The organism is Halocatena pleomorpha (assembly GCF_003862495.1).
Lineage (GTDB): Archaea > Halobacteriota > Halobacteria > Halobacteriales > Haloarculaceae > Halocatena > Halocatena pleomorpha.
In genome coordinates, this window is the sequence record NZ_RRCH01000021.1 from 1 (window position 1) to 115343 (window position 115343).

The 115343-nt window shown below is 57.6% G+C and carries 106 protein-coding genes and 2 tRNA genes (1 of these 108 running past the window's edge); 48 read left to right on the forward strand and 60 right to left on the reverse strand.

All coding sequences use genetic code 11. The features are described 5' to 3' along the window. Positions 1–97: 97 nt before the first annotated feature. The 3 genes from larE to EIK79_RS09230 all read left to right on the forward strand — a co-directional run bounded on the left by larE (position 98) and on the right by EIK79_RS09230 (position 2487). Complete coding sequence (larE, locus tag EIK79_RS09220) at positions 98–970, forward strand: ATP-dependent sacrificial sulfur transferase LarE (protein ID WP_124954831.1); 873 nt, start codon at positions 98–100, stop codon at positions 968–970. Positions 971–1018: 48 nt separating this feature from the next. Further along, positions 1019–1348 carry a tRNA-binding protein gene (locus EIK79_RS09225; RefSeq protein ID WP_124954832.1) on the forward strand — a complete coding sequence of 110 codons (330 nt, stop codon included), beginning with the start codon at positions 1019–1021 and terminating at the stop codon, positions 1346–1348. A gap of 71 nt (positions 1349–1419) precedes the next feature. Continuing rightward, complete coding sequence (locus EIK79_RS09230; RefSeq protein WP_124954833.1) at positions 1420–2487, forward strand: S66 family peptidase; 1068 nt, start codon at positions 1420–1422, stop codon at positions 2485–2487. Here EIK79_RS09230 and EIK79_RS09235 read toward each other — a convergent pair whose 3' ends face one another. From EIK79_RS09235 to EIK79_RS19255, 3 genes are all read right to left on the reverse strand, one after another. Further along, positions 2488–3123 (reverse strand): histidine phosphatase family protein, encoded by a 636-nt coding sequence (locus EIK79_RS09235; RefSeq protein ID WP_124954834.1) that lies wholly within the window; start codon positions 3121–3123, stop codon positions 2488–2490. Between the two features lie 72 nt (positions 3124–3195). Then, the gene (locus EIK79_RS09240; RefSeq protein ID WP_124954835.1) at positions 3196–4203 is read right to left on the reverse strand and encodes a phosphate signaling complex PhoU family protein; all 1008 of its coding nucleotides are present in this window, start codon (positions 4201–4203) and stop codon (positions 3196–3198) included. A 243-nt stretch (positions 4204–4446) separates the two neighbouring features. Beyond that, positions 4447–6315 carry a twin-arginine translocase subunit TatC gene (locus EIK79_RS19255; RefSeq protein WP_368276742.1) on the reverse strand — a complete coding sequence of 623 codons (1869 nt, stop codon included), beginning with the start codon at positions 6313–6315 and terminating at the stop codon, positions 4447–4449. A gap of 262 nt (positions 6316–6577) precedes the next feature. On the opposite strand from EIK79_RS19255, the gene EIK79_RS09250 reads away from it, so the two are divergent. Beyond that, on the forward strand, positions 6578–7336 hold the full coding sequence (locus tag EIK79_RS09250; RefSeq protein WP_124954836.1) for an SDR family NAD(P)-dependent oxidoreductase: 759 nt from the start codon (positions 6578–6580) through the stop codon (positions 7334–7336). A gap of 8 nt (positions 7337–7344) precedes the next feature. Here the strand turns inward: EIK79_RS09250 and mutL are convergent, their stop codons facing one another. Then, positions 7345–9381 carry a DNA mismatch repair endonuclease MutL gene (gene mutL, locus EIK79_RS09255; protein WP_124954837.1) on the reverse strand — a complete coding sequence of 679 codons (2037 nt, stop codon included), beginning with the start codon at positions 9379–9381 and terminating at the stop codon, positions 7345–7347. A gap of 213 nt (positions 9382–9594) precedes the next feature. Here mutL and EIK79_RS09260 point away from each other — a divergent pair, with 213 nt between their 5' ends. Then, positions 9595–10782 carry an ABC transporter substrate-binding protein gene (locus EIK79_RS09260; protein WP_185715577.1) on the forward strand — a complete coding sequence of 396 codons (1188 nt, stop codon included), beginning with the start codon at positions 9595–9597 and terminating at the stop codon, positions 10780–10782. Positions 10783–10791: 9 nt separating this feature from the next. Here the strand turns inward: EIK79_RS09260 and mutS are convergent, their stop codons facing one another. Then, the gene (gene mutS, locus EIK79_RS09265; RefSeq protein WP_124954838.1) at positions 10792–13413 is read right to left on the reverse strand and encodes a DNA mismatch repair protein MutS; all 2622 of its coding nucleotides are present in this window, start codon (positions 13411–13413) and stop codon (positions 10792–10794) included. Positions 13414–13517: 104 nt separating this feature from the next. Here mutS and EIK79_RS09270 point away from each other — a divergent pair, with 104 nt between their 5' ends. Next, the gene (locus tag EIK79_RS09270; RefSeq protein WP_124954839.1) at positions 13518–14228 is read left to right on the forward strand and encodes a ParA family protein; all 711 of its coding nucleotides are present in this window, start codon (positions 13518–13520) and stop codon (positions 14226–14228) included. 4 nt (positions 14229–14232) lie between these two features. On the opposite strand, the gene EIK79_RS09275 is transcribed toward EIK79_RS09270, so the two are convergent. Beyond that, positions 14233–14751, reverse strand: a complete 519-nt coding sequence (locus EIK79_RS09275) for a DUF7858 family protein (protein WP_124954840.1) — start codon at positions 14749–14751, stop codon at positions 14233–14235. A gap of 171 nt (positions 14752–14922) precedes the next feature. Here EIK79_RS09275 and EIK79_RS09280 point away from each other — a divergent pair, with 171 nt between their 5' ends. After that, on the forward strand, positions 14923–15789 hold the full coding sequence (locus EIK79_RS09280; protein ID WP_124954948.1) for a transcription initiation factor IIB: 867 nt from the start codon (positions 14923–14925) through the stop codon (positions 15787–15789). On the opposite strand, the gene EIK79_RS09285 is transcribed toward EIK79_RS09280, so the two are convergent. The 8 genes from EIK79_RS09285 to EIK79_RS09320 all read right to left on the reverse strand — a co-directional run bounded on the left by EIK79_RS09285 (position 15768) and on the right by EIK79_RS09320 (position 22762). Then, positions 15768–16391: a ParA family protein gene (locus tag EIK79_RS09285; RefSeq protein WP_124954841.1), complete on the reverse strand. Its 624-nt coding sequence runs from the start codon at positions 16389–16391 to the stop codon at positions 15768–15770. The genes EIK79_RS09280 and EIK79_RS09285 overlap by 22 nt on opposite strands. 30 nt (positions 16392–16421) lie before the next feature. Continuing rightward, positions 16422–17228: a DUF7856 family protein gene (locus EIK79_RS09290; protein WP_124954842.1), complete on the reverse strand. Its 807-nt coding sequence runs from the start codon at positions 17226–17228 to the stop codon at positions 16422–16424. Continuing rightward, positions 17225–17563: a DUF7855 family protein gene (locus EIK79_RS09295; RefSeq protein WP_124954843.1), complete on the reverse strand. Its 339-nt coding sequence runs from the start codon at positions 17561–17563 to the stop codon at positions 17225–17227. Before EIK79_RS09295 ends, EIK79_RS09290 begins: the two co-directional genes overlap by 4 nt. Positions 17564–17657: 94 nt before the next feature. Beyond that, positions 17658–17936, reverse strand: a complete 279-nt coding sequence (locus EIK79_RS09300) for a DUF7854 family protein (protein WP_124954844.1) — start codon at positions 17934–17936, stop codon at positions 17658–17660. Next, positions 17936–20578: an AAA family ATPase gene (locus tag EIK79_RS09305; RefSeq protein ID WP_124954845.1), complete on the reverse strand. Its 2643-nt coding sequence runs from the start codon at positions 20576–20578 to the stop codon at positions 17936–17938. The genes EIK79_RS09300 and EIK79_RS09305 overlap by 1 nt, the downstream gene beginning before the upstream one ends. A gap of 88 nt (positions 20579–20666) precedes the next feature. Further along, positions 20667–21560: an A24 family peptidase gene (locus EIK79_RS09310; RefSeq protein WP_124954846.1), complete on the reverse strand. Its 894-nt coding sequence runs from the start codon at positions 21558–21560 to the stop codon at positions 20667–20669. Between the two features lie 33 nt (positions 21561–21593). Further along, entirely contained in the window at positions 21594–21995 is a 402-nt protein-coding gene (locus tag EIK79_RS09315) for a DUF6276 family protein (RefSeq protein ID WP_124954847.1), read from the reverse strand. Between the two features lie 68 nt (positions 21996–22063). Then, positions 22064–22762 (reverse strand): V-type ATP synthase subunit D, encoded by a 699-nt coding sequence (locus tag EIK79_RS09320; protein ID WP_124954848.1) that lies wholly within the window; start codon positions 22760–22762, stop codon positions 22064–22066. A gap of 160 nt (positions 22763–22922) precedes the next feature. On the opposite strand from EIK79_RS09320, the gene EIK79_RS09325 reads away from it, so the two are divergent. Further along, positions 22923–23204, forward strand: coding sequence for a hypothetical protein (locus EIK79_RS09325; RefSeq protein WP_124954849.1), 282 nt, complete (start codon positions 22923–22925; stop codon positions 23202–23204). 99 nt (positions 23205–23303) lie between these two features. Then, positions 23304–23702: a hypothetical protein gene (locus tag EIK79_RS09330; protein ID WP_124954850.1), complete on the forward strand. Its 399-nt coding sequence runs from the start codon at positions 23304–23306 to the stop codon at positions 23700–23702. Between the two features lie 21 nt (positions 23703–23723). On the opposite strand, the gene EIK79_RS09335 is transcribed toward EIK79_RS09330, so the two are convergent. The 3 genes from EIK79_RS09335 to EIK79_RS09345 all read right to left on the reverse strand — a co-directional run bounded on the left by EIK79_RS09335 (position 23724) and on the right by EIK79_RS09345 (position 26653). Beyond that, the gene (locus EIK79_RS09335) at positions 23724–24536 is read right to left on the reverse strand and encodes an enoyl-CoA hydratase/isomerase family protein (RefSeq protein ID WP_185715578.1); all 813 of its coding nucleotides are present in this window, start codon (positions 24534–24536) and stop codon (positions 23724–23726) included. A 166-nt stretch (positions 24537–24702) separates the two neighbouring features. Continuing rightward, positions 24703–26148 carry a sulfite oxidase gene (locus EIK79_RS09340; RefSeq protein ID WP_124954852.1) on the reverse strand — a complete coding sequence of 482 codons (1446 nt, stop codon included), beginning with the start codon at positions 26146–26148 and terminating at the stop codon, positions 24703–24705. Positions 26149–26203: 55 nt separating this feature from the next. Next, on the reverse strand, positions 26204–26653 hold the full coding sequence (locus EIK79_RS09345; RefSeq protein WP_233738071.1) for a plastocyanin/azurin family copper-binding protein: 450 nt from the start codon (positions 26651–26653) through the stop codon (positions 26204–26206). 230 nt (positions 26654–26883) lie between these two features. Between EIK79_RS09345 and EIK79_RS09350 the strand changes: the two genes are divergently transcribed. Further along, positions 26884–27237, forward strand: a complete 354-nt coding sequence (locus EIK79_RS09350; RefSeq protein WP_124954853.1) for a hypothetical protein — start codon at positions 26884–26886, stop codon at positions 27235–27237. 20 nt (positions 27238–27257) lie between these two features. Here EIK79_RS09350 and EIK79_RS09355 read toward each other — a convergent pair whose 3' ends face one another. The 4 genes from EIK79_RS09355 to EIK79_RS09370 form a co-directional block, all read right to left on the reverse strand. Next, the gene (locus EIK79_RS09355) at positions 27258–27896 is read right to left on the reverse strand and encodes a VOC family protein (protein ID WP_124954854.1); all 639 of its coding nucleotides are present in this window, start codon (positions 27894–27896) and stop codon (positions 27258–27260) included. Positions 27897–27997: 101 nt separating this feature from the next. Next, positions 27998–29623: an alkaline phosphatase family protein gene (locus tag EIK79_RS09360; RefSeq protein WP_124954855.1), complete on the reverse strand. Its 1626-nt coding sequence runs from the start codon at positions 29621–29623 to the stop codon at positions 27998–28000. Between the two features lie 194 nt (positions 29624–29817). Then, the gene (locus EIK79_RS09365; protein ID WP_124954856.1) at positions 29818–31818 is read right to left on the reverse strand and encodes a hypothetical protein; all 2001 of its coding nucleotides are present in this window, start codon (positions 31816–31818) and stop codon (positions 29818–29820) included. A 9-nt stretch (positions 31819–31827) separates the two neighbouring features. Continuing rightward, entirely contained in the window at positions 31828–32886 is a 1059-nt protein-coding gene (locus tag EIK79_RS09370) for a glycosyltransferase family 2 protein (RefSeq protein WP_124954857.1), read from the reverse strand. Between the two features lie 320 nt (positions 32887–33206). Here EIK79_RS09370 and EIK79_RS09375 point away from each other — a divergent pair, with 320 nt between their 5' ends. From EIK79_RS09375 to EIK79_RS09395, 5 genes are all read left to right on the forward strand, one after another. Further along, the gene (locus tag EIK79_RS09375) at positions 33207–34460 is read left to right on the forward strand and encodes a glycosyltransferase (RefSeq protein WP_124954858.1); all 1254 of its coding nucleotides are present in this window, start codon (positions 33207–33209) and stop codon (positions 34458–34460) included. 410 nt (positions 34461–34870) lie between these two features. Continuing rightward, the gene (locus EIK79_RS09380; RefSeq protein WP_124954859.1) at positions 34871–36175 is read left to right on the forward strand and encodes a polysaccharide deacetylase family protein; all 1305 of its coding nucleotides are present in this window, start codon (positions 34871–34873) and stop codon (positions 36173–36175) included. A 73-nt stretch (positions 36176–36248) separates the two neighbouring features. Next, positions 36249–36992: an FAD-dependent thymidylate synthase gene (gene thyX / locus EIK79_RS09385; RefSeq protein WP_124954860.1), complete on the forward strand. Its 744-nt coding sequence runs from the start codon at positions 36249–36251 to the stop codon at positions 36990–36992. Positions 36993–37165: 173 nt separating this feature from the next. After that, entirely contained in the window at positions 37166–38260 is a 1095-nt protein-coding gene (locus EIK79_RS09390; RefSeq protein ID WP_124954861.1) for a helix-turn-helix transcriptional regulator, read from the forward strand. A gap of 295 nt (positions 38261–38555) precedes the next feature. Continuing rightward, on the forward strand, positions 38556–39017 hold the full coding sequence (locus EIK79_RS09395) for a hypothetical protein (RefSeq protein ID WP_124954862.1): 462 nt from the start codon (positions 38556–38558) through the stop codon (positions 39015–39017). Positions 39018–39063: 46 nt separating this feature from the next. On the opposite strand, the gene sucD is transcribed toward EIK79_RS09395, so the two are convergent. Together sucD and sucC are read right to left on the reverse strand one after the other, a co-directional pair. Further along, on the reverse strand, positions 39064–39933 hold the full coding sequence (sucD, locus tag EIK79_RS09400) for a succinate--CoA ligase subunit alpha (protein WP_124954863.1): 870 nt from the start codon (positions 39931–39933) through the stop codon (positions 39064–39066). After that, on the reverse strand, positions 39930–41072 hold the full coding sequence (gene sucC / locus EIK79_RS09405; protein ID WP_124954864.1) for an ADP-forming succinate--CoA ligase subunit beta: 1143 nt from the start codon (positions 41070–41072) through the stop codon (positions 39930–39932). The genes sucD and sucC overlap by 4 nt, the downstream gene beginning before the upstream one ends. Positions 41073–41322: 250 nt before the next feature. On the opposite strand from sucC, the gene EIK79_RS09410 reads away from it, so the two are divergent. Next, entirely contained in the window at positions 41323–42042 is a 720-nt protein-coding gene (locus EIK79_RS09410) for an SDR family NAD(P)-dependent oxidoreductase (RefSeq protein WP_124954865.1), read from the forward strand. 219 nt (positions 42043–42261) lie between these two features. After that, the gene (locus tag EIK79_RS09415) at positions 42262–43623 is read left to right on the forward strand and encodes a sodium-dependent transporter (RefSeq protein ID WP_124954866.1); all 1362 of its coding nucleotides are present in this window, start codon (positions 42262–42264) and stop codon (positions 43621–43623) included. A 49-nt stretch (positions 43624–43672) separates the two neighbouring features. On the opposite strand, the gene EIK79_RS09420 is transcribed toward EIK79_RS09415, so the two are convergent. Beyond that, positions 43673–44296 (reverse strand): uracil-DNA glycosylase family protein, encoded by a 624-nt coding sequence (locus EIK79_RS09420; protein WP_124954867.1) that lies wholly within the window; start codon positions 44294–44296, stop codon positions 43673–43675. Between the two features lie 242 nt (positions 44297–44538). Between EIK79_RS09420 and EIK79_RS09425 the strand changes: the two genes are divergently transcribed. Beyond that, positions 44539–46089, forward strand: coding sequence for an acyl-CoA carboxylase subunit beta (locus EIK79_RS09425; protein WP_124954868.1), 1551 nt, complete (start codon positions 44539–44541; stop codon positions 46087–46089). Between the two features lie 367 nt (positions 46090–46456). Here EIK79_RS09425 and EIK79_RS09430 read toward each other — a convergent pair whose 3' ends face one another. Further along, positions 46457–47278 (reverse strand): hypothetical protein, encoded by an 822-nt coding sequence (locus EIK79_RS09430; RefSeq protein WP_124954869.1) that lies wholly within the window; start codon positions 47276–47278, stop codon positions 46457–46459. Positions 47279–47460: 182 nt separating this feature from the next. Continuing rightward, complete coding sequence (gene thiC / locus EIK79_RS09435) at positions 47461–48885, reverse strand: phosphomethylpyrimidine synthase ThiC (RefSeq protein ID WP_124954870.1); 1425 nt, start codon at positions 48883–48885, stop codon at positions 47461–47463. Positions 48886–49036: 151 nt separating this feature from the next. Between thiC and EIK79_RS18995 the strand changes: the two genes are divergently transcribed. Further along, the gene (locus tag EIK79_RS18995) at positions 49037–49165 is read left to right on the forward strand and encodes a hypothetical protein (protein ID WP_267900533.1); all 129 of its coding nucleotides are present in this window, start codon (positions 49037–49039) and stop codon (positions 49163–49165) included. A 163-nt stretch (positions 49166–49328) separates the two neighbouring features. Continuing rightward, positions 49329–49529 (forward strand): hypothetical protein, encoded by a 201-nt coding sequence (locus EIK79_RS09440; protein WP_124954871.1) that lies wholly within the window; start codon positions 49329–49331, stop codon positions 49527–49529. A gap of 17 nt (positions 49530–49546) precedes the next feature. Here EIK79_RS09440 and pyrI read toward each other — a convergent pair whose 3' ends face one another. Further along, entirely contained in the window at positions 49547–50026 is a 480-nt protein-coding gene (gene pyrI, locus EIK79_RS09445) for an aspartate carbamoyltransferase regulatory subunit (RefSeq protein ID WP_124954872.1), read from the reverse strand. After that, positions 50023–50937: an aspartate carbamoyltransferase gene (pyrB, locus tag EIK79_RS09450; RefSeq protein ID WP_124954873.1), complete on the reverse strand. Its 915-nt coding sequence runs from the start codon at positions 50935–50937 to the stop codon at positions 50023–50025. The genes pyrI and pyrB overlap by 4 nt, the downstream gene beginning before the upstream one ends. 143 nt (positions 50938–51080) lie before the next feature. On the opposite strand from pyrB, the gene EIK79_RS09455 reads away from it, so the two are divergent. The 3 genes from EIK79_RS09455 to EIK79_RS09465 all read left to right on the forward strand — a co-directional run bounded on the left by EIK79_RS09455 (position 51081) and on the right by EIK79_RS09465 (position 55716). Further along, positions 51081–52433 carry an NAD(P)/FAD-dependent oxidoreductase gene (locus EIK79_RS09455; protein WP_124954874.1) on the forward strand — a complete coding sequence of 451 codons (1353 nt, stop codon included), beginning with the start codon at positions 51081–51083 and terminating at the stop codon, positions 52431–52433. Between the two features lie 173 nt (positions 52434–52606). Continuing rightward, positions 52607–54187 (forward strand): Hsp70 family protein, encoded by a 1581-nt coding sequence (locus EIK79_RS09460; RefSeq protein ID WP_124954875.1) that lies wholly within the window; start codon positions 52607–52609, stop codon positions 54185–54187. A gap of 68 nt (positions 54188–54255) precedes the next feature. Continuing rightward, complete coding sequence (locus tag EIK79_RS09465; protein WP_124954876.1) at positions 54256–55716, forward strand: J domain-containing protein; 1461 nt, start codon at positions 54256–54258, stop codon at positions 55714–55716. 215 nt (positions 55717–55931) lie between these two features. On the opposite strand, the gene EIK79_RS09470 is transcribed toward EIK79_RS09465, so the two are convergent. After that, the gene (locus EIK79_RS09470; protein WP_124954877.1) at positions 55932–56720 is read right to left on the reverse strand and encodes a hypothetical protein; all 789 of its coding nucleotides are present in this window, start codon (positions 56718–56720) and stop codon (positions 55932–55934) included. A gap of 173 nt (positions 56721–56893) precedes the next feature. Between EIK79_RS09470 and EIK79_RS09475 the strand changes: the two genes are divergently transcribed. Next, positions 56894–57601, forward strand: coding sequence for a fumarylacetoacetate hydrolase family protein (locus tag EIK79_RS09475; protein ID WP_124954878.1), 708 nt, complete (start codon positions 56894–56896; stop codon positions 57599–57601). 135 nt (positions 57602–57736) lie between these two features. On the opposite strand, the gene EIK79_RS09480 is transcribed toward EIK79_RS09475, so the two are convergent. Both EIK79_RS09480 and EIK79_RS09485 read right to left on the reverse strand, forming a co-directional pair. Next, complete coding sequence (locus tag EIK79_RS09480) at positions 57737–57949, reverse strand: DUF7331 family protein (RefSeq protein ID WP_124954879.1); 213 nt, start codon at positions 57947–57949, stop codon at positions 57737–57739. A 411-nt stretch (positions 57950–58360) separates the two neighbouring features. Beyond that, positions 58361–59575, reverse strand: coding sequence for an orc1/cdc6 family replication initiation protein (locus EIK79_RS09485; RefSeq protein WP_124954880.1), 1215 nt, complete (start codon positions 59573–59575; stop codon positions 58361–58363). A 600-nt stretch (positions 59576–60175) separates the two neighbouring features. Between EIK79_RS09485 and EIK79_RS09490 the strand changes: the two genes are divergently transcribed. After that, a complete protein-coding gene (locus tag EIK79_RS09490) occupies positions 60176–60499 on the forward strand; it encodes a cupin domain-containing protein (RefSeq protein ID WP_124954881.1) in 324 nt (107 codons plus the stop codon). 17 nt (positions 60500–60516) lie between these two features. On the opposite strand, the gene EIK79_RS09495 is transcribed toward EIK79_RS09490, so the two are convergent. Further along, entirely contained in the window at positions 60517–61068 is a 552-nt protein-coding gene (locus EIK79_RS09495; RefSeq protein ID WP_368276751.1) for a molybdenum cofactor synthesis domain-containing protein, read from the reverse strand. A gap of 111 nt (positions 61069–61179) precedes the next feature. On the opposite strand from EIK79_RS09495, the gene EIK79_RS09500 reads away from it, so the two are divergent. The 4 genes from EIK79_RS09500 to EIK79_RS09515 all read left to right on the forward strand — a co-directional run bounded on the left by EIK79_RS09500 (position 61180) and on the right by EIK79_RS09515 (position 64758). Then, positions 61180–62271 carry a zinc-binding dehydrogenase gene (locus tag EIK79_RS09500; protein WP_124954883.1) on the forward strand — a complete coding sequence of 364 codons (1092 nt, stop codon included), beginning with the start codon at positions 61180–61182 and terminating at the stop codon, positions 62269–62271. Next, entirely contained in the window at positions 62261–62593 is a 333-nt protein-coding gene (locus tag EIK79_RS09505) for a hypothetical protein (protein WP_124954884.1), read from the forward strand. Before EIK79_RS09500 ends, EIK79_RS09505 begins: the two co-directional genes overlap by 11 nt. A gap of 588 nt (positions 62594–63181) precedes the next feature. Beyond that, positions 63182–63616, forward strand: coding sequence for a DoxX family protein (locus EIK79_RS09510; protein ID WP_124954885.1), 435 nt, complete (start codon positions 63182–63184; stop codon positions 63614–63616). Positions 63617–63693: 77 nt separating this feature from the next. After that, positions 63694–64758, forward strand: a complete 1065-nt coding sequence (locus EIK79_RS09515) for a hypothetical protein (protein WP_124954886.1) — start codon at positions 63694–63696, stop codon at positions 64756–64758. A gap of 169 nt (positions 64759–64927) precedes the next feature. Here EIK79_RS09515 and EIK79_RS09520 read toward each other — a convergent pair whose 3' ends face one another. Beyond that, on the reverse strand, positions 64928–65149 hold the full coding sequence (locus EIK79_RS09520) for a hypothetical protein (RefSeq protein ID WP_124954887.1): 222 nt from the start codon (positions 65147–65149) through the stop codon (positions 64928–64930). 442 nt (positions 65150–65591) lie between these two features. Here EIK79_RS09520 and EIK79_RS09525 point away from each other — a divergent pair, with 442 nt between their 5' ends. From EIK79_RS09525 to EIK79_RS09555, 7 genes are all read left to right on the forward strand, one after another. After that, the gene (locus tag EIK79_RS09525; protein WP_124954888.1) at positions 65592–66083 is read left to right on the forward strand and encodes an Lrp/AsnC family transcriptional regulator; all 492 of its coding nucleotides are present in this window, start codon (positions 65592–65594) and stop codon (positions 66081–66083) included. 132 nt (positions 66084–66215) lie between these two features. Continuing rightward, the gene (locus EIK79_RS09530; RefSeq protein WP_124954889.1) at positions 66216–67184 is read left to right on the forward strand and encodes a DMT family transporter; all 969 of its coding nucleotides are present in this window, start codon (positions 66216–66218) and stop codon (positions 67182–67184) included. Between the two features lie 64 nt (positions 67185–67248). Next, a complete protein-coding gene (locus EIK79_RS09535; protein ID WP_124954890.1) occupies positions 67249–69141 on the forward strand; it encodes an acetate--CoA ligase in 1893 nt (630 codons plus the stop codon). Positions 69142–69251: 110 nt separating this feature from the next. Beyond that, the gene (locus EIK79_RS09540) at positions 69252–70889 is read left to right on the forward strand and encodes a bacterio-opsin activator domain-containing protein (protein WP_124954891.1); all 1638 of its coding nucleotides are present in this window, start codon (positions 69252–69254) and stop codon (positions 70887–70889) included. A gap of 195 nt (positions 70890–71084) precedes the next feature. Next, the gene (acs, locus tag EIK79_RS09545; RefSeq protein ID WP_124954892.1) at positions 71085–73064 is read left to right on the forward strand and encodes an acetate--CoA ligase; all 1980 of its coding nucleotides are present in this window, start codon (positions 71085–71087) and stop codon (positions 73062–73064) included. Positions 73065–73120: 56 nt separating this feature from the next. Continuing rightward, positions 73121–73552, forward strand: a complete 432-nt coding sequence (locus EIK79_RS09550) for a DUF4212 domain-containing protein (RefSeq protein ID WP_124954893.1) — start codon at positions 73121–73123, stop codon at positions 73550–73552. Beyond that, positions 73549–75207: a VC_2705 family sodium/solute symporter gene (locus EIK79_RS09555; protein ID WP_124954894.1), complete on the forward strand. Its 1659-nt coding sequence runs from the start codon at positions 73549–73551 to the stop codon at positions 75205–75207. The genes EIK79_RS09550 and EIK79_RS09555 overlap by 4 nt, the downstream gene beginning before the upstream one ends. Before the next feature lie 24 nt (positions 75208–75231). On the opposite strand, the gene ileS is transcribed toward EIK79_RS09555, so the two are convergent. The 3 genes from ileS to EIK79_RS09570 form a co-directional block, all read right to left on the reverse strand. Next, the gene (gene ileS / locus EIK79_RS09560; RefSeq protein ID WP_124954895.1) at positions 75232–78444 is read right to left on the reverse strand and encodes an isoleucine--tRNA ligase; all 3213 of its coding nucleotides are present in this window, start codon (positions 78442–78444) and stop codon (positions 75232–75234) included. A gap of 163 nt (positions 78445–78607) precedes the next feature. Continuing rightward, positions 78608–79549 (reverse strand): hypothetical protein, encoded by a 942-nt coding sequence (locus EIK79_RS09565; protein WP_124954896.1) that lies wholly within the window; start codon positions 79547–79549, stop codon positions 78608–78610. A 112-nt stretch (positions 79550–79661) separates the two neighbouring features. Then, complete coding sequence (locus EIK79_RS09570) at positions 79662–81479, reverse strand: acetyl-CoA carboxylase biotin carboxylase subunit (protein WP_124954897.1); 1818 nt, start codon at positions 81477–81479, stop codon at positions 79662–79664. Between the two features lie 582 nt (positions 81480–82061). Here EIK79_RS09570 and EIK79_RS09575 point away from each other — a divergent pair. Then, a complete protein-coding gene (locus EIK79_RS09575; RefSeq protein WP_124954898.1) occupies positions 82062–82853 on the forward strand; it encodes a hypothetical protein in 792 nt (263 codons plus the stop codon). Between the two features lie 242 nt (positions 82854–83095). Here EIK79_RS09575 and EIK79_RS09580 read toward each other — a convergent pair whose 3' ends face one another. After that, positions 83096–83647, reverse strand: a complete 552-nt coding sequence (locus EIK79_RS09580; RefSeq protein WP_124954950.1) for a peroxidase-related enzyme — start codon at positions 83645–83647, stop codon at positions 83096–83098. Between the two features lie 156 nt (positions 83648–83803). Between EIK79_RS09580 and EIK79_RS09585 the strand changes: the two genes are divergently transcribed. After that, complete coding sequence (locus EIK79_RS09585; RefSeq protein WP_124954899.1) at positions 83804–84175, forward strand: hypothetical protein; 372 nt, start codon at positions 83804–83806, stop codon at positions 84173–84175. Between the two features lie 44 nt (positions 84176–84219). On the opposite strand, the gene EIK79_RS09590 is transcribed toward EIK79_RS09585, so the two are convergent. From EIK79_RS09590 to btuC, 3 genes are all read right to left on the reverse strand, one after another. Beyond that, positions 84220–84292, reverse strand: a tRNA-Thr gene (locus EIK79_RS09590). 113 nt (positions 84293–84405) lie between these two features. Then, positions 84406–85194 carry a heme ABC transporter ATP-binding protein gene (locus EIK79_RS09595; protein ID WP_124954900.1) on the reverse strand — a complete coding sequence of 263 codons (789 nt, stop codon included), beginning with the start codon at positions 85192–85194 and terminating at the stop codon, positions 84406–84408. Beyond that, the gene (gene btuC / locus EIK79_RS09600) at positions 85191–86288 is read right to left on the reverse strand and encodes a vitamin B12 ABC transporter permease BtuC (protein ID WP_124954901.1); all 1098 of its coding nucleotides are present in this window, start codon (positions 86286–86288) and stop codon (positions 85191–85193) included. The genes EIK79_RS09595 and btuC overlap by 4 nt, the downstream gene beginning before the upstream one ends. Before the next feature lie 60 nt (positions 86289–86348). Here btuC and EIK79_RS09605 point away from each other — a divergent pair, with 60 nt between their 5' ends. The 4 genes from EIK79_RS09605 (at position 86349) to EIK79_RS09620 (ending at position 89065) form a co-directional block, all read left to right on the forward strand. Then, positions 86349–87416: a PGF-CTERM-anchored ABC transporter substrate-binding protein gene (locus EIK79_RS09605; RefSeq protein ID WP_233738073.1), complete on the forward strand. Its 1068-nt coding sequence runs from the start codon at positions 86349–86351 to the stop codon at positions 87414–87416. 45 nt (positions 87417–87461) lie between these two features. Further along, complete coding sequence (srp19, locus tag EIK79_RS09610; protein ID WP_124954902.1) at positions 87462–87740, forward strand: signal recognition particle subunit SRP19; 279 nt, start codon at positions 87462–87464, stop codon at positions 87738–87740. A gap of 19 nt (positions 87741–87759) precedes the next feature. Further along, entirely contained in the window at positions 87760–87996 is a 237-nt protein-coding gene (locus tag EIK79_RS09615; protein ID WP_124954952.1) for an H/ACA ribonucleoprotein complex subunit GAR1, read from the forward strand. A gap of 73 nt (positions 87997–88069) precedes the next feature. Beyond that, entirely contained in the window at positions 88070–89065 is a 996-nt protein-coding gene (locus tag EIK79_RS09620; RefSeq protein WP_124954903.1) for a presenilin family intramembrane aspartyl protease PSH, read from the forward strand. An 8-nt stretch (positions 89066–89073) separates the two neighbouring features. On the opposite strand, the gene EIK79_RS09625 is transcribed toward EIK79_RS09620, so the two are convergent. The 9 genes from EIK79_RS09625 to EIK79_RS09665 all read right to left on the reverse strand — a co-directional run bounded on the left by EIK79_RS09625 (position 89074) and on the right by EIK79_RS09665 (position 97987). Then, positions 89074–90063 (reverse strand): ornithine cyclodeaminase family protein, encoded by a 990-nt coding sequence (locus tag EIK79_RS09625; RefSeq protein WP_124954904.1) that lies wholly within the window; start codon positions 90061–90063, stop codon positions 89074–89076. 54 nt (positions 90064–90117) lie between these two features. Then, a complete protein-coding gene (locus EIK79_RS09630; RefSeq protein WP_221621721.1) occupies positions 90118–90366 on the reverse strand; it encodes a hypothetical protein in 249 nt (82 codons plus the stop codon). 328 nt (positions 90367–90694) lie between these two features. After that, a complete protein-coding gene (locus tag EIK79_RS09635; protein ID WP_124954905.1) occupies positions 90695–91648 on the reverse strand; it encodes an NAD-dependent epimerase/dehydratase family protein in 954 nt (317 codons plus the stop codon). Between the two features lie 73 nt (positions 91649–91721). Continuing rightward, entirely contained in the window at positions 91722–93407 is a 1686-nt protein-coding gene (locus tag EIK79_RS09640) for a thiamine pyrophosphate-binding protein (RefSeq protein WP_124954906.1), read from the reverse strand. A gap of 158 nt (positions 93408–93565) precedes the next feature. After that, complete coding sequence (locus EIK79_RS09645) at positions 93566–93841, reverse strand: ubiquitin-like small modifier protein 1 (protein ID WP_124954954.1); 276 nt, start codon at positions 93839–93841, stop codon at positions 93566–93568. Between the two features lie 65 nt (positions 93842–93906). Continuing rightward, positions 93907–95406 (reverse strand): HPP family protein, encoded by a 1500-nt coding sequence (locus EIK79_RS09650; RefSeq protein ID WP_124954907.1) that lies wholly within the window; start codon positions 95404–95406, stop codon positions 93907–93909. 43 nt (positions 95407–95449) lie between these two features. Further along, positions 95450–96181 (reverse strand): nucleoside phosphorylase, encoded by a 732-nt coding sequence (locus EIK79_RS09655; protein ID WP_124954908.1) that lies wholly within the window; start codon positions 96179–96181, stop codon positions 95450–95452. A gap of 79 nt (positions 96182–96260) precedes the next feature. Next, the gene (locus EIK79_RS09660) at positions 96261–97133 is read right to left on the reverse strand and encodes a PfkB family carbohydrate kinase (protein WP_368276757.1); all 873 of its coding nucleotides are present in this window, start codon (positions 97131–97133) and stop codon (positions 96261–96263) included. A 53-nt stretch (positions 97134–97186) separates the two neighbouring features. Next, positions 97187–97987, reverse strand: a complete 801-nt coding sequence (locus EIK79_RS09665) for a DUF63 family protein (RefSeq protein ID WP_185715579.1) — start codon at positions 97985–97987, stop codon at positions 97187–97189. An 89-nt stretch (positions 97988–98076) separates the two neighbouring features. Between EIK79_RS09665 and deoC the strand changes: the two genes are divergently transcribed. The 3 genes from deoC to EIK79_RS09680 all read left to right on the forward strand — a co-directional run bounded on the left by deoC (position 98077) and on the right by EIK79_RS09680 (position 100751). Next, positions 98077–98712, forward strand: a complete 636-nt coding sequence (gene deoC / locus EIK79_RS09670; RefSeq protein WP_124954910.1) for a deoxyribose-phosphate aldolase — start codon at positions 98077–98079, stop codon at positions 98710–98712. A 33-nt stretch (positions 98713–98745) separates the two neighbouring features. Further along, positions 98746–99279, forward strand: a complete 534-nt coding sequence (locus EIK79_RS09675) for a cob(I)yrinic acid a,c-diamide adenosyltransferase (protein WP_124954911.1) — start codon at positions 98746–98748, stop codon at positions 99277–99279. Between the two features lie 215 nt (positions 99280–99494). Next, complete coding sequence (locus EIK79_RS09680; RefSeq protein WP_124954912.1) at positions 99495–100751, forward strand: hypothetical protein; 1257 nt, start codon at positions 99495–99497, stop codon at positions 100749–100751. A gap of 126 nt (positions 100752–100877) precedes the next feature. On the opposite strand, the gene EIK79_RS09685 is transcribed toward EIK79_RS09680, so the two are convergent. The 4 genes from EIK79_RS09685 to EIK79_RS09700 all read right to left on the reverse strand — a co-directional run bounded on the left by EIK79_RS09685 (position 100878) and on the right by EIK79_RS09700 (position 102272). Then, positions 100878–100952, reverse strand: a tRNA-Val gene (locus tag EIK79_RS09685). A gap of 68 nt (positions 100953–101020) precedes the next feature. Continuing rightward, positions 101021–101254 carry a hypothetical protein gene (locus EIK79_RS09690; protein ID WP_124954913.1) on the reverse strand — a complete coding sequence of 78 codons (234 nt, stop codon included), beginning with the start codon at positions 101252–101254 and terminating at the stop codon, positions 101021–101023. 128 nt (positions 101255–101382) lie between these two features. Next, positions 101383–101739: a hypothetical protein gene (locus EIK79_RS09695; RefSeq protein ID WP_124954914.1), complete on the reverse strand. Its 357-nt coding sequence runs from the start codon at positions 101737–101739 to the stop codon at positions 101383–101385. A 164-nt stretch (positions 101740–101903) separates the two neighbouring features. Next, positions 101904–102272 carry a hypothetical protein gene (locus tag EIK79_RS09700; RefSeq protein ID WP_124954915.1) on the reverse strand — a complete coding sequence of 123 codons (369 nt, stop codon included), beginning with the start codon at positions 102270–102272 and terminating at the stop codon, positions 101904–101906. Between the two features lie 393 nt (positions 102273–102665). On the opposite strand from EIK79_RS09700, the gene EIK79_RS09705 reads away from it, so the two are divergent. Further along, positions 102666–105083 carry an AAA family ATPase gene (locus EIK79_RS09705; protein ID WP_124954916.1) on the forward strand — a complete coding sequence of 806 codons (2418 nt, stop codon included), beginning with the start codon at positions 102666–102668 and terminating at the stop codon, positions 105081–105083. 202 nt (positions 105084–105285) lie between these two features. On the opposite strand, the gene EIK79_RS09710 is transcribed toward EIK79_RS09705, so the two are convergent. The 3 genes from EIK79_RS09710 to EIK79_RS09720 form a co-directional block, all read right to left on the reverse strand. Further along, positions 105286–105876, reverse strand: a complete 591-nt coding sequence (locus EIK79_RS09710; protein WP_124954917.1) for a DUF2150 family protein — start codon at positions 105874–105876, stop codon at positions 105286–105288. Between the two features lie 83 nt (positions 105877–105959). After that, entirely contained in the window at positions 105960–106805 is an 846-nt protein-coding gene (locus tag EIK79_RS09715; RefSeq protein ID WP_124954918.1) for a TatD family hydrolase, read from the reverse strand. A gap of 40 nt (positions 106806–106845) precedes the next feature. Continuing rightward, positions 106846–107286, reverse strand: a complete 441-nt coding sequence (locus tag EIK79_RS09720; protein ID WP_124954919.1) for an NYN domain-containing protein — start codon at positions 107284–107286, stop codon at positions 106846–106848. Positions 107287–107460: 174 nt separating this feature from the next. Here EIK79_RS09720 and EIK79_RS09725 point away from each other — a divergent pair, with 174 nt between their 5' ends. Then, complete coding sequence (locus EIK79_RS09725) at positions 107461–109104, forward strand: S8 family peptidase (protein ID WP_124954920.1); 1644 nt, start codon at positions 107461–107463, stop codon at positions 109102–109104. A gap of 18 nt (positions 109105–109122) precedes the next feature. Here EIK79_RS09725 and EIK79_RS09730 read toward each other — a convergent pair whose 3' ends face one another. Together EIK79_RS09730 and EIK79_RS09735 are read right to left on the reverse strand one after the other, a co-directional pair. After that, positions 109123–109698 carry a hypothetical protein gene (locus tag EIK79_RS09730; protein ID WP_124954921.1) on the reverse strand — a complete coding sequence of 192 codons (576 nt, stop codon included), beginning with the start codon at positions 109696–109698 and terminating at the stop codon, positions 109123–109125. A 379-nt stretch (positions 109699–110077) separates the two neighbouring features. Then, positions 110078–110920: an alpha/beta hydrolase gene (locus tag EIK79_RS09735; protein WP_185715580.1), complete on the reverse strand. Its 843-nt coding sequence runs from the start codon at positions 110918–110920 to the stop codon at positions 110078–110080. 393 nt (positions 110921–111313) lie between these two features. Between EIK79_RS09735 and EIK79_RS09740 the strand changes: the two genes are divergently transcribed. After that, positions 111314–113494, forward strand: coding sequence for an oligosaccharide flippase family protein (locus EIK79_RS09740; protein ID WP_124954923.1), 2181 nt, complete (start codon positions 111314–111316; stop codon positions 113492–113494). Between the two features lie 237 nt (positions 113495–113731). Here EIK79_RS09740 and EIK79_RS18450 read toward each other — a convergent pair whose 3' ends face one another. Next, positions 113732–114427 carry a DUF7344 domain-containing protein gene (locus EIK79_RS18450; protein WP_221621722.1) on the reverse strand — a complete coding sequence of 232 codons (696 nt, stop codon included), beginning with the start codon at positions 114425–114427 and terminating at the stop codon, positions 113732–113734. Between the two features lie 48 nt (positions 114428–114475). Next, positions 114476–115343 carry the 3' portion of a glycosyltransferase gene (locus tag EIK79_RS09750; RefSeq protein WP_124954924.1) on the reverse strand. 59 nt of this gene lie beyond the right edge of the window, so the window shows 868 of its 927 coding nt (coding positions 60–927); the start codon falls outside the window, past its right edge — the gene reads right to left on this strand; it ends in the stop codon at positions 114476–114478.

Here is a 115343-nt window from a genome sequence, read left to right on the forward strand (position 1 = left end):
AGTGAGCGACCGTCTCGCGTGGTGAGGGTGGCTGCGCCACCCGAGCGGAAAAAAGGTGGATCCGAACCCAAAAAAGGTCGGGGGACAAACTGACTGCATGAGTATCGCGGACAAGCTGAGTAGTGCTCGTGCGGATCTCGCCGGGCGCGATGGGGTGCTCATCGCCTTTTCTGGCGGCGTGGATTCAAGTGTCGTCGCCGCGCTCGCCCACGAGGCACTCGGTGAGAACGCGGTGGCGTGCACCGCGAAAAGCGAGACGCTACCAGCCGAAGAACTTGCCGATACGAAGCGCGTTGCAGACGAGATCGGCATCCGCCACGAAATCGTCGAATTCTCGGAGCTGGAAAACCCGGCGTTCGTGGAAAACGACGACGACCGGTGTTACCACTGCCGGACGATGCGGCTGGGGAAGATGTACGAAACCGCCCGCGAGCTGGGCATCGACACGGTCTGTGATGGGACGAACGCCTCCGATCCGGGCGAGGGACACCGGCCGGGACTCAGAGCCGTCGAAGAACTCAACGTGTACTCGCCGCTGCTCGCACACGACTTCTCGAAATCGGATGTCCGAGACGCAGCCGACCACTACGGGCTGTCGGTCGCGGACAAGCCCTCGATGGCGTGTCTCTCCTCGCGTATTCCGACCGGACTCGACGTGACCGAGTCGCGGCTCACCCGGATCGAAAAAGCAGAGCGACTCCTGCGAACGTGGGGATTCGAGCAGTTCCGCGTGCGCGATCACGACGGACTCGCACGCATCGAAGTCGGCAGCGACGAACTCAAGCGCGCGCTCGATCCCGACTTCGTTCGCGCGGCGCGCGAGCATCTCTCAGAGATCGGCTTCGAACACGTCACCCTCGATCTCCATGGCTACGAGACAGGCAGTGTCAGCCCCGAAACGGAGCACGCAGACGATTCCGAGCCGGTGGTCGAAAACGTGTTCGACGCCGACTATCCGACCGCCGAGTGACACACCTCAATCAACGGATTCTATACGGATGGCGACATCCAGCGGCGTATGAGCGACGCCGAGACGCCGTTTGATGTACAACTCCAAGTTGGCGAGATACTGCGTGCAGAGCCGTTTCCGGAGGCGAACAAGCCCGAAATGGCGAAGCTTTGGATCGACATCGGCACCGACGAGCTCCAATCAGCGGCCCAACTGGGATACAACTACGAGCCGGAGGAACTGGTCGGTCGAGAGGTCCTCTGTGCGACGAACCTTGGTACGGTGCGGATCGCTGGGTTCAAATCGGAAGCGCTGACCGTCGGCGTGCCCGACGAAGACGGCCATCCCGTCTTAGTCGCACCCGACGCGACGGTTCCCCTCGGTGGTGCGCTGTACTAACGCTCTGTCTCCTGTCTTCTGACACCGTCTATGAATGATTATATATTGTCTCCCTGACTCGATTGGTAGCAATGACGTTCAAGAGTCCGCCAGCGATGGCCCCCGGTGACAGCGTCGCCGTGATCGCTCCATCGAGCGGTGGCGCACGGAACGCACCGCACGTACTCGAACTCGCGCTCGAACGGCTTCGGACGGTGTTCGATCTCGATCCCATCGTGTATCCGACAGCCCGTCAGGGTGATGCGTTCCTTGCGGCAAACCCACGGGCGCGGGCGGCGGACGTTCACGCCGCATTCAAAGATCCAGACATCACGGGCGTCTTTGCAACGATCGGCGGCTGGGAACAGCTCCGAATCTTGAAACACCTCTATCCGGCGGTGTTGAGCGAGCATCCCACACGATTTTTCGGGATGAGCGACAACACGAACCTTTCACTCGCGCTCTGGAACTGCGGCATCGTCTCCTACAACGGTGCTCAGCTGATGAACGAGATCGCCGTGCCGGGGGAGCTACCGGCGTACACGGAGCGATACTGTCGACGGGCGTTTTTCGAGGACTCGCTCGGTGAACTCACGCCGTCGTCGGAGTGGACCGATGAGCCAGCGCCGTGGGACGATCCGGACGCCTTTGAGTCGCCACCATCCTACGAACCGAATCCTGGATGGCGGTGGGCAGGCGGCGAGACGCCCACAACAGGTCGGCTCTGGGGTGGCTGCCGAGCCGTCCTTGAATGGCAGCTAGCGACTGATCAGTATCTCCCGGAACCGGACGCGCTTGCGGGCGCAGTGCTCGCCATCGAGATCGCAGAGGACCTCCCGGAGCCAGAAACCATCGCAGGAACCCTGCTGTGCCTTGGCGAGCGTGGACTTCTCGAACGGTTCGAGGCGGTCATCGTGGGCCGAGCACCCGGACGGAGTTTTCTCACAGAGCCGCCACGGGACGAGCGAGACGCCTACCGCAACCAGGTGTACGACGCCGTCATCAAACAGGTAAAACGATACAACGCCGCCGCGCCGATCGTGTGTGGCATCGACTGGGGGCACACCACGCCGACCGCGCCGCTCCCGATCGGGGACACAATCGCTGTCGATCCCGAGCGAGAAACGATCACGTTCGGGAGCAATCGTCCTCGTTCCTGATCAGGCGTCAGTCCACGGGACCACGTTCGTACGGACGACCGACGGATCGGTGTCAGTGCCATCGGGAACGGTTATCTCAGCGAACGAGCAGTTGATCGGGGCTTCGTCGATCAGCGCCTGCTCAAGCGGGACGTCCCGGATGTGCCCGAGCACGACCTGTATTGGTCCGCCGTGTGTCACTACGAGAACGCACTCGTCCGATTCGCTCGCTTCGAGCAGTTCCTCCCAACCGGTGAGGACCCGATCTTGGAGGTGAACGAAGCTCTCACCGCCTTCGGGCGTTCGATCGGAAGCGTGTGCCGCCTGCGTGCCGAGACCGAACGCTGGGAACCGATCAGCCACCGTCGAAAGCGAGAGACCCTGATACACACCCAGATCTCGCTCGCGCCACGCCGTTTCGAACCGCACTGGCACATCGATCGTTGATCGAAGCAGTTCAGTCGTCTCCTTAGTGCGTGAGAGATCAGAAGACACCACCCGATCGGGCGTAGCCGTATCGGCACGAGAGAAATACGCCCCGGTGGCGGTGGCTTGTTCGCGTCCCTGATCGTTCAACCTGACCGGTGCCCACCCTTGTAATCGTCCGTCTAAGTTCCAAGTTGTTTCACCGTGTCGCAACAGCATGACCGTCGTCATCTTTGTTTACGTTGACGTATTGTATATATGTACATTTCGAATCACAAAAAAGGTGGCCGGGTGCCTGCCGAACTATTCGGAAAGAGTACCAGTTCTGACTGCGCGCTGAATCATCGCTTCAGCGATATTCCCCCCGTATTCGGATGTTCTGCGGACACTATCGAGAAGGAGACCGACCGGGTGTTGGTCGGAACTGTCGCTATGGTACAGCTGTTTATCGGATCGATCGAGTTCGGTCAAGAGGGCATCGCGGTCATCGAGCGCCCGGTAGGCCATCTCCACATCTGCGCCAGCGAGCAATACGCTAGAGGCATCAGTGACGATACCTCGCGCGGAGCGGGCAATCGAATCGAAGTTCTGAATCGTCTCAGTTGCTGACGCGTCGAGGCATTCCGCGATCACTGCCATCTTTTCGGCGTGGTCTGCGACCCGTTCGAGTTGCTGGGCAGTCGTGTAGTAATCCGCGATCGACGAGCGATCGATATCGAGTTGATCGATGGCTTGGAGATCCGATAAGGACTGTTGGTAATGGCGACTCACCATACCGAACAGCCGATCGGCTTCGTCGTCGCGGTTACGCACCCGAGTTACGAGCTCGCTGTCTTCATCGATGGCAGCCGTCACTGCGTTCTCGTGCATCGAAAGCGTGACCCGCTGAAGCTGGATCACTGTCTGTCGGATAGAAACGTCTCTCGTGTTGAGCAGGCTCTGAAGGACGATGCGGCGTTTGGTCTCCGAAACGACTTCGAGACCAATGAGACCATCCACAGTTCGTGTGACCGCTCTGCGCTGGGTGTCGTCGATACCACCGGTGGCAACGAGTGCGATCTTATCAAATCCTGATACATAGCCAGCTCGGACTGTTTGTACGATGTCGGTCTCACTCCGGTGATCGACGGTGAGCGTGATCTCTCGGTCCCCGTTGTTCGTGGGATCCGGACGAACGAGCAGTGAGCCATCACTGTGTGGATACAGGTGCATCCGTGCCCCTGATTCGAGACCATGCTCTTTCGCCCACCGCTTCGGCAGTGAAACAGTGAACGTCGATCCACCGGTAAGCTGGATCTTACGCGTTTCCATTCGGTGTGTTCCTCCTCAGTGGATGACCGACTGCGGGGTGTTCCCCCCGGACGGTCGATTGGCGACTGGACCGTTCACGCCCCTGTCGCTGCGGTTGGATCGTCTGCATCCGTTATTATTCATGTATATGTTGTTGGGTCTAAAGTAGCTATATATGTCAACTATACCAGTGAAATATTTGTAAATAGCACTCTGTATCAGCGGCGGCGTTGGGAAACGATACGTAGTCCTCCGTAGCTAGCCTTACTCCGTCCACTTGAGGAGGAGTAATGTGGCTTCGAAGAGGACCACCATCGAGATTGCCACGATGATCGGGGCCATACCAGTCGGATCTGGATTCGTAACGAACGCGAGACCGAGAAAGCCCCCCCAGAAGTAGAGCCGGCGGTCAGTGAGCCACGTTCGACTCGTTACGCCCATCATGACTGCGAGCATGATGAACAGGGGAATCTGGAAGATGAGCGCGAAAAAGCCCATCAAGAGGAGCATCAGTCCGAACGTATCTGACAACCCGAACGCGATCTCGGCCGTCCCCTCCGTGTACCCGAGGAAGTACATGAAGATGAGGGGGAGGACGATGAAGAAAGCGAACGCGACACCCAGTGCGGCGAGCACAAGGCTGGTCGGGATCGCAGCGATGTAATATCGCCGTTCACGCGGGTACAATCCGGGTCGCATGAAGAGATACGTTTCGTACACGAACACCGGCATGGCGATGACGAATCCAGCGAGAGTAGCGACTTTCAACCGGGCGAGCACAAGCGCAAGCGGGTGGTACACCCGAGGCTGTACGGTTTCCGTATCCGCCAGTCCAAGAATCGAATACCAGATATTATTGATGAGTTGGTCAGCAAACGGAAACGTGAGCGCACTCACGAAGGACATCACAACGACGACGACCAACACCCGCCGGACCATCTCTTCGATGTGAGCACTCAGAGGCATCTCCTGGTCCTCAGAGGGACCGCTCGGAACGAGAGAATCGTCCTCGTTCGAAACATCCGGCGTTGGGGCTGGTTCAAGGGAGTCTGGTGGGAGTGCCTCCGACGATGTGTCCGTTTTCGCTGCTGTGTTCGTTTCTGCCGTTGTAGAAGAACCAGCCGATGTCGTGGTGTCCGGAGCAACTGACTGCTCGTCGTCCGGTATCGGCGTTGATGAATCGGCGTCCCCTGTAGACGAGGCCGATGTCGTCTTCTGGTCGTTCTGATCCGACCGGGCGGCCGAGTCGCGCTTCCAAGGAACTCCGGCTTCACCCAACCCCTGAGAGTCACCGGTGTCCTCGGTTGAAGACGCCGGTTCCTCGGTGTCATCCCTGTCAACTGGAGATGCGGGTGTCGCCTCGTCCTGTGGTCGCGAACGTGAATGGCTCGTGTCGGTCCGTGGTCCCCGAGAGTTTATCGAGTCAGACGTGAAGTCGTAGCCTTGAGAGGACGTTTCTCGTTTTTGTGATCCCTCCGGATCGGACGTGAAATCGTAGCTTCGGGAGTCCGTTGAGTCTTGCTGTCGGGAACGTCTCGTGTCTGTGTCAAAGCGATCTCGTGGCTTCCCTCGATTCGTATCTGTTGTCTGTTTCTGGGAGTTCGTCGTCGATTCTCGGTTCCGAGAATCGAACCGTTCTCGGTCCGTGTCAGTGCTCCAATCCCGCGAGGGCGCTGAATCCGAATTCACGCCCCGCTCCTGGAAGGAGGTTCGATCAGGATCCACAGCGTCGTTCCGAGACGATGTCTGCGTGTGATCTCTCGGTTGGCTTGTGGTAGTGAACTCCGTGTCTCGGTCCGATGCGGTCGATCGACGGCGGTCGCGTTTAGCGTTCCTCGAACGGTTCCACTCGTTCGAACCCGACGTGGACGACCGATTACGCGTGTCGGAAGACCCAGTCGTCGTGTCATGACTGCGGCTTCCCCACCCTCGTTCGGTCTGACTCGTCGGATCGGAACCGCCGTTAGGAGGATTCGAACCAGAATGAGCATCCTCGTCTAGCTCGTCGAAAAAACCGGAATCATCGGAGAAGACGAAACTATCCCGATCTTGCATCTCATCATCGGATGGAACGTCCCGTGATCCATTATCTGGCGGGTTATCACGGGACCGACGTCCGTCGTCTCCGCCCATTAGGCTACTCTCGTATCCCATCGATTGTAAGCCTTCTCACCCAATAGCATGCGGGGGAAATTACCGAAAAATTCTGAACATATCTGATACACTAAAATCAGCGGGTGGTCGCACTGCGCCGTTGGGTGTGTACTGCCGTCACGTCGCTCGTCCTCAATCGGTTCGGCCAAACGATCCGGCCACACAAGATCGGACGTCGTTCCCGGTAGTCGAGTACCAATGATTATTAGCTAACCAGTCGTACCCGTATTCGCGTCAATAAATGTTAGATAACAAAACTGTATTCATTACCGGAGCCGGTGGCGGAATCGGAAGCGAGACAGCACGGCAGTGTGCAGACGCAGGAGCGCGAGTCGTCCTCACAGACGTAGACAGCGACGGCGTCGAGTCGGTTGCGGAATCGATTCGAGCGGCGGGAGGCGACGCCGTTGCCCACGATCTCGACGTGACGAATAGCGAGCAGTTCGAGGATCTCGTTGCTGTGACGGCAGAAGAGTACGGACTCGACGTGATCGTGAACAACGCTGGAATCGGTCACGACGCGGCGTACACGGAGGAGCTGCCAGAGGACGCCCGGGATCGAGTGATGTCGGTCAACATCAACGGCGTTTGGAACGGTTGTCAGGCTGCATTGCCCATCATGAAAGAGCAAGGTCACGGATCGATTATCAACGTCGCGTCGTTGGCAGCGATCATCGGACTCCCGAAACAGGCGGTGTACTCGCTCACGAAAGGGGCAATCGTCAGCTTCACCCGGGCCGTCGCCGTCGAGAGTGGACCCAGCGGTGTGCGCGCCAACGCGGTCTGTCCGGGCTTCATCGACACTGGCGTCGGTAAGGAATATTTCGATTCAGCGGACGACCCCCAAAAGGCCCGCGAGCGAAGCAAGCGAGCGTATCCATTGCGACGGCTTGGCGACGCCGACGAGGTCGCAGCCGCGATCCGGTTCCTTGCGAGTGATGAGTCGTCATACATCACGGGGAACGCGCTCAGGATTGATGGCGGCTACTCGGTCGCGTGAATCGTTCGCTACGTTCGGCGTCCATCGTGGCCAGGATAATCGCGTTCAAAGCGTTCTTCTAGCTCCTGTTCGTTGATTTCGATGATGACCGGGCGGCCGTGCGGACAGGCGTATGGATTCTCACACGCGTCAAGCGCACGGAGGAGGTCGACGACCGATCCCTCCATGAGTGACGTGTTTGCCGTGATCGAAGGATAACACGCGAGATCCGCGAGCAGTTCGTCAGCGGCAGCCTCGACCGTGTTCGCGCCGTCGTCAGTGACGAACGCCGTGAGCAGATCACGAACGAGTTCCGGCCCGACTGATTCGGCTAACAGTTCCGGAACGGTTCGCACTTGCGCGATTCGGTCGTCTAGAAGCGAAGCGTGAAAGCCGAGCTGTGCGAGCGCGTCGGCGTGTGCTTCGAACAGTTCTGCTTCTCTCGCCGTGAGTTCGAGTTCGACAGGCTGGGCGAGCGCCTGAACGGCCATTTCATCGTCGAACGTCGCTCGTAATCGCTCGTAGTTGATCCGCTCGTCTGCGGCGTGCTGGTCAATGAGTACCAGCCCGGACTCCGTTTCAGCGACGATGTACGTCTCGTGTAGTTGCCCGAGAACGGTCAACGGCGGCAGCTGTTCCGGATCGAACGGCAGTCGGTCGGTCGACTCTTGATCGACCGCTCCCTGATCAGTCAGCTGTGATTGGGTGGTTGGACCACGAAGCCGGGGAGATTGCCGTGTTTCGCTCCCGGTGTCGGAATCGCCGGTCGCTGGCGTCGTGTCAGACGACTTGTCGGGTGCTGGTGTCGGTTCCTGTTCGTCTGGAGAGTGGCCTTGCTGTCGATCAGCCGCGGAGATCGCCTGTTCGCTCGACGATCCGGTGTCCGTCTCGCTCGTCCCACGGACTGGTTCGTCGATCCGTCCCTCGTGGTGAGAGTCGAGGTCGCTCGTTGTTTCCGTTCGCTGCGTGGTCGCGTCGCTCTCCGGTGTGATCTCGGTCTGTTCAGGAGCCGATCGTCCGCGGGGAGCACTCGATCGAAGTAAACCCGCCTCCTGAAGTGCGGCTTCGACCGCATGGGTGACTTGGGCTGTGGCTCGCGTGTCATCAACGAAGCGCACCTCCAGTTTGCGAGGATGGACGTTCACGTCGACAGCCTCTGGATCGAGTGTCACCGTTACGACGGCGAACGGATAGCGGTCGGAGGCGAGTTGAGAGCCGTACGCTTCGATGATCGCCTCGCGTACCGATCGTGCAGTCACGTACCGTCCGTTGACGAACGTCGTACAGTAGTCGCGGCTGGCGCGGTTGGTTTCCGGGTGGCTCACCAATCCCTCTACGGCAGTGAGTGGGCCTTCTGGAAGTTCCTCTGTGCAGTGCTCGACATCGATCATCGCGCTCGCAACCTCTCGCCCGTAAACGGCTAGCACCGTCCCTCGGAGATCACCGCGACCACTTGTTGAAAACAGCTCGCGTCCGTCGTGTTCGAGCGTGATCGATACCTCGGGGTTTGCGAGCGCATACCCCGTCACGATCCGCTGGATGTGGTCGAATTCGGTGCGCTCCTGTTTGAGATACTTCCGTCGGGCAGGAACGTTATAGAAGAGATCAGTCACCTCGACAGTTGTTCCGTGCGGACAGCCAGCCGGTTCAGCGTGCGTTCGCTCGCCGCCTTCGATGCGGATCTCAGTTCCCCGTGTGCCACCCTGTGCCTTCGTGGTGATCGTCGTTCGGGACACCGCCCCGATCGCGTGCAGCGCCTCACCGCGAAATCCCAGCGTCCGGATGCCGGCTTCGAGATCCGTGATGTCGTCGATCTTGCTCGTCGTGTGCTTCTCGACAGCCCGTTTCGCGTCCGCTTCGTCCATGCCGTGGCCGTCGTCACTCACCCGAAGCAGTTCCGTTCCATCCCCAGTGACAGTCACTGTCACGCGTGAGGCGTCCGCGTCGAGACTGTTCTCCAACAGTTCCTTTACGACTGACGCCGGACGCTCAACGACTTCCCCGGCGGCGATGCGCTCGATCGTCCGCTCGTCGAGTTCGTGAATCCGTCTCTCCTGAGCGTCCATTCGGTTATTCACATGTGATAGACGCGTATCAATCCACTTGGTTAGTGGTAGGCCGGCAAGCTGTTCCGTTTCACAGCTGTGGAGTGGTGAATCGGGACAAAACGGGTCCAGAGAGAAACGCCCCGACAAGCCACCGTGAAGCTGATCGAACGTGATAGCGCGGTTGGGTCTGCAATCCGGTGCGCTTATACTGTATTAGGCTAGCCTAAAAACATGGATAGGCGAGATCGTTCCGTGTCGTCACCAGCGCGGCGCGGAATGCTCAAAACCGCCGGTGGGCTTTTCATCGGCGGACTTGCGGGGTGCATTAGCGGTCAGTCAGGAACCGGATCGACGCCACCCTCGGATGGGACGGGGCGTTCCGTGTCGGTCGCACCGGTTGGAGACGTATCGTTGGAATCCCGCCCGGAACGGATATTCAGTGTGTATCCACAGTATGCCGACATGGCTGTCGCGCTCGGGTATGGCGACGCCTTGAACGCGGTGTACGTCCCGGAGATGTCCGGACCGACGATGAACCACTACTACGACCGGTTAAACGGGGTTTCGTTCGACTGGAATGATCTAGCGACACCGTTGAGCGATGGGTTGGTTCCGGAGTTGCTGTATGAACTCGACAGCGACATCCATTTCGCTGATCCCGCGTGGGTCTCGACTCAGAAAGGCTGGACACAAGCAGACATAACCGACGTTCGAGAGCACATTGCTCCATGGATCGGGAACTTCTACAGCGGAACGCACGCCGATCCGCCGGCGGGGTACGCCGATCGATACGAATATTACACGCTCTGGGAGCTGTTCGGCGCAATCGCGGAGTTGCTGGGAGAACAGGAGCGGTACCGCTCGCTCAAAGAGATCCATGCCGACGTGCACTCGACAATCGAATCGAAGCTCCCACCGAAAAACGAACGGCCGACTGCGGTCCGGGTGACGCTCGGTGACGGCGTGTTTTGGACCTACCACCTGAACCGACCGGGCTACTGGCTCGCGGACACCCGACCACTCGGCGCGGTCGACGCGTTCGCTGATCAGAACTGGGAGCAGCTCTGGGGCGAAGTTGGCTACGAGGCGATGGTCGAGGCTGATCCCGACATTATTCTCCATCTCTGGGGAATGACGCCCGATTACAGCACCGAACAGGCGCTCGATACTATGGCGAATCATCCAGTCGGAACGCAACTCTCTGCGGTAGCGAACGACCGGGTGTACGCACAGGGTATGCGTTACCAGGGACCGATCATGAACCTCTTCCAACTAGAGATGACCGCGAAACAGCTGTATCCCGACCAGTTCGGCGCGTGGCCGGGGTACGTCGACGGGGAACCCTATCCCGAGATCCCAAAGGACGAACAGCTGTTCGACCGCGACCGCGTCGCAACGATCATCACCGGAGCCGGGTGACCGAGCGTATCAGTCTTCCAGTCGTTCCTGCCAGCGCTGGACAGTCGCCATTAACTCCACTGGAGACTGTTCGTTCACATCGATGTCGTTCAGCTCTTCAAGCACAGCTCCGCGTTCGTCGTCCACTTCATCTCCCCCGTCGGCGCTCGCTCGTTTGAACTGGCCCGATCCGAGATCGAACACCACTTGTTGGGTGTCGCCAGTGCCGTTCTTTGCCCCTCGCACGTCGATCGCTTTGTCCTCGCGCAGGCGTTCCAAGACGGTCTGGGAGCGGTCGACGACCGGCGAGGGGACGCTCGCCAACTCTGCGACGTGAATCCCATACGACCGGTCGGCGGGACCGTCTTCGATCGTCCAGAGGAAGGTGACATCGCCGCCTCGGTCCTCAGCCGCCATGTGAACGTTGTGAACGCCCGGCAACCGATCTGCGAGGTCAGTCAGCTCGTGGTAGTGAGTGGCAAACAGCGTCTTGGCGTTAATCTGGTTGTGGAGATACTCCGTCGTAGCCCACGCGATCGAGATCCCATCGTAGGTGGCGGTCCCACGGCCCACCTCATCAAGGATCACGAGCGATTCCTCGGTCGCGGAATGGAGGATGTTGGAGAGTTCTTGCATCTCGATCATGAACGTCGATCGGCCCTGTGCGAGCTCGTCGATCGCGCCGACCCGCGTGTAAATCCCATCGACTAAACCGATCGTCGCCTCGCGCGCCGGAATGAAACTGCCGATCTGAGCGAGAAGTACGATCAGTGCGGTCTGTCGCATATACGTCGATTTCCCGCTCATGTTCGGACCGGTTACCACGAGAAAACGCCAGTCTTCGGTCATCGTGAGATCGTTGGGAACGAACTCGGTCTCTGTTTCCACGACGGGATGACGGCCGGCCTGAATGTCGATCGGGCCGGGGTCGGTGAGCGTTGGGCAGGTCCAATCGTGGCGCACAGCGTGGCGGGCGAGACTCGCCACGACATCGAATTCAGCTAGCGACCGACCCACATTCTGGAGCAGGCTGGCGTGCTCAGCCACGCGCGTGCGCAGTTCCTCGAACAGTTCGTACTCCAGTTCGCCTCGCCGTTCTTCGAGTCGGAGGATGTCGCGCTCGCGTTCGCGAAGTTCATCAGTGACGTACCGCTGGGCGTTTTTCAGCGTCTTGATCCCTTCGTATTCGTTGGGAACGGCGTCGGTTTCGGATTTCGGTACCTGAATGTAGTAGCCGTCGGTCTTGTTGCGATCGACCGACAGCCGTCCGATGTCGTGACGGCCACTCTCCCGTTCAGCGAGCGTATCGATCCACTCGACGGCGCTCTCGTACTCCTCGATGAGTGCGTCGAGTTCGTCGTCGTATCCCTGTCTGATGAGTCCGCCCTGAGTGAGCGTCTGTGGCGGGTCCTCGGCCAACGCGTCTGACAGTGCTGCTCGAAGCTCCGCTACAGCGGTGTGATCGAGTCGGTCGACGATCTCCGACAGCGGCGAGCCGGCGAGGCGATCCGAGCGTTCGATCCGGTCGACCACCTCGGGTAACAGCGCGAGCGTCTCCCGAACCCGAAGCAGGGTATGGGCGTCAGCGCTCCCCGATACTGAACGACTGGCCGCCCGTTCCAGATCCGAAGCGTCACCGAGTAACTCCCGCAACTCCTCGCGTACCATCGCGGATTCACAGAGCGCTTGCACGCCCGCTTGGCGTCGCTCCAACTCGCCTCGTGAGCGCCGCGGGCGGGTGAGCCACTCCTTTAACAGCCGCCCACCGGCGCTCGTCACGGTGTGATCGATCGTTTCGAACAATGATTGTCCCCCGCCGGTCATGGTTTCGACCAGTTCGAGGTTACGCTGGGTTGTCGCGTCCAGTTCGACGTGGTCGTCGGGACGGTATCGCTGAAGTCGCGTTACGGCAGCGAGCACGGAGATTCCCGTCTCCTCGATGTAGGACAACACAGCCCCGGCCGCACGGATCGCCGTCTCGTGTTCGAGACCCACGCTGTCCTCGACCGCACCGAACTGTTCGCGTACGGTGTGTCTGGCCCGGCCGGGTGCGAACGCCTCGGTCGTGTGCAGCGTGGTGTTCGTTTCGACGCGCTCAGCGAGCCGTTCGAGGAGCCGGTCATTGCCCCGCGTGTCAGGGCCGGGGAGGACCTCAGTCGGCGTAAACCGATACAACTCCGTGAGCACGGCGTCCTCCCCCGTCACTGTCGTAACGTGGAACTGTCCAGTCGTGATGTCGACGAAGGCGAGACCGTACTCGGCGTCATCGGTTTGATCCGCTCCCTCCACGACGGCCGCGAGATACTGGGCGTCTTCCGTCGTCGTTTCGAGCAGCGTTCCGGGTGTAACCACCCGCGTGATCGATCGAGCGTGACCGTTTTCGGTCTCGTGTTGATCCGCCACTGCCACGCGATACCCCCGCTCAACCAGCGCCCGTACGTACGGCGTGAGATCGTCGACCGGCACCCCCGCCATTTGGTAGGTTTCACCGCCGCTCGATCGTTCCGACACCTTCAAATCTAACTCCTGACCCACTGTCTCCGCGTCGTCGTGAAAGAACTCGTAGAAATCTCCCATCTGCATCGCCAGCAAGTCTGCCTCCGAATCGCGTTTTAACGTGAGATACTCGCCGACGATTCCCTCCGCAGTCATACCGATTCGGTGGCGCGCCATCGGGTAAAACGCTATGGGTTCGGTGTCAGCGTCGTCGATCGGACGCGTAGATTTATATTCCGAAAGGGGACCACCACGAATCTATGAACAGCCTCGCAGTCGTCGGTGCGGTCGGTGGAGTCGGAACGACCCGAACGTGTTTAGAGTTCGCGGGAATGCTCGCGCGGGATGGGCGATCGGTCGCGGTTCTCGACGCCGCATACGCGACACAGGGGCTATCGGACCACACTGCAGGACAGATCGATCCCGATATCACGGCGCTCGTGGTGGACGAGACGCCACTGGCAGCAGGACTCATCGAACTCGAACCCCCTACAGGACGACTCGCGTGTTGTCCAGCTAGAGCGCCGTTCGAGCGACTCGCGCGGGCTAAGGCGTCGGCAGCGGCCTGTCGATTCGAGGAGCTGATCGAGGAGGCCGCTGCGTCGTTCGATCACGTCCTCATTGACACCCCACCAGTCGCGTCGAACCAGGCCATCGCGGCCGTCACGAGTGTCGATCGGATCGTCGTCGTTACCTCAGCGAACAGGCCGGGGACCGATGGATGGGCGCGGATTCACGACCGCCTCGACGATCTGGGGTGTCCCGAACCGGTGACGGTTCGGACCAACGCAGACGGAAACGGGAGCGGTGAGCGGCGTCTTCCTTCACCCGACACGACCGACCCAAGGCGGACACCGACAGCAGTTCACGCAGACACGTCGTTCACCGCCGCCGTGGCTGTAGCGGTCGAAACGGTGTTCGACACCGCGCTCGATCTCACGGTCGAAGCCGAGCGAGACGGGTTGCTGTAGCCCGTTAACGGAGATCGTCCGCGTCACTCATCGTTTCGGCTAACACGTCACGTTTCGTGATCGTCGAACGCGTGGCCGAATCCGGCATAAACACCGGTTCGATCGTTTCACGCACACCCGGTAGCGGATCGTGTGTCTCTACGAACACGGCGAGCGCAAACTCCCTCTCGCTGGCGTTCGAAAGCTCACGGGCTTCTGCTCGTGTACACTCCGCGTCGATCCACTCCCGAACCACCCGGCGACCCATCGGTGAAAGCGGTGCGATCGGTTCACCAAGTAGGTGGAGCGTCTTCGCGCCGGTGACAGGAGCAAGACCAGCCGCGCGCGAGCTTTCTCCGACACTCGATCCGTTGATGTACGACTCGACCAGCGTTACAGCTGCGTCGACAGTACACGGAAGATCGTCAGCGAACGGAGCCAAACGATCGGACAACGGAGTATCGGTCGCATCGATCGCCGCGACGCTCCGATCGTGCTGCTTCGATGTCACCTTCACTCCGGAGGCAATGTCAGCTAATCCCACACCTCTGTGAATGAATCATATTAACTTAAATGTTTGTTCCAGTGGAACACTTAGTGAGGACTGTGGCTTTCGAACCTACCGGTAACCGATACGCTCTATCCGTTGTATCGGTCATTATTCGTATCGCCGGCTGCATTTTTAAAGATGAGATGGAACATAGTTTCAGATGTGATGTACTCCACAGCAGATTCGTGCTGTCCAGAGTGTGATAGTCGTGTGAGACACGATGGGACCGAAAGTGTTTGTGAGCAGTGTGGTTTAGTGCTCGGTGAGGATCCGATCGATCACGGTCCAGAATGGCGTTCGTTCGATGACGACGACACGAGTCCTGTTCGGACAGGGGCACCGCTCACTCGATCGCGCCATGATCGTGGGCTGTCAACCGAGATCGGGTATTCGTCGCGTGTGAAGGGGCGTAAGCGGCGGCAGTTTGCCCGGTTGCGTCGGCAGCACAGTCGAGCACAGATCTCGACGAAGGCCGAACGCAATCAGGTGTACGCGTTCACCGAAATCAGGCGTCTCACGAGCGCGCTATCCCTGCCGACATCGATCCGTGACCGCGCGTGTGTGCTGTTCGACTCGGCCCAGAACGCGAATCTGCTCCGTGGTCGATCCATCGAAGGGTTCACAGCAGCGGCAATTTACGCTACGTGTCGGGCGGATTCGGTCTCACGAACGATCGAGGAGATCACGACGACGGCGCGGGCGTCGGAAGCCGAGCTGAAAGCAGCCTACAGTGCGCTCAACCGTGAACTCGGGTTGCCAACAGGACCAATTGATCCGGTGGAGTATCTCCCCCGATTTGCGTGCGCGCTTGACCTCCCCCAATCCGTCGAACACCGTGCTCAGGAGTTGGTTTCGGACGCGCGTGAGCGTGGATTGATCGCCGGTCGGAATCCGGGGGGGATCGCCGCCGCTTGTCTGTACACTGCTGCTACAGAAGCGTCGTGTGATCTCACTCAGGACGACGCTGCCGAGGTCGCTGGAGTGACACCCGTGACGCTCAGATCGACGTACTACGATCTCATCGACGCGTGAATCGAATCAGCGAGGCGACGGAGTGCTCGGTGGACCGGTTTCACTACGAAATCATCAGACGCCATCGACGCGATTGAGCGGGGGGCGTCAGGAATTGGTGTCACTGGCGCTCGAAACTCCTGTTCAAGTTGTTCGAGAGCTGTCGTCTTGTCGGCACCGAGCAGTGCGATAGCTACGACCTCTGCGCCGGGCGTGTGCTCTCCCTCACACACGTGACCCCGGTCGGAACGCGCCTTCTGAAGCGTCCGTACTGCTACCACCCGAGCAGCTGACGACATCCCGGTGTCTACGGTTTCCGGACAGTCGATGAGAACGGTGCCATACTCGCGCTCAATCGCGGCAAGGACCTCGATGAGCGCCGGATTCCTACCGAGGGGACGCCCACACGGAAAGATTGCTACTGGACCGACCTGACACACTGCCTCAATTAGGGACGCCCGCCCCGCGAGCACGTCGTGGATATCCGGTCCTCTGGTGGCCGTGTCGTGTTCCCAGCTCAGTTCCAGCGCACCGTCAACGACGACCGCGTTCATGTGTGCACCAAGGTGGGCGGTGACTGCTGATCGCTCCCAACTCGGTCGACCGGTAACCGTGAGGATCATACGGCGTGTCGGTTCGGCATCGGTTATCAATCATAGGCTGACGACTGGCGCATTCAACCAGTCGGCAGCTGTTTGGGCGTTGTCGAATCGGTCACATTCGAGCACGACCGGGGCACGGATCTCGCCTAGCCGGGTGATTGTGAGTGCAACAGTTACAGGATCGTCGTCCGGTCCCGGAAGGGATTCGATCGTTCGCGTGAACTCTCCATGGAGCCGGTCACACAGATGTTTGCGAGCGGCTCGTGCTAGATTCGCGGCCCGATCCTCAAGCGCGAGGCGCTCGTCGTGGCGATCGTGGCGTTGGCGCTGTCGTTCCCGTGCTCGTTCGAGCGTCTGCTCGGCCGCAGCGTGCTCGGTTTCCAACTCGCTCAGTTTCTGCATTGCGCGTTCAAGTGCCCGATACGGCTCTGACGTTTGCCGTTCTGGGTGCTCTCGGAGGGCTTTGACCTTCCCTTGCAGCCGAGCAACTCGCTCGCGTTGTCGTTCAATCTCGTCGGTCGTCTCGGCCAGGCGTTTGCGGGCTGCAGCAGTGTCAGTATCAGGGATCGACAGCTCTTCGATGCGGCCCTGTATTTTCTCGTACTCCTCGTCTTGGGGTGCCGACCATCCACGGGACCGAGCGGCTGCTGCAAGCGCAGCAGATCGCCGGAGAGTCATTCCGGGCCGGAGCCGACCCACGTGCGCGTGGAGATCACCCGGTTTCTCACACACGACACGAAGCTCATCGCTCGTCCCATTGATCGCGTCGAGTACCTGCTCACCGTCGAACCGCGGCGTGACACCCGACAGCTCGATGACGCGGCCACACCACACCGAGCCGTTTCGTTCTATTCTCACAGCTTTCGCCGGGCCATTGTCGCCACGTCCGGGTGCTCCGTTCCGGCAGCGAACGCTGCGTACGGCGTGCTCGTATGTTCACGCTCCGCGTATGCCCACACCGCCTTCCGTACGCGCTCGGGGACTTCCATGTACTCGTTGAACGGTCTGGTCCGTTCGATCTGGACCGCTTCCGGGTGTTTCTCCCGGAGACGAAGCCCATGGAACGCACCGAGTTCCGTCGCCTCGAACAGTGCCGACCGACCGAACCACCGCACCACGGTATCCTCGTGAGAACGACGGACGTTCCGGAGGCTGCTCCGGGCGGACCGGGTGTATGTGATGATCAGGAGCATCCGAGTACTACTCGTATCTACTTGATATTTAATCCTAATTAAGATTGACAAATATGATTATTATATTATTAAAATAAGATACAAGTTACACACGTTACTTGTGTTGGTCGACAGTCTCGATGTCGAATCGGTCGACATCATCGACGAGGTTCTGGATCCGTTCTCGCGCGTCGCGCGGGGAGTCAGCGACGACGACGAGACCGTCGACAGGTGGTGGGCCGCTGGCTTTGTACGCCTCTCGTTCTTCGAAACTCGTCGCGTAGGTGCGAAGGATCGACCGTACGCGAATCTCCATCGATCCGAGATCTATTTCGCCGTCTTCGAACTCCGTGAGGGCGTCTTCGACGTTTCTGAGAGCGGATATGCGGTCCATTACACCGTTCTGAACGTATCGGCTTGGGGTTCGTACACGTCACCTTGACGCCGTAGCTTTTCGAGTTCGTACTCGGCCTTCTCTCGGTCCATTCCGACCGACTCAACACGGTCGAGCACTTCCTCGCGTGGCGCACCCACGTCGTGGTCCTCTTCGACTTCCGCGATGATGCCTTTGAGGTTGCGGATCCGATCGCGTTGACTTTTTGACGTACCAGTTTCGATCACGTCGGCGTCGAACTCACCGGTTTCGGGATCCATCCCGATGTCTTCGAGCGACGCGGTCACGATGTCCAGAACGCGATCGACATCCTCGGAATCGACGGTGTCGGACAAACGGACGCGGGCACTCGCTTCGGCCAAGCGAACGAGCGCCTCGAGCTTCCGCGCCGTCACCGGGACTGGCGCGTCAGTGTCCGTGCCTTGTGAGCGAAGATCTACGTAGAACTCCTCGATAGCAGTTTTTGCCTCTTCAGTCATCATCGGGAAGCAGCTCCGTCTCGCGTATGCGATGTATTTCCGCAAGAGATCGGCGTCGATCGCCGGTTCGACATCTTCGGTGACCGTGTTGACCTCCTCTTGGGAGACATCCGACGCGCTGTTTTCAGCACGGTGGGTGTGTAACTCCCCTGCGTAGTTCGTGTTAATGATATGTTGTGCGAGTTTTTTGTCTTCTTCGGGATCCGGCTTGTCGGTCACGGTGAATATGATATCGAATCGTGAGACGAGGGCCGGTTCGAGATCGATCTGTCCGGCGATTGCCTCGAATTCGTCGAAACGGCCGTATTTCGGGTTCGCAGCCCCGAGCAGCGAACACCTGGATTTAAGCGTTGCGTTGATGCCGGCCTTGCTGACGCTGATCTCCTGCTGTTCGAGGGCCTCGTGCATTGCTGAGCGGTCCTCGGAGTTGTGGACGACCATCCCATTGGCAATGAAGTTGTGTGTCCCGGCGACGGTGAGATCGTACACTGCCTCGTACTCGTGGTTCTCGACCACTCTGGTGGTCTCGACTCGACAGTAGGAGATATCTCGCTCCGGTTTCTGGATCGGTGCGGTGGCTGTGTGAGGGACGGTTCCGCCATCAGTGACCGCTCGGGAACCGTCGGGAACGGCCACCCAATCACCGGGTGTGAGCGATTGTGCAGACGTTTCAGCGCGCTCACCATCTTGGAGAACGAAAAACGGATGATCCGGTGTCGCCGTGAGCTGTGCTCCGGATTCAAGCGTGATCTCCCATAGCCGATTCGGGGCGTCGTACTCGTGGACCGCATCGACAGAGCGGCGAACAAGACGATCGTCGTCGGTTGCGGTCAGCACATCGATGTTCGTTCCGCGGATCGTTCTGCCGTTCCGATGGTTCTCAGTATCACCGTGCAGCGACGCGTCGTCTGCGAGTTCACGGATGGGAATGATACCGTCGGCGGTGCGGACGAGAGTGTCTCCAGTCACACACCGCATCTTGTCCAGTTCGTCGACCGCCGCGACGCCTTGGTCTGCAAGCACGAGCGCCCCTGCTTCGAGCGACCACTGTTGTCCGTCACCGAAATCATCACGGACCGCTGCGGCCGTGATCCCTGCTGCAGAAGAACCCTTCCCAGATGTGTACACCGAACGTGGTGCAATATTTCTCACGTACTGCAACAGCTGGGATTTTCCCGTCCCCGGATCACCGATCAACAGGATGTGCATGTCGCCCCGAATCCGCGATCCGTCCGGGAGGTGCTTCGTCACCCCGGAGAACAACTGCAGCATGATGGCGAGCTTTTCCTTTTCATAACCGTAGATCGAGGGCGCCATCGACGCGATCATCTGCTGGTAGATGTCCTCCTCGTCGGACAAGGAAATGATGCGTTTTTTGTCCTCTTCGGTGATCGTCATGTCCTCAAACCGGTCATCCTCGATATCGACGGTTACACCATCCATGTAGATGTCGAACATCGTGGATTTCTCGCCGTGGGATTCCTGCTGGTCGAGGTGTAACACTCCCGTTACGCGGACCGTATCACCGGCAGTGACATCACCGGTGATGTCGTCTTCGATGTTAATGTCGATGCTTTGTGGTCGTTCACCACCACGCAATCCTTCAGGACTCTCCTGTACCCGGAGTTTCTGGGCGTCGACGAATTCCGATTGGTCGAAGTTGATCCGGAATGGACCTTGTCGTTCACACCCCTGACACTCGTGAGGAGAGTGGAAATCGCCACCAGTTTGAGGAATACGCGTCAACGTTCCACACCGCTGACATTCAAACGCCGCGTCTTGGATCTTCGGACGGACATTCGTCGCTTTCCGGATAATTCCACGGATACTCACTAGTTGTCCATGATGGTGCGAACGAATATCTCGGATTCCGGTCGTCTCCGGGAGATCGTACACGCGGACGTGAGCCTGTCCAAGGCTCACGTCGACCGGGAGATCGTAAAGACGCAACGCCTCTTCTGCGTACTCCTGAAACTGTTCGGGCTGTGTTCGAACGTCCTCAGCAAGGGACTGATCGAAGCGGTACAGGTCGTTCCACGAGATATACAGTGAGCGCTCATCGTTCGGGTATTTGCGCGCCAGCTCACCGATCTCGTTGCGGTAGTACGTGCGGTAGAACTCCTCGAAGCGATCAATGATATCGGTGTTCTCCGCGTGAGCCATTGAGTCGTTGGTTATGCATCTCCGGATAAGTACCTTCGCACAGTTGAGTGAAACTGAATGTGAACGGATGAGTGTCATCTCACACCGGTCAGAGCGCCCTCATTATCGTGCTAAGCACGTCTCCATAGATGAGCGCGATCACCAACCCGAAACAGACGAAGGCGAGAAACGGGAGACCGGGGGTGACCCACACCGATTCGGCTTCCTCCGCACAGAGTCGGTCCAACCCATCACGCAGTTGCTCGGGTGTGGTTCCGTATGCGGTCCCCTCGATTTCGGACAGAAACGCCGCTGCTCCCCAGTGATCGCTGGCAGACGCGCTCGGACAGTTCGCAGGATCCCGGTCAGTGTCGGCTGCGGAGCGGAGGGCGGCGAGCGACGTGTCTCGCCACTGAAGATACAGCCGGAGCGCGTCGAGATCGAGTCCACCGGTGAGCGAACGACCGGTGTCGTCTTCGAGTAGCTGTCCGTACCGGGATGATACGCTGGTGATCTGGTACGGACGGCCCACGAACATCGCGGGTCGAATCCGGCCGTTGACACCGTTGCAGACGGCGAGAGCCACCGGAATCACGAGTCCCACGAGCACGGTGTTGGTAAGGATCGTCAGCGCGAAGACGCCGTGGGACGCCCGCTCGATCGGGAGAACACCCCACCGGAAATAGATGGTGGGATAGACGGGAAAAACGAGCGCGAGCGTACCAATCGCTTTGGCATCCGCGCCGCCGGCGATGTTCAACCGCCAGCAGAACCAGCCGATCGGAGCGACCGCACTAAGACTCACAACACACCGGAGCACGAACGCGACTCGAACGGAGGGAGCAACGACCACTGCGTTGAGAAAAATAACGATGAGACCAACAACCGCGAGTGGCGGCCATATCCAGTTCGGAATCCGACGAGTTCGGACATCGTGGTACCCCATCCAAGCGATACAGGGGACAACGAGCAGTTGGAACAGATCTGGCAGTGTCAAGAACACACTGGACGTGGTTCCGGTTTGGAATATAAGGATTCACCCGGAAGTCAGAAACTGCTGTAGTTGGTGTCGCCGTCGGCTGACATCCCACTGTGGATCGACGCTTCCCTGTCGATCGAGTTTGTCGAGGAGCAACAACGGATCAGCTCCTGCCCGCTCTACGCGTTCGATCAACTGTTCGATCTCCGAACGATTGAGCGCCAGTGACTCGAGGAGACCGAGCACGATCGCCATCGGGACCGCGGCCTCGCCCGTAGGAAACGCGTCGCTGATGCGACTGAAATCGGTGGCTTCAGGCGTTGCGTTCGACGTGGGTGGATACAGAGTGAGACACTGCGTGCAGATAGCGAGCGTCTCCGTTGTGGTTGGAGCGTACTCCCGGAGATCGGCCGGGACGACGAACGAAACAAGGGGTGCGTCACAGTCGGGACAGGACATACACGGCGTTGGACGACGACTTTGAAAAAGCGTTATACTTGCTGCAGACAGTTGGACACGAGAAGGTATTAGGCAGTTGGGGACGCAGTCTCGCGCTCCTCTTTGGCGTCGGTGGACTGGTCGTCGGCTGCTTCTGCCTCTTCTGCTTCCTTTTTGTTTTTGATCTTCTTGAGCCGGAATATCTCCTCTCGCTCCTGCTCTTCGAGCTTTTGTTCGATGTACTCCTGACTTTCGTACAGGTCGGGAAGAAGCTTGAATTCGAGGGCGTTAACCCGGCGTTTGGTCGTCTCAATCTCTTCGAGCATCTTTTTCATCGCGGTTTCGACTTCTGCGGCGAGGATGATCTGCTCGAGAAGATCCTCATACGCTCCGGCGGCTTCGTCGATCCGGGCACTGGTGCCGACGACGCCGTAGCCGCGTTCGTCGAGCGATTTCTTGACTTTCGAGGACTCGATTTGAGGTACCACCACGCCCATGATGTTCTTCGATTGGGTCGTGATCTCGGGATACTCTTTCAACGCCGCCGCCGCACCACGCACCGCGATGTCGCCGTCCATCGCCCGTGCCATATTGATTTTCTGTTGGGCGTCGTCGTAGGCGGTGTTGAGATCCGAGCGCACGTCTTGGGCCTGGTCGAGAATGTCCATGAACTCCATGATGAGTCCATCCCGTTTCTGTTCGAGCGTGTCGTGACCGCGTTCGGACAGCTCAATGCGGTCCTCGATCGCCATGAGATTCTTGCGGGTCGGCTTGACGTCCGTGGCCATGGTTGGATGTCTGGAGATTACTGATGGAGGCTCTTACGTGTTGTCGTTGTCTGTAGACGAAACCTACCAGACACGCGAAGCAGTGGCCACTGATCGGTGATCTGAACGATACACGTTCCTATATCGGTAGTGTCATAATGCCAACGTCCATGTTGGAAATATGAACAGACGGCGCGTTCTGGTGGGACTCACAGCAGGGATCTCCTCTCTCGCCGGCTGTGGCACGTATTTTGATATCAACAGGAATGACACAACGACCACTACGCCCACGACAACGACGGTCTCCGAAACTGCGCGCACTACAGCCACTGACACTCCGGTTCCGACGGCGACAGCGACACCTCCCTCGACTGCGGAGTTACCGACGGGCACGGTCACGGAGAGCGAGACGGCTCCCGACCTGTCGACTCGGAAGCCGTACACGAATGACCGCTATCTTTAAACAGCGAGAGAATCCCGCCGTTCACGGCGGGGAGGATGTCACGGGTACACCATCGAATACCCGATTGGATGGACGATCGACGCGACGGATCCGGCCGCTGTGACCATCGGATCAAACGTGGGTGCCTTGCTCGTAGAGGTGACAGAGGACATTCCATCGTCGCTCACGGTCGCGGACATCGTTCCGGTGTTCGTAGAGGGGTACAAAGATTCGATCGAAGAGGAAGGAGGATCTATCGAAGAACTCGATCGTCGAGACGAAATCCTTCCGAACGGGCACGACGCCACGGTGATCGATCTGCGGATGGAACAGCACGCGACCGTGATCCGACAGAAAATGCTCCTCGCCGTCGCTAACGAGATGGCCTACGTCGCTGTCGTTATGGTCTCTGATTCAGTTTTCACGACAGATGTCGATGAAAATATTGAAAGGATCCTGTTGACGTTGCACATCACTGAATCAGCCGTCGGGACCGAATCCGCCGGTGTACCAGTGTAACCGATCGGCTGTCGGTGCGCTTTATTCCTCCGATCGGGGGGGTCGGACGCCGTCGAAACTCCGAGAAGCAAGCTCCTCATCGGCAAGAAACGCCGCTGCTCGCTCGCGGAACTCCGCAGAATCCCAGACGCGTGCAGTGAGATCACGGGCCATCTCCTGTCCGAGCAGACCGAAGTTCGTCCATGGTTTCATGATCGCCTTGATGGTTCGGTACGCCTGTGGACTCGTATGGTCAACGATCGTTTCCGTAAGCTCGACGGCGCGGGGTTCGGCGTCGTCTTCAGGAACCACACGGTTGATCAGTCCCATCGCACGGGCTTCTTCAGCTTCAATCATACGTCCGGTTAGCAGCAGATCCTTGGCGCGCTTTTCGCCCACGACGAGCGGGAGCAGTTGAACGCCACCGCCCGCCGCCGTGGCACCGACGCCAGCTTCTGGTTGGGTGAACCGGGCGGTTTCCTCAGCAACAATCAGGTCACACGCGGATACGAGTTCGTTTCCGCCAGCAGCACAGATTCCCTGCACGCCAGCAACGACCGGTTTACCCGTGTCTCGGAGCAGATCCAGCGCTTCGAAATACGCCGTCATGAATCGTGTTCCCTCCTCGAACGATAGCTCTGTGAGATAGTTCAGATCTGCTCCCGCACAGAACATATCGCCCGTCGCGGTCACGACGATCCCGTCTACGTCGTCATCGCGGTCGGCTTCCGTGACGGCCACGGTGAATTCCTGTATCATCCGCATATCCAGTACGTTGTTCCGGTCAGGAGCGTCGAGTCGGATGATCGTGATTTGGTCGGTGGCGTGTTCCACGTCGAGCGTGTCGTACGTCATGGTCCGATCTCTCGTCGAATACTCATAATTCCGATGGCCCTCCACGAACATCGAACCACCGACGGTCGACCAACAAAACCGATCCGTGCTCGGTTTTGTCCGACGGACACAGTAACCACGAGCGTCGCGTGGGCGTCATCGCGGGACGCCCACGCAGACGGTGCCCTCAGCCCTCTTCGGAAACCGTCACCGTGATCGCCTCGGGCATGTACGCATTGACACCGTACCCTTTCCGATTCCACGGGTATTTGTCGTCTTCTATCCGTCTCAGCCCGTCTTCGAGGTCCGAGACGGTCGCTGGCTGCGTCCGTCCCTCATCGTCAGTCGCCCGCGAGACGAGCGTGTATTCACCTGGCGTCGCCGCCCACTCAAACCGGAACAGTCGCCACGCGGTCGGGCCGTGTTCGGGACCGGTGAATTCGGCGTCGGTGAACTCCGTCCCGCCGTCGGTTGAGATTTCTATCCCTTGTAGCTCGTTTTCGCCGGCCCACGCCACGCCACGCACCGTAACAGTGCCATTCTCGGGCGAGACGGTTGTTCCCTCCACCGGTGACGTGATGAGGGATTTCACCAGCATCTCATACATGTACGGCTGTTTGATCTCCGCATCAGCCATCTGTGCCTCGGTGTCGAACGTATCGATAGTCGTGTGCTGGCGCGACTTATTGTCCTGTTCGGGGAGGATCCGGTAGGAGGACTGTTGCCAGTGAGTGTATCGCTCCGGTTCGTCCATGGTGTCGTCATCGTCGTGGAGCATCGTCTTCATGACACGCATCCGATCGACCCATTTGACGCTATTGCAGCCATACCACCCCGGAGCGACAAGCCGAACCGGAAAGCCGTGTTCGGCGGTGAGCGGCTCGCCGTCGCGCTCGTAAGCAAGGATACAGTCCTTTTTGATCTTCGACATCGGGATCGAACGCGCAAACACCTTTTCGCCCTCCGGTGCGTCAGCCCCCATCACGGCCAGATACAGATCGTCGTCTGTCTGTGCGCCGTGCTGTTCGAGCACTTCCCCGACCGGCGTCCCCGCATAAATCGCGGTGCCCATCGCACCAAACGTCCACTGCGTTCCAGCGACGTTCGGATCGAGATAGCTCCGCCCGTTGCCCGCACACTGCATCGTATGCGCCACCTCGACGGTCGAAAACTCCGATTTGAGCGCGTCCATCGAGAGCTCCGTCGGTTCCTCGATCAACCCCGCTATCGAGATGGTGTGGTCCGCTTCGGTGAGTTTCGGGGAATCGTAATGGCTCCGGATGTACGTCGCGTCGACGCTCGTCGTGAACTCCGTGTACTGATCCCGACGCTTGGTCTCGGCGTTCGGCGGCTGGTTCGAGAAGATCCGCAACGCCGGATATTTCTCCTGCAGTTCGGCTGTGCTATACGTGTGATACCCAGGCCGTTCTTCGACATCGGACTCCGTTCGTGTCGGGGTCGGTGTCTGCTCATCGCCGGTCAGCTGACTGCATCCCGCGAAAACACTCGCGCTGGCAGTCAATCCCACAGCAAGATACTGTCGTCGGTTTAGATATTGCTCGTACGGCGTTTCGCGTTCGTGTTCGATGTCCGTCGACTCCTCATTAGGTGTCGATCCGCGTGTGGGAGGCATCGTCGTGGGACTCTGTTACTCACCGACGTATTTCTATCTTCATATCGGTTGAATATCATTCAGAAACAGTTACATTTCCGATCATTCCAACATTGATATGCGGGACACAGACGTACGTGTACGTTCCGGCGGTCTCGAACGTGTGACTGTACGTTTCTCCTTTTGGAATGAGTTCGTACGTGTTATCCCCCTCAAAGCTCGCAAACGGTGTTGCGCCGTCGGGAATCATCACGTCCGAACCGTCTTTCGGCCGTGCACTCACGTTGTGGCCGGTGCTCTCGAACCGCCATGTGACCGTCTCTCCGACCGGGATCTCGATCGATTTGGGATCGAAGACGGGGTTCCCGTTCGGTCCGGCAATCACTTCGTTCGCCTCGGTCTCGGTCGGGGTCTTGTCTCCGCTCGACGTACCGAGACAACCCGCTCCGGTCGCTACTGTTCCAAGTGCACCCATCCGTAGTAGAACGCTTCGCCGCGTTACCATTACTGTTTCTTCGAACAGCATCGATACCAAAACTCCATATACCGGATATAATTTCCGGAACTCGTTATTCCTAGTGTCCGAGCCGATCGAGGGACGGCTTGAGAGGGTAATCCCTCCACGTTCTACCGGAATATTTATCTATTAATAACCGTAATGAATGCGTCCCCGCCGCAGTCGGGACTGTCGCCACGTCGACCATGAGTGTAGACACCGTGACTACTGATGGCTCGATTACAACGTAGAAACAATCTATGACGCACGACGAGATAACCAGCAAGAATGAACCACTGAAGGTACGGCTTCGGATCACGCCACGAGAGGGGAGACCGATCGAATGTTCGATCCCCGCTGTTCGGTGGGCGATCGTACAACGAGGCGGTTCCCGTCTCCTGTACTGTCCCAATTGCAACGAACTCGTCAAAGAAGCCAATTGTCGGCCCCCCTCAGAGATCGAACAGTATCCGAACCGGTCCTCCCTGTGTGCCCACTGTCACGACTGGATGATGATTGTGGATTTCATCCAACGCCTCGACGTTTCGCTGCCGCCTAGAAAGAACAGCCGAGAGATGTGGACGCCGGTTCGTCATCGACCCTCTGCCCCCTGAACGTTGTTGGGCCGCCTCTATCAATCGTTAGATATCTCCTCCCCGCTCTCTGCCTGAGGATGGCCGTACTGTTTGATCGGAATGCCCAACTCAGTGAGTGCAGACTCTATGTGATCCGTTTCGACGTTCTGAGCCCCTTCTTCCGTGCGAATTCGATGCGCAGTTGCTAAGACCTCCCCCCGTCTGTCGTCCGGTATCCGATACGGTTCGGTGGTCAACTCGATGGTGAGACCGTTGTGGTCGCGGGTGTACAGCGAGTGGAACGCCCCGCGATCGAATTCGTTGACCTGATAGCCTTCCTCTGTGAGCGACGTTCGTGCTTCGAGAAACCGTTCCGGTTCGAGACGGAACGCCAGATGATGGACACCGCCGACAGGAGGACGTTGGGGTCCCTCGTGGGAGTCGCGCTGATCGGTCACGAAAAACGTGAGCATGCGTCCGTCTCCAGTGTCGAAAAACAGGTGCGTCACGTCGGGGGCATCGAGGTTCGGCTGTCGGAGCACGAGTGACATGCCGAGTACGTCCCGATAGAACGCAATCGTCTCTGCCTCGTTGCTTCCGACGAGTGTGATGTGGTCCGTGCCAGCGGTGTGAATCAGGCTGTCGGGTGGTTCTGGAGAAATGTCGCTCTCGGTCGACTGGTCAGTGGAATCAACCATACTGTTCGTTCGTGCCGAAGAGCCGTGGGCTTGTCCCTTGATAGCTCAACCTATCCGATCACTCTCGAAGCCATGACTGTACAAGCAGGGCGCGTCGTGTTTCAGAGATAGCCGAGATCGGCCAATCTACTTTCGACCGCTTCGTCGGTGACGTTGTCCTCAACGCCATCACCGTACTTGGGGTAGTCAGCCGTACCGGTGTCTTCGACGACCGGAAGAACGCGTCCATCCATGCGGTCGCTGCGGGGAACGCCGAGTGCGGCCATGATCGTCGGAGCGACATCGTACAGATGAGCGTCCTCGATCGATACGGAGTCATCGATATCCTCGCCCATTGCCGCGAACACACCATCTCGTTTGTGGTTCCACGGCTCGGTTGGAGGCCCGAACTGCTCTCCGAGCAACTGTGCCGAGAGGAAGTACTCGAAGTCTTTCGGGATAGTTACGATGTCGACGGCGTTTTCGGCGTACGGGCCGTCGTAATACTCTTCTCGGGGGGCGACCGTTTCGAACATCGGTTCACCCTCGGGCGTCTCTACGGATTGGAGCCGATCGATGAGATCAGACCGGACTGATTCGTACTCGTTTTGAGATACGACGCCGTCCGGTTCACGCCCTTCGAGGTTGATCCGAACGCCAAGTTCGATACGTGCGCGCATGTATGCCGTCGATTCCGGAAAGTCCACCTGTTCGCTCGCAGTCCGTGCAACGTTGTCAGGCACGTACTGCTTTACAATGTGGTTGAGTCCGATCTTTCGGAGTCCATCACCGACGCGGGAGGCAGTGACACCGTGCTTCGCAACTTTCGCCGCCAGCCGCTCGAAGACACCGGGCTCCCACGTCTCTTCGTTTTCGCCTTCCCGAAGCTGGTTTCGGATCGGGTTCCATGAAGGCATCCCTTTGCCGCCTTGCGTCGTCACAACGAATCCCTCATCTTTGAGGAATTCGTTCATGCGAAACTCTTGTTTGTCGTAGGGACCCATTCCGTGGTCGCTAGCGATGAAAACACGTTTCGCGTCACATTCCTCAAGGAGTTTCCCGATCTGACGATCGGTTTCTTTGTACACCGTTTTCACCTTCTCCCAGTCGCCACGGAACTCGTGAAACACGGTGTCCGGCTTCTGGAATTCAACGAAGCCGAAATCTGGTTCGAACCGGCCGTGAAGATACCGGAACGCTTCACCGCGCATCTGAACCAGCGTCGTATACTCGTCCATCTTTTCTGCGTCCGTCCACGTTTCGTCGTCGCGTTCGTAGATCGGATACACCCGATACTCACCGAGTTCCTCTCGAACGTCATCAAGCACTCCGTCGGGGTGTGATTCCGGGTGCTCCGGACCGATGAACCCCGGAATGATCGCGCCATTGATCTCGTCGGGGGGATGGGTGACCGGAACGTTTACCACGACGCTCGACATGTCGTGTTCCTCTAACAACGTCCACATCGCGTGTTCGCGGATGTAATCAGCACTCACAACGTGCCAATCGTAGCCGTCGTAATCGACGAAACCAAACGTTCCGTGTTTGCCTGGATTCACCCCGGTGTACATCGATGGCCATGCGCTTGGCGTCCATGGCGGAATCTGCGAGGTGAGCGGTCCAGCAACGCCTTGTTCACAGATCGATTGAATATTCGGTATGAGATCGTCCTCAATCAAACGTTCGAACACCGGCAAACAACCAGCGTCGATTCCGATCAACAACGCTTCCATCTGATGGTCACTCATTGTGAGCCACCTGCTGTCGTTCCATGATTGTGTTTCGTGTCCGTGTATCCATGAACCATCCGTTCAAGATCCGGTTGCCGAGAGAGTGATCTGACTGACATCCATACGTTTCTCATTGTTGTTTCGGGTCGCCCCGTGTGCACTTATTCCTTCCTTCCTTTCCACGGTGGGAAAGGAGTCGAACCCTGCTGTATCTACGCTTCCGGCTGGCTACATATTTTCACCTTCTTATTGCTGTATAATATATTCATATTATCGCCACACGTCTGTTGGAAGGAGACCGATGGCTTGTGTGCCGTGCTCGCGTTGTTGTAATAGAAGTTGAAATTTGCCGCCCCCTTTCGGTGGTAATCCCGGTAGATGATGGTTTCGCTCTCGTTCAGGGTCTCGTTGCCGGTTGCGTCCGTTCCAACCCAGCCTTGAACGGACCCGTTTTTGAACATCGACGCCTGCATGTACTCGTCGGATCGTGCTTCCGTCCGTTCGAACACCGTGTAGTACGGCTGGTCGGTCGACCACATCGACTGGTTTTTTTCGAAGTAGGTGTCGACGACGTTCACGGCGGCTATCTCCGATTCGGTGTAGCTGTACCGGGTTTGCGTTTCCGAGAACGGCGGACTTTCTTGGGTGCTGTCGCTTGCGAGGAACGACGCCGCCGGGAAGGCGAGGATGAACACCAACAGCACGATTACGACGACTGACGGGTTGGTGTTGTTCACGAGATACGACAATCCGATCGCCGCGACGACCGCCATCGGCGCTGCGACGAACGGGAACCATCGTCCGGGAACGAACGTTCGCACTCCAAGCATCGGGAAGCCGAAGACGAAGATGAGCATGAGGACGGTGGCAACCACGCTCGTGAACATTGCGTGTGAGATGTTCTCTTGCCGGATGATGTAGTAACAACCGACGATCGTTAACAGCAACATCAGCAGGAACCCCAGCACGTCGAGATACTCGATGATCGTGCTCATGAACGAGGGCTGGGGCGCAACGCTTGGTGGGACAGTTCCCCCAGCGAGATCGCCCACGCTTCCGGATTCGAGCGTGTCACCAAAGTATCCAATCATCACCGTTAGAAACGTTCCGTCGTACTGTGGGGTAAGCGACCACATGAACGTGATCAGACCGAGATCGAACACCAACAGCCCGGTGAGGTTCACCGATTCCCGGGTTGAGGAGCGCTCCCAGTTGGGGCGTCCGATGTCGAACAGTCCGAGTCCGAGCGCGAAGTACGCGAGCAGCCCGGATCCCGTAAATACGAGCATGATGAACGCGGAGATCTGGTGTGTGAGAATAACAGCGACGCTGAAAAAGACCACCATCCCGAAATCGCGGGGTTTGTAGTCAATCCGCAACATCCGGTCGAGGCTGTAGAAGACGGACAGGAAGAAGACCAACCCGAGGCTGGTCGGGATGATGTGGATCCCCCACTCGATCACTGCTGCACTCATCGCGTAGATCGCCGTAGCGAACACCGCCCACCGTTTGCGGACGAAAAACGTCGCCGTCGAATAGATGAGTAACACCGACAGCGGCATCGCTACCCCGAGAACGAGATACAGCGCCATTTTGAGAGGGATATCCAACAACAGACTCGATCCAACGACGAGTAGGTGGTACAGCGGCGCAGCGTAGTACTTTCGACCGGAAATCGGCTGAAGCGACTGCGATTCGAGGATAGCCGGACCCCAGTTCCCCATGTGGGTCCAGATATCGATCCCGATGAATCCAGGCGTCGTGTACAGTGCCGCAAACCGGAACACCATCCCGAACAGGACGACCAGAAACAACAGCATCGTCGGGGAAAAGTAATCCCTGTCTACGAACAGGATCGTCACTAACAGGGTCGTCCCGAGGGCGGCTGCGATGTCGTAGAACAGCAACGTCCGCTCGCCCTGTATCCCCGCGAGCAGGATGAGCAGCGCTGACCCCAGCACGATGAGCGGGGGAAGCAGCCGTGACAACATCGGCGACAGCGTCGGTAGATCGCCAGGATACTCGTCCCTGGCCGCAATCAGATACAGCAACGATGCGATACCGAGTACGATCGGAAGCGTCCGAACGTACACGTCATCTAAGAATAATTGCAATGGCAGCATAGCAATGGCTGCCAGTAGTCCGAGCAAGCCCGCGATAATATCGAGACGGCCCTGTCGTGCCATCCCGAGGAGGCCAGGTCGAGTACTCATCGATATCGATCAGTCGTCGTCGGCTGGAATCGCTTTCGACTCAGTACGCCCGTTCTTGAAGACGTCGGTCGTGGAGAGCGATGTCGGCGTCTCTCTGACTTGTACGCCTTTCTCTTCGTTTTCGATCCGGTCGAGTACCATCGCTGACAACAGGAGCACGATCCCCGACAGCATCGTGAAGAACCAGTTGTCGGACTGTTCACGCCGGGTTGCGATCGTCGAAACCAGTTTTGCAACACCCAGACCGGTGACGCCGGCACCGAGATAGTACGCCGCCGCGAACGGTCGGAAGTCCTTAAGGATGTACTTCTGGTTCAGCCGCCACAAAAAGCGGTGAAGCAGCATGTACGACACTTTCGGAACGTACGCGGAGTAGTTGATGTGGCTCTTCCAGTCGTCGTCGTACACTGTGTCTGCGGAGTGAACGACATCAGCGACACGACAGTCTGCGAGGTTGAGCCTCACCAACAGGTCGTTACAGTATCCATAATACTCGTACATCCCATCAATGTCGACGCGCTGGAGCGCCTCCTGTGAGATGGCTGTGTATCCGTTTTGCGGGTCGGAGATGTTCCAGTAGCCGCTCGAAATCTTCGTTAACAGCGAGAGGAGGGTGTTACCAAACAGCCGGAATTGGGGCATTGCGTCGAGGGTTTGGAACTTCATAAAGCGGTTCCCTTTCGCGTAATGGGCTTTCCCATCGACGACAGGATCAATGAATTTCGTCAGCACGTCCGGATCCATCTGCCCGTCACCACCCATCACGGCCGTGACATCGATACCGTCCTCCAATGCTTGTAAGTAGCCAGTCTTGATTGCACCCCCAACGCCTCGATTCACCTTGTGTTGAATGGGTACGACACGAGCGTCGTACCCGTTCGTGGCCGAATGCGTCGCGTTGTACTCTGCCGCGTGGTCAGTTATTTCGAGCCACGTGTCGTCCGTCGAACCGTCGTCTATGACGTACGCCCTATCGACAAACGAGGGCAACGTGTCGATAACTGATCCTACGTAACCTTCCTCGTTGTACGCCGGTATGACGACGCCAATCGTGTGTTCGTGATACATATTATCGCGTGTCTACTCTCTCGTCTCCTGTTTATTGGTGGAGGGATATTACAATACACCCCCTAAACCCGGAGACCCGGTCTTACTAGATGCATAGCTTCCTACGGTCTTATTATCGTTTCTAGATCGAACGACAGACGACAGACACACGTCTAACGACGATAACTGTCCGGTACATCCGTAGCTATGGGTCATTTGGGGTGATATAACCCCGCGGTAGTTGGTACCATACTCCATCGTAGCCGACGAAAGCAAGTAATCAAGAGTTCGGAGCTGAGACCGGACAGACATGACCGAGATCATTGATGGGGTGAAACTGCGTGAATGAACGATTAGACGTAGGCTTTATCCCCGCAGAATGTCCGGGTGCGGCTGGGACTGGTGCTGTTCGGACATCGACATTGCTCATCGAACGACTGTCGAAACACCACGATCTGACGGTCTACGTGTCGAGCCAGATGGACGCGTCGAGCGCGACGTTACCCGCTGAGGATCGCGTTAACTACGTGATTCACGACAACCTCCCGAAGCTCCCTCATCCACTCACGAACAAAATCGACACGCTGGAGGGAGAAATCGACGCGCTCGAACGACACGAGTTGATACATTCCTACTCTTCGGCGTTCATGCCAGTGCTCGCAGAGCTCGAAACACCGACGCTTTCGACACTCAACTCCTATCTCCCAGTCTGCCCGAAGGGCGACATGATGTACCACGGTGAGCGAAAATGTTCGGAGCCCGGACGGCTGAAATGTGCCAGTTGTATCTCCTCAACGGCGCTCAAACGCCGGCAGGGCGTCGATTCGGAACTGCGCAGTGGGTACGTTTCGCTCGGACAGATCGAGTTTGTCTTCGAGTCGATCGATCGGGCGTGGGACATCGACGCGTATCACGCCTTATCACCGCACCTGGCACAGGATTTCGGTGCGATCGGCTTTCCCGACAGCCGGATTGAAGTCATTCCACATTTCTACGATGAGACGTTCGCAACGATCACCGACGAGGAAAATGACGGGTCAGCTCTAGAATCCGACGATCCGATCACGCTCTTGTACGTGGGCGCGCTCCAAGACATCAAAGGCGTACACGTACTCGTTCGCAGTCTTTCCCGCATACTCAGCCGTGGATACGACGTTGAACTACACATTGCCGGTTCGGGTCCCTACGAGCAACAACTCCACGAACTCGCGCACGAACTTGATCTAGAGAACGCCATCCAGTGGCTCGGATACGTCGATCACGACGAACTCCCAACAGTCTACGAGAACGCGGACGCGTTCGTGTATCCGGGGCTTCTTGATGAACCGTTCGGGCGCGTGCTCCTTGAGGCGCTGTCGTCTCGAACGCCAATCCTCGCTGCCGACGTTGGAAGCACGGACTACATCGTTGGGCCGGCTGGAGAGCAGTTTATGACTGGTGAACCCAAAGCGCTGGCGGACGCCTTCGAACGGCTCGTTGAAAGCTACACCACCTATTACGACGCTATCCCCGCGCACATCGAACAGTTCGCTCCAGAAACGGTCGAACAGCAGTTCTCCGATCGGTACCACGCTGTCGCGTCGATGGCTGATTGAGACGGCACTCGACGAACCGAAATCAAGTGCGTTGTCAAGGAAATCGATGATACCGATGGTCTACTCGCCGTAGTTCTCCACCAGATTTTAAAAGCACAGAAACAGCCGCCCGTCGTGGATGATCGGTTACTGCCTGTATCGAGGAGAGCTCGTATCGTCGACGCTGAATAGACAATATATATTTCATGACTCTCAACTAATAGAAATCTTGTTGTATGCAGGCAGGTATCTTACACCAGGGAAATAATTTTGATAACTAGTTCCTGGTATTGTTTGTAATAGATATAGTATGAAATAGACACAGATCGGATCGAGTCGCCCAATTATGAGTTCCGAATCGACACACACTTCTCCGAGATTATGAGTTGGATTATAAAGTGTTTTGTCTCCGTTAGGAGAGAGTACAACCAATGAGGCGTCCAACCACCCGCCGCACATTGCTTGCAACGCTCGGAACAGCCAGTACATTCTCGCTCGCCGGTTGTTCGGGAATGATCCCAACCGGCCCTGGCAGTGATAGCGAATCAACGAGTACCCCCACCAACACGCCGGACGGATCCGGAACAGAAGGAACGGACTCCGGATCATCTTCCGGTCCTGGCGGCTCCGTGATAGACGATTTCGAGGGTAACGTCAAAGACCGCTGGCAGACGGACGCAGGCAAATTCACGACGGACACGAAAAACGCGTTCAAAGGGAGCCAATCTCTCGTATTGCAGGCCAAGGGCAAACAAGACGCTGGGAACGTCACCATTACTCGTTCGTTCTACTCGGATTCGGGGAAGAACAGCGCCCTCGATCTGAGCAAGCACGACCTTTCGCTGGCGGTTCGGTTCAGAAAGCCCACGAGAGGACACATCGCGATCAAATGCCATGCACCGACCCAGAGCAGTAGTCTCACGTGCCGTCGGTTCATCCCCCAAGAGCTGAACGGATGGACTCGGTTCGATCTCGGCTACACGGGGAAACAAGGCCAGCCGGATCCGTCTTCCGTGTTCACCGTACAGATCAGCGTCATGACCGAGGGCGGTAAGCCAATCGATGTTGGGATCGACGATCTCCGGAAGGTCCCGAAAGCAGACAAGGGGAAGGTGATGTTCCAGTTCGACGACTCGGTCAAGGCCGCTTACGATACCGTGTTCCCCATGTTCAAAAAACGCGACTGGCAGGCAGGAGTCGCCATCATCCCCGACGTGATCGGATCGGAAGGCCGATTGAGCACTGGAAACATGCGTGAGATGGCGAGTGCCGGGTGGGATATGATGTCACACACGTCGACTGACAAGCTTCCGACACGACCGAAAAAAGAACAGAAAAAAGCGATCACACAGTCGAAACAACAGCTCAATTCGATCGGATTCAAAACGGGAGCGAGACATTTCGTCGCGCCCAACGGACGAGTCAACCGGGCGACCCTCGACATCATTCGGAACAACCACAAAACCAACTTCATGTTCGGAGCCGGGCCGGGCAACGCCAAACAACCCACGAACATGTACACCATCCCCCGCGTGATGGGTGCTTCACCCGACGCGGTTGTCGAACTACTGGATCTGGCCGAGCAGTTCAATCAGATGGTCGTCGTTCAGTATCACAAGATTGGTGAAAATAAAGAGACAACGCCAGCGGATTTCAAACAAGTCGTTAAGCACGTAGACAAAAAGAAAATGGACGTGGTCTCACCAAGCCAGTTCCTCGATTCGATCGGAAACTGACACCACGGTCAGACGGGTCGACTCGTCCGACCCAAACCAAACTTAAGGACTCGTCGCGTTTCCGGAACCGACTATGGACGTTCACTTGCTCGAAGCGACCGATGCCCCTGAGCGTGTCATCTGTACAGCAGCGAGAAACGACTATTCGAGCAGCTTCGTTGGCGAGCAGTCGTTCGAATCCACGATGGAATCGGTTGAGGGTAAGACGATTGAGGAAAAAAAGCGTACACTCATCGGCCACCTTCTTCGGCACGGTCATTTCGGGCCGTTCGAACACGTTCACGCGACGTTCGCTGTGAAAGGTATCAGCCGTTCGTGTATGGCCCAGATCACCCGTCACCGGCACGTCTCGTTCGACATTCAGAGCCAGCGATACGTCTCGTTCGATGACATCGATCCGGAGGACGTGCGAGCGGGCGAGCTGATCGTTGCGCCGCCGTCGGTGAGCGACGCTGACTGGATCGGACGGAACCAGCAGGGTGGCTCCGTTTCCGAGGAAACTCTCGAAGAACGCGAACGAGTGTTCAAAGAGTCGGTCGTTCGCTCAGTCGAGTCGTATCAGCAACTCCTTGATCTCGGACTTCCGCCCGAAGACGCTCGGTTCGTGCTGCCGATCGGGAGCAAAGTGAACATGGTGATGACACTCAACGCACGGATGTTGATGCACGTTGCGGATATGCGATCGGCCGCTGATAGCCAGTGGGAAGTCAGACGCATGACAGAACAAGTGCTTGATTTGGCTAGTGAGTGGTGTCCGATCACGTTCGATCACTACGAAAAGCACATGAAAGGGCGAAAGAATAGGCTAGCACCATGATGTCGTCTCTCTTTGATGAAGGGGGAACCGATCCAATTTGCGCCACGATGAAATGCTCGCAGAGCGAGACTGCCCACGACTCGCAGGTCCGTCGCGTAACTGGCAATGAAACGGGTGCGATCGCACGGATAAGTCACACCCGTTTTATATCCTCACGGGAAAAGTAACGAACGATGCTACGGGTGCTCGCTGCCGTGGTCCTCGTGTTCACAGCTGCTGGTGTGGTAACTGTTGGTGAGTCTCACTCGGCGTCGGCATCACCCGATGCACAACCGGAGTTGGTCGTCGACGGACAGGAATTCGACCGGCAGACGTTCCGCATCGACGTCAAAATGAACGGGTCTGTGCGCTGGACGTACGTGTATCGCCGCGATCTGGCGACGCAATCGGAGCGAGAGCAGTTCACATCGTTTGCTAAGACGTTTAACAAGCAGGAAAATCCGGAGCTGTACGCTCACTTCAAGCAGGGTGCCCACGTATTGACCGACAAAGGGACGAATCAGACCGGCCGGCAGATGAACGCGTCGTCGTTCTCTCGTGAAGCGTACGTGAGTCGGTTGGACAACTCCGGCATCGTCAAGATGTCGTTTCTGTGGTCGAACTTCTCTGAGGTCGATGGGAACCGAGTGATCGTCGGTGACGTGTTCACTGGAGGGCTGTACATCCGCCAGAATCAACGGATCGAAATATCGTGGAGCGATGAGATGCGGGCCGTAAACGCAAGCCCGGAACCGGACGATCAATCGTCGAACACGTATACGTGGGTCGCCTCAAACACCAGCCGACAGTTTTACGACAGCAAACCACAGGTCGTGCTCAAAACGGACAACGAGGACGCGTCCAGTTACGCAACGACGACGGAGTGGCTGCCATTGTCCTGGCTTACTGGATTCGCTGTGGTGGTACTCATTGGACTCGGTCTCGGGATCGCACTCCGTCGCGGTTTCATCACGCTCAGATTGCCGGCCGAACTGAGCAACCGTTCCACAGAAGAGAACGGATCGAGAGACGAGATGCCAACCATCACCGAAGCGGATCTCATGACCGACGAAGACCGCATCCTATCGCTGTTGCGCGAAAACGGCGGTCGAATGAAGCAGGTGAAGATCGTCGAACAAACCGGTTGGTCGAAATCGAAAGTCAGCATGCTCCTCTCGGAGATGGACGACGAGGATCTCATCAGTAAGCTCCGAGTCGGCAGAGAAAACATTATCAGCCTCGTCGGTAACGAGCCGGAAGCCGTTCGATCTCCATTCGAAGACGAGTAGGACCACGGTCCCGACTTCATAAATATCACACAATAATCATATCGGTCTGATCACTGACGAGTTTTCGATCGATACCCAAATTATTGTGAAACACACCTATACATCAACAATAGTATATTTCATAATATGCTGCCGTACGGCATTTTGGTCTGTTTTCATCGGATGTTAGATTATTTTGTTCGTACAGGCAGGTATTTATGCGGTGGAATCCTTGAACGTAGTACGAGGGTCACGGAGTGCTGAGTCTCAGCCCGTATACAGATTTCGGGCGGTGGCTCTCAGGGTGAGTGCAACCATGCAAACGACGGAGGCAGACGGACACGATTCCAGCGAACAGGAAACCGGGCAGGACCAGAGCGATACCTACGAATGGTGGTGGGACGATCGATTGATGACGTTCCTACAAACCGCTGACGACATCGCTGAGACGTGCCTCAATCAGGTGTTTGGCTCAGAAGTACAGGATCATGTCCACGTCGATAACCTCGCGGACATAGAAGAGACCGAAGCGTATCACGATACGCTCACACCCAACCGGTTCATCGAAAGCGATGGGGGAACGTACGATCTCAACTGGGAGATCGAGACGACTGACGGAATCGTCACCGACGTGTATCTGACGTGTCACGCCGAATACGTTGATGAGAGCCGCGAAGTTTCGACAGAGGTCGACGTTGCGATCGTCGCCAGCTCCGACGCGTCGGAGACAGAATGTGTGACTGAGCCACACATTATCCATCGACCGAACAGCACATGAGCAGTTGCTGCCGGTCGAACGGTCAGAATAAGTAGGGGACGAATTCTTACAAGCGGCTTTCGACGTAATCAGCGACAGTTGCTGGTGTGTCGCCAACAGGGACATCCGCGCTTTCGAGGGCTTCGATCTTACTCGCTGCGGTACCCGTTCCCGAACCGCTCACGATGGCTCCAGCGTGTCCCATCCGCTTTCCGGGCGGCGCGGTGCGGCCGGCAATGAACCCGACGACAGGCGTCGTGACGTTGTTGTCAATGTATGCGGCGGCTTCCTCTTCGTCCTCACCGCCGATCTCGCCACACATTACGATGGCATCAGTGTCAGGATCGGCGTCGAACAGTTCTAGAGCATCGATGAAGTCGGTGCCGATGATCGGATCGCCGCCGATACCGATCGCGGTCGACTGACCAATATCGCGTTGCGTGAGGTTGTCGACGACTTGGTACGTGAGCGTTCCCGATCGGGAGACCAACCCTACGTTCCCCTCGGTGAAGATGTTGCCGGGAAGGATCCCGAGTTTGGACTGGCCGGGCGTGATGATTCCGGGGCAGTTGGGACCGATGAGTCGCGTGTCGGTTTCCTGTAGACGCCGGTAGACGCGGCTCATGTCCTGTTGAGGAACGCCCTCGGTAATCGTCACGACTAGATCGACGCTGGTATCAAGCGCCTCAAACATCGCATCCGCTGCGAACGCAGGCGGGACGAACACCACGACGGCAGTCGCGTCGTGTTTGGTCACCGCCGATTCGAGTGTGTCGTACACCGGCACGCCAGAAACGTGCTCGCCACCGCGTCCCGGAACGGCACCGGCGACGATGTTCGTGCCGTATTCGATCATCTGGTCGGTGTGGAACTTTCCTTCCCCACCAGTGATTCCCTGTACTACAACGCGCGTGTCATCATCGACTAGTACGCTCATCTGTCTGCCTCCTGTGCGTTTTCGACAGCGTGTTGAACGGCCGCCTCAAGCGTTTCCTCGACCGAGACGAGATCAGTGTTCAGTATTTCCTGTCCTTCTTCTGCGTTAGTTCCCGCTAACCGAACGGTGACCGGTTTGGGGATCTCATCGAGTTGTTCGAGGGCTTCGTTGATCCCTGCTGCAACTTCGTCGCCGCGGGTGATCCCACCGAAGATGTTAAACACGACTGACTCGACGTTTTCATCCGAAAACACCATATCCAGCGCGTTCGTCACTCGCTCGGCTTTCGCTCCGCCACCGATATCGAGGAAGTTCGCGGGCGCGCCCCCGTAGTAGTCTACGATATCGAGCGTCGTCATCACCAACCCAGCACCGTTGCCGATGATGCCGACGTTCCCGTCAAGGCGAACGTAATCGAAGTCATACTCGTTCGCCTTCTGTTCGAGATCGTCGTCTGCCGCCTCGCTTTCCATCTCGGCAATCTCGGGGTGACGGAAGAGAGCGTCGTCGTCGACGTTCATCACCGCGTCAGCCGCGACGACATCCTCGTCTGCGGTGACCATCAGCGGGTTGATCTCCACTTCGGTCGCGTCGTTGTCCTCCCACAGCTCGTACAACGTGGACAGCACACGAGCAACGTCTGTGGCAACTGCTCCAAGACCAGCCTCGAACGCGACACGCCGTGCTTGGTAGGGGTGTAGCCCGAACGCCGGGTCGACGTGCTCGCGGACGATCGCATCAGGGTCTTCGGCAGCGACTTCCTCGATGTCAACCCCACCACGGGCAGACACCATCACGACGGGTTTACCTGCTCCTCGGTCCATCGTCACGCCGACGTAGATCTCGTCAGTGAAATCCACCGCCTCTTCGACGAGAACATCCTCGACGTGCAGCCCCTTGAGGTCCATTCCGAGAATGTCGGAGGCCGCAGAACGAGCCTCGTCTTCGTTTTCAGCGAGTTTGATCCCGCCGGCCTTTCCACGTCCACCTACGTGTACCTGAGCTTTGATGGCGACGGGATAGCCGATCGCGTCAGCCGCATCGACTGCTTCCTCGACGCTCGATGCGAGCTGCGAGGACGGTGTCGGGATACCCGTATCCGCGAACACACCCTTCGCCTGATGCTCGTGTAGCTTCATCAATCGATTAGTCGCCCGTCATGCGCATAAATCCCGTCCATTTGTCGTTGAAGATGGTCTTTTATCATGAAGAATACGCAGCTTTGAATAGTTAATAGACAATAAATTGACCAATATCGTTCAGTCGTGTGCGTGTATTCAGACGACGACACTGCTTAGGGGTTGTCGTAGCTGCACAATGTGGGAACGGTTGGGACGCCGCTTTGCGTGCTGACCTAGATTTATCCGATAGACGGCCGTCCTCGTCAGTATGTCCTGTTCCTTCGAGGTTGATTTCAGCGATTCAGTTGTGGTCGTGACGGGTGCCAGCGGCGCGCTCGGAAGCGCGGTTGTCGATCGGTTCGTAGAGGCGGGCGCTACCGTCTGTGGAACCGACATCGCACGTCCTGATGATGAAGAGACGCTGCTCGACACCACGCCCGAATCGATTCACTTCTATGAGGGCGATTTTACCGACGAAACCGACGCCGAGCGCGTGATGAGCGAGATCGCTGACGACCACGGACGCATCGACGCTCTCTGTGCTATCGCCGGAACATGGCGCGGTGGTGATCCTATCGAGGAAACCGATGTTGAGACGTTCGATTTACTGTTCGACGTAAACCTCAAAACGATGTTTCTCGCCGCAAAACACGCGCTGCCAGAGATCAAACGTTCAGAAGGCACCGTAGTCACCGTTTCCTCGCGCTCCTCGCTCGAAGGCGGCGAAGGCGACGGGCCGTACCGCGCCGCCAAAGCCGGTGTCAGACGCCTCACGGAAACCATCGCTGCGGAAAACACGGGTGTCGTCAGAGCGAACGCGATCATGCCTAGTGTCATCGACACGCCCGCAAACCGCGAGGCGATGCCTGATAGCGATCACGAGGCGTGGGTCGATCCCACAGACATTGCCGATGTCGTCGCCTTTCTCTGCAGCAGTGGGGCGACTGTCACCAGTGGTGCGGCGGTTCCCGTCTACGGTACTGCCTGACAGTTCGAACGAGCGAGTGCTGACAGCGTCGTTCGCACACCACAGTCATATCGGGGAATAATCTCAGAATGTAATTTTACTACCGAAAATAGATGTTTAGATCGGATTTATGGAGGATTATCTCGATAGATGTGGAATAATGTTAATTTCTATATGATATCGTGTGCCACGTGACTCATCGTCGCACTTATATGGATTCGTTCATTCAGGCAAATGTTAATGGTTGAACGAGAGACTTGGACCACACGGATCGGTTTCATTTTGGCAGCAGTCGGTAGCGCCGTCGGACTCGGGAACATCTGGCGATTTCCGTTCAGCGTTGCGGAGTCGGGCGGTGGGGCGTTTCTCGTCGTGTACCTGATTGCGATACTCATCGTCGGGATTCCGGCGTTGCTCGCGGAGTTCGTGATCGGTCGGCGTGCTAACGTGGATGCAGTCGGTGCGTTCCGCGCGATCGGCAGGGGGAACTGGCGATTTATCGGTGCGATCGGAGTGCTCGCCAGCTTCTGGACACTGTCGTATTACAGTGTCATCGGGGGGTGGGTGCTTCGATACATATTTGGTAGCGCTACCGGGTCCGCACTTGCCGGGCCGGAAGCGTACTTCGGAGCGGCGTCTGCCGGTAGTAGCTCGGTGCTCACCCACGTCCTATTCATGGCGATCACGATCGGGATCGTGGCGTTCGGGATCGAGCGAGGAATCGAGCTTGCAACGAAGTTCATGGTGCCCAGCATCGTTGTGTTGTTGCTCGGGCTTGCGGTGTACGCGTTTATGCTTCCGGATGCAGCGCCGGGGTACGAATTCCTCTTTGATCCGAACGTCACTGCGATCACGTCGAACCTCACACAGATCATTCCGGCTGCAACAGGGCAAGCACTGTTTTCTTTGTCGGTTGGGTTCAGCGTAATGATCACGTACGCTTCCTATCTCGGTAAAGATGATAGCCTCGGGGCTGACGGGTTGTCGATCGCTGTCACGAACACGTTCGTCGGGATCCTCGCCGGGACGGTTGTGCTCCCGCTGTTGTTCGCCGGTGGACTGTCGGTTGGAGCCGCTGAAGGAGGCGGCATCGGTGCCGTGTTCGTGGCTATCCCAATCGCACTCGGGAATTTCCCGCCGTTGATCGGCAAAATCCTCGGTATCGTATTCTTCTTCGTTGTTCTGATCGCGGCGCTCTCCTCAGCGATCAGTCTCTTGGAGGCCCCAGTCGCCTACGTCGTAGATGAGTTTGGTGTCCCCCGGATGCAGGCGACGCTCGGAATCGGCGGTGGTGCCTTCGTGCTCGGAGTTCCGTCCGCATGGGATATCGCGTGGCTCAGCTGGTTCGACGGGATCGGAGTCGCGCTGTTGTTGCCGACAACGGTGCTGTTCGTCGTAATCTTCGTCGGATGGATCATGGGTGATGACGCCGTTGATGAGATTAAAAAGGGTATGGCCGGAGATTCCTTCGGGACCGTCTGGCTGTGGTCGCTCCGTACGTTCGTGTTGGTGGTAGTTGTCGTTGTGTTCCTTCTGAACATCCACGACCTGTTTTTCACCTTAGAAAAAGGAACGTCGATCGTCCCACCACTGCTTCTGTAAGGGACTGTTCTCGAACTTTTTTGAGCGCATCGAGGGATCTAACAGACAGTCATCTCACATGATACGGTTCATCGGCGGGAAGAAACCGCCCGAGATCGGCTTGTCGGTAGTAGTCTGTGGCCTGTAGTTCTGACAGAGCGTTGATGAGCCGTTCTTCGTCGTCATCCGTCCACTCGGACGGGTCAAGAATCGGATAGACGAGGAAGCCACTGCCGCGGAGCTCTTGAGCGTGACGCTCAGTGAGCGTCGATCCGTTCATCGACCGAGCGGTGTACGTTTCGAGGACGTGTCTGGTCGCGCGTTCGCCGACCGGTAACAGCACGTGGGCCGCGATGGCGCGAAGCTCCGCGTCGAAAAATCGCTCCATATCCGTGTACGCGCGCTCGGTCGGTTCGCCGTCGGGTACACACTGGTGCAGATACGAGAAAAACGTCCCGTTCACTGTCGGGCGCTCACCCGTCTCCCCGATCAACCCCGCCGTGGCGAGCGCGCGCTGAAGGGACAACCCGGCCGCGTTCGTGAACGGCACGCCAGTGTCGCGCCCTCCATGAACGCCGGGATGGTCTCCGATAACGTGAAAATCGGCGTTGGCATCCCCATAGCCGGGAACGTACCGGTCACAAGACGGCGTCATTCCAAACGGGTTGCTCGTGCGATCGGTTACGTTTTCCACAGTTATTCTATCACTCGCCACCGCTAAATGGTCCTCGGTTCGACAGTATCCATCACGATCGATGAGGACTGTCCTGAGAGTGGAGTGTGGCCGTCGTCTCTCGGGAGATTCTGACTGCTGGCCTCCACAATGGAATCTCTGTGTAAATCCTACAGATAGTCGCGGCGGAATAGAAACGTCGGGTGTGTTTTTGAGGTTCGGTATCCTTTTGCTTTCGGTGGTGGAAGCCACGGTATTCAGCCATGACCATGGATGAGAAGATTGAGGCGTTGCGCGAACGCAGAGAGCGCGCGCTGCTCGGCGGCGGCGAGGAACGTATCGAATCCCAACACGAGAAAGGAAAGATGACGGCCCGCGAGCGCATCGACTACTTCCTCGACGATGGGACGTTCGAGGAGTTCGACCAGCTCCGGACCCACGACTGTCACAACTTCGATATGGAGGAGACGCAGATACCGGGTGACGGCGTCGTGACCGGCTACGGCGACGTTGAGGGCCGGACTGTGTTCGTGTTCGCCCACGATTTCACGGTGTTCGGTGGTTCGTTGGGTGAGGTGTTTGCTGAGAAAGTGTGTAAAGTGATGGACCGGGCGATGGAAGTCGGTGCGCCGATCATCGGATTGAACGATTCGGCCGGTGCTCGGATTCAAGAGGGCGTCGACTCGCTGGCGGGGTATGCAGACATCTTCCACCGGAATCAACTCGCAAGCGGGGTCGTTCCCCAGATCTCGGCCATCATGGGACCCTGTGCCGGCGGTGCGGTGTACTCACCCGCCATCACGGACTTCATTTTTATGGTCAAAGAGACCAGCCACATGTTCATCACCGGCCCGGACGTGATCAAAACGGTCACGGGTGAAGAGGTCGGGTTCGAGGAGCTTGGTGGGGCACAGACGCACGCCAGCGAGAGCGGAGTCGCCCACTTCTCGGTAGACGCAGAGAAAGAGGCGTTGGACAACATCCGGCGGCTGCTGTCGTACGTCCCGCAGAACAACGTCGAGGATCCCCCGCGCGTTGAGCCGTGGGACGATCCCGAGCGGGCCGATCAGGAACTCACTGAAATCGTCCCCGACGAACCACAGATGCCCTACGACATCACAGCGGTCATCGATCACGTCGTAGACACCGATTCGTTCTTCGAGGTCGCTGACGAGTTCGCTCGGAACATCGTCACCGGATTCGCCCGACTGGACGGCCACAGCGTCGGGATCGTCGGCAACCAACCCCGAGCGAACGCGGGGACGCTCGACATCGACGCGAGTCTGAAAGGCTCGCGGTTCGTCCGCTTCTGTGACGCGTTCAACATCCCAATCGTGACGTTCGTCGACGTGCCGGGGTTCATGCCCGGCACGGACCAAGAGCACGGAGGGATCATCAAACACGGGGCGAAGTTGCTGTACGCGTATTCAGAGGCGACTGTCCCGTTGCTCACGGTCATCACACGGAAAGCCTACGGCGGTGCGTACGACGTGATGGCATCAAAGCACGTGGGCGCGGATGTCAACTACGCGTGGCCGACCGCGGAGATTGCTGTGATGGGACCACAGGGCGCGGTCAACATCCTCTACGACGATGAACTCGACGCGGCTGAAGCCGTCGAAGAACGGAGAGAAGAACTCATCGATGAATACCGCGACGCCTTTGCGAATCCCTACACCGCCGCGGATCAGGGTTACGTGGACGATGTACTCGAACCACCAGAAACACGCAGGCGTCTCATTGCGGATCTCGACATGCTTCGGAGCAAGCGCACTGATCGTCCGTCCAGAAAACACGGAAACATTCCTCTGTAACGCTCTGGTAGCGGACTACGCGCCTGTGTGCTGCTCTCGAAGGCTATCTTTTCTGCCGTCAGACCAGCTCCGGATCTCGTATATGACCCGTTCCGGAGTCAAAGAGAAGTGAGAGAAAGTATCGGTTGGGAGAGGGGGGAATCGGAACGTCGGACACGGAGATGAGTGCCATCCAACCCGTTTGGGTCGATGAGCCCTGGGATGTCAGCCTTGGGGGGTGTGTCTATGCGACGCCCGATCCATGTGCAAAAGAGGCTGATACCCATAAGTGTTTTGTGGCTTATCCTTGGTTGGTTATATGACAAAGGGGAGACGTGGATGGGGAGAAGTGGAGGGGTGGGTTGTCAAATGCTATCTTATCAGAAATTTACGGTTCGTACGATTTCCCGTCTTGGGTAGCAGCGTTTAGCCGGCGGAGTGCTGCTCGGGCCGTGCTCGCGTCGTAACCAAAGAGAACGTCCTTCGCATACGTCTGTGCGACTTCGCTCGCTGCTATGAGGTTGTCGATGTCGACGTTGACGGCGTACAGTTCGATGCTAAACGGCGTCGAAAGTGTATCGACAAACCCCTTGGCAAGAATTTCGAGCCAGAATGTGGTGGCGTACGCCGTGTCATAGAGCGGGACGACGAACTCATCGACACAGTCGAGTGCGGTCACGTCGATGCCGCTTCGTTGATACAGGTGGTCTGGATACGGATCGGGGTAGAGTGTGAGGTAGAGTCGTCCCGGAACGCGCTCACGGGCCGCTCGAATGAACGACTCGATGACTGACGCGCGCCACGCAAAACGATCGTCGTACTCGCTGTCCGCGAAGGCCTGTTCACACCGATGGCAGTGACAGTACTCCGCTCTGGGAAACCCGACATCGTCGAGTCTGACATCGTCGCTGACAGTAGCACACTCCTCGATCGTCTCTAACAGCCCTGCTCGGTACCGCTCGTGACTCGGACAAACGTGCGCCCAGTCGAAATACTGCTGCTCCCGGGTAGCGCGGTCGCCCGTCTCGTTCACCGGAACGATATCGGGTGAATCGCGCGCAGCAGCATTGTCAGCGAAACACGATACCGCGTTCACCGCGTTGGGCTGTGGAGTCTCGGCCCGTCCCGAGACGGATTTCACTTCATAAAATGCCGTATCGAACTCCGGCCACGTTAGCTCCCCCTCGTTACGGGTGATGACGCCGTACATACCAGGGGTTTACGGAGCCATCGGGTAAGTCGTTCGCTCGGGAAAAGTTGGTGTCTGTACGTCAGCGCGATTACCGTTTCATGGCGACCGCAGCAACGACGACTGCAACCAGTGCGAACGCAACGAGTATTTTCTTGGACATCACGCTACTTATCGGCGCCAACCGCTAAATCATTTTCTACTCAATTGTCGGCCGCATACTCATCGAGCGACAGTTGGGAGAGTTGCTCCGTCTCGTGGGTCCCGACCGGCGGGCGATTTACTTCCGCTGCGGAAGTCGTCTCAAGCTCGCTCGCCGCATCAAGCGAATCAAGGGCGTCGAGATCGCCAGCGTCGCGGGCGTCCTGATCGATGCGCATCGAACAGAACTGTGCGCCACACATCGCACAGAAACGCGCGTCTTTGTAGTTGTCACCTGGTAGTGTCTGATCGTGATACGACTCCGCCCGCTCGGGATCAAGCGCCAGATCAAACTGCTCGCGCCAGTCGAAGGCGTACCGTGCCTGTGAGAGCGCGTCATCCCAGTCGCGCGCGCCAGCCAATCCGTTGGCGACATCAGCAGCGTGAGCGGCGATCCGGTAGGCTGCCAGCCCCTCGCGCACGTCATCCTCTTCGGGGAGCCCCAAGTGCTCTTTGGGCGTTACATAACAGAGCATCGCCGCCCCGGCACGGGCGGCTTCGGTCGCACCGATGGCGCTTGTGATGTGATCGTATCCCGGTGCAATGTCCGTCACCAACGGTCCGAGCACGTAGAACGGAGCGCCGTCACACACCTCCTGTTGGCGCTCAACGTTCCCGTTGATCTGGTCCATCGGGACGTGTCCAGGTCCCTCGACCATCACCTGAACGTCGTGTTCCCACGCCGTTCGCGTGAGTTCACCCAGCGTGTCGAGTTCGGCAAACTGGGCCGCGTCGCTCGCGTCCGCGAGGCTCCCCGGTCGAAGCCCGTCACCGAGGCTGAACGTCACGTCGTGCTCGTGGAAGATCTCACAGATCGATTCGAACTCCGTGTACAAGGGGTTCTGCTCGCCGTGTTCTTCCATCCACTGAGCGAGGATTGATCCTCCCCGTGAGACGATCCCGGTCGTGCGTCCTTCCGTCAGGGGAAGATGCTCCATCAACACCCCAGCGTGAATCGTCTGATAATCGACACCCTGTTCAGCGTGTTTTTCGATCACGTCTAGCAGTAACTCAGCGGTGATCTCCGCAACGTCGCCCGCCCGCTTGAGCGCCTCGTAGATCGGCACCGTCCCCACTGGAACCGGTGAGTACTCGATGTTCATCTCCCGAATGGGATCGAGATCCTCACCCGTGCTCAGATCCATCACCGTGTCAGCCCCGTGATGAACTGCCGTGTGGAGCTTTTCGAGTTCCTCCTCGCGGCTACTCGTCGTCTCGCTGTTGCCGATGTTCGCGTTCACCTTCGTAGCAAACTCACGACCGATGATCATCGGATCTAACGACTCGTGGTTGTGGTTCGCGGGAACGACCGCCTGACCCGTTGCGACCTGCTCACGAACGAACTCAGCGCTCCTGTTCTCCCGCTCAGCAACCCGTTTCATCGCCGCCGTCACCGTACCGTCGCGTGCTCGCTGTAGCTGCGTCATCAAACACCTAGTGGTATCACTGAGTGATAAACATTGTTGTGGCATGATCATAGGAATAAATAAGAGGAAGTGTATTGTCAGGTGTTTCCTAACGAGAGTGACGTTTCGCCGGTTAGGAACAGCTATACGTCAGAATCACCATTCATTGATGATGACAGACTTCAAACAGTGTTTCGAGTGTGGAAGCGGAAACGTGACCGAATACGCTGAGGACCAGTACGAGGATGGATGTTTAGTATGTGATGACTGTGGGATGCTTATCCCGCAGTGGCATGGATGACAGGGATGCTGGATACACTACCATTCCTCTTAACTGATCAACTAATCACCTTATTATATTTGCATATCCCAACAATATAAAATACTACTGGCGTATAGTAGTTATAATCATGGATAGGGACCGGTCGTCTGGCGTGAGAGATGACGGTGTGAACGTCCGTGTGATGACGTATGTGAACGAAGAGATGGAGTGTACGATCGACGCCGAAAAGTGGGCCAGTCTTAAAGACGACACTCCGACCCTGTATGGGTGTACGTCGTGTGAACTCCTTTCTGAGAGCACTCGTCCCTATCCGGGGGCATGGAGCAAATGTCCCAGGTGCGAGCGCCGGATGGCCGAAGTAAAGTACATGATAAAGGAGTAGCGGTTATCGCGCTGGCGTCACTCTGTCTGAATGTGCTCAGCGAGATCGTCGCGCACGATAGTGTCACAGTAGATACACCTGACACCGTCGTCGAGCACGTCGAACTTGGAGACGACAGGTTCATTTTGGGTTGTGATACAGTTGCGGTTCGGACAGGCGATCACGTCAGTTACAGTCGCGGGGCGATCGACGCGACTCTTCTCGACAACATCGAACTCCCGGATGATGTTGATCGAGGCGTCGGGCGCGATGAGAGAGATCACGTCCACCTCGTTTTGGCTCAGCTCGCGGCTCTCAACTTTCACGATGTCCTTCCGGCCGAGCTTTTTACTCGGGACGTTCATACCGATGCTGACGGTCTCCCCACCTGACCCATCGATACCGAGGATCGCAAGCACTTTCAGAGCCTGTCCCCCCGGAACGTGGTCGATAACGGTGCCGTTTTCGATCTTGCTGACGCGGAGTTCACGGTCGTTGTCAGTTGAGTGATCGCTCATTGGTCGATCCCTCCGAGTAGTAGGTCAAGCAGCGCCATTCGGACGGGAACACCGTTATGGGCTTGCTCGAAATATTTCGCGTGCGCCGTTTCATCAACATCGGGAGCGATCTCATCCACTCGTGGGAGTGGATGCATCACAATGAGGTCGTCGGCAGCCTCGTCGAGGAGCTCCGCAGTGATGTGATATTGGCCGGCAACCTTTCGATACTCGTTTTCGTCGTGGAATCGCTCGCGTTGGATTCGGGTTACGTACAACACGTCTAGCGAGGGGAGCACGTCCTCAATCTCGGTGTGTTCCCGCACGTTTGCGCCAGCTTCATGGAGATCGTATCGAACCGATCGGGGCAATCGAAGGCTTTCCGGACTGATGAAATGTTGCCGTGCGTCCAACTTCGTAAGCGCGTGTGAGAGTGAGTGAACGGTTCGCCCGTATTTCAGATCGCCCATGATCCCGATCGACAGATCATCGAAGCCAACGTTTTCCCGAATGGTGTACAGATCGAGCAGTGTTTGAGTCGGGTGGTGACCCGCTCCATCGCCGGCGTTGATGAGAGGGACATCGACGAATTCACTGGCCATTTTCGCGGCACCCTCGCTTGGGTGCCGGAGGACGATCCCATCGGCGTAGCCCTCGATGACGCGGACGGTGTCGGCGAGACTTTCGCCCTTCGTGACGCTCGACGAGCCGACGGGACCGAGATCGACGGTTGTCCCACCAAGACGCTTCATGGCGGTATCGAAGCTCATTTTCGTTCGTGTGCTCGGTTCGAAAAAGAGCAACGCAAGTATCGTGTCTTCGTACTGCGATCGATCCGGGGGATCGCGGGCGATGTCGACGGCTCGGTCGAGCACCGCCTCGATATCGCTCCGCGATAGCTCTTTCGTGGTGAGAACGTGCTCGGAACGCATCGTTCGATAGGGGGGTATGAACTGTCTTGAATCTCCCGACCGACGCGGATCACTGTCATGGGTTCTCGATCCATCCTGAACAGTGGGTGAATCATCGCGGGAGAGCGAAGGCGTTTTCTCGTTCGGTGTGGGCAACTACTGCTATGCAACGTGTGGATGTGGCCGTCGTGGGTGGGGGTCCGGCCGGTACTGCTGCGGGAACCGCTGCTGCCGAAAACGACGCGGACGCACTCATTATTGAAAAAGGGGTCCCTCGGGCTGATCGAGAGCAGCCGGGACCGGATTCGACCGACGCTGCGGGTATGCTCGACTACTGGGTCGATCTGATGGATTTGAACGAAACGGTTCCCGAGTGGGTGAAATGCCGCGAGTTGGAGGGGACCGTCTTCCACGGACCGACGGAAGACATGACGATACGATCAACAGGCATCGAGAGCTCGTATCCGAACTTCGGTTTCACGTTTAATCGGGCGCGATTCGACGACTGGCTGCGCGAACGGGCCGAAGACGCTGGAGCGACCTATCGCGTCGGCAACGGTGTTCACCGGGTCGATATCGATCCACAGGGAGGACATGATCTCACGCTGCGGGACGGTGAGGAGGTCACTGCCGAATATCTCATTTTAGCTGATGGCCCACAGCGCACCGTCACAAACCGTGTACTCGGTTCGTTGCTGTCCGGGGATACGATTGACCGACTCGCCTCCACGCGAGCGAATCATATCGCCTATCAAGAACACCGCGAGTTCCCCGAAGAGGTGTTCGAGGAGAATCTGCTCGAATTCTGGTGGGGCGTCATTCCCGGTCACACGGCGTATCCATGGGTGTTTCCGAACGACGGTACGGTCGCCCGCGTCGGTCTCACGATGCCGATCGGACTCGATCTCTCAACTGTTGAGCACCGCGAGGAGTATGCACTCCTCCAAGAGAGCGACGAGACGGTCCCAGCTGGCAACGCGTACATCCGCCGGCTGCTCGAACGCGAGTACGGCGATGAATACGACATTGATGCGGCGTTTCCGCTCGTCGAGGACCGGGGGAAACGAAACGGGACCGAGACGTATCCGATTTCCTCGACGCAACCGATCGACTCACCCACGGCTGCGAAGATCGCAGTCGTCGGTGGGGCGATGGGAGCAACGTCGGCGTTTCACGAAGGAGGTGACCACGTCGCGGTCCGCACAGGGAAGATCGCTGGCCGCCTGGCCGCGCTCGGAGCGTTACGCGCGTACAACTCCGAATGGAAACACGCTATCGGAAACGAAATCCTCCGCAACGTCTCGCTCGCTGATGTGGTGCGTGGACACGAGCCGGCTGATTGGGATCGCACGTTCAGCGCCGTCGGTCGAATGTTGAACGACGGTGAGTATCACACCCAGAAAGCACTGACATCCGGTCTCCGAGGACTTGGCCTACTCGGATCCTACGGATGGACGAAATTCGGGTACCGGAACCATCGCTACGTTCAGATCCGAGAGGAACAGTACGAACAGTGAAATAGCGTGCGTTGGCACCGACCGCTCGACCAGCACAACTTCCCGAGGACACAAACAAACATTGATAACTCATTGCGGTAGTATTTGGCAGTGACGTGAGATCGATCTGGGATGTATCGGAGCGAAGCACCGGCCACCGTGACACGGATTCGGAAAAGCTGTGAGCACGTGATATGACGGGGACACCAACTATCGGCATCGATCTCGGGACGACGAACAGTGCGATCGCGCACGCGAAAGATGACGATATCAACATACTCCCGGCAGCGACAGGCGACCGAACGATACCGTCAGTAGTCGCATTCGATGAGAACAGCGGCGAGGCCCTCGTGGGCAGACAGGCGGTGAATCAGGCTGTCGCTCACCCGGACCGGACCGTCTTCGCTGTCAAGCGTTTCATGGGAACAGAGGAGACGATCCTTCTTGGGTCGAGGGAGTGTGAGTTCACACCGGAGGAGATATCCGGACTCATTCTTCGGAAGCTGAAACGCGATGCACAAGCGTATCTGGATCGCTCCATTGAGAGCGCAGTTATCACGGTGCCAGCATACTTCAACGACCGGCAGCGCCAGGCGACGAAACACGCTGGAGCGCTCGCTGGGTTGGAAGTCGACCGGATCATCAACGAACCAACAGCGGCTTGTCTCGCCTACGGACTCCAAACGGCTCAGGACAAGACGGTGTTGGTGTACGATCTCGGCGGCGGGACGTTCGACAGTTCGTTGATCGAGATCACTAACGGCGTCTTCGAGGTCATTGGCACCAACGGCGATACCCGTCTCGGTGGAAACGATTGGGACGCGCTCATCGTCGAGTGGCTCGAAGAGCGAATCGAACGCGACCACGGTGTCTCGGTCGCAGATACGCCGCTCGCGGAGGAACGGCTGTTCGATGCGGCACAGACAGCGAAACACGAGTTGTCGAACCGACGCTCGACGACGATCACGATCCCGTTTTTGGAACACGACGACGGTACCAGCGACATCGAGCAGACGCTCCACCGTGATACGTTCGAGAAGATGACACGGGAGCTGCTCGATACGACGATTGAACGCTGTAAAACGCTGTTCAACCAGGCGGGCTACGATCGATCCGAGATTGATGAAATCCTGCTCGTCGGGGGCGCGACGCGAATGCCACAGGTCAGACGGCGGATCGAAGATCGGTTCGGTGTCGAGCCATCCAAACGCATCAACCCCGACGAAGCCGTGGCGATCGGCGCAGCAGCCCAAGCGGCGATCCTCGATGGGGAGTTGCTCCCCGGACAGTGGACACAGGCACACCGACGTACACAACCGACTAAGCCGTCGTCCACTCGGGCTTCGGACAACGTGGTGTTGCTCGATGTCACTCCACAGTCGTTCGGTGTGGAGTTGATCGATAGAGAGACGTACGAACCGTACTACCACGTCGTTATCGAACGGAACTCTCCGATCCCCGCTCGGAATTCGTATATGACGACAACCTCACAAGACAACCAAACAGAAATCGAAATTCCGGTGTACCAGGGACACAACGATCGGCTTGAAGAAAACGAATTCCTCGATTCGTTCGAACTCGGACCGATTCCACAACGGCCTGAAGGGGAACCGAACATTGAAGTCAAATTTATGCTTGATGAGAATGGAATCTTAAACGTAAGCGCAAGGGATGTCGATCACGAGATCGGTGATGCAATCGAGATTCAATCGGTGTTTGGTTTCACCGATGACGAACTCTCTGTCATGCAACAGAACTTGCCTGAGACCAAATAAGATACAGAGGTGAACAAGTGTGAGCATGAGCGTTAACGGGGGTGTAAGACATCCATAGTCCGACCAGCATGACCGAATCGTATTATGAGCTGCTTGACGTCAGTCCGAACGCTTCCGAATCGGAAATCCGGAAGGCTTACCGCGAGCAAGTAAAGCGCCACCATCCGGATGTGAGCGACGAGCCAGACGCTCGTCAGAAGATCATCCAGATCCGAGAAGCCAAGGAGGTGTTGACGGACGAAGAACAGCGATCCGCGTACGATCGCAAACGCGCTACGGGTAACCGACGAAGAACAGCGGAGACACGAGATGCAAGCGCAAGTCCGAATTCGAGCGGTGACCGCCACGAGCGCGGCTCGGAGAACGATCGGTGGTGGACACGGACGCGTGCGAACCGTTGGACGCGAACCCGGACCCACGAGCGTGAACGGACTGCAAGTACCGAACGCGTGGATCCGACGCTGGGCGAACAAATCGAATGGGTTGCCGACCGATTCCGGGAAACGACAGCGTTGTTCGTTCGGGCGATCACGGAACCACCGCCTAATCCCGTCCCGTTCGTTCAGAAGTGGCTTGAGGGGAAGGTGCAGTCACCGACAGCCATCCGGCTCGTGTTCGCGGCGTTGCTTGTGCTTACGTTCACACAGAGTCTTCCCTCCGTCGTCGATGGGTACTCCCAAAACGACCCGATGTTCGGGCTGGGAATCGTACTCGGTTCTCTGTTCATCAGCTACACCGGATACGAACTCGTTTCACCGCTTCCGTTCGAACCACCTAGACAGCGTGAACGGTACAAGCCTGCTGGAAAGTTACGACTCTGGCCGATCATCGGTGCGAATCTAGTGAGTCTCCTCATGATCGCCTTCGGCCATGCGATGGGCGCAGTCAACGGCGGGATCGGCTTTGCTCTCGCGTCGGTAGTAGTGTTCGGGGTGTTCTTCGTTGTGGTACCGTCAGTGTTTGGCAACGGATTACGACTACTCGTCGGCGGCGATGAGGATGTCACCAAACACACTACGTGGGTTGGTGTCGGTCTCGGCGTGTTCACCGCGATCGGAGTGTTGTTCACCCCTGTCGGTGGAGAAACGTTCCAGCGATTGATCTCGCTCGTCGGTGAGCCCACCCCAGCACCGTGGGTCGATCCGTTGCTTTTGGGTCCGATCCGGATGGGAACGCTCCTGAACTTCCTGCTCGGGATGACCCTGATAAGCGGTCTGCTCTGGAGTAGCGTAGCGATGTGTCGAGACCTCACCGCGGCGCCGTGGAGCGATCGATACGATCACGGCTACCGGGTCCGTCCGGCAGTTTGGAACGCTGTTCTTGCCGCTCCGTTCGCTGTTTTTGCGTGGATGATCGGTTCAGGGATCCACCGGATTCCCCTCCAGTTGCCGTTCAGCACAACACTCACGATCACGCGCAACGGTATGATTACGGTCATCGTGTTGTTGCCCACGGTTCTCACCGGGGTATACATCCTTCGTCGACGCGCTGAACCGTTGCTTCGGGAACGACTGTACGGTCGACAGTAGGTAACACTCGTCGCCAGCAACGTCCCGCAAACGCTTAGTTCGTTTCGCTGTTAGTGAGAATGCGTGCCGTTAGTCCCCGCCCGAGTACACCTCCTTAGGGGTGCGATGACAGCGCGGCGAACCCAGGCACGCGACACACCCGACACGAGGGTTTCCCGGCAGACACGGCACACAGCCACGGAATGACGCCGGACGTTAGTGTCTCGGGTGATATTTTACGCCGTTATTCGCACGTTTTTGAGGACGAATCCTTTGTACTGCTCTCGCTGCTGGTCGTCCGTCGGTTCGATCAGATTCGGACCGTCGGGACTGAAGTCGATCGTGGTTGTGTCAGCGGCGCTGGCCTCACCGTTCGTCCAGAGACGTGCGTATGCGACGTACGTGGTTGGTTCTGAGGCCGAAAGTACTATGGATTCTCTTGCGATGGCGTTGCGAATGATCGCCGTGCCGTCTCGCACTGCTTGGTCGAACAGCTTCCGTTCATGAATAGTCGCTGTCGAAAATGTGGGCGACGCGTCAAGTCCAAATGCAGCCCCGTACACGTCTTCGTACGGACCGACCCCATACACCATGCTCGCTGCCGCTGAGGAGTCTCTGCCCGCTTTGAGTGCCCCCTTGTACTGCCCATCGAACGCGATTGAGAGATCGACTGGCTGATCGGTGGCGACGGTGAACGGCGCGCCGATCACTGCCGTTTGGGCAAACTCACCGGTGTGTTGCGTAGGAACGGTGGCGTACGCCGTTGCTCGGTCCGTCGCGGTGCGTGCGACCTGTTCGGTGTCAACGGACTGTCCGGATGTCGCTTCGACGCCCCAACCGATCGACGCCTCTTCGAGGCTGAGAAGTTCTTCTTCGGCTGGGATGAACGTTGGTATCGTTCGGGAGGGCTGCAAACGTGTCCTAGCACTACTAACAGTCCCTGCTGTGGTAGGGAGCAGCGAGATAGCTGTGAGACCGGTAAGTGAACACAACACCCCGCGTCGAGTGGACATCGTATCGCCCATACACCACATGGGCGAGGAGACTACTAATAAATTTTTCACAGTATTGTGGATAAATATATACCACATCGTGTGTTGTGGTCGGCACGTGCTACCAATGCTTTCGATCCGTCTAATCGCGTCGGCGGGCGTCGTTCGATGATAACTGCTATTTCACTCAACCAACACTACCCGGTATGAAGCTCGCACGCATCGAAACGACGGACGGGATTGAGACGGGTGAGTACGCCGACGGGACGGTTATCACGGAAGACGATCAATACGAGCCGACGGAGTACGAACTTCGTGCACCATGTGAACCCTCAGCATGTTTCTGTGTGGGACGCAATTTCGGTGAGAAAGTAGAGCAGATGGAGTATGAGGTCCCGGAAGAACCGGACTTTTTCATTAAGCCACCGATTGCGGTACACGCCCCTGAGACACCGATTCAGCGTCCCGATTTCACGTCTGAGCTTACGTACGCGGGTGAACTGGCGGCCGTTATCGATCAGAAATGCTCACACGTTCCGGAATCGGAGATCGATACCGTTGTGCGAGGCTACACTATCCTGAATGATCTCGACGCATTAGATCAGCCGCGGCGCACAGCACGCAAAGCCTTCGACGGAAGTGCACCGCTCGGTCCGTGGATCGAAACCGACATCGATCCCGTCGGCATCGAGATGCGGACGCTCATCAACGGGGAACAGCGCCAGTCGGACAACACCGAACGGATGTTCTTCAAACCTGCCGAGACCATCTCGTTCCTCTCAGAACGCTTTACGTTCCAAGCCGGCGATGTCGTCTCATTTGGAAGTCCCGCAAACCCAGGGCTTCTTGAATCAGGGGATGAAATCGAGATCACTTATGAGGGTATCGGAACGCTCAGGAACACGGTTCACTGAGACGTTCGGTCACCCACGAGAACGGCTGACTGCAAACCCTACTGTCCACCGCCGAGCACACCGGATATTTTCGGCGTGCCCGAACCTTCGATTCACCTGATCCGGAACCCCCACAACTGAAACTGTGGGAGGAGATCAATCAACTACGGTCGAGATCGTATCCGAACGGATCCATGCGTTCGGATTGTCGTGTTCGTACACCACAAGGCGACCCTCTTGGGTTTCATAGCGTCCGTAGTTTTCATACTGACCGTCCGTCCGTGTGCAGGATCTTTCATCCATGGCGTTTCGTTGTTGGTAACCGAACGGACAGCCCAACACAACAACGCCGACTTGAACGTCAACCACCGCCGAAACATCGCATCGATCTGGTATCACGATGGCCGTCCGGTATCCTTGTGTACAACAATAAGTCTTACAGTTATAAGGATGTTCCTAAATTATCTTGGATTCATTTATACTCATACAGAGAAGATGATTATTTTTTGTCATGAATTCACACGCTCGCTGTCATCGCTGGGTGTCGCCTCATTACACAGTATCACCCGTAAGTGAGTAATACCACTCATGTTATTCATGGCTAGCAGTTAACAGAGGCTGCGTACGAATTGGCTGTATTGTGTTATTAGTATTTTGGTGATTTTATTGGGTAAAGTGATATGACGGAAACATTTAGGAATCGAACTCGGATCATCGGAAAGAACACACGAAACGTACCGTCTTTTCGCGAGTAATATCCAGACGTTCACAGTGAGGAAATCACCGAGAGGGTGCCGATGTTGTACCCTCCTCTTCGATCTCTTTTCGGGCCGTGAACACAGCGTCAGCATCCATTGCTAGCTCGTACTCATAGTACGCACCGCCGGCCCTGCCATCGTTTCGCTCCGTTCGGCTGAGAAAGCCGAGCATCTTGAGTTCCGAAAGGTGGTCTTGGACGCTGCGCAGCGAGGAGAGTGGGTCCGTTCCCCAGTACGTAGCGACCTGTTCGTAGGTGCTTTGGATGGTTTTCGATCGAACTGGCGTTTCCTGACTCTCTTCGAGTTGTGCGATCGCTTCGAGTATCAGCTGGGCATGTGGTGTCTGATCGCGTATCTTGTTACGAACGCGACCTCGCTGGACACGAGTTTCGGCGGCTAAGATGTGATCGTCGGTAACGGTGTCGTCGCTGTTGTCTTCAGCGATGTCTCCGCCCGTACTGAGCAGATCGAGGGCTTGTCGGGCGCTCCCGGTGTCCTGAGCGGCTTTTGCTGCACAGAGTGCGATAGCGCTCTGTACGTACGCATCCTCGACGAACGCTTTCTCAGCCCGATGGGAAAGGATTGTCCGGAGTTCGTCGGCGTCGTACGGCGAAAAGGAGAGTTCCTTTTCCATTAGCGTCCCTTTGACCTTCGGGCTGAGACTGTCACGGAACCGATAGTTATTACTGATACCGATGACGCCAATCTTTGCGTGATCGAGGTGGCCGTTCGATCTCGCCCGAGGGATCTCATAGAGAAGCGAGTTGACCTTGGCGAGATGATCGATTTCGTCAAGCACGAGGAGGAATGTCCCACCGATATCGTCGAGTAACGAATAGAACTCCTCAAGCGCGTCGCTTGTCGACAGTCCCTTTTTCGGGAACGTTGGTGCGTCCTCGTTCCGAAGCGTGTTGATGAATGCACGGAGTGTGCCGTAGGCCGAATCGTTGTTACAGTTGTGAAACAGAACGTGGAGCCGGTCGGCTTCGTCCCGTTTGTTAACTTGATATTGTAACGCGTCCATCATATACCTCGTGACGGCTGTCTTTCCGACGCCGGTCTTTCCGTAGATGAATATATTCGATGGGCTACGACCGAAAAGTACGTCCTTGAGGGCGTTTCGGTACGCTTCTATCTCGGCTTCGCGTTCGAGTATTGTTTCTGGATCGTAATCCTCTTCGAGTACGTGTTTGTTTTCAAAAATCTGACTTGTGAGTCCTTCGAATGGATCGTTCATGTCAGTGTCTTAGACTAGGTGGGTTTTACACAGCAAACGTAAATAGATACCGTTCGTCTGTTTCGTGTGTTCTCCATCTTTAAGTGAGGGACACACAGTACGTTTCGTCTGTTTTCTCCTTAGAAATCATCCTGTGGTCGGTTGCCGGATTAGAGGATTATATTGCTGATAGCATAAGATTCAAGTTATGTAAGAAACGGTTGACGAAGAACGGACGAAACACTCCCTGAGACTCATCCGCAAACGAGTCGGATGGTGGGGCAAGGGGGGGAAGGGGGGAAGGGTGTTCCGTAGAAGAACAGACGAAACGTACTGTGTGTCTCTTCCTCTCCGAGATCACTCTCTCGCTGGAAACAGACGAAACGTACTGTGTGAGTGGCCGAAACAGACGAAAATATCTCTTACATTCGAACATGTTACGGCTGTATCTCTCGTTCAAAAACGTAGTAGACGGTTCATCAGTCGATCGGAACGTGATCTTTCGTTCTCCACTGGGTATCGAGCAGGTACAGATGCTGAGCTATCTGCGGAAATTAATTGATATTCCGTTTGTAGCTACTCGGGGTAACACCCATACCGCTGCCGGCACACACGATCCGTATGGATCTCGACCAGTACGACCCTCCAATCGTCGGCCCAGATGCGATCGAATCAACAGAACTGTTCGTCAACGACGACGTACTAGTGAAACTGTTCGCACTCGGACCGGGCGCAGAGCTGTCTGCTCATGAACACTCTGATTCGACCAACGTCTTTCACGTCCTTGAAGGAACGGTAACAGTCATTCGAGAGGAGACCGAGGAAGCTATCGACGCACCGGGAATCGTGTTCCACGAGCGGGGCAGCGCTCACGGGGCGCGCAACGACACCGATGATGTTGCCGTGTTGACCGCCAGTCTCTGCCCATTACCCGGCTCTGGATGAGTTCTCTATGACGTTCATCACCGTTGTGCTAGCCCGACCAGATGCGGTAGTTCCGGAACAATGATCTCGGAAACACCTAATCGAACGGCGTTCTCGCTTCCCGGCAAGCAGAACACCGGAACGTCGGCCACAATGCCCGCAGTGGCGCGTGTTCCGATGACTCGCGTTCCGATCTCATCGGAAGAGAGCCGTCGGAACAGCTCACCGAATCCGGGCAGTTCCTTCCTGAACAGCGACGAAACCGCCTCGACAGTCACATCATCAGGCGTCACTCCTGTGCCTCCGGTCGTGACAACGGCGTCGACGCGTTCGTCTGTGGCGTACGTTTCGACCCGTGATCGGATCGCGTCCTGATCATCGCTGATGACCTCGCGCTCAATAACGCGGTAGTCGGCGTCGTCGAGTGCGGTTTCGATCGCGTCCCCGGACGGATCATCCTCGACCGACCGCGAGGAGGACACGGTCAGAACGGCGACGTTAGGATTTCCAACGTCGTGGTGATGATGATCATGGCTGTGATTTCCATCCGACTCCCCGTTCTTGGATCGATCGTGTGGTTGTGGTGGCACACTCCTCATTGGTGTGTCCCCTACAAGTGGTTTGATTCCGATGGCGAACGATCTGCCATTATAGGTTGAAACCATCAACAGTGTTTTGCGTCCAGCCACGGAGAATCGAGCATGAAGGCTGTGCAGTTCACCGAACACGGCGACAGGAGCGTTCTGTCCTACGAGGAGCATCCCGATCCCGAGATATCGGCCGACGAGGTCCTGATCGATGTCAAAGCAGCTGCGTTGAATCATCTCGATGTCCACACCCGTCGTGGACTGCCCGGCGTCGATCTCGCAATGCCTCACATCCCTGGCAGCGACGCAGCCGGTGTCGTCACTGAAACAGGATCGGCGGTGAGTCGGTTTTCAGCCGGTGATCGCGTCGCCGTTTCGGCCGGACGATCGTGTGGGACGTGTGAATACTGTCGTCATGGGCAGTACTCGATGTGTGAGTCGTTCCACCTGATCGGAGAGCATGTGTCTGGTGTTCATGCGGAGTTGGCTGCTGTCCCGGCTGATAACCTCGTTCCCGTCCCCGAGACAGTCGATTGGCCGACCGCCGGCTCGGCTGCACTAGTGTTTCAAACTGCATGGCGGATGTTACACACGCAGGCCGATCTCGCTGCTGGTGAGCACGTTCTTGTCCACGGCGCGAGCGGTGGCGTCGGTCACGCTGCGGTCCAGATCGCGGCCCACGCTGGTGCTGTGGTGTACGCGACGGCGAGCAGCGAGACGAAACTCGATCACGCGCGTGACTGTGGTGCAGACCACTGTATCAACTACGATGAAGCATCGTTTACCGATGAGATCTACGCTCTGACTGATGGACGGGGTGTTGACATCGTTGTCGACCACGTCGGTCCTGCAACGTGGGACGATTCCCTGAAATCGCTTGCCAAGGGTGGGCGGCTAGTTACCTGCGGTGCGACCACCGGACCGACCGCCGAGACGAACATCAACCGCGTTTTCTGGAATCAACTCCGTATCATCGGCTCCACAATGGCGACGCCGGGAGAGACTGACGACGTGTTGTCGTTGGTTTGGGACGGTACGTTCAACCCACAACTCCGGACGACACTCCCGATGAGCGATATCGCGCGCGCTCACGAACTCCTCGAAGAGCGTGAAGGATTCGGAAAGGTCGTTGTCGTTCCAGACAGCGAGATGAAACGTTCTGCAAACAATCGAGCGAATCCTGGCAACAACGAATATGACGGATAGCAACGACAGCTACGTCCACGATCCCGAATCGTTTCGGGAACAGACTGATCACGACGAACCCGATCGGACGACTAAAGCGTATTTCGACAGTCCAGAGGACGGTCGTTCCGATCAAACGTTTGGCCGGCACGGCTGGCTCCTCGTCGGGACTCTTGCTATCGCCTTTGTTGTTGCTCCAGCAACGATATTGTATCTCCCCCACGCGGACTCCGTTATCACTCCGTTGGGACTGTCCTTCCGGGACGCGTATCTCGTCGTGCCCCTCATACCAGCGCTCGCTCTCGGTACGGTCGCCGTCTGGACTGCCGTCCACGATGTGTGACGATCAACCGAAAAACTGAGGCAGGACGATTGTTTGAATGAGCTGCCTCGTGGAGAGCAAACACAGATCGCAGACTGCCCCTCTGTCGTACTAAATATCGTATGCCGTCTCGTGTGTTCAATTGTGGACAGTCCACTCTGACGGTCGCACTCAATCAGTAAAAACGCATCGAAACGTATCTATAAGTAATAGAATATTAACAATTATGAAGCGTGTTGTAATACAATTTCTGCTATCAGTATCGTTGCTATATATTTGAAACATTACATCAAAAACGTTGTTTTGGCCAGCAACATTATACGCAAATGGGGATCCCCTCATTGGATGGCGCTGTTGTCGTCGCTCGGGACCTCATAGACGATAACGACGTTACCGCTGTTATTATCAACATTACCGCCTTCATCACCGGTATACCATTTCCTGAACAACCATTCGCTGCAAATACAGAGGCAAAGCTCACCTTTGCTGTGGGAAACAATTCAACCAATAGCAATAATATAGATACATATTGGTGGATAGCTATATTAAATAAAAATAATAATAAATGGTATGGAAAACGTTTAATCTGGGGACGAAAGGAGATGATACATGGGAACAAATACGAAGTTAGGTACTCAAGGACCAGCGTCCCTAATCCTCATCCGGCTGTTAGTTGGTGGTGTTTTCATTACAGAAGGATTACAAAAACTCCTATTTCCGGGAATACTTGGTGCAAGCCGCTTTGCTGAGTTAGGATTTCCCGTCCCACGAACGACTGCCACCGCTGTTGGAGTGATCGAAGTCGTTGCGGGCGGCGCTGTACTAGTCGGACTTGCGACACGATTGGCCGCTGTTTTTCTGTTGTTGATCGCTCTCGGCGCGATCATCACGACAAAGATCCCGATCCTCCTCGGCCACGGTATCTGGGTGTTTCCGGTTCAGGACAACGTCTCACGCTACGGCGTCTGGGGATTTTTTCATGAGTGGAGGGGCGATATCGCAATGCTGCTAGGGTCACTTTACCTACTTATTGCAATCGATTGAGGAACACGCAAAACCGCAGGAAAACAGAAATAATTCACAAAAGATCGAAATGCTTAGCACCAGAACCAACGGTCGATATGTTCGAGGAGAGTACGTCTGCGAGCGAGAAAAGACGGGGTGTAGGGGACGATCCGACGCCGGTCGGTCTCAAGTTCGGTAGCGTTCGAACGGTTGTTGCTCGACCGGAGGACGACGCCGTCCAAACGACGGTAGCGCTGACGTGTTCAGCGACGTATCAGGACCCACTGACGGGAAAACGCCGCGCCGTTTATGGCGAGCGCGCAGCCAACGAGTATCCCGATCGGGCGCAGTTCATGCTCCAATCGGAGTTGGCCGAAGACAATGAGCGCGCCACTGTGACGCGTTCGTTTCTCGAAACGTTTGCTCAGACGAATGACATCCCGCCGAACAGCGCTGTGGTGTATGCGATACCCTCCTTTGACGACAGACGAACGACGCTCGATGCCATCATCGAGGAGAGCATCAGCGGACGACTCCTCGATGGCTATTCAACGGCAATGTGTGAGTCGATTCCGGTGTTCGGAAGCGACTTGGACGCGTTCGATCGGATCTTCACCACGATCAAGATGGGGTCGACGAACCTCGAGGCGTGCGTGTATCGACGCGGAGAGCAACTAGCACCGTTTTCGACGGGGTCCGTCAGGGGATGTGAGGTTGACAGATGGATCATCAACAACGTCGAAGAAGGGACGCAAGGCCGGGTTCACATCGATCGGACCACAGCGAGGGAGTACAAGGAAGGACGGACCAACTGCGACGACATTCAACCGCTTTTCGACGACACCACCGGCTCTGGAGCGGCTCAGAAGTCCACCGTCGAACGAAGTGTGACGGACGCGATTGATCGGTACGTCAAGGAAGCGGTTGACGAGATTGCAAACGAATTCCTCCCCCGTCTCGTCAGTCGCTCAATCAAGATCTATAAGCGGGTTTTGGTGGAACCGATCGTCCTCACTGGTGACATGGCTGTCGTTCCCGGCCTGCGCGAAGCGTTCGAGGATCGACTCAGTAGCGAACTCCAGCGCAATATCGTGGTGACCACTCCTGCAGAGCCGATAACCGCCGCTGCTCGTGGTGCACAACGCATCGCCGGACGCCTCCTTGAAACCGGGGCGTACTGACTGTTTCCACAGCTCGGGTCATCGCCACCTATCAGAGACACGATCACAGCATATAATACACTGCCCGAGAACCCTTTCAGTGGGTCGGTAACGACCAGTACGGACGCAGCCCTCGACGGTACGAAACGACGGAAAACGCCAGCGGGATAAAATGGTGACTTCCTACGCCTTACAGGAGATCCAAGCCGAGGTCTAGGAGGTCATTGTCTTCGCTGTCGTCGATGATGACGTTGGAGGAATCATCGACATCGATGCCGTCGTTGTCGACACCGTTGTTGTCGTCGTCTTGGGTAACATCTGTGCTACTCGCCACAGCGGGTGTCGCGCCGGCCCCCGCGATCATGCCCAACAGCATGAGCGCGGCCAGCGCAACGTGGATTGCTCGTTTCATGGGTATCGTCTGGGACGAACCCCACGTTGACGATTTTTTACCGAATCTCCATCGATGTCGGTGTAGCGTCCGTGGGATCCTCCCAGTACAACCCTATTCAAACACATATATTATAAACGTTACTACTCAGAGTGACATAGACGATATTGAACCATTCTTCGGACTGTTTCATACTCTGACTGAGATCACCTTAGCTATCCAACGATTTTTTAGCAATACTATAATAACAAACAAGTCAGATATCATTGTTTATCTGAAACAGGCTATAGCGAGTATATTATACTTTGCTGTTATTTACAGGGGTATCATTGTTATCGATATCCTCTGAATTGGCAGAGTGCCTCCGTCATTCCTGTGATCCGTCGATCAGTAGCGACCCGTTGTTGTGTTACCGTTCAATATTGGGCGAAAGGTTTGAGAGATGGACCAACCAGATACGGGTATGGACGTTGATGAAAAGGACATCGATATTTTGAAAACCATCGCGGATACGGAAACACGGAGTCCTGATCGCATTTCGGAAGTGACTGAGATTCCCCTTTCGACTGTGAACTACCGACTGAAACAGCTCCGGGATGCGGGTATCATTCGCAACGACCACTACGATATTGATCTTGCGGCGCTCGGTTTCGAGATCACGTTTGTGATCCAGATCATTGCCGGTTACGAAGAGGACACCTACGAACCACTTGGCGAGAAACTCGCTGATATCGATGGTATCACTCATGTTTACTTCACAGCGGGAGACACAGATTTTTTCGTAATCGCGCAGCTGTCTGATCCCGAGATGGTTGAGGACCTCATCACCACACTCGAACGTCTTGACGGTGTCGAGCGGACGATCTCGACGTACACGATCAGCACGCTTCTTGACGGTCACGAACCGCTCCAACAGATCTCTCGGGAAACGATGTGCGATCGTCTTCTCGATTGATCTTACACATACAATCGATGTAGACTGTATTTATGGTGTGATAGTGCAATCAACAGCTATATCATGCACTACTCTACAACATTTTCCCATGATGAACGCGATCTATACGGTCTATTGTCGAGGGGGGAATTGATGAACCGCCGGTTGCTCGGAGCGTTTTTGCTTCTCGGAACGTTGTGGGGGAGTTCGTTCGTGGCGATCGACATCGGATTAGGATATTTCCCACCGATCGAGTTTGCGGCACTTCGGTATCTCATCGCGGGGATCGTCGTGCTTGGATACGCGTGGTATTCGACACCGCGGTGGTATCCTCGGGCGCGCGAGGAATGGTTAGTCGCCGCGATCGCTGGGAGCTTTCTCATCGGAGGGCATCACGCGTTTCTGTATCTCGGTCAGCAACACGTCAGTGGGCCGATCGCAGCGGTGGTCGTCAGTCTCGGTCCCGTGTTGACAGCGTTGTTTGCGGCCGGATTGCTCGGTGATCGGGTAACGTCGTTGGATTTCATCGGATTCGTCCTCGGATTTCTGGGCGTGTTTTTCGTTGCCCAACCCGGCGTCCCCGAGGGAATCGGTCAATCAGTGGCGGCACGACTGCTGGCCTTGGATCCGAGTGCGCTGTTGACAGGCGACGGCGTCGGTATTGCGACGGTGTTTCTCAGTGCTGTCTGCTTCGCCCTTGGTGGGGTGTTGACCCAACCGATCGAGACATCGCTCCCACCTCGGACGGTACAAGCGTGGGCAATGCTCATTGGCTCAACGTTGCTGTTCGTTGCTGGTCTCATTCGCGGGGAATCACTGGCAGCGATTCGGTGGACACCAGTCTCCGGCGTCTCACTCGTGTACCTTGGAATCGTCACCGGCGCGGGTGCGTTCCTCCTGTATTTCGAACTGCTTGACCGGATCGGTCCGACACAGATCAACCTCATCGGGTACCTCGAACCTGTCTCGGCCACAGTCCTCTCGTGGTTGCTGTTAGGTGAGTTGATTGATCCACTCACGGCGTTTGGGTTTCTCACGATCATCGCCGGGTTCGTCTGTATCCAGCGGCGTTCATTCGTTCCGTTCGTTCTGTCCCGACTGCACGCCATCTCTTTCCGGTGAATCACCGCTCAGGACACCGCCGGAGGCCAATCCTTTTCCGGCGGTACGATCTATCGATACACCGATGGAGGCCGACGATTCGGTCGAGCCGCCGGTGTCGTTCCGCGAGCAGGCAAATCGCGTGAACCGGGATCTCTGGTCCCAAGGAGTCGATGAACAGTGGGATAGGGCGACCGAAGTACTCGATTGGTATCAGCCCTACGAGTCGGTTCGAGCGAGTGATCATCCCCCGTTCGATTGGTACACGGGCGGCCGACTCAACGCCAGCCACGAGTGTCTCGACCGTCATCTCGACGCTCGGAAAAACCGGCTTGCCATCCGGTGGGAGGGTGAACTGGGTGAAACGCGGAGCTACACGTATCTGGATCTTTATCGGGAGGTGAACGCGATCGCTGCGGCCCTCCGGGATCTCGGCGTCGAGACCGACGATGTGGTCACCCTGTACATGCCTGTGCTCCCCGAACTGGTCGCGTCGATGCTGGCGTGTGCCCGTCTCGGTGCGCCCCACAACGTTGTGTTTGCCGGGTTATCTGCGGACGCGCTCGCCGCTCGGATGGACCGAGCCGACTCGGCGTGTCTCATCACGTGTGACGGCTACTACCGGCGCGGGGACGCGATCAATCAGAAGCGTCGGGCGGACAACGCTCGGATGGCCCTCAACCACGAGATCCACGACACCGTGGTCGTCGAGCGACTCGGAGAGCTATCACTCGGTGAAAACCAACACAGCTACGGTTCGTTGCTCACCGAGTACGCCGGAACTACTGTCGATCCCGTTGTCCGACGGTCGAACGACGTTCTGTTCCAGTTGTACACCTCGGGGACGACCGGCGAACCGAAACGCGTCACCCACACCACTGGCGGGTATCTTTCCCACGTCGCGGTGACCGCTCAAGACGTACTTGACATCACCTCCGAAGACACCTACTGGTGCACCGCAGACATCGGCTGGATCACTGGCCATTCCTACGTCGTGTACGGACCGCTCGCACTCGGCACCACTGCCGTCATGTACGAAGGCACGCCCGACCACCCTGATCCGGATCGGATCTGGTCAATCGTCGAACGCAACGCTGTCGACGTGTTGTACACGACGCCGACAGCCATCCGCTCGTTCATGAAGAGAGCTGCAGCGTCTCCCGACGCCCACGATCTTTCGAGCCTCCGGCTGTTAGGAACCGTCGGCAAACCGATCGATCCCTCCACGTGGGAGTGGTATTACACTCATGTCGGCAACGAAGAGTGTCCAGTCGTCGATACGTGGTGGCAGACTGAAACTGGGGGGATTCTGGTGTCGACGCTGCCGGGGATCGACGCGATGAAACCCGGCTCGGCAGGCCCGCCGTTGCCGGGCGTCGAAGCCGCGGTCGTCAACGACGAGGGACAGGAACTTCCACCGGGGGAGCGAGGGTTACTCGCGATCCGGACGCCGTGGCCTGGCATGGCTCGCGAACTCGCAGCCGCCATAGAATGGGGACGCAACGCTGTTGGTGACGAATGGTTGTACCTGCCGGGTGACGAGGCCGTGATGGACGAAGATGGATATATCACCTTATTGGGACGGGTTGACGACGGTCTCACGGTCGACGGCCAGCGGATCGGAACCACTGAGATCGAACGAGTGATCGTCTCGGTCGACGGCGTCGCTGAAGCGGCCGTCATCGGTATCGACCGCCCGCTGACGACTGCCGTTCACGCGTACGTCAGTCCAACGCTCAGAACTGATGTCGAGTCACTCCGTGATGTGGTGTGTGCTGCCGTCGAGAACGCGTTTGGACCGGAATTCACCTTCGATCAGATCGTGTTTACGCCGGATCTTCCAAAGACTCGTTCGGGTAAGATCATGCGTCGACTGCTCGTTTCGATCGCCACCGATCAAGAGTACGGCGACACCAGCGCGCTTCGAAACCCCGAGATCGTCGGTGAACTCGAACGCCACGACGATTCGGAAACGTAGTAGATTCCGAAACGGTTTCGACGTTTCTCTCGGGACGATTTTCTTTTTTTGCTATCGTTGGTGTTTCTATTTCGGAATTACTATTTCGGTCTATTAGCTATATCCGAAATATGGGTGGGGTAGTTCAGTTTCTCTGTGAAGGTGGATACAATCGTCTCCGCCGGGCAGCGCGTACCCACCGAGACGATCTCGTCGTCCGGCTGTGTGGGGAAGTCGGACTTCGGCCGAGTGAGGTAATGGCGGTTCGTCGAGACGGCATCGAAACCGTTGATGGAACGCGGTTTCTCGATGTCGGGGATCGAAATGCAATTGTGCCGGCAGCGGTTGCTCACGCGCTTGAGAAGTACGTTCGATCGAATGACGCTGAGGGACCGTTATTTTCAGTTTCCGAACGGCGGATGCAGATGATCGTCAAAGAGTGTGGTGACCGGGCCGCGACTGCGACTGGCGACGATCGGTTTCGGGACGTGTCGACCCGAGAACTGCGGGCCACTCACGCGATGGGGTTGCTTCGGGAGGGGATCGATCCGCAGGTTGTCCTCGCGGTCACCGCGTACGATCGGTTGTCAGCGTTGGAACCGTACGTCGAACGCCCGGATCGTGAGCGGATCGCAGCGGCGTTCGCCGGAGACACCCAATCGATGGAACAACCCACACAGCTCCACCGAACCCTTTCCGTTGCGGCAGACGTGGGGGACGCGCTCGCAGCGGCCACCGCTCCCGTAGAAATCCACGACGCTGTGTGCGCTCGGCTGGCCGAAGCGGAGGGGTATCGCTTCGTGTGGGCCACCGAAGCGACCGGCGACGGACTGGTCACACGGGCACAGGCCGGCGTCGAGCGCGAGACGATCGATCAACTAATGTCTGATCACACAGAACTCATTGAGTCAGCGACCGAAGCACAGGCGGTCAGAGTGGGTGACACGCCGACGATCACCCTGATCGCGGTTCCGCTCGTCGGTGGGGAAACCACTCGCGGACTGCTTGGTATCGGGACGACTCCGGACGGGATCGGTGCTGGCGAACGCGACCTACTCACGGTGCTGGGTGCGCAAGTGGGCCACGCGCTGGCTGCGGTCGAGCGAAAACGGTGGCTGCTCGCTGACACAGTGACTGAACTGACGTTTGGTATTGATTCGGCTAAGGCTCCTCTTCCGGCCACCGCAGCGGCGCTTTCGTGTACATTCGAGTTAAACGGGGTTGTTCCTGTCGAAGAGGGGATACTGTGTTACGTTGTCGCCCATGACACCACTCCTGATGCCGTGTTTGACCGAACGGACGCCGCTGACGCCGTGATTAACGGCCGGTTCGTTGGAGAGAACAACACAGAGTGTTTGCTCGAACTGACGCTTCGGCGTTCACCAATACGAACGTTCACGGAAGCCGGCGGTCGCGTCCAGTCGTACACCGTTGATCCCAAACGCGGGCAACTGGTCGGAGAGGTCTCGACTGACGCCGACGTTCGAGGCGTCGTCGAAACCCTCACCGACGCGTTTCCCGGCGTGTATTTGAAAGCAAAGCAGCAGGGCGAACGGACGGTTACGACCGATACGGGACTAGCAGAAACGCTCACCGACCGTCAAGCTGCGGTACTCCGTTCGGCGTACTTCGGTGGATACTTCGAATGGCCTCGTGATTCGACGGCTGAGGAACTGGCCGATTCGTTGGGCGTTTCCTCTCCGACGCTCCACCACCACCTCCGAATCGCACAGCAGAAACTCCTTCGCACCATTATTGAGGACGAATGAGCCCTTCTTGGGTACTCAAACCTAACTATCTAGGCGATGTCCAGCTGGCCTCACGCGGTTCGTGCTGCCCTTGCATTGGGTTTTCCTCCGTGACGGGCTGTCTCGTCCACTCAGCTCCGCGGATCAGTCATACAGACGACTTGTAATAATTAGTGGGATCGTTTATGGTCGATCGTTAATGACGTGGAGCCATCCATGTCGGATGATACCGGAGAACTGGAAGCACGACTAACCGAACAGGACGAGTTCGCTCCTCCTGAATCGTTCGTTGAACAGGCGAACGTCTCAGATGAGTCAATCTACGAGCGATTCGAGGAGGACTGGCCCGACTGTTGGGACAACGCGGCCGATCTCCTTGATTGGACGAGCGACTACGAGACGACTCTCGATGATTCGAACCCGCCGTTTTACGAATGGTTCACCGGCGGAGAACTCAACGCCTCCCAGAACTGCATCGACCGGCATCTCGATGAGCGCGGCGAAGAGGTCGCCATCGAGTGGGTCGGTGAGCTGGGAGAGACGCGACAGTACACCTACTCAGAACTTCACCGGGAAGTCAACGAGTTCGCTGCCACACTCAAGGAGCTTGGCGTCGAGGCAGACGAGATCGTCACGCTGTACATGCCGATGATTCCGGAACTGCCGATCGCTATGCTGGCGTGTGCACGCATCGGTGCGCCGCACTCGGTTGTTTTCGCTGGCTTTTCGGCAGACGCGCTTTCGACTCGGATGAACAGCGCCGACTCGGAGTATCTCATCACGTGTGACGGCTACTACCGGCGTGGTGACGCGCTCGAACACAAGGAAAAAGCCGACGAAGGTGTGGCTGGCGTCGACCATGACGTGACGGGAATCGTCGTGGACCGCCTCGGTGAGGAGTACGACCACTCGATGAGAGAGCGCGATCACGATTACGACGAGCTGGTCGCTGAGCAGGAAGGTGCCACCGTTGAGCCGGTTGATCGGGACGCTGAAGACATGCTGTTTTTGATGTACACCTCCGGCACTACCGGCAAACCCAAGGGTGTCAAACACACCACCGGCGGCTATCTCGCGTGGGTCACGTGGACCGCCAACAGTGTGCTCGACATCAAACCCGAAGACACCTACTGGTGTTCGGCTGACATCGGCTGGATCACTGGCCATTCCTACATCGTGTACGGGCCACTCGCACTCGGCACCACCTCTGTCATGTATGAGGGCACGCCCGACTACCCCGAGAAGGATCGGATCTGGGAAATCGTCGAGGAGTACGACGTTACCCAACTGTACACTGCGCCGACCGCTATTCGGGCGTTCATGAAATGGGGGGCGAAGTATCCTGATGCCCACGATCTTTCGAGTCTCCGGCTGTTGGGGACCGTCGGTGAGCCGATTAATCCGCGCGCGTGGAAGTGGTATTACACCCACATCGGCAACGAAGAGTGTCCAGTTGTCGATACGTGGTGGCAGACCGAAACTGGAGGGATGATGGTGACGACATTGCCCGGCGTTGGAAACATGAAACCCGGCTCGGCAGGCCCGCCGCTACCGGGACTCGACGCACAACTCCTTGACGGTGCGGGTGAGCCGGTCGACAACGGACAAGCCGGCTATCTCACCATTCAGAAACCGTGGCCCGGCATGCTCAGGACGCTGTACCAAAACGACGAACGCTTCGTTGAAGAGTACTGGTCGGAGTACTCCGACACTGAGTCGGACGATCCCGACGACTGGGTGTACTTCCCCGAGGACGGCGCGAAGATTGACGACGACGGGTACATCACTGTCCTCGGACGGGTCGACGACGTGATCAACGTCTCGGGCCACCGGCTCGGAACGATGGAGATCGAAAGCGCGATCGTCGGCGTCGAAGGCGTCGCTGAAGCCGCTGTCGTCGGTGGGTATCACGAAGTAAAAGGCGAGTCCGTGTACGCCTACGTTATCACTGAAGATGGCTATGAGGAAGGCGAGGATCTCCGCGACGCAATCGTTGCGGGCGTCGAGGAGGCGATCGGTCCCATTGCCCGCCCCGAGGAAGTCGTGTTCACGCCCGAACTCCCGAAAACCCGTTCGGGTAAGATCATGCGCCGACTGCTCGAAGATATTGCCAATGACGAACAATTAGGCACCACCAGCACGCTGCGAAACCCAGACGTCGTTAGCGACATCCAACAGAAGGCCACCGACAACTAACCCGTTCTCCGGTTTCACAACACAACGAAAACGAACGACATACTCGTTACGCACTCATGACAGATAACACCAAGCACAACACTGATTCGGACGATACAGCCGTCGAGACAGATGGCGGCGTTGCAGCGAGCCACGAGCCATCTGAGTACCTCGACACCGAAGTGAACATCTTCAATCCGTCGACGCCGTTCATGCGCGACCACCTCCGCTTGATATGGGGGCTGTTCGTCGTATGGGCGATCGTCGTGTTCGGTCCGGTTACAGCGACGTATCTGGCTCCCGACTTGATGTCTTCCATCACCGTTCTGGGCTTCCCGTTGCATTATCTGCTGACCGCGGTCGCAGCGCCGTTTGGAGCACTGGTGCTTTCGGGAGTTTACGCCTACAAACGCGACGCACTAGACGGGAAGTACGGCGTTGATCACACTGCGGGTGAAGCTGCCAACACGGAGGCTACCGCCGTTGATGGGGGTGTTGAACAACGATGATCACGCTACAACTTCTGCCGGAGGCGTTGAACGCCTCATTCAAGCTGGTTCCTGCGATCCTGGTCACCGGAATGTTGTTGTTGTTTTTGGTGGTCGGATACATGTTCCGCGTGGCTGATACGGAAGGACTGTGGGTCGCGGGACGTTCGATCGGCAACATCGAAAACGGGATGGCAATCGGTTCGAACTGGATGTCTGCGGCGTCGTATCTCGGCATGGCAGCGCTCATCGCCCTCTCGGGATACTATGGGCTGTCGTACGTAGTCGGCTGGTCGACCGGCTATTTCCTCCTATTGATCTTTCTGGCCACACAGATGCGTCGATTCGGGAAGTACACCGCACCGGATTTCGTCGGTGATCGGTTCAATTCAGACGCGGCCCGTGCCATCGCGGCACTGACGACGATTCTCATCGGATTCGTCTACTCGGTCGGACAAGCCCGAGGTATGGGGCTGGTCGGTCTGTACGTGTTCGGTGGTGATTATACGGTGATGGTAGTCCTGATGATGGCGATCACCGTGGGATATCTGGCGCTGTCAGGAATGTTGGGTGCGACGAAAAACATGGCGGTGCAGTACGTCATTCTGATCGTCGCCTTCCTTGTGGGGCTGTACGTTGTCGGCTTCACGCAGGGGTATTCCACCATCGCCCCACAGATCGAATACGGAGCGATGTTGTCCGATCTCAGTGCGGAATTCACTGAACCGTTCGTTCACGAGGGTTTCTATCTGTGGATCGCGACCGCCTTCTCGTTGATCGTCGGAACCTGTGGACTACCCCACGTACTGGTGCGGTTTTACACGGTTGAGAGCGAGCGTACTGCCCGGTGGTCGACCGTCTGGGGACTGTTCTTCATCTGTCTGTTGTATCTGAGCGCGCCCGCGTTCGCGGCGTTCGGGACGGATCTGTACGCCAACGTCGTTGGCGATCCGTACGGCACGCCGGGGATGAGCGGTGCTGAAGGCGACGTGATCGTCGTGCTGGCGGCCCAGCTCGCGCAGTTACCTGAATGGTTCGTCGGACTGGTCGCAGCGGGGGGCATCGCTGCGGCCATCGCTACTACAGCAGGGCTGTTCATCGCCGCGTCGTCCGCTGCCGCCCACGATATCTACACGAACATCATCAATCCCGACGCGACCCAACGCCAGCAGCTCATCATCGGACGGGGAACCATCGTCGTGCTCGGTGCTGTCGTTACAGTCACTGCACTCGATCCGCCAGCACTGGTCGGTGAGCTGGTCGCATACGCGTTCTCTCTGGCTGGCGTCGTGCTGTTCCCGATGTTCTTCCTCGGTCTTTGGTGGGAGAACACCACGCGAGAGGGCGCGCTTGCCGGAATGGTGACGGGCTTAGTCATCTGGCTCAGTGCGATCATCAATCAGGTGCTTCCCTCCTATATCGGTGCACTCTCCGGGCTTGCCGGTGAAAGCGGTGCGATCGTTCCCGTGTTCGCTGACGTGTTCCCGGCCATCGGTGCTGCGCTCGTCGGTACGCCTCTCGTGTTCGCCGTGACGATCGCCGTCTCACTCATGACCGAAGATCCGCCCGAGCGGATCAAACGGCTCGTCAGGCAGTGTCACAGTCCTATCCCGATGGACCAACAACAGTCCGCTGAAGACGTTGTTTCAGGCGAATCCGGGCCTGCCGACGACTGACAACTATCGTCGGCTTCGATCGAACTACGTCGAAGCTTTCTGTGGTGCCACCGGCTCGATGGTGAGCGTGAGCGCAACCGGCGTATCGCTGTCGACGTTCGTGATCTCCCATTCTTTCCGGTATCCGTCTTCGACGGTTCCGATCGTCTCCGCACGGACTTCGTTCCGGATGAGTTCCGACCGTTCGGTGATGTGTTGGGCGATCCCATCGTCATCGACCGTGATGTCGAGTTTGATACGCTGGCTGTTGTCGAGTTCCAAGTCGCTGCGCATCTCGTTAACCCGTCGGGTGACTTCGCGCGCGTATCCCTCGTTTCTGATCTCCGGTGTCAACGATGTATCGACGTAGACGACACCGCTTTGCTCGCCATCCGTGTCGAACGCCGTTCCGGTCACGCCGTCGGGCGTTTTGGTGACGATTTCGACCATCTCGTCGGTCAACGACACCGGCTCATGGCGTTCCGCCACGGCCGTTTCGAGCGCCTCGACGGTCGGTTCTGAGACGCTTGCGTCGTTGAGTGCGTTCATGATTCGGCCCGCGTCGTCACCGAACGTGGGCCCGAGCACACTCATATCCGCCGCAGCAGCGTATCGAAGCTCTCCCCACTGCTCGCTCGGCTCGATGAGTTGGATCTCTTGCGCGTTGAGTCTGTTTTTGATGAGATCGCGCCGGCGGTCGACGGCCGCGACAGCCGCTTCGGTCTCGGCGGCGACGACGATTCGCTCGACCGGCCAGCGCAGGCTCCGCTCCGCTTTCTGTCTAGCGTTCGATCCAGCCTCTTCGACCGCTCGAACGATCTCGATATCGGCTTCGAGTGTTCGATCGCGCCACTGGTCCGCCTGCTCGGGCCAGTCGCACATGTGTACGGTGTCGTACCCGGTGTCGCCCGTGAGATGCTGATACAACGAGTCTGCGATGAAGGGCGAAAACGGGGCGAGAAGCGCGACCGTCTCTTCGAGGACAGTGTACAGCGTGGCGTACGCCGCCGTTTTTGAGGGTGAGTCCGCTTCGGGCCATACCCGGTCACGAACCTCTTGCACGTAAAACCGGGAAACGTCCTCAACGACGAACTCGATCAGTCGGTCGAACGCCTTGTCTTGCTCGAAGGCCTCGAAATGCTCGGACATTTCCGCTTCGACCGTCTGTAGCCGCGAGAGCACCCACTCGTCGACGACCTCAGTCTGTGCGTCCGCGGGCGCGACGGTATCAGGATCGAAGTCATCGGGACCCATATACTGTAACGAGAAACGGAACACGTTCCACAGGATGTTGAGTCGGCGTTTCATCTCGGCCACCTCATCCCACGAGAACTTCATGTCATCGGCTCTTGCGGTGAACGACAGCAAGAACGCTCGCATGGGATCAGTGCCATGCTCATCGATCACCTCGTGTGGATCGATGAGGATGTTCTTGGATTTGGACATCGCCTGTCCATCGGGCATTAAGGCGTAGCCGTGCATCAGCACCTGCTCGTAGGGAATCCCGCCGAGTGCGGCGGTGCCCATCCCCAACTGGGACCAGAACCAGCCTCGGGTCTGGTCGTGGCCTTCGATGATGAGATCCGCCGGCCACAGCTCCTCGAACGCTGCCTCGTTGTGGGGATAGCCGAGTGTGCCCCACGTGGCGACTGCTGAATCTATCCATACGTCGAACACGTCGCCAATGCGGGTGTACGTCCGGCCGTCCTCGGTGATGGTTAGCTCGTCAACGGTGTCTTTGTGGAGATCGACCGTTTCAGGATCGATCGCTTGGTCCACCCGATCGGCCAGTTCCTCGCGCGTGCCGATAACGATCGCCTCGTCGATCGTTCCCGACCACTCTTCGGGCGTCCAGATCGGGATCGGGATGCCCCAGTACCGCTGTCGGGAGACGTTCCAGTCCGGTGATGACTTCACGAAGTCTTTGAACCGGTTGTCACGGGCAGACTGTGGATACCATTCGCTGTCTTCGATGTTCTCTAACAGCTCGTCTTTGATCTCTGAGACAGTGATGAACCACTGATCGGTGACGATTTGGATGATGCCCGTGTCACACCGCCAGCAATGGCCGTAATCGTGGGACACGGTACCTTCCGAAAGCAATCGCCCCGCGCGGTCGAGATCCGCCATGATCTCCGTGTCGGCGTCCTTGACGAACTGCCCGGCGTACTTCCCGGCGCGTTCGGTAAACACGCCGTCTGGCCCAACCGGACAAACGACCGGCAGCCCGAGTTCCTGTCCTCGCTCGAAGTCCTCTTCACCGTGGCCGGGGGCGCTGTGAACAAGCCCCGTGCGATCGATCTCGACGTAGTCGCCGGTGTACACTTGAAGCGCGTTCTCTCCGTCGGGATGGTTGGGCACCTGCTCATCGAGTGGATGGTCGTACGTCCATCCAGCCAACTCCTCGCCGTCGAACGACTCAATGACGTCGTATCTATCGTATCCACCTCGGTCGAGAACCTCCTCGACACAGGACGCTTCGAGGTACAACGTCTCTGTCTCTCCGTCAGTTTCAGCCTGAACAGCCTGGTAGGTTGCGTCGCCGTCGACAGCGACGAACGTGTTCGCTGGAATCGTCCACGGAGTAGTCGTCCAGATTACGAGCGATCCCTTCCGTTCCGTCAGCGGAAACTTCACGTAAATAGACGGATCGTCTACGACCTCGTATTCCACTTCGTTGTTGGCGATGGCAGTCTCACACCGGGGACACTGGCTGATCGAGCGCTGACCCTGCTCAACCAATCCTCGCTCGTGGACTTGCTCGAATCCCCACCACGCAGCTTCCATGTACTCCGGCGAGACCGTCTTGTAGGGGTCCTCCCAGTCCATCCACACGCCGAACGACTGGAAATCCTCCTGAAGACCATCTAACTGCTCTTCAGCGAACGATTTACACTCCTCGATGAACCGCTGTTCTCCGAACGCCTCAATGTCTTTCTTGTTCTCGAAGCCAAGGCGCTCTTCGACGCGGGTCTCGATCGGGAGTCCGTGCATGTCGTACCCCGGTCGGTCCGTCACGTCGTAGCCTGACATCCGGAGGTACCGAATATAACAGTCTTTCAGTGTTTTATTCCACGTGGTTCCCATGTGGGCCGACCCGGACGTGTACGGCGGTCCATCCACGAAGAAGTACGGCTGTTCCCCATCCCTGTGTGCTTTCGTCTGCTCGTAGGCGTCGACCGCGTCCCAGTATTCGGCGGTCTCACGCTCGACCGCGTGGGGATCGTAACGGTCGTCTATCTCCTCGAACCGGCTCATAGGGAAGCTATCCACTGCAATCATTAAAGGAAGCTCGGTCTGGCAGCTTCGGCTGTCGTGTCGCTTTGATCGAGACCCGAGTCGTCGTATGGACTCCGGCGGGCTGCTCATCCGGGGCGATCACGGTCGGCACAACCGCACTCGCGAGCGGTGAACTACGGATTCACACCTCGGTGTCGTCCGGTCGTCCGTTTGTTCGTGGCGTCGAAGAGAGCACATCGTCGAGCGTCATTTCCTCGGTGAGGTCTGCTCGCGGGAGTTGGATCCGTTCGGTGTACTCCTCGCCAAACACGTCCTCGTAGGTGATCTCAAACGAGAGATCGATTGCTTCGACGCCGTCCTCGTAGAAGACGCGCATCGCATCTGTAAACCGACACGTCACGGTGTGCTTCCGGGCCTGCTCAGGAATGTTTTCGGAAACGTCTACGAGAACGATCATTCCGATGTCTTGCCCTTCGGCGTACGGTGGGATTCGAACCGACTGGTGTGGGCTATCGGTTCGTGTTGCCGGGCAAATCGCGTGACTCCCGTTGACGCTGTAGTCTTCAGGCGGGTTGATCAGTTCGATTTCCGAGCGGACGGTAACGTCCAGCGCTGCGCCGAACGACAGGTTTGTGACAGTGAATTGAGCACCATCGGCCGATTCGTCTCGACTAGTGGATCGGAGCCAATCGACTTCAAGCGCCGGGGAGTACAACGCGCGGTGTGTCGCCTGCTGTTCGGTGAGCAGCCCCATCGCTTGGTGGAGTTTCTCGGTTTGTTCGTGTAGGTTCGCCAACTCTTCAGATCCTCGTGTGCGCTGTTCGCGGACCGATTCGATTCCCCGGTGTATCGCTTCGCTCTGCCGGAGATGGCCTAGGAAATTCACGCTCGTCAACAGCAGTACTCCGAGAACACCCATGGTGAGGAGTGCATCGGTCCGTGGCGCGATTTTGAGCCACGTTAAGGCAGTGATGTACGCGAACGCAATGATTCCGGTTCCGCTGGCTAACACGACCGCTGTCGCAACAACGGTCCGGAACGGCTGATCGAAGACGAATCCCGATAGCTTTGATCCCCCGTGGGATCGAGTACCAGTAGCATTCGAGTCGGTTGTCGCACCCATCTATCTGGTACATATCCAAGGTGTGACTGGTAAAACCCGTTGATTCGATTCTATCTCGATCGGTTCGTTGCAGGTGTCACGCGGTCACACCCGTGTGACCAGAGCCGCCCACTCAGTCGATGACAACGAGCGCGTCACCCATGTCGACACTCTGTCCTTGCTCGATGGCAACTTCGGTGACGGTACCGCCGTGGCTGGCGACGATGTCGTTTTCCATCTTCATCGCTTCGAGCACACAGAGCACGTCTCCCGCATCAATCTCATCACCCTCCGAGACGTCCACAGAGAGGATCGTCCCTTGCATTTCTGCAGTGACGCGTTCACCTTCTGCTGTGGTGACTGGCCCGTCGGTGCTTCCCCCGCTGCTCCCGCTCGCGTTGTTGGTTCCGGGGTTGTTCGGGCGGGATCGTTTGGTGCTCTGTCCGTTCGTCGGGAGCGGTGGCGCACCGCGTTCTTCGAGATTCACTTCGAAGCGTTTGCCGTTGACTTCGACGGTGAACTCGCGTTCGACGACCGATTCCTCTTGGCCGTCCGTGGACGGTTCGACCGAATCGGATCCCCAACGAGATTGGGCCTCTTCGATGACGCTGGGATCGAGTTCCTCGTCGAGATACTTCGTGGTGTGCGTTCCGGCGACGAACGCCTCATCGGTGAGCATCAGCCGGTGGAACGGGATCACCGTGGTGAGTCCGTCAATGTCGTACTCCGCAAGCGCCCGACGGGCGCGCGCGATGCATTCCGCTCGGGTGCTGCCGTGGACGATGAGTTTTGCGACCAACGAGTCGTACTCCCCGCTGATGGTGTCGCCTTCCTTGAGCGCGTCGTCGAGCCGAACCCCGATGCCGCCCGGCGGGTCGTACGTGGTGAGCGTACCGGTTTCCGGAGCGAACTCCTCGGCGGCGTTCTCGGCGTTGATCCGGAACTCCATGCCGTGGCCGTCGAATTCGACATCCGACTGGTTGAACTCCAGTTCATCGCCGTCGGCAACCCGGAGCTGCCACTTCACGATGTCGATGCCGGTAATCTCCTCGGTAACGGTGTGTTCGACCTGAATCCGAGTGTTGACTTCGAGGAAATAGAACTCCCCGTCTTCGACGAGAAACTCCACAGTGCCGGCGTTGGTGTAATCTGATTCGCGGACTCCGCGCCGTGCGGCTTCACCGATCTCTTCGCGAAGATCGTCGTCGAGTGCTGGGGACGGCGCTTCCTCGATGACCTTCTGGTGACGGCGCTGGAGCGAACAGTCCCGTTCTCCAAGGTGTCGGACGTTGCCGTGCTGGTCGGCAATGATCTGCACCTCGATGTGACGCGGCTGCTCGAGATACCGCTCGACGTACACCGAATCGTTGTCGAAATACGCCTCTCCCTCGCGTTGGGCGCTTTCGAGCTGGTCTTCGACTTCCGCAGCGTTCCGAACGACTTTCAGACCGCGACCGCCGCCGCCGCCCTCGGCTTTGATCGCCAGTGGGTAGCCGTGTTTCTCGCCGAACGCCGCGATCTCCTCGGGATCGGTGACCGGCTCGGTCGTCCCCGGTACGATCGGCACATCGGCGGTCTCCATCACTGTTCGGGCTTTTGTCTTCTCACCGAGCTGTTCCATCGACTGACTCGATGGGCCGACCCACGTAACGTTGTCCGTTTCCTCTACGAGCGCCGCGAATTCGGCATTTTCTGCGAGGAATCCGTACCCCGGATGGATGGCGTCCGCTCCTGAACGGACAGCTACATCCACGATCGCCTCTTGATCCAGATACGAGTCGGCTGCACGGGCTGGACCGACGTTGTACGCCTCATCTGCGTATCGGACGTGACCGGCGTCTTTGTCGGCCTCGCTGTAGATTGCAACTGTGTCGATATCGAGTTCCTCACACGCGCGCATCACACGGACGGCGATCTCTCCCCGATTCGCAATCAATACCTTCTCGAACATGGCTATCCCTATCAGGAGTTTCCCTATAAATCCACAGGTGATGGTTTCCCTGCGATGCACGATGACTGTTGTTCGTCACGGACTGTTCTGAACAGGCTTTGTCTGTTGTTTGTTGTCACTACTGCGATTTGCCCCTGAAACGAAACTGCTCTCGGTGATAGACGGCGGCGTCGTAGATCGAAGCCGGTGCGGAGTCCGTCGAATTCGATCACAATATAACGCGCATTAATTGATAGAATATATGAATGTAGTATGTATCATCAACAACGTTATACAGGCCCGGAAAATATTGCTGTAGTTACAATAACAATGGTGGCTGGAGTGAATTCTTATCTAAAAGTGATAAACTATAATCATTATCGAGTGACTCGATCGATCCGGTCGGATGCAATATCGTTGCTTCGTGGTCAACTGGGGTGTCTCTGGCGGTATTAGTCAGACATCCCTGTCGCGTTCACCTATGTCGTCACTATTAAATAGTGAGACTATCACGTGGTAGGTAGACTCATCCGATTGGCACAAACCGGGAATCCGGTCCCCCGAAGCGCCCTAGAATACGTTCGAGGATGGGTTGGCTGAAATATGCCTAACAAACAACCCAACGACACCGACGGTCGGAGCACAGTTAACTGTAATGAATCAGGCGTTATTGTTGACAAACTCATCAACGCAATCCACGAGACCCGCGAACGGGTAACGGAGCTTGAGGCGACAGTGAGTGAACAACAGGAGACGCTCGCTGAGCAACAGGAGATGATTGACGAACAGGCAGCGACGATCGAAGAGCAAGACGAGCGGATCGACGCGCTCGAAACGGAGCTTGCCAGCTACCGGACGGAAAACGAGCGCGACAAGGCCGATATTCGGAGCACGGTCACTGATGCCGATGAACAATCGTCGGTCAACCTCAACGTGATCGACAAGCTCAACACGAAAGTGAAGGAGATTACGGGGGAACTCAAACGGGTTAACGGCGGGCGCAGCTCCTTGGAACAGATCGTCAGACTGCCCGACGCGATCGCCACCGAAGCCCTCTCGAAGAATCAACTCCGGAGTCGAGCGATCGTCAGCGAGATCAAAAGCGTCAGATCCAAAACCGCGATGCAAGGCCGGAAGGTGATCGACTCCCGGGCGATCCGTGACAAACTCCGTGAGACGTACAGCAAGGCCCACCACCAGACGGTGAGCCGGGTGATGGAGTTCATCGAGGAGATGGGTGGGGACGATGTACGGGCGAAACAGGGTGAGAAACGGAAGAAGCTGGTGTTCGAACCCGAACTGATTGAGCAGTTGGATCGTGCCGAACAGTTGGACAGTGACGAAATCGACGACGTGCACACGAACGGTGTGATGGCCACTGTTCGTGACGGGTGATCGATTGTGATGCGCACTCTCCTGATAGGGTAACTATTTAGGTCAATTCAACAACAACAAAACACGTCCTTCGTTCAGTAGCGGTAGCCACGGGAAACACCTCTTATTTTCAACACTAATACCACGACCACTAGTGCAATACGTCGCCGTTCTCACGTTCGCGTTCGGTCGCCATCACACCGATCGTGATGCGGGCCGAACGCAGAAACGCGGCGTTCGAGGCAGTCGGTCAGTGGATCGATCTACCGACCGAGGTCGTAAAATTCCTCGTTGGGACGCAGACCGGCCACGGTTGCCATCCGGTTTGAAAGGTTGTAGAAGGCGACGACGCTGGCGATGTCCCAGATCTCTTCCTCGGAGAAGCCGACGTTACGGAGTTGGGCGAGATCGCTCCGAGTAACCGTTTCCGGTGTTTCGGTGAGTTTCACAGCGAAATCGAGCATTTCGCGGTGGTTGGGGCTGAGCTCCGCGCTCCGGTGATTGGTTGCGAGCTGATCGGCCAGCCTCGGTGCGTCGGCGTAGATCCGGACGAGTGCGCCGTGGGCGACGACGCAGTACAGGCAGTCGTTCACGCCGCTGACGGTGACGACGATCATTTCGATCTCTTCGCGTTCGAGCGTGGTCTCTTCTACTAGCGCGTCGTGATACGCGAAAAAAGCACGAAAGTGGCTCGGCTTGTAACCGAAGGCGCTGAACACGTTGGGTGTAAACCCAGTGCGTTCGGTTTCCGCTTCGATCCGCTCGCGGAGGTCCTCTGGCAGTTCTTCGTGATCGGGTGCCGGAAAGTTTCGCATTGGTTTGGTCATACGAGTGCATGACTCTGCAGGTACTTATTCACCCTGTGGGTTCGATTCCCGTCCAGAACCGCCCCGAAATCGGGCTTGTGAAGGCCTCTTGACGCCGTTTTGATCGACCGAAGAGACTTATCGTTCCACCACCAAGCAATACACATGCGGCACCGACCGAGCTTCAGACAGGCCGTTGTAGTAATGGCGCTTGTTCTCGTGACGCTCGGAGCGACGAGTGTCGTTGTCGGAGCCGTTCCCGCGGCTGCGAGCGCAGACACGGAGGCCAAGCAGATCGGACAGGTGGACATCGAGATTGCCAATGAACAAGTAACGATAAGCGATATTCAGGTCACCGGGTCGGGACTCCCCGCTGTAGACATCGAGGAACGAACATACACCGTTCATAATGCTTCTATAATGATGGACGGATTTACTGTCTCGCTCAACGGACAGGACTACGAGGTCGGTTCGGTCTCGATCGTTGTTGAGGACGTCTCAGTAACGCTCGAAAACGTGCATATCGGCTCCGAGTGAGCTACTCTCACCGTACTCATTCTTAATTGCGACAAAAAATAATAAGCCAGTGAAGGGATTTGAACCCTTGACCTAATCCTTACGAAGGATTCGCTCTGCCAGCTGAGCTACACTGGCGCTGTCGTGGACTCACTTCATATAGTACTCGATCCAAGAGCAGTATAAGGATTCCGGAGTGAACCGGTATCGACACGGACTCACACACGGTATAGTTCCAGACGAGAATTCTGTCACGGATCCCCCGATCGGAGCATCGTGATTGAGGGAGAATCCGTGACAGGGTTCTCGTGGATATGGACCCGCGTTTCCGCACCGAACGCCTGTTCGATGACTGATTCGGTGAGGACGGTCTCGGGCGAGCCGTGGGCGATCACCTGACCGTCGGCAAGCACGACGATGGCGTCACAGAACCGCGCGGCGAGATCGAGATCATGGATTGCCGCAAGAGCGGTTTTCCCCTCCGTAACGAGCGTTCGAACGAGATCGAGCGTTCGCACTTGGTGAGTGATGTCGAGACTGGCCGTCGGTTCGTCGAGCACCAATGCGGGCGTGTCCTGTGCCAGTGCTCGCGCCAACAGGACGCGCTGGCGTTCACCGCCGCTTACCGTCTCGATCGACCGATCGGCCAGTTCGACGGTCCGTGTCCGTTCGAGCGCCCGGTCGATCGGCTCCTGATCTGCGGACTGGAACCGCGACCGGTGGGGGGTGCGCCCCATTGCGACGACATCCCGAACGGAAAACGAAAAGGAGACAGCCGTGTCCTGAGCGACCGTGGCGACCGACTGGGCGACTGCCCGCGACGAGAGTGACGCCACGTCCCGGCCATCGATCGATACAGACCCCCTGTCGGGAGTGAGGACGCCGTTGACCGCGCGCAACAACGTCGTTTTCCCCGCTCCGTTCGGCCCGACGAGTGCGACGAATGAACCGGACGGCACCGACAACGAAACGTCACGGAGAATCTGGGTCTCTCCGAGCGCCACTGATACGCTATCGACATCGATCAGGGGATCACTCATAGCTGGTGCACCTCCCGTCGGCGCAGAAGGTACAGAAAAAACGGTGCACCCAGTGCTGCTGTTACGATGCCGACGGGCAACTGCGTGGCTCCCCCTCGCGCAACAGTGTCGGTCCCGACGAGGAAGATCGCCCCGGCGATGGCGCTGGTCGGCAACAACACCCGGTGGTCCGGTCCGACGAGTAACCGAAGCATGTGGGGAACAATGAGTCCGACAAAGCCGATGACGCCGGCCACGGACACCGCGGCAGCGGTTGCGAGGCTCGCCACTGCCAACAGGACGCGCTTCGTTCGTTCGACATCGATCCCCACTGTTTGAGCTTGTTCTTCACCCAGCAAGAGGACGTTCAGATCCTGTGCGAAGACGATGAGGATGGCGAACGAACACAGAGACAGAACCAGCGTTCCGGTTACATCATCCCACCCAGCAGCAGCGAGATCGCCCATCAACCAGTGTAACACCGTATTGACACTTTTGCCCGCTTGCAACAGCAGATATGAGACGACCGCACCGAGAAACGTCTGCACGGCGACACCAGCGAGCAGGAGTGTTTCGACTGGTGTCCGTCCGTTCGTTGTGGCGATGAGATACACGGCGAACGCCGTGATGAGTGCCGCCAAAAAGGCCACGCCCTGGAGTCCGAACGGAACAGAGACGCCAAACACCAACACCATGACCGCTCCGACAGCGGCTCCCGAGGAGACCCCGATGATCGACGGATCGGCCATCGGATTCCGGAACAGTCCTTGCATGACGGTCCCGGCTGTGGAGAGCGTGAATCCGACGATCGCAGCGAGTACGATCCGTGGAAGGCGAATCTGTGCGACGATGATCTGTTTGGCGCGTGGGACGGAGAACGAAAACGGATGGATGAACCCGACATCGATCCCGATCCACGGAACGTGAGCGATCGGGGCGCTGGTTTCGGGGTCGATCGTCACTGCTGCGGGAATCGCTACTGCGTTGAGGATCGCCTGTATCACGGTCGCCGCCGGAACGTTCACTGGACCGACGGTAACGCTCCAGACGATGGTCCCTGCGAGCACTACCGACAGCCCGAGTGACCACCACAGGGTCCGTTTCCATCGTCCCATATTCACAAGCTCGTTTGGATTAGCCAAATATTTATTGCAAACGAACCCTCCGATCGTGTGATGAACCGAGTGATCGTGTTCCTCGTTGGAGTGGTGGTTTTCAGTACGATGCCGGCGGTTGTTGGCGCACCGGCTTCCGTGTCGGCTCAGTCAGCACAGCCGTCGTGTTCGTTTCCGTTCAGCGCGACCGACGCGACGGGGACTAACGTAACCGTCGATAGCGAGCCTGAACGTGTTGTCGCGCTCCAGCCGAGCGCGGCCCAGACGATGTGGGAGATCGACGCCGACGGAAAGGTTGTGGGGCTGCCGATCGGTCCGACGACTTCGTATCTGAACGGTTCGGAGTCTCGAACGGACGTTACTGGCAACGACGGCTTTTCGACGTCAATCGAGACGGTCGTGTCATTAGAGCCGGATCTCGTGCTCGCACCAAACAGCGTTCCGAACGAGACGGTCGAAACGCTCCGGAACGCGGGCGTGACCGTGTACAAGTTCGGCTTGAGCGGGTCGATCGCGGACGTGTCGAACAAGACGATCCGCACGGGACGACTCGTCGGTGCGTGTGGGGCGGCCGACCAGCGCGTCGCGTCGCTGAACGAAACCGTGGCGTCGATCGAATCGGCTACGACGGGTCAGGACCGCCCTCGCGTGCTGTACGTGATGTCTGGCGGCTACACACCGGGCAACGGGACGTTCATTCATGAGATTATCACGATCGCGGGCGGGGAGAACATCGCTGCCACCGCCAACATCACGGGTTATCAACAGATCAATCCGGAAACCGTGATTCAACAGGATCCACAGTGGATCATCGCGCCGGATCACATGTCTACACTCCCGAACCGAACCGCGTACGCGGCAACGACCGCGCTCGAAAAGGATCAGACCGTGCGCGTCGACTCGAACTACGTCAGCCAGCCCGCGCCGCGGGTGGTGCGTCCGATGGAAACGCTCGCTCAGACGTTCCATCCCGACGCGTTCGATGCCGAGAACGTGTCATCACCTAGTGACGGAACAAACACCGCCCCCGGATCACAGACGACGGCCACCACTGGTCCCGGCTTCAGTGTCGTTGCCGCGGTGCTTGCAGTGCTGACTCTCACGGGGGCGTTGTTCGCCCGGCGGTAAGGTTTTCCCGTAAGATTCGTTGTCGTTCCCCCGATACGACTCGATATGGTCGAAAACGTGATTTGGCCCGCTGCATTCGATTCGACGCTGTCTCGAAACGAGGGCCGTCGTGTGTCGCTGGATCTTGCGGTCGAAAACCCGACCGTCGACGAGATTGCTACCGCTGTTCAGCAGGTTGGATACGACGCCGTCATTGAACGGAACATGACGTATCCCCGCGAGTACGAACCGCGAGGGCGCGTTCTCGTTCAAGACGCCGACGACGCGAACAAGAGCGATCTGTTGCAGGCTGTCGGCGCGTACGTCACTGCGATCCGAGGGTGATCGATCGATGCCCACGGGGATCCAACGCGTCGGCGCGGTCGTGAACACCGCGCAAGGACTCGCAGTCGTCCGGGCATCGGACGCGTCGTATCCGGATCTCGGCACTTCCGTAATCGACGAACGACTCGACACCGTCGGAGAGGTGGTGGACGTGTTCGGTCCAGTGGATCGTCCCTTCGTGGCGGTTTCGCCCGCCTCGGAGACCCAACTGGCACCACTGCTGGGCACCGTCGTTTACGCCCGATCCGACGGGTGAGGAAACGCACGTGTCAGATCAGAAATGGACGAAGAGCGGGAAAGACTTGTCTCTCATTCCCGTGTGCATTTGTATGACCAAGCGTCTGTACGTTGCTGGAGGTGTGACGGTCGCGGTGTTCGTGTTGGTTCAACTCGGCGCAGTGGCGCTGGTCGAACCGTTCCGTGCTGCTGGCTACCAGCCCGTTGAAGACCCGTCCGATCCAACGAACACGGTGTTGTATCTCCTCGGCGTGGTCGTCGTGACGGGGCTGATGCTCCTCGCGTTCCGGTTCGACGCCGATACGCTGATTCGGGTGTTCATCGTCGGTTCGAGCGCGTTGCTCACCTACTACGTTTTTTCGGTGTTCCTGCCACCCGTCGGTCCCGGTGTTGCCGAGGGTGTGAACGGACCAGCCGCACTCACAGCACTCGTGGGGTCGCTCGCGCTGTGGTTCTACCCCGAGTGGTACGTCATTGACGCCGCTGGCGTCGTGATCGGAATGGGTGCTGCCGGGCTGTTCGGGATCAGTCTCGGTCTCCTTCCTGCTCTGGCGTTGTTGATCGTGCTCGCGGTGTACGACGCCATCAGCGTGTACAAAACCGAACACATGCTCACGCTGGCGTCGGGGATGATGGACCTCAAGATCCCGGTCGTACTCGTCGTCCCGCTCACGCGTTCGTATTCGTATCTCGACGCGACCGATCGGGATGAACACGGAACTGAATCGACTGAGACTGCTGATGACGATCCCGATCGGCCAGAATCGATGTCCGACTCTCCGCCCAGGCGCGACGCGATGTACATCGGCTTGGGCGACGCCGTGATGCCGTCGGTGTTGGTCGCAAGCGCTGCGTATTTCCTTCCCGCTGAACCGATCGTTCCGGGCCTTTTGCTTTCAGTCCCCGTGCTCGCCGCGATGGGTGGCACCGTCGTCGGTCTCCTTGTGCTCACCAAACTCGTGGCTGCAGGTCGGCCCCACGCTGGACTTCCACTTTTGAACGGAGGTGCGATCGCGGGCTATCTGTGCGGAGCGATCGCCAGCGGCGTGCCGCTTCTCACCGCGGTCGGACTGACGCCGTACGTCTGATCGGTGTGCTACTCACCGGTCAACGCCGCACTTCCGGGCGCGATGTCGATGTACTCACCGAGATCGCGCTCGATCGCTTTTTCGTACAGCATATGCGCGGCGGCGACGGTTTCAATGCCAGTGCCGCCGCTGTCGAACACCGTGATCTCGGTCTCTGTCGTCCGTCCCGGCACCTCCTCAGCGAGCACCTGTCCGAGGTCGCCGTGGATGTCCGCTTCCGTCAGCCCCCGCTCGTCCATCGCTTGTAAGAACGCGCCCGCGTCGCTGGTTGCGCGAGCGGACAGATCGGGCACGTACGTCGCACGCTCAACGGTCGTCGCGTCGATCTCACGGACGTTCGGGTCGTATTGGCCCATCGCTGTGACATGGGTGCCCGGTTCGAGTCGGTCGCCATCGAACACCGGTTCCGTGGCGTTTGTGGCCGTGATGACCACATCAGATCCTTCGACAGCAGCCTCACTCGTCGCTACTGGCCGAACCGTCGCGTCGTATCGGTCGTTCATTGCGTCAGCGAACGCTTCGCGACTCTCCGCCGTCGGGGAGTACACCGTCACCGTCTCGAACGGACGGACCGTCATCGTGGCTTGGAGCTGTCCACGTGCTTGCGCGCCGCTGCCGATGAGTCCGAGCGTCCGGGCGTCTTGGCGCGCAAGTGCGTCAACACCGACCGCTCCAGTCGCCCCCGTCTTGAACGGATTGAGGCTCGCGCCATCCAACAGCGCGAGCGGCCGTCCGCTGTCGGCGTCGAACAACGGGAGAAAAAAGTGAACGTCCTTGTCTCCGAACCCTGCTGCGTACGTGTATCCGCCCATCGCGCCAGTCTCCGGAAGGATGGCCAAATACCCGGTGAGCATCCCCGCGTTATCCTCCGCAACGAGCTTCGTTCGGGGGGCAGCAGATCCCTGCTGTTTGTATCCCTCTCGAACCGCCGATACGTACTCCGATGGCGTTGCCAGCCCCGAAAGCTCCTCACTCCGCAAAAATAGCGTCTCCGTCATACACAGCATGAAACGCAGACGAGAAGCTTAACGGTGATGTCTGGACTGCGGTCGCTAGTCCGATCTGACTGGATTCGTCTCAACACGAGATGAGTGGTCCGTGGTTCGGTCCGTTTCGGCTGATTTCCGGTCGGTCGGCGTCCGAACGAACAACGCGTGACCCATGAATGCCACTGCGATTGACGCCGCGACCAGTACGGAGATCGTTGTTCCTACCCCGACAACAGTCAACGCACCCGATACACCGAATAGGGCCAACGGTATCACCCCCAGCACAAAATCGTAATATCCAGTCATAGTCATCATAACGTAGTGCTTGCACCATTAATAAAGCTTTCCCCGTCACCAACCGATACCATCTGGTGTAGCCATGGCATACCCACAAGCGACTCTTTGAAAATTCACTCCATAACTTATGAGTTGGTTTCTTGGGAAACACGCCTTCTATCGGCGTTTTTTGAAGTATATATAGATTTCGTACCATGGTAGATAATACCTAACAAGATATTCAGTAGTGCTACGGTCGTCTCAAGCGAGAAAGGTTGGCATAGATTTCGACCAACACCAGTAAATTCATGTTAACAAACAACACTGCTTTGGCGACCATCTGCACCGGACACGTCCGGGAATTTCACACCGGTTGTAGCCCTCGATCGTCTCTGAGAACGTTGATGTACTCTCTGATGCCTCGTTCGAGATCGTACGTTACCTCATAGCCCATATCCGATTCGATCGCGTTCATATCGAGTTGTTGGGTCCACGGCAGCTCACCGTCGTCGGAAACAGTGATATCGGCTTCAGGGAGGATCGTCTCGACGGTTTCGGCGGCGTCTCGGATGGTGGCACACTCCCCACGGACGTTGTACACCTGACGTGACAGCTGTGAATCGTCGGTGAGTGTCGCAAGCCGGAACGCTTGTGCGATGTCTTTGACGTACTGCCAGTCGATGATTTGATCACCGTACTCGACGCTGAATGGCTCACCGAGCGCCGGTTTTTCGATGAGGTTCGCGAGAAACGCCGATCCCCCTGTTTCCCGGTAGGGACCGTACGCGACGGTCGGACGAAGCCCGACGTGAGAGACACCGTACTCCTCGTGATAGCACCGGGCCTGGTGTTCGTTGTACTCCTTCGTCGCACCGTACAGCGTGTCGGGATACACGAGATCGTCCTCGTCGACCCAGCCATCGTAGTTCCCCGGCGGTGCGAACACGGCTGCACTCGACGCCCACGCGACGCGCTCGATCTGATCGTCGAGGATCCGAGCCGATTCGAACACGGTGTTCGTACCACCGATGTTGACCGTGTGAGCGAGTCGGGGCTGCTCTCGCGCGCTGCTCGTTAACAAGGCTGCGAGATGAACGATGTGTGTTGCTTCCGTCTCGGTTATCGCACGCATGAAGTCAGTCGGGTCGGTGACATCGCCGCGCCAGATCGAAATCCGGTCTGCGATACCGAGCTGTTCGAGCACGTGTGTGTCAGTCGACGTGTCGTACGCGGTTACTTCGTGACCCGCTTGGATGAATTCCTGTGCGACGTACGATCCAATGAATCCGGTACCGCCCGTGATGAGTACGGATACCATACAGGTCTTTCTTTGAGCGGGTGGAAAAAGTTGCCGATACCAGATATCTTGTCAGCAATGATTTATTCGATGTTCATTCGTGAAGTCCACCGACATCGGCATAAAACGACGATTGGAGCGTCTCACTCATCTGAATTTCCGGATCGATTCGGATGTCGATCACGGTTGGCTCGTCGGCGTCCACTCCCGCAGTGAGTGCGGATTCGAGATTCTCGGGGACTTCGACGCGCTCTGCGCGCGCGCCGAACGCGGTTGCGATGTCGGCAAATTCCGTATCCGAGAACGTGACGCCGGGAATCCGGTCGTCCATCTGGCGGACCATGCCGAGACCGGTGTCGTTGAGCACGACGAACGTCGGTGCAACGTCGTATTCAAGCGCGGTTTCGACAGCGGTCATCGTCATTGCGAATCCGCCATCGCCAGCCACGGCGATCACGTTTTTGTCGGTGACAAGGGAGGCACTCACTGCTGCTGGTGGTGCCCATCCCATTCCGCCGACGCCACCGCTACCGAAGTAGGTCCGGGGAGCGGGCGTTTGGAGGTACTGTAGCAACCAAAACCGGTTGTTTCCCGAGTCAGCGGTGACGAGGGTCTCGCGATCCACGACCGAATCGATCGCCGCCACCGCGCGCTGGGGCGTGATCGGGACGGCGTCCGATTCACACAGCGGATCGGTGAAGTCCTCGCGCGCGCTCGCCGCTCGATCGATCGCCCACGACGATGATCGATGGCCGGATTCGACGAGCAGGGCCAAGGTTTCACGGGCGTCACCGACTAGTCCGATGTCCGCCGGATACACCCACCCAGTGTTGCGTGGATCGATGTCGGCGTGGATGATCGTCTGTTCATCGGGACGGATGAACGCAGGTGCCTGCCAGTTGGTGTCCATCGGGTTGAGTCGACAGCCGACCACCAACAGCACGTCCGCCTTACTCACGATTCTGTTGGCTCCTTCGTGACCGAACGAGCCGATTACGCCCGCTGCGTGGTCGTGGGTCTCTGCAATCGTTGATTTCCCGAGGTAGGATGTCGTCACAACGGCGTCGTAGGCGGCTGCGACCGTTTGAAGCTCCTCGTAGGCCTGTGCCGCGTGAACACCGTTTCCGGCGACGATAACCGGTCTCTCAGCCGATTTGAGCGCTTCAGCTGCGGCTCGAACGTCCGTCTCCGGGGGAGCGGTGGTCCACGTCCGAGTTTGTGCCACCGGCTCCCAGACGGGCGGTGTCGGATCCTCGGGCACCGTCTCAGTGATCGCGTCACCGTCGAAGACGACTGCTGTCGGACCGGGTCGTCCTGCGACGGCGTGCTTGAATGCGAGCTGTACGCTCCGGAGCGTTTCTGTCGGCGTTCTCGGTGACCAGTGCTCTTTGGTGATACCATCGAGCACGGTCGAGAGATCCAATCCTCCATAATCGCCACGAGCCTGCTGATAGGGGGCCAGCGTGGAATACTCGCCTCGCTCCGAGGATTCGGTGAGTACGACCATCGGCGAAGAGCCGAGTCGAGCTTCCATCTGTCCGATCGCACCGATGCTACCGATCCATGGACCCTGTCCGGCAAGCACGCCGGGCTGTCGGGTGAGACGGCCACACGCTTCGGCCATCACGCTCGCTTCCCGTTCATCACGCGGGCGAACGACCTGAATATCTGATTCTGCGAGCGCTTCGAACAGCTCAATGACGCGTCCGCCTGGATACCCGAACACGAACTCGACACCGAGCGTTTCGAGCGTGTCTACAACGCTATCGACCGTTCTCATCGTTACCCTCCGTCGTCGGTGCTGATGTGGTGTCGCCGGCTTGGATAATCAGGACCATCCCGTTGCTAGCCGGTGGCAGTCGACTTCGTTCTAGGGATGCCGGAAGTGACTGATGGGTGATTCGTCGACACGTTGATCCTAGGTCGGGGTCAATCGGGCTATCCACCGCTCACCGGCGGGAACAACGCCAGTTCGTCGTCGTCCGCAATCGCCGTGTCGAATCCGTCGTTCGTGAACGGGTCCTCACCGTTGTGAAGCAGTCGAATGTGGTCGTACAGTTCGCCCTCCCCATCGAGTACTTCTTCGCGGAGTTCCGGATGGGAATTAAACAGTGCTTCGAGCGCATCACCGAGGGTGTCCCCCGATCCAACGTCGACCGACACCTCCCGCTTTCCAACGGTCTCACTCAGCGTGGCAAACAGTTTCCAGCGCATGCGTTTCGGTATGGCGTCCACAGGAGCGTAGTCGTTCCGTTCGGTCGAGGGAAGCGATGATATCGTCACATTCGGTAATTCCGGTCGAGAATCGCCACGTCGGCGTCGAGCGAGTCTATCTGATAGAATGTGGGTGGTGAGATGAACCGTGACGTCGCGCTCCGTTCCTGACTCGCGCCGATGATGACCAGATCGTAGCCACGGGCGTACGTGTCGAGAAACGATTCGATGGGAGCGCGCGCGACGCGCGTTTCACAGGCGATCGTCGCGGTCTCCGTGAGGTGAGATAGCATCTCCTCAGCAGTGCGCCGTTCGCGCTCCTTCGCAATGCAGTGGGCAACGGAAACGTGTCCTGTTCGGCCGACAAGCCGGACAGCGAAATCGATCATGCTGTGTGCTACGTCACTTTCCCGTCGGACGGGGACGAGCACCCGTTTCCAGTCAGTGCGTTCGTTGTCCGAGCGGTGAACGAGTACGTCAGTGTCGCCTTGAAACAGTTCTCGGAGAAACGGCGACAGCGAACCGTACCGTGTTTCGTACGGTGCCGCGATGAGATCACAGTTCGTTTCGTGGGCGGTGTGTTGTACAGTTCGGGCCGGATTCGATCCCTCACTGGCCACAACAACCTCACAGGGGACGCCGACTTTCGTTCGAATCGTGTGTGCCTGTTTTTCCAACGTTGACGCGAACGCCGACGCGGCGCGTTCCTCGACCGACTGTGATCCATCTGTCTCCTCGCTTTGGGTCGCTTCCGGGTCAGTCACTGTCCGTTCAATGTGAGCGGTGTCGTCTTCCCCACTGTCGTCGGCATTGCCTCGTCCAACACTTTCGATCGCGTCCGCGTCGGCCAGTTGGAGAAGCACGACCTTTCCAGCGTCGTGGGCACTGGCGAGTTGCGCACCCAACATTGCCGTTGCAGTGGGGTGTTCACCCCGCATCACGACGAGAACGTGGTCGTCGCCCTGCGTCGACTGATACAGATACTCCGCGCGCTCAGCATAGACGCTTTTGCGCCACAGGAAAAACACGGCTGCGACTAACGTGCTCGACACCGCAATGCTCAGAACGTAGATACCAGCCCGGTCGGGGGTTCCGGTGAGCAAGACGAGCAGCGCCGTTGAGAACGCTGAGGAGATCTCCGTATCCATTACCCACGTGACTACCCCCGTGAGAAAGATTGACATCGCTGCGCCCGTCGGTGAGACACCCCCGACCGATCCCATCGGAAGCCACTCTGTGTGTGGAACGAGCAGCGTGAGCCAGCCACACAACGCCCCGATCGTCAACCCGCCGACGAAGTTCCACGGGGTGGAATACTTGCCTTCGGGATCGGAAAAGAGGGTGTGCGTCCCCGACGCGAGTGGCGGGAACAGAAGAAACGAGAGCGCCGGATTCGCGTGTGAGATGAACGTGACCAGCGCGAGCAGCAGAGGAATCACCACCAAGCTCGTGAGGCGGATGAGGTTTCGTGTCGTTTCGATCCACGCACGAAACTCCCGGAGTTCACGCTGTTCAATCCGATGAAGTCTCCGGAAATACGCCCACAGACGGTCCCCGCCGAACATACAGCCCGTTTCGTCCGAACCCCGAAAAGCTGTTTCGCTCGGCTTACAGTCCGGCTGCCGCGGACAATGCTAGTTCGATCGCACGACCGACGTTATCGCGTGCTTTCTCCGGAAGCTCCTCAGTGTCGGTCTCACCTTTCTGGGTGCCGCGAACGAGATTGCCATCGACAGTACAGATTGCGCCCGCTCGGAGTCCCTTCCGACGGGCGAGGGTGAACAGCGCTGCTGCTTCCATCTCTACGGAGAGTAGCCCGGCTTTCTCCCACGCACGCACGTACTCGTCGGTTTCGGCGTAAAACGCGTCGTCGGTCGCGATCGGCCCGACGTGAACGGTCTCATCGTTTCGGTTTGCCGCGTCGATCAGTGCTGACACCACATCGAAATCCGCCACCGCCGGGATCGTTGCCGATTCATAGCGCTTCGTTGTGCCTTCGTCTTTGGCTGCGGCTGATGCCACGATCATGTCACCGATCTCGATGTCGGACTGCAACGCGCCAGTGGTCCCGACGCGGATGAACGTCTCGACGCCGACGGCAGCGAGTTCCTCGACGGCAATCGTCGCGGACGGTGCACCGATGCCGGTCGAGCAGATGGTGAGATCCCGGCCCTCATACACGGCGTTGACGAGCTTGTATTCGCGGTTTTCCGCGATCGTTTCTGCGCTGTCACACTGTTCAGCGATGCGATCGACTCGCCCAGGATCGCCCGGCACGAGCGCGATATCTGCTGTTTCGCCCGGTTCGACAAGCAGGTGTGGCTGCTTTCGTCCGCTCATATGCCCTCTTTGCGGGCTGGGACAAACGTTTGCCGGATCTGGTTTTTCTCCGGTGACGGGCGTCGAGACGTTCTGACCGTCACAGGTTCGACTTGGCTGTCGACTCCTGAACTGATTCAATCGCGTCCCACGACAGTTCCGGACGAGTGCCGCTCGACCGGGCGGCGATCGCCCCACACGCATTGCCGACCGTGAGCGGCCGGTGGTATCCCGCGTCGGATTCGGAAAGATACGCGTAGATGAAACCGGCGGCGAAGGCGTCACCGGCTCCTGTCGTATCGACTGCATCGATGTCGTATCCTGAATGGTGAGCCGTTCCGTCTGGCGTGTGTGCGTCCGCTCCCCCCTCTCCGTGCTTTCTGACGACGATACATTCTTCTGGACCGTCGATCATCTCGGATTCACGGCGGTTCAGAAACACGATATCAGCGAGTTCCAGCGTTCGATCGTACGATCGCCCGGTGCACCGGCGGCCGGGATCAAAACTCACGCTGAGACCGTTCCGTGTGGCGATATCAGCCAGTTTACCAGCGGTATCCGGATCTTGACCAGTCAGATGGAGGTGGTCGGCAGCCCGGATGTACGATTCAGAAACGGTGTCGGGATCGATCGCTTCGTTTACGCCATCGGTGCCGAGAACGAACGCCTCACCGTCCGGTGCGACGACGAGGTATTTCACGGCCGTCTGACCCTCCACGACCTGTAGCTCCGTGGTATCAACACCGCTTTCCTGTAGTTCCGAGCAAGCTGATCGACCGTTAGCGTCGGTTCCAACGCTTCCGATGATCCCGGTTGAGACGCCGAGTTGTGTCAGCGCTACAGCCGTGTTCGCTGCACTCCCCCCACCCCCACTGTGGCGTTCGTGGATTCGTGCCTCGCTGTCTGCCGTCGGGAGGTGTCCGACGTGGAGCGTGACATCCCAGTTGGCGTGCCCGGCACAGATAACGCGCATTATCGCATCGTACATCCGACCGACCCAAAAACGTCTCCGCTTCGAACGCACCGTTACCCGACAATGGTGAACAGAACCACGTTGTGAACGCCCGGTCCTAGACCGACAGCGGCGATGGCAGCGAGCAGTAGGTTTCCTTCGGACGGCTCTTCTCGGACGTAATCGGCAAGCAGACCGACGATCACCACTGCGAGGAACACTTTCACGACGACGAACAACCCTACGCCACCGATATCGATCAGGAGCTGGGAAAGCGGTGTCTGCTCACCGAAGCCCAGAAACGCCAGTCCAACGGCGGTCGAGAGGCCATCGAGTGCGTGGCCGAATATGACGAGCAGCCCGGCCCGGCCGGTTTCGTCGATAACTGTCGGAAGGAATGACCGGAACAGGAGCCAGCCGCCTCCGGCGATCGCGGTGGCTCCCGCGACGGCGACGCCCGGCCAGAACACGTGGACCGGTGGTGACCGGACAGCTGCAACGGCTGCGATGGCAAACACGCCGACGGCCACCACAGTTCCCGTGATGAGCACCACACCGGGCGTGCTATCGATTGCGAATCGATCGGGGTGGCGGTCGCCAACCACGGCAACGATCGTTCCCACGACGGCGAACGTCGTGAGATACACCGTCGGAGCGCTCGCAAATGGTGCAACCACCGCCGGGATCGCTCTGGCCTGTTCGAGTGCGTACAGTCCGGCACCGACCCCCATCCACGGTGCAAGTCCGACGACGATCTGTTCCGTGATTCTCTGTGCCCGTCGGTAGAGCACGCCCACGATCACGAGACTCACGAGGAGGATTCCGACCAGATACGGCAGCGGCGGGAGTACGAACCCTTCGGGTAGCAGTTGCATTGAGCGGACTGTTCGACGCCGGCGGCAAAGCCCTACCGACATCTGACGACCACCGACGAACGTATTTCACTCCGTGTGTATCTCCCCGTATGGACGATTTTCCCGGTCACGTCGATCACACGGTCCTCGGTGTGGACACGACGGCGGCAGACGCCGAGCGAGTTGTTCGAGACGCCGAACGGTACGGAATGAACGCCTGCATTCCGCCCTGCTACGTTCCCACTGTCGAAACGGATGTTGTGTTAACGACGGTCATCGGATTCCCCCACGGTCAACACACGCCGGAAACCAAGCGCAACGAAGCCCAACAAGCCTACAGCAACGGCTGTGACGAACTCGATATGGTCATCAACGTTGGCCAACTCAAAGCAGGTGCAGATACGGCCGTTAGTGATGACATTGAGACGGTTGTCGATGCCGTTCCGATCCCGGTGAAGGTAATCATCGAAACGGCGGTGCTCAACTCCGAGGAGAAACACCGTGCTTGTGAGCTTGCGGCTGCTGCGGGTGCGGATTTCGTGAAAACGTCGACCGGTTTCGCCAGTGGGGGTGCGGCCGTCGATGATGTTGCGCTCATGAGCGAGTATCTCCCTGTGAAAGCGAGTGGTGGGATCGGTTCCTACGACCAAGCGAAAGCACTCCTTGAAGCCGGTGCCGAACGCATCGGTGCCTCAAGCGGCGTTCAGCTCGTTGAAGAGTATCGGGCGGCCAATGACCTGACGTGAGAATATAAGACAGTCGCAGCCGAGTATCGATGCATGAAGATCTACACGGGCCGTGGTGATGAGGGCCAGACTGATCTCCGAAACATGTCTCGCGTCTCGAAGACGAACCCGCGAATCGAAGCCTACGGCACCGTGGATGAGGCCAACGCGCTCGTCGGCGTCATCGTGCCGTCCGGCCACGACGATGTGGACGAACGGCTTCAAGAGATCCAAAACCATCTCCACATCGTGCAGGCTGACTTTGCCGATCCCGACGAAGACAGTGACAGCCCGCGACTCGATGACCCGCACGTCGACCGCCTCGAAACGTGGATCGACGACTGCGACGAGGAACTCGATCCCCTAGAGTCGTTCGTCCTCCCCGGTGGCAGTGCGACCGGCGCGAAACTCCATCACGCGCGGGCTGTCGTCCGCCGCGCAGAACGCCGGGCTGTCGCGCTTGCGACGAACGAACCTGTGAACGAAACAGCGATCACGTATCTCAACCGCCTTTCCGACGCGCTGTTCGTCTTCGCGCGAGTCGTAAACGAACGCGAAGGTGTCACTGAAGAGTCGCCAACGTATTGATAGGAACAGAGACGTGCTGTCGGTAGAAAGGACAGCTAACCGACAGCACTTTCGCCCACTGTCGTTTTCGAACCGATGCGTACAGTTCGGCTCACCTCCGAGCCGTATTCTTTAGGTGTGCCTAAAAGACTGTAAACGTTTTGGTTGTGTAAACGACGCAGTTCAGATAGTCAATACCGTAACCGTTCTTGGGGAACCGAGAGATGACCGGTCGTATGGCAAGCGCAACTCCGCTTTCGGAGCCGATGGTCCTCGCCCACACCAAAGACCACCTCTTTTCTGATTCCACAGAGTCGAACACGTACGCCGTCGTCGACACGCAATTTGCAGTGGATGAGTGGCTTTCCGGTCGGCACATTCCGTCGGCTGTCCGTGAACGATTAGCTCCCTTTAACCGCGTCGAACTGGGTTCTGGATTTCCGGATCTCATTGGTGTCTGCTCGCTCGGGCCGGAACTGCTTGCGGTTGAGCGTTTCGGTGAGCGATCGCCGCTGATCGCTGTCGAGGCAAAAGGGGACACCGACGCTGCAACGGCAGCTGTCGAATCAGGCATCATTCAGGCGTACGACCGTCTCCACCAAGCCAACGCCGCGTACGTCACAGCGCCGGTCGACGCCGTGTCCCAGACCGACCGGGCGCTCGCCCGAGAACTCAACGTCGGTGTCCTCGGTGTCGATCCCGGCGGGACCGTCACGCCGCTCGAAGTTCCTCGTGTTGTCGGAAATCGCACGTCCGACGACGCGACTGCGATCCGGTTTCAGGCGACTGCACACGGCGTCGCTGGCAAATCGTTTACTCTCAACCACCCGAAAAATTACCTCGGATATCCGCTCGCGCTGTATCATTCCGATGACACCGCTGCCGTCTTCTCCGAGTACGTCATCAACGCCGTCGAAAGCGCCCGCAGGGGGGCAGCCTTTCTCGGTCTTGTCAAGGAACGCCCGAGCGGTGTCGTTCTCACACCACTCGGAGAGGAGGTGATCCGGTTTGCTTTCCGTCGGTATGAATCTGTTACCGCTGCGCTGGCGTCGTTCAAGGCGTGGAACGGGTCGAGACGCCGGTTCTGTGAACTCGCTCCTGAATGGGGATTGCTGACGAGACGGGTCGTATGGGCGTACCCGGCAACACAACTCCTCGTCACGGAACTCCAGACGATGCACGACGACGGATTCACGACGCCGTCGCTTGTCGACCTCGTTGAGTGGTTACACGTTACCCATCCGACGTTCACTGTGGAGCTGTTCCTCCGTGGCACGGAGGACGTTCGCCGTCGCGTGCTTGATGTGAACGGTGACCTTCGTTCTGCTGTGCTCAAAGAGGGAGAGGTTTTCCACTCTCCGACCGTCTTTCAGTTGAAAGCGATCCTCTACCACGCAGGAATCCTTACTGAACGAGGAGCCGAACCTCACCGCCTTGAACCGGTGAACGACGTGTGGAAACTGCGAGAGCCGCTGGACACGACGCTCGAATAATTACGCGCGAGAGAAGCGAGCGCATGGGTTGGGGCGGATTTGAATCTCAGTCGTTCCGCACGCTCCACTCCCTGATTCAAATCAGCCAACTCAGTACAGTCGCTCACGTTCGTTCGCGCCAGAATATGGGTTAGGGCGGATTTGAACCGCCGACTTCCTCCGTGTGAAGGAGGTATCATAACCAGCCTAGATCACCAACCCACAATCGGTAGAAACAAGCGCGGTAACTTAAGGATTCCTTTCGACTTCGCGGCCCGTCCTGATGTGGTTCACATCCGGGCTTGTGCTCGGTGGTACATTCGTTTTGCCCGCCCTCGGTACGTTTCGAATTCCGCTTTCAGTCGCTCGCCCCGTGTGCGTTCGGATTCCGTTTCGACCGATCTCATTCTGAGTCGGGTACGGAGATCCTTTTCGAGAGGCGAAACTGTCTCCGTCACTCCGAGTCGACCCTCTTGGCCGGCTCGCTTGAGGTAGTACCACGCGTCTTTGAAATGCCTATTCATACCGCATAGTAGTCGGTGAGTGGATAAAGTGCTTTTGGCAGTTTGGAGTGGCGATGGGCTCGATCCCTCGCTCGGGACGTGTGAGTCGTGTTGAGTGGCGTTGGATCGAGTATCCGGGCGGATTTGTTTCAGCGTCCCGTCCGTTTGTGGTATTCGTCTCTCGCCTCAGTGATCGCGGCGGCGACGATCGCGAGCATGTCGAACATGTCTAGCTCTCGCTGCCCATCGGTTAGCGATTTCGTTGCGCTACCGGTGTCGCCGGTCGTGCTCTCCTCTGTGACCGTCTCCGTCTTCACCGCTTTGTGCTCCTCTTTCCCTGTGGGTTCTTCTCCTGCCTCATCCGTCTGGGTGTCATCTCCCCGGAACCGCAACAGGATGGTCACACCAACGATCGCCACCAGAGCGATCGTCAGCTTGCGCTTGATCCCAGCACCGTCCTTTGTACCGACGAGTACCGTGTCAAATAGTGTCGAGCGTATTGTCATAGGTCGATGTGTACGTCTTCTCGCTTCACCCCTGTATAGTTATTTGATTCTCGGTCCCCGAACTGTGCTAATTTGATAGGAAGTTCCGAACTCCGATTCCGGCGTTCAGTCGGGAGCGGACACGACGAGATGGTCTCCGGTGTGGTGTGTCAAAGCTCGACTCATCACAGCGAAAGACAGACCGCAATGCTGCTTTCTCCGACTCGGAGGACGTTAGTCAGAACAGTCGGAAGGAGTGCCCCCGCGAGTGAGAACAGCGGATTCATAATTTCAGGGGTCTGACGACCTGCTCGGCCGAGTGTCACCATTGATCGGACGAGGAACTTGGTGAAAAAGACGATCGTCGTAAGCTGTAACACTGTTGCTATCACTGGTGCGATCCCGAGACCCATCCACCCGCCGGCACAGAACACCCGTCCGACCACACTGAGTCCGAGATCGTGCGCCCCGACGAGAATGATCCACAGTGGCCCGATGAGTCCGACGATCACGATTACTGATATGCGAAGGTCTTCTCGCCCGGATTGGGTCATAAGTCGTATGAGGCAGTTCCACCACCACACAACCGTGCGGGTCACGCGACGGCACCCACCTCTCACCCGTCCGGCCGACGATGACACTAATTCAGGAACACGATCTGAAATCCGCCCCATGTGGTAATTATCACGCTGGACGGGGGGCAAAAAAGTATTGGATGGATATTTATATTTATTGAATATATTTGTTCATCCGTGATACATGGTTCCCTCGGTCGGACGATCACGTTGGTGAGTATCGCATGAGTGAAGTTCCTGTACAGTGTAAGTGATAATACTAATCAGTGTTTCAAAGAAAGATAAAATGATGGATCTTTCCTCTCTACTGTTGTTTGTTGTACCATCCACTTTGACAACTGTTACTAACCAGACGGCCATCAGGAGGTCACAATGAGCGCAAACTGGAGCGATCGGAAGGTGATACGTTTGGGAGTTGGACTCGTGTTGTGTTCTGTTGTTGTCATCATCGGACAGGGCATTTTTGATACGCTCATCGATCAGTTCGCTGTCTCTACAGCGGCCAAAAGCGCGGTTGTTGCTGTAATCTCTGTACTGCTGCTCATCATCTTTTATTTTTACATTATACGAACGTTGTGGAATGATCGGCTCCGGAAGCGAGCCTACGAGTTACAGGAACGCTCAACGCCGGAAGCGGGGGCGGAAGCGATTTCACTGCTCGGTCGGCGTGATCGGCGCGTGCGAACTGTTGCCGCCGCAGTCGTTGCCAACGGCTGTCGCGTTGCCCCCGGCAAGGTCGTAAAGCAGTCTTCGAAGGATGTCGAGACGATCGTTGTGCGACTGGTTCGTCGCCTCACCGACTCAGTGCACGACGTTCGTGCTAACGCGGCTGTATCGGTGAAGTTTTTCGCACGCGATTATCCTGAGACCGTGATCGAACACGCCGATCCCATCCGGAATACTCTCACCGCTTCCGATTCGTCGGTACAAACTGACGCTGCCCTCGCGGTTGGCAACCTCATTGCGGCGTTTCCGGACCGCGCTGACGAGTTCAGAGAGCCGCTATCCGAACTGTGTTCCGATGAGGATCCAGAGGTTCGTGCGGCCGCGTGCGTCGCGTTCGGATACGTCCCCGGAGCAAATCCCGCCGATCTCAACGAACTGTCCGACGATCCCAGTCCGCTCGTCACGGAAGCGGTTGCTGTGGCACAGGCGATGTCGAACGGTGATCCACACGCCGCGAGCCAACTCTTTGCCGGCGTAGCCACCGGTCGTTCTACCACACAAGCGGATCTCGTTGAGGACTCGCCAGATCTGGATTTCGACGACGTAGCCGGGATGGAGTCGCTCAAAGAGACGTTACGACGACAGATCATCGAGCCGTTTTCGGGTAACGACGTGTACGAAAAGTACGGCGTGGCAGCGAACAGCGGTGTGCTTTTTCATGGACCGCCTGGAACTGGAAAAACCCACATCTCGAAGTGTCTTGCCGGTGAGATTGGGTGTCAGTACGTCAGTATCGACGGTGGGAGCATCGATCAACAACGGGGTGATCTGATGACACAACTGTTCGAAGACGCGCGACGGAATCAGCCGTGTCTCGTGTTCATCGACGAGATCGACGCGATCGCTGCCGATCGATCAGGGATCCATCAGCGTCCGGAAGACACGAAACTGGTTTCCCAACTGCTCAGTGAGCTATCGACCATCGGCAACGAAGACGATATCGTCGTGATCGGTGCAACGAATGATCCCGATCGCATGGACGACGCAATGCTTCGAACAGGCCGGTTCGACTCGAAGATCCACGTTCCCCCACCCGACGCCGAGGCCCGTGTCGCTATCTTCGATCAGCATATGGACGCCCCGATCGACGCGATCGATCTCGGTCAGTTCAAACGCAAGACAGAGGGGTTCGTGGCGTCGGACATGGTTGAGATCGCCCGGCGAGCGAGCGTCAAAGCAGCAACCAGAGAGCAGGAAACCGGTCGTGAGAGTGTCGTCACCGAGTCGGATCTGTTCGATGCTATCGAGGAGATCACATCTCAACAGGGAATGACTGGGTCGTACGTCCAGCGATCCCCGGACATGGACTTCTCGGATGTGGTCGGTGCAGACGAGTTGAAAGCACGGCTTCGACGAACTATCATCGACCCCCTCACACAGCCAGAATTTCACGAAGAGTACGGTTTGAGCGTGGAAAACGGCGTTCTGCTGCACGGTCCCCCCGGTACAGGAAAGACCTACGTTTCGCAATGTCTTGCTGGTGAACTCGACTGTTCGTTCATCAGTGTCAAAGCGAACGATCTCGTCAGCAAATGGATCGGTGAAGGAGCGAAAAACGTCGGATCGATGTTTGAGGAAGCCCGACAGAATCAGCCGTGTCTCGTGTTCATCGACGAGATCGACGCCCTGGCCACCGACCGGAGCGCGCACCAATCCAAAAGTGAACGCCAGATGGTCAACCAGTTCCTCGCTGAACTATCCCAACTCAACGACGACAACGAGGACGTTGTGGTGATCGGAACGACCAACAAAGTGGACGATATCGATTCAGCGATGCTGCGCACCGGTCGGTTCAGCGAACTGATTGAAGTTCCCCCACCGGACGCGGACAGCCGAACCGCGCTGTTCGATGCCTCCCTTACGGCCCCGACTGACGGCCTCTCGCTCGACCAGATCGGCGCCATGACTGAGGGATTCGTCGCGAGCGACATCGAACACGCTGCCGAACTGGCCGCCCGGAAGGCGATGCGACGCGCGAAAACCGAAACCGGACCAGAAGAAGTCACACAACAGGACGTGATCGAATCGATCAACGAGATCCAAGCGAGCTTGGACAAGCGGTGAATCCCGCTCTTGCGGGCGTGTCGAGTGGGTGGGTATCACACCGACATCGAACCGGTCTGTGAGTCGCTTTGAAGCTCACCATGGGTCCGCTACGAATCGGTAGCTCGATCCGCTGGTTCGATGTGGAGCGCTCAACGGCCGTACTGGTCGTGGTGATTTCGTTCCTGGAATTCCAGGAACAACCGTGGTCTGAACTGTTTAGTTATGATGCTGATTCGCTATCTTCAGGTTCGACCACTTCGGGGTCGGCCATTGCGCCTTGAAGGCTTCGAAGGCCAGTGATCCAATCGGCCACTGGGCCGTACTCGATCTCTTCGCCAGCGTCGGGCGGGAGTTCTTCTCCGGCGATGATGGCAGACCCCGCTTGCGCACAGTAGCCGAGTGCTGTTTCGAATTCCTCTTGGGCTTCTGCGTCGCGCGCGGCGTGAATACATTGTTCCACGTCCGTTTCGGTTTCGTCGTCGACGACGTATTCTTCTGCGGCATAAAACACACAGACGAGTGCCGTCTGCACGGCGTTCACCAACATCAGTGTGTTTTCTTCATCGAGTTCGAGATCCGTGAGTACAATCTCGCGCACATCAGCGAGTTCTGATAATGCCGTCTCCTCGTCGAGCATTTCGTCGTCGTAATCGGAGACGATCTTTGCGATCGCAATGACTGTGTCGTCCTGGAAATTTTGGAGGAGACGCCCCGATTCTTCGTCTTCGAGGTCGATCTCTTCTGCTGTCAACCGGTCGATCCAGTTCTGCCAACGCTCTTCGGTGTAATACTCACCCTCGGGAGCACTCATATCTCGATACAACAGCCAGTCGATGATATGCCTTTCTCACTCACCGTCGGTTTTTGGACAAACATCAAGACGGGGTAGCTATCTCACTCAAGCGTCTCGATTGTATCGATGTCGTACACGCGGTGGGGTGTCTCGACGTGGGCAATTTCGAGGGCGGTCTCGTAGCCCTGATCGCGGAGCCATGCAGTTCTGCGCGGCACGGTTTTCGGTCCCAGTACAGCTCCCGGTCGTTCGGGATCATCGATGAAATCCGTCTCCATCATGAACGGCTCGCCCGCCTCGGCTGCCCGAAGTAACTCCTCTTTATCAGCAAGGACGCTGGGCGTCGGACCGGTTATCCGTCCCTCAGCATAGTGTTTTACCACGCGGTGACGAGCCATTCCGGCGTCGGCTGCCCACTGTGTGACTTCGGTGAACTCTTCTCCACCTTCAGTGTGGAGTTGGACGGCACAGTCGTGAGTGGCTCCAAGTGCGAACGCGTGTTGCATCACCGCGTTCGAAGCACTCCAGACGGCGTCGTCAACTTCGTAGTGTGGCCGTCCTGATTTGAGCGCGAGCGCGTCGCCTGAGGCAACGTATTCAGCGGCCACATCGAGTCCCGTCTGCATGAGATCGCGCGCCTCCTCGGGCGTGAATCCCCTGTCTATGAGCTGTGAAATCAACGTTGGGTGAACGCCAAGCACCGCCCACGCACGGCCCGGCAGCACCGCCGATGACCGGCGCGTCACGTCGAGGGTGTGTTCGAATCCCGCGCGAAAATCGTCCGCGTCCGAGACATCATTTCCGTAGTGCCACGACGGTTTGTTCAACACGAGCAGATGCGTCCCACCCACGGCAGTGAACGCTTCGGCCGCGGCGACACCACGGCCGTTCACCGGATCAAGGTGGAGATGATCGTCAAGTATCGGTGTCGATGGCGTCTCACTCATGGTTTAAGTGGCTCTGTATCCTGCGGAGAAAAACCCGTCGTCACTCAAGCGTGATCGCAGTGTGAGCCGCGTTCTGTAATCCGTCCGAGCGTCCGTACTCTCCGGGCGCAACGGCGAGCGTCCGTACTCCTTCTCTCGCCGCCGTCTCAAGAACGGGCTTGAAATCCATATCTCGAGACACGATCGCTAACGTATCGAACTCGTCACGAGCAGCCGCTGCGGCGGCGTCGACCGCGAGTTTCACGTCGACATCCCCACTCGTCACGACGATCTCGAATCCGCGGGCCTCGGCGGCTTGGATCAGTTCAGGTGTCGCGTGCTCGTCAACATACAACCGTGTCACGACCGCCTGCCCGTGCTCTCGTGTCGCTGATCGCACGTCGTCGAGATCAACGTCGAATTCCGACCGGAGCACGTTCGGCCCATCCACGAACACCCCAATCCGAGATTTACCGGAAAATCGGTTATAAAGCCTCTCCATGTCTATTGCAGGCGCTCATGCCTGAAAGTCGTTACTAGAACACGGTTCCCTGCCACCACGGCTGTTCGACCACGGTTCGTGTTAATCGGTTATCAGGTAATGGCCGTATAACAGGAAATTGTGTGGTGATATAGTAAGCTTTAACGTATTATTGCTAATTCTGTTAACCAGAATATGATGGGCCGTTCGGGGCTTGACCGACGAATGTTCCTTCGATTGAGTGGAGCCGCCGGCTTGGGGGGGTTTTCGGGCGTTGCTTCAGCAACACCCGGCCGTGATCCGGGACCGAAGCCGACTGAGTGGATCGTCGGCGTCGGCGTTGGACGGAATCGTCCACAGCAGGAAGTCGACTCGTATCTCCCGAGTTCGGCGAGTGTCGTCCACGAGAACGACACGATCGGCTACGCTGCCGTCGAACTACCTGGGGACGAGGAAATCACTACCCAGACGCACCAGGCGCTGTCTGAGGCGATCTCGGACTCTGGTCCGGTTAAATACGTGGAAAAAAACGAGACGTACCACGCCCAGTTCCTGCCGAACGATCCTCGCTACGAGGATCAGTACGCTGCGGAGGCAGTCAGTGCACCCACGGCGTGGGAAGAAACGCTCGGAAGTTCCGACGTGACGATCGCCCTGGTTGATCAAGGCGTTCAGTACGACCATCCAGATCTGGAACCAAACATGGCGTCGTCTCCCGGCCGGGACTTCGTCGACGGTGACAACGATCCGTACCCAGAAGATCCTTCGAATGAACCCCACGGAACACACGTGGCGGGAATCGCGGGAGCGAACACGGACAACGACCAGGGCGTCTCTGGTATCAGTGACTCGACCCTGTTGTCTGCCCGCGTGTTGAATCAGGGCGGTTGGGGATCCGTGTCCGACATCGCTGACGGCATCGAATGGGCGGTTGATCAAGGGGCAGACATCATCAATCTCTCGCTCGGTGGAGGTGGTCGTTCCCAGACGATGCAAAACGCCGTCACATACGCCAGTTCCAACGGTGCCTTCGTCGTTGTCGCTGCCGGTAACAGTGGAAGCGGCGAGACGACCTACCCCGCAGCCTACGACGAGTGTGTCGCCGTGTCCGCGCTGGACCCAGACGAATCACTAGCCTCCTATTCGAACTACGGCGACGCGATCGAACTGACTGCTCCCGGGACGAACGTCGTCTCAACGTGGACTGAGGATGGCTACAACTCCGCTTCCGGAACGTCGATGGCGACACCGGTGGTTTCAGGAGTTGCAGCGCTCACTCTCGCCCAATACGACCTGACGAACGAAGAGCTACGAACTCATCTCAGAAACACCGCCGTCGACACCGGACTTCCGGAAACGAAACAGGGTGTCGGTCGAGTCGACGCCGGTGCGGCAATCACGACGCAACCCGGTGAAACGGACGGATCCGATTCCACTCCTGAATCGGATACGCAGCCGGATCCTGCCGACTCTGAGACGGGTTCGGGTCGGAACACGGACGGTGGTGGTTCCGGTATCGAGTCGACGACGACCGACGTGAGTGGTGCTGTTTCGGACTCCAAACCGCAAAACTACTTCTCCTATGGGTGGGGGTACGATTCGCCGAGCAAAGTCGTGATTACCCTTACCGGACCGTCGGATGCCGATCTCGATCTGTACGTGATCGATGGGCGCGACATCCTTCCGACCGGCGGCCGACACGACTACTCCGGACAGTCGAGCAACAGTCATGAACGTATCACGATAGAACCGCCGAAAGCGATCGCTCCTCTATACGCAACTGTCGACTCCTTTAGTGGTGTCGGGGAGTTCACGTTGTCGTTCGAAGAATTCGCGTAACGACTCCCGTGACACCGTTTATTCTTCGGATTCTGTGTCTGTGCTGAGCTCAGGAGGCAGAATCGGATCTTTCGGTGTAGTTGGTTGTGACGGTGTCGCTTCTGTCGTTGTCGTCTGAGTGGAGGTCGGTTCAGGGGTTGATGTCGGCGTGGATGACGTTTCGGTAGTGGTCGTAGTGGTTGTTGTTGTCTCCGTCGGAGTGGCTGGCGTTTCGGACGTAGTCGTAGTGGTCGTTGTCTCCGTCGGAGTGCTCGGTGCTTGGGGAGTGGTCGATGGGGCTGTAGTGGGGACGGTTGGGTTCGAAACGGATGTCGTGGTATCCACTGGTTCCTCGGTGGCCGGATCTGGCTGCGATTCTGTCTGTTCTGGTGATGGTGTTGATGGTTCTGGTGTCGACGTATCGTTGAGACTGAGTGGCGATGGAAAGCCTCCAAGAACCGCGATGAGGATGCCGACAGCGAACAACCCGATCCCAGCAAGTACCAATCCTCCCTGTACGAGGCGCTGTTTCCCGGTTGACTGATCCCCACCCCGAGATGACCGCCTGTCTCGGTCACGTCGTGACCGTGACCGTCGATTATCGCGATTTCCCATGTGCTACTTAGTAGGGGGATGCTTAATTATTTTAACTCATCAGAATTTGAGTAATATTGGGAGAAATGACACTGTAGTATTAATATGTCTCCTTTCGGAGACACGAGCACGCTACCAACGGGTTACCGGGTGTAACTGGTATAGCGATGGCACATAGGGCCCGATATCCCGTTTCGACCCGTGCAGTCAGAACGCCTCTACTGGAGGCGCAGTTTCTCCTAGTAGGTACACCTCCTTAGTTATCTTCCCCATAAGTGTTTAGATATCGTCAGTAAATAATACTATTACTCTCACCCAGAACAGCGACACAGCTGTTTTTACGCAGCCATGGGTACCAAATAATTGTAACAGGTGCCGTCGATAGTCCCACTGAGCTCCGTTACCCAGAACACACGGTGTTCGAGAATTTGATGATCATGTTTTCGAGCGCACTGCCTTGATCAGTGTCGAAGATACCTCGTCCGTGTCCGTCGGTCGGGAGTTTCTCGATCCGTTTCGGATTGGGTGCTTGCTGGTGCATCATGCTGGTGGCTTGGACGTATCGTTTCTTGTCGTTCTTGCCGACAACGAACAGGAGCCGACCGGAGAGTTCGGGTGCGTAGCTCACTGCATCACCCACTGAGATGATGGCTGAGCCGTCGATACTCGTTCCGGAGAGCGTGTTTGCTCTCACGATAGCGCTGGCTCCAGAGCTTGCACCAACGGCAACAACTGTTTTTGCGCTCTGTTTTTCCCGGAGATACGAGACGGCACCGGCGACCGTCTTGGCTTTTGTGACGCCACGACTGCTGGCGTCTAGCGACACTGTCAGCGCGGTGTGGCCTTCCCCTGCAACCGTGCTTGCTTGGGGTTCCCAGGCGGCTCTGTCGGATTCATCTCCTGGAACGAAAAGGACCGCGCAGGAACCGCTTCCGTACAGCGTTCCTTTCACCGTTCGGTCATCGTTCGTCGAAAATGAGACCTCCTTGCCACTCGATTGTGTCGTCGTTTCCGTGGTTGTCGATTCGGTTGTGGTTGGCTCAGCTGTCGTCGGTTCTGTGGTCGATTCTGTCGTCTCCGTCGACGGTGGTGTGGTTCGCGTCGCCGGGGCCGTCGATTCCGGCTCGGTCGTTGTCGTGTTCTCAGCCGGGCTTTTGTCTTCTGTACAGCCAGCAAGGCTGCCAGTAGCAGCCAATCCACAGAACAGCTTCATGGTCTGTCGTCTGCTAATTGAGTGGTCCATCGTCTATCCCTACTGTGTGATCCGTCGATATTACTATCCGCCACATAAATCTGATTACAACTGTTTTTCAACGATTGAAACAGTTGTCACTCTTGAACGTTCCTCACTGGACCCACGGCGGTACAACGATCGATATGTGTATATGATATATGAGTTATCTATCTTGCCGCTCTTCCACACATCAGCGAGCCATTAGATGGTCTATAATAATGTGTGTAAGTGGTATAGTAACAGTACGCCAAATACCGACATTGCTATGCCCTCATACCACCTTCTTCGAGATGACTTACTTGACCGGATGATCGTTGGTTCTCGATGTCGATGGGATTTGCCGCTCCGTCGAAGCGAACCGATAAAGAAAACCACCCGGCTCACATTCGTTGTGGATAACGCGTGAAACGGAATCTCGTTACTGCATTTGCCGCGGTTGCTGGGTCACAGGTGCTGATCCTAGTTGCACAGGCGCTGTTTTCTCCCCTCCTCATCCGTGTTCTCGGTCCCACTACGTATGGGGAGTTTGGGACGCTGTCCGCGGGATTCGGTCTGTTGATGATTCTCGTCAGTTCGGGCATCAACGGTGGAGTCCGCAAGTTCATCGCTGAAGAACACGAGAGCGATACATGGAAGAGCAACGTATTCGCGTACTACTTCCGGCTCGCGCTCATCTTCGCGCTCATCGCAGCGGTCGTGTTAGTGCTCGCTGCTGAGTTCGGTATCGTTGGAATGATCTTCAGTCCCAAATACACTCCCTACGTTTACCTCTTAGCACTGCTCGTGTTCGCGGCACAGTTCCGCGAGTACGTTCGGCGGGCGCTGATGGGACTGAAACTCGAACACATTGGAGGGATGCTGAACGTAGTGTACAAGATCACGTACTACGTCACTGCGATCGTGCTTGCGTTCCTCGGTTATGGGGTCGCTGGCGTTTTTGTCGGACAGATCCTAGCGAGCATGATCGGATTCGTCGTCGGATTCATCTACGTCTCGAAATCGGTCTCACTCAAATCACTGTTCCAATCGACGCCATCTGATTTCCCTCGAAGAGAGCTATTTAATTTCAATCACAATTCTATTGTGTACTTCTTCTTACTGAAGTCGATGTATGAATTTGACATCCTCATGCTCACTTCGTTTACCAACAGTACGTTGACTGGCTATTACAAGGGTGCAATCACCCTAGCCCAGTTCCTGTGGTTGCTTCCGACGGCGCTGCAAGGGCTCATGATCCAGTCCACATCGGATCACTGGAACAACGACCGCCTGCAGAAAATCGAGGAGTTGGCGACGCGGTCGACCCGGTACGTCCTGTTGTTGATGTTGCTGTTGGCGATCGGTCTCGGGGCGCTCGCACCAGTATTCGTACCGATGTATCTCGGTGTCCAGATGGAACCAGCGGTAACGCCGCTGCTCATCTTGCTCCCCGGCACGGTCGGGTTCGCGATCGCCCGCCCTCTGTTGACGATCAATCAGGCGAGTGGGAACATGCGGACCGTGATCATCGCGACCGGGGTTGCGGCCGTGATAAATCTCTCTCTCAACTTCCTGCTCATTCCGCAGTATGGGATGCTCGGAGCAGCGCTGTCGACCTCGATCGGATACGGGTCACTGCCGCTCTTTCAAGCATGGGGCGCGCGGGTACTGGGATACTACCCGTTCAAAAACGCCCGTATGGGTCGGATCAGCGCAACGGCAATCCTCAGCGCCAGCGTCATCGCCATTATGTCGTTGTCGTTCGGCGCGACGACGTTCGCTGATCTGGGTCTCGAGTGGCTTGGCATTCTCGGGACGATTCCCATCTCCATCTTGGTTGTCCCGCCGCTGGGCTTTCTGCTCTACTCGTTGATTGCCATCGCCACGGGCGCGATCGATCTCGGGGAGATATTCGAAATCCTCGTAAAAATCCCCGACCCCGTCGGGTCGACCGTTCGGCCGATTAAACGCCGGTTTGAGGCGTCCAAACAGTTCGGAAACGAACAGAGCCGGGCGTCTGCGATCAAACTGATCGTTGGGCTGGCGGCGGTGATCGTGATCGTCAGCGGGGCTGTTATGGCCGCTGGATTCCCGCTGTTGGCTATGACACCGTTCGGATCGGCGGACGAAGGCGTGCTCGGATCGATCGTGGATCAACCGCCGTCTCCACCGTCCGACAGCAGCGGGCCGAGCTATAACGGGACTGTGGGACTCACACCAGATCTGACACCATCGGACACGTCGACGCCATCCCCTACGCCATCTTCACCAACTGACGATGCGGTTACTGTGCCGACCCCCTCAGACGACGGCGGCAGTGTACCACCACCAGTCGACGACACGACGACGTCCGCCTCGCCGGCTGGCAACACCACGACAACGCCCGCTTCGCCAATCAACAACACGACAACGACGGCCGCCCCGCCGGCTAACGACACCACGACAACGACGGCCGCCCCACCGGCTAATGACACCACGACGACGACCGTTTCGCCAATCAACGGCACCACGACACCACCCTCCACGCCGGCCCCAGGCACCACGACGGAAGACGACGGACTCTTCGAGTTCCAACTGTCGGACCCGACGATCCACGTCGGATAGGCGTCGAGTGCGGTGATTCGTAATTGTTCGTCCGCTGCCGTTTTACTCGGCAGATGGTAGTGGGAGATCGACCGTGAATCTGGCTCTGAGACGCCAGTAGAAGACAGCGACAGCGACGGAAACGATACGGCCGGCTGTGAGATTGCTGTACGGTTCGCCTAAATTGAGAACGTCCCCTGTCGAACTCAGCACCGATTCAATCGAAATCACGACAGGGTGTGCGGTACGCTATCTCGTTCAGCTCGGTAGTACTTCGTGGTGTTGGGCCGCGATTCCGACTGTTATCATCGCGAACAGTGCCGTGATGAACATCACCAGAACGCCCTGTGACAGCGCGATGATGTCGGCCATAGACACAGCGATCGACAGGACGCTACCGACTGTCGCCGCTCCGTAGTAGCGGAGGAAACGCGTCTGTGTGCGTTGTGCCTCTGTTGTCGATGTGTCACTGTCGTCGGTGTGGTCGGGTGTTGCTGCCGTAGTGGATGAAGTTCGAGCCGTACCGTCGGGAACCGACGGCTCGATGTTGAGATACGCATCGAGTTGGTCGGCCAGTGCCGTCCGCGAGACGATGCCGCGCTGTTGGTTGTACGTGAGTACACCGGCCTCGTCGAGTTTGGGAAGGTGGGATTGGTACAGAGCGATGTACACGCGCTGGCGCTCGTTGGAATCGAGCGCGTCGATTGTCGTGTCGTTTTCCCACGCCGCGACCTGTTCCGCGATGTCGCGCATGTTGATTTCGCCGTCCGTATCCTGAAGAAACTCCAACACTTGTCGCCGTCGTTGATTCTGAAGCAGGTGAAACAGTTCGTCTTTCGACAGTTCGGACGGGCGGTCGTCCGACGCCGTCGAACGTGAGTCCTCACCTGCTCGCGGTTCTGGATTCGTATCTACACCAGCGTCTGTGTTCGCCACTGCATTCATAGTACTCATCCCTATGTGCCAGGGAAAGGGCGCCTTCAGTGTGGGTAAGTGTCCGATTCAGTTAAGAACCTTCTGATAGACGCGAACGAGATCCCGTCCGAGTCGATCGAGACCTCGGTCGAGAACCGATCGTCCGTTTGACTGCTTTTCGGCGTCGAGCACGTCCGTGAGTGCAGCGACGAGTTCGTCTTCAGTGTCTGCAATCCCAGTCGGTTCGACTCCCTCCAGCACGTCAGATACGAAGCCCACGTCTCGTGAGACGACAGGGAGGTTACAGGCCGTGGCCTCACAGACGCTCATCGGTCCGCTCTCGTAGTCAGATGTCACGAGCAACGCGTCGCTTGCGTTCATGTAGTCGGGTACCGCCTCGTAGGCCACCCCCGTCACCGTCTTGAGCGTCGCGTTCGGAACGCGGGCAACGACGCGCTCGGCCAGTTCGTGGTTTTTGACCGGCCGGTCCGGATCGTAGGGGAACAAAACGACCCGTTCGTCGGTGTCCCATCCCACGCGCTCGCGGGCAGCATCACGGTCTGTCGGTTCGAACAGGTCGGTGTCGACGCCAAAGGGCACGAATTCGTGTGGGACGTCGAGTTGGCGAGCAAGCGGTTTCGACGGCGCAATGACGGCGTCACTCCCCCGTGCAGCAACGCGACTCACTTCCCGGAGCCACCGCGGTCCCATCACGTCTGAGCCCCATAACGTCATCACGACCGGTCGAGTGGGCTGACAGAGCGCGAGCGGACCGATCAGCCCGTAGTTCACGTGCACGAGATCGAAATCAGCGATCCCTTTACCGAGCAGTTGGAGATACGCACTCAGATACTCCCGTGGACCGCGCCCCCCTGATCGGGGACGGGGGACAACCAACGTTTCACACTCGACGCCGCGTTCTTCTAGCACCTGCACCTGTTGCTGGAAGAACGAC

Coding starts and splice junctions, on each gene's coding strand:
- EIK79_RS09640 (WP_124954906.1), bottom strand. CDS start 93,407: ATGAGAACGGTCGATAGCGTTGTAGACACGCTCGAAACGCTCGGTGTC.
- EIK79_RS09250 (WP_124954836.1), top strand. CDS start 6,578: ATGTTAGATAACAAAACTGTATTCATTACCGGAGCCGGTGGCGGAATC.
- EIK79_RS09650 (WP_124954907.1), bottom strand. CDS start 95,406: ATGTTCGGCGGGGACCGTCTGTGGGCGTATTTCCGGAGACTTCATCGG.
- EIK79_RS09695 (WP_124954914.1), bottom strand. CDS start 101,739: ATGACAATACGCTCGACACTATTTGACACGGTACTCGTCGGTACAAAG.
- EIK79_RS09710 (WP_124954917.1), bottom strand. CDS start 105,876: ATGAGTGCTCCCGAGGGTGAGTATTACACCGAAGAGCGTTGGCAGAAC.
- EIK79_RS09470 (WP_124954877.1), bottom strand. CDS start 56,720: ATGGGCGATACGATGTCCACTCGACGCGGGGTGTTGTGTTCACTTACC.
- EIK79_RS09705 (WP_124954916.1), top strand. CDS start 102,666: ATGAGCGCAAACTGGAGCGATCGGAAGGTGATACGTTTGGGAGTTGGA.
- EIK79_RS09520 (WP_124954887.1), bottom strand. CDS start 65,149: ATGAAACGAGCAATCCACGTTGCGCTGGCCGCGCTCATGCTGTTGGGC.
- EIK79_RS09380 (WP_124954859.1), top strand. CDS start 34,871: ATGAGGCGTCCAACCACCCGCCGCACATTGCTTGCAACGCTCGGAACA.
- EIK79_RS09365 (WP_124954856.1), bottom strand. CDS start 31,818: ATGAGTACTCGACCTGGCCTCCTCGGGATGGCACGACAGGGCCGTCTC.
- EIK79_RS09395 (WP_124954862.1), top strand. CDS start 38,556: ATGCAAACGACGGAGGCAGACGGACACGATTCCAGCGAACAGGAAACC.
- EIK79_RS09285 (WP_124954841.1), bottom strand. CDS start 16,391: ATGATCCTCACGGTTACCGGTCGACCGAGTTGGGAGCGATCAGCAGTC.
- EIK79_RS09355 (WP_124954854.1), bottom strand. CDS start 27,896: ATGGTTGATTCCACTGACCAGTCGACCGAGAGCGACATTTCTCCAGAA.
- EIK79_RS09270 (WP_124954839.1), top strand. CDS start 13,518: ATGAACAGCCTCGCAGTCGTCGGTGCGGTCGGTGGAGTCGGAACGACC.
- EIK79_RS09430 (WP_124954869.1), bottom strand. CDS start 47,278: ATGTACGGCGTCATCACCCGTAACGAGGGGGAGCTAACGTGGCCGGAG.
- EIK79_RS09325 (WP_124954849.1), top strand. CDS start 22,923: ATGAACAGACGGCGCGTTCTGGTGGGACTCACAGCAGGGATCTCCTCT.
- EIK79_RS09440 (WP_124954871.1), top strand. CDS start 49,329: ATGACGTATGTGAACGAAGAGATGGAGTGTACGATCGACGCCGAAAAG.
- EIK79_RS09465 (WP_124954876.1), top strand. CDS start 54,256: ATGACCGAATCGTATTATGAGCTGCTTGACGTCAGTCCGAACGCTTCC.
- EIK79_RS09680 (WP_124954912.1), top strand. CDS start 99,495: ATGGCAAGCGCAACTCCGCTTTCGGAGCCGATGGTCCTCGCCCACACC.
- EIK79_RS09730 (WP_124954921.1), bottom strand. CDS start 109,698: ATGGGAAATCGCGATAATCGACGGTCACGGTCACGACGTGACCGAGAC.
- EIK79_RS09360 (WP_124954855.1), bottom strand. CDS start 29,623: ATGAGTGACCATCAGATGGAAGCGTTGTTGATCGGAATCGACGCTGGT.
- EIK79_RS09260 (WP_185715577.1), top strand. CDS start 9,595: ATGGATAGGCGAGATCGTTCCGTGTCGTCACCAGCGCGGCGCGGAATG.
- EIK79_RS09535 (WP_124954890.1), top strand. CDS start 67,249: ATGGAGGCCGACGATTCGGTCGAGCCGCCGGTGTCGTTCCGCGAGCAG.
- thiC (WP_124954870.1), bottom strand. CDS start 48,885: ATGACGCAGCTACAGCGAGCACGCGACGGTACGGTGACGGCGGCGATG.
- EIK79_RS09320 (WP_124954848.1), bottom strand. CDS start 22,762: ATGGCCACGGACGTCAAGCCGACCCGCAAGAATCTCATGGCGATCGAG.
- EIK79_RS09460 (WP_124954875.1), top strand. CDS start 52,607: ATGACGGGGACACCAACTATCGGCATCGATCTCGGGACGACGAACAGT.
- EIK79_RS09370 (WP_124954857.1), bottom strand. CDS start 32,886: ATGTATCACGAACACACGATTGGCGTCGTCATACCGGCGTACAACGAG.
- btuC (WP_124954901.1), bottom strand. CDS start 86,288: ATGGGACGATGGAAACGGACCCTGTGGTGGTCACTCGGGCTGTCGGTA.
- EIK79_RS09645 (WP_124954954.1), bottom strand. CDS start 93,841: ATGCGCTGGAAACTGTTTGCCACGCTGAGTGAGACCGTTGGAAAGCGG.
- EIK79_RS09280 (WP_124954948.1), top strand. CDS start 14,923: ATGTACTCCACAGCAGATTCGTGCTGTCCAGAGTGTGATAGTCGTGTG.
- mutS (WP_124954838.1), bottom strand. CDS start 13,413: ATGACTGCGGAGGGAATCGTCGGCGAGTATCTCACGTTAAAACGCGAT.
- mutL (WP_124954837.1), bottom strand. CDS start 9,381: ATGGACGCTCAGGAGAGACGGATTCACGAACTCGACGAGCGGACGATC.
- EIK79_RS09300 (WP_124954844.1), bottom strand. CDS start 17,936: ATGGACCGCATATCCGCTCTCAGAAACGTCGAAGACGCCCTCACGGAG.
- EIK79_RS09235 (WP_124954834.1), bottom strand. CDS start 3,123: ATGACGACGGTCATGCTGTTGCGACACGGTGAAACAACTTGGAACTTA.
- EIK79_RS09305 (WP_124954845.1), bottom strand. CDS start 20,578: ATGGCTCACGCGGAGAACACCGATATCATTGATCGCTTCGAGGAGTTC.
- EIK79_RS09690 (WP_124954913.1), bottom strand. CDS start 101,254: ATGAATAGGCATTTCAAAGACGCGTGGTACTACCTCAAGCGAGCCGGC.
- ileS (WP_124954895.1), bottom strand. CDS start 78,444: ATGAGCCGGTTCGAGGAGATAGACGACCGTTACGATCCCCACGCGGTC.
- EIK79_RS09425 (WP_124954868.1), top strand. CDS start 44,539: ATGACCATGGATGAGAAGATTGAGGCGTTGCGCGAACGCAGAGAGCGC.
- EIK79_RS09540 (WP_124954891.1), top strand. CDS start 69,252: ATGGGTGGGGTAGTTCAGTTTCTCTGTGAAGGTGGATACAATCGTCTC.
- EIK79_RS09350 (WP_124954853.1), top strand. CDS start 26,884: ATGACGCACGACGAGATAACCAGCAAGAATGAACCACTGAAGGTACGG.
- EIK79_RS09390 (WP_124954861.1), top strand. CDS start 37,166: ATGCTACGGGTGCTCGCTGCCGTGGTCCTCGTGTTCACAGCTGCTGGT.
- EIK79_RS09595 (WP_124954900.1), bottom strand. CDS start 85,194: ATGAGTGATCCCCTGATCGATGTCGATAGCGTATCAGTGGCGCTCGGA.
- EIK79_RS09635 (WP_124954905.1), bottom strand. CDS start 91,648: ATGGTATCCGTACTCATCACGGGCGGTACCGGATTCATTGGATCGTAC.
- EIK79_RS09525 (WP_124954888.1), top strand. CDS start 65,592: ATGGACGTTGATGAAAAGGACATCGATATTTTGAAAACCATCGCGGAT.
- EIK79_RS09340 (WP_124954852.1), bottom strand. CDS start 26,148: ATGCCTCCCACACGCGGATCGACACCTAATGAGGAGTCGACGGACATC.
- EIK79_RS09500 (WP_124954883.1), top strand. CDS start 61,180: ATGAAGGCTGTGCAGTTCACCGAACACGGCGACAGGAGCGTTCTGTCC.
- pyrI (WP_124954872.1), bottom strand. CDS start 50,026: ATGAGCGATCACTCAACTGACAACGACCGTGAACTCCGCGTCAGCAAG.
- thyX (WP_124954860.1), top strand. CDS start 36,249: ATGGACGTTCACTTGCTCGAAGCGACCGATGCCCCTGAGCGTGTCATC.
- EIK79_RS09655 (WP_124954908.1), bottom strand. CDS start 96,181: ATGAGCGGACGAAAGCAGCCACACCTGCTTGTCGAACCGGGCGAAACA.
- deoC (WP_124954910.1), top strand. CDS start 98,077: ATGGACGATTTTCCCGGTCACGTCGATCACACGGTCCTCGGTGTGGAC.
- EIK79_RS09475 (WP_124954878.1), top strand. CDS start 56,894: ATGAAGCTCGCACGCATCGAAACGACGGACGGGATTGAGACGGGTGAG.
- EIK79_RS09415 (WP_124954866.1), top strand. CDS start 42,262: ATGGTTGAACGAGAGACTTGGACCACACGGATCGGTTTCATTTTGGCA.
- EIK79_RS19255 (WP_368276742.1), bottom strand. CDS start 6,315: ATGGGCGGAGACGACGGACGTCGGTCCCGTGATAACCCGCCAGATAAT.
- EIK79_RS09485 (WP_124954880.1), bottom strand. CDS start 59,575: ATGAACGATCCATTCGAAGGACTCACAAGTCAGATTTTTGAAAACAAA.
- EIK79_RS09410 (WP_124954865.1), top strand. CDS start 41,323: ATGTCCTGTTCCTTCGAGGTTGATTTCAGCGATTCAGTTGTGGTCGTG.
- EIK79_RS09620 (WP_124954903.1), top strand. CDS start 88,070: ATGACCAAGCGTCTGTACGTTGCTGGAGGTGTGACGGTCGCGGTGTTC.
- EIK79_RS09230 (WP_124954833.1), top strand. CDS start 1,420: ATGACGTTCAAGAGTCCGCCAGCGATGGCCCCCGGTGACAGCGTCGCC.
- EIK79_RS09700 (WP_124954915.1), bottom strand. CDS start 102,272: ATGACCCAATCCGGGCGAGAAGACCTTCGCATATCAGTAATCGTGATC.
- EIK79_RS09715 (WP_124954918.1), bottom strand. CDS start 106,805: ATGAGTGAGACGCCATCGACACCGATACTTGACGATCATCTCCACCTT.
- EIK79_RS09315 (WP_124954847.1), bottom strand. CDS start 21,995: ATGTCCTGTCCCGACTGTGACGCACCCCTTGTTTCGTTCGTCGTCCCG.
- EIK79_RS09720 (WP_124954919.1), bottom strand. CDS start 107,286: ATGGAGAGGCTTTATAACCGATTTTCCGGTAAATCTCGGATTGGGGTG.
- EIK79_RS18995 (WP_267900533.1), top strand. CDS start 49,037: ATGACAGACTTCAAACAGTGTTTCGAGTGTGGAAGCGGAAACGTGACC.
- EIK79_RS09550 (WP_124954893.1), top strand. CDS start 73,121: ATGACAGATAACACCAAGCACAACACTGATTCGGACGATACAGCCGTC.
- EIK79_RS09630 (WP_221621721.1), bottom strand. CDS start 90,366: ATGACTATGACTGGATATTACGATTTTGTGCTGGGGGTGATACCGTTG.
- EIK79_RS09295 (WP_124954843.1), bottom strand. CDS start 17,563: ATGCTCCTGATCATCACATACACCCGGTCCGCCCGGAGCAGCCTCCGG.
- EIK79_RS09675 (WP_124954911.1), top strand. CDS start 98,746: ATGAAGATCTACACGGGCCGTGGTGATGAGGGCCAGACTGATCTCCGA.
- EIK79_RS09625 (WP_124954904.1), bottom strand. CDS start 90,063: ATGACGGAGACGCTATTTTTGCGGAGTGAGGAGCTTTCGGGGCTGGCA.
- EIK79_RS09725 (WP_124954920.1), top strand. CDS start 107,461: ATGATGGGCCGTTCGGGGCTTGACCGACGAATGTTCCTTCGATTGAGT.
- EIK79_RS09490 (WP_124954881.1), top strand. CDS start 60,176: ATGGATCTCGACCAGTACGACCCTCCAATCGTCGGCCCAGATGCGATC.
- EIK79_RS09530 (WP_124954889.1), top strand. CDS start 66,216: ATGAACCGCCGGTTGCTCGGAGCGTTTTTGCTTCTCGGAACGTTGTGG.
- EIK79_RS09735 (WP_185715580.1), bottom strand. CDS start 110,920: ATGGACCACTCAATTAGCAGACGACAGACCATGAAGCTGTTCTGTGGA.
- EIK79_RS09585 (WP_124954899.1), top strand. CDS start 83,804: ATGCGGCACCGACCGAGCTTCAGACAGGCCGTTGTAGTAATGGCGCTT.
- sucD (WP_124954863.1), bottom strand. CDS start 39,933: ATGAGCGTACTAGTCGATGATGACACGCGCGTTGTAGTACAGGGAATC.
- EIK79_RS09515 (WP_124954886.1), top strand. CDS start 63,694: ATGTTCGAGGAGAGTACGTCTGCGAGCGAGAAAAGACGGGGTGTAGGG.
- EIK79_RS09575 (WP_124954898.1), top strand. CDS start 82,062: ATGCCTAACAAACAACCCAACGACACCGACGGTCGGAGCACAGTTAAC.
- EIK79_RS09580 (WP_124954950.1), bottom strand. CDS start 83,647: ATGCGAAACTTTCCGGCACCCGATCACGAAGAACTGCCAGAGGACCTC.
- sucC (WP_124954864.1), bottom strand. CDS start 41,072: ATGAAGCTACACGAGCATCAGGCGAAGGGTGTGTTCGCGGATACGGGT.
- EIK79_RS09345 (WP_233738071.1), bottom strand. CDS start 26,653: ATGCTGTTCGAAGAAACAGTAATGGTAACGCGGCGAAGCGTTCTACTA.
- EIK79_RS09570 (WP_124954897.1), bottom strand. CDS start 81,479: ATGTTCGAGAAGGTATTGATTGCGAATCGGGGAGAGATCGCCGTCCGT.
- EIK79_RS09225 (WP_124954832.1), top strand. CDS start 1,019: ATGAGCGACGCCGAGACGCCGTTTGATGTACAACTCCAAGTTGGCGAG.
- EIK79_RS09505 (WP_124954884.1), top strand. CDS start 62,261: ATGACGGATAGCAACGACAGCTACGTCCACGATCCCGAATCGTTTCGG.
- EIK79_RS18450 (WP_221621722.1), bottom strand. CDS start 114,427: ATGAGTACTATGAATGCAGTGGCGAACACAGACGCTGGTGTAGATACG.
- EIK79_RS09660 (WP_368276757.1), bottom strand. CDS start 97,133: ATGCGCGTTATCTGTGCCGGGCACGCCAACTGGGATGTCACGCTCCAC.
- EIK79_RS09240 (WP_124954835.1), bottom strand. CDS start 4,203: ATGGAAACGCGTAAGATCCAGCTTACCGGTGGATCGACGTTCACTGTT.
- EIK79_RS09555 (WP_124954894.1), top strand. CDS start 73,549: ATGATCACGCTACAACTTCTGCCGGAGGCGTTGAACGCCTCATTCAAG.
- acs (WP_124954892.1), top strand. CDS start 71,085: ATGTCGGATGATACCGGAGAACTGGAAGCACGACTAACCGAACAGGAC.
- EIK79_RS09335 (WP_185715578.1), bottom strand. CDS start 24,536: ATGACGTACGACACGCTCGACGTGGAACACGCCACCGACCAAATCACG.
- EIK79_RS09510 (WP_124954885.1), top strand. CDS start 63,182: ATGGGAACAAATACGAAGTTAGGTACTCAAGGACCAGCGTCCCTAATC.
- EIK79_RS09455 (WP_124954874.1), top strand. CDS start 51,081: ATGCAACGTGTGGATGTGGCCGTCGTGGGTGGGGGTCCGGCCGGTACT.
- EIK79_RS09605 (WP_233738073.1), top strand. CDS start 86,349: ATGAACCGAGTGATCGTGTTCCTCGTTGGAGTGGTGGTTTTCAGTACG.
- srp19 (WP_124954902.1), top strand. CDS start 87,462: ATGGTCGAAAACGTGATTTGGCCCGCTGCATTCGATTCGACGCTGTCT.
- larE (WP_124954831.1), top strand. CDS start 98: ATGAGTATCGCGGACAAGCTGAGTAGTGCTCGTGCGGATCTCGCCGGG.
- EIK79_RS09565 (WP_124954896.1), bottom strand. CDS start 79,549: ATGGGTGCGACAACCGACTCGAATGCTACTGGTACTCGATCCCACGGG.
- pyrB (WP_124954873.1), bottom strand. CDS start 50,937: ATGCGTTCCGAGCACGTTCTCACCACGAAAGAGCTATCGCGGAGCGAT.
- EIK79_RS09665 (WP_185715579.1), bottom strand. CDS start 97,987: ATGCAACTGCTACCCGAAGGGTTCGTACTCCCGCCGCTGCCGTATCTG.